We start from the raw sequence: 114,190 nt of genomic DNA, 5'->3' as shown, positions 1-114,190 counted from the left end.
GACCCGCATGGGCGGTTTCGCGCCCGCACAGGCCGCGAGGTGGGGTAGCCACTCGCTGACCGGAGCCGGCTCATCGTCGACGATGTTGAACACCCCCTGTGCCTTCTGCTCCAGGGCGAGGACCGTCGCGTTGGCGGCGTCGTCGAGGTGCACCCAGGACGTGTGACCGGCACCGCCACCGACGATCGGAAACTGTCGCTTGCGTACGACCGCGACGGTGTCGTCGATGGCACCTGGCCCGTAGAGCCAGCCGTACCGCAGGGCAGCGCCGTCGACCTCGGCGATCGCGTCTTCGAGGTGACGGATCGCGTTCGCTCCTGGACGCATCCGCCCCTCCCCCGGGTCCAGCGGGTCCTCCTCTGTCTTGACCCAACCGCCGGTGCGCTCGCCGTTCCAGCTGGCGTAGCTCTGCGCCACGATGTGGGAGACACCGGTTGCCTGAGCTGCGGCGATCAGATGGTCGGTGCCTTCGCTTCGGAGGCGGTTGGTGGTGGCGAACCATCGGTCAGGATGCTTCATGTCGGGCTTCGGGGAGATGGAGGTCATCTGGTGCGCGATCGCGTCCGGCTGTGCAGCTGCAACCGCCTCACCTACCGAGGCTGCGTCGAGTCCGTCCATCAACACGCCTTCGGCACCCATCTGGTCGAGCATGGGCAGCTTGGCCTCGCTTGTCGTCGTTGCGGTCACCCGGTGGCCACGGCGCACCAGTTGGGGCACGAGTCGCCGGCCCAGCACGCCGGTCGCGCCGGCTACGAACACATGCACGTGTCTCTCCTCCTCATGTCGTCGGGCCACGCGGTCAGGTGTCGCCGCATCACCAGGGCACCGGGCCTTCCTCGGCGAAGAATCCGGCGGTCGGTCCGTCGGCACCGAGGGTGGCGAGGCGCACCAGAATCGCGGCGCCCTGCGTGACGGTGAGGAAACCGCTGTGGTTGTTGCTGTCCGTGGCGACGTAGCCCGGCGCGACGGCGTTGACGAGGATGTCGTCCTTGCGCAGCTCGTTGGCGTACTGCACTGTCAGGGCGGTCAACGCAGTCTTCGAGGGTGAGTACGCCGCTGATGGAACCAGTCCCGCGAGAGGCCCGTCGGGGTCGCTGTTGAGCGTCAGCGATGCCGCGTGGCTGGCGACGTTGACGATACGTGGTGCTGGCGATCGACGCAGGAGGGGGAGCATCGCGTTGGTCATGGTGATGACTCCGAAGACGTTCGTCTCGAACACCGCCCTGACCATGTCCACGTCGACAACGCTGGGGATCTGGTTCTGTGCGTCATCTGGTGCGACCTGACCCGATCCGGTGATGCCGGCATTGTTGATCAGTACGTCGAGGTGGCCGTAACGTTCTTCGACCAGCTGGGCGGCGCCACGAACGGTGATGGGATCAGTGACGTCCACGGTGATCGCATGCGCGTCGCAGCCGACGGCTCGGAGCGCCGCCGCAGCCTCTTCGCCGCGTGCCGCGTCTCTGGAGCCGATCAAGACCGTCATGCCAAGCGCGCCGAGCTGCTCAGCTGCGCCGCGCCCGATGCCCTTGTTCGCTCCCGTCACCAAAGCGACGGGTCGGTGGGTGGTGGTCTGCTGGTTCAAGGCAGGTCCTTGCTGGTGGGAGGGTGAGCTCGGCTGTCAGAGCCCGTCTTCGAACCTGAGACAAGGCAGCACGGCAACCTGTGACATGCGACGGCAAACGTGCGTGGGCGCCGGGTCACCAGTGAGCGATGAGCGGTTCTCCCGGTTCCCCACGGCGCCAGGCCTCGGCGAGCCGAGCGAGGCGGTTGGGCGCTGCGATACCGCGCACAGTGGTGATCCTGCCGTTGTTGATGTCGAACCCGACTGCGCCGACCACCTGCTCTCCCGTGACGAAGAGGATCGCAGCACCACCGTTGACGAGCGCGTAGTAGACGGTGGGCGTACCGCCGGCCAGTCGCCGTTTCGCAGGCGTGGGCTTGAAGCCTGCTCGCGCGACAGCAGCGATGCGCTGCGGGGTGTCGTACTGCAACAACGTCTCGGTCAGCCCGGCGCCGTCGGAGATCGCGGTCGCGTCGTCGGTGAGCAGCCTCACCAACCGTTCGGTGCTGCCGGACGAGGCAGCGGCGAGGAATTCCTCGACGATCCTGCGGGCGGATGCCCGGTCGACTTCACCGCCGCGACTACGCGCGGTGGTGAGACGGCGCCGGGCACGGTGGAGATGCTGCTGGCTCGCGGATTCGGCGATGTCAAGGATCTCGGCGATCTCGCGGTGACTGTAGGAGAACGCTTCGCGCAGGATGTAGACGGCACGTTCGTGGGGCGACAGGCGCTCCATGAGGGTCAGCACCGCCAGGGAAACCGATTCGCGCTGCTCGAAAGTCCCTGCCGGACCGAGCATGGGGTCACCGTCGAGGAGCGGCTCGGGCAGCCAGTCGCCGGCGGTGCGCTCACGACGGACTTGTGCCGAGCGAAGCTGGTCGAGGCACAGGTTGGTGACGACTTTGGTCAGCCATGCTTCCGGCACCTGGATCTGCTGCCTGTCAGCAGCCTGCCAGCGCAGGAAGGCATCCTGCACGATGTCTTCGGCGCCGGCTGCGGATCCCAGCAGCCGGTACGCCAACGAGGCCAGCCGGTTTCGGCTGGCCTCGAACCGATCCGTGTCGAAGCGATCAGCGGCGCTACTCGTCACCTTCGTCACTCTAGACGGCTGCGCGATCGTCGCCTCGGCTGGACGCATTCGCTGCGGGGGTCAGGCGTCGCCGGCGCTTGGGCATGCCGAAGGTTGGGTGCGACACCGCCCACAGTGAGATCGTGACGATGCCCGCCTTGATCCGCGCGGCCCTGCGACCGCCCATGTATTTCGGCTTGGGATGTCCTGTGGCGTCGACCGTCTGGAGAATCCCATCCTTCCGTCCCAGGCTGATGTGGTTGCCCGGGTAGACGAGCTTGGTGTGTGCGATCTTGCGGCCGGTCAGACGACCCACGATCGCGTCCAAGGCCTGCCCACCGGTGTAGCCGGCCGAAGCGCACGACATCGGCAAGGGCAGGCCGTTGTCGCCGATGGCGTAGACGCTGTCACCTGCCGCGTAGACGTCCGGGTGCGAGACCGAGCGCATGGTGCGATCCACGACGATCTGACCGGTCGCGGCCACCTGCACTCCGCTTGCGGCAGCGATCGGGTTCACGGAGAAGCCGCCGGTCCACACGGTCGCGTCGGACGCGATGACCGTGCCGTCGGTGGCGATGACTCGTGTCGCCTCGACGGCTTCGATGGTGGTGTGCTCCACGATGGTGATGCCCAGCCGCTCGCAGGTCCGGCGTAGGTGGCGGCGGCCGCCAGGTGAGAGCCGCGCACCCAGCTCTCCGCGGGCTACCAACGTCACCGAGAGGTTCGGCCGGGATTCGGCGAACTCGGCGGCGGACTCGATGCCGGTCCACCCATCGCCGACTACCACCACCCTTCCGCCCTCACCAAGCTCGTCCAGGCGCTCGCGGAGGTACAGCGCAGCCGGACGACTGGTGACGTGGAAGGCGTGCTCGGCAATTCCCGGGACGCCATTGTCGGCGACGGCGCTGCCCATCGCGTAGAGAAGGGTGTCGTACCCGATCTCGCCGCCACCGTCGGCGTCGGCCACGGTGACGATCCGGCGTTCGGGGTCGAGGGCGGTGACTCGGGCCACGCGTAGCCGTATCCCGGTACCCGCGAACACGTCGGCGAGTGCTGGACTGTCGATCTCCTGACCAGCCGCAAGCTGGTGCATGCGCAGCCGCTGGACGAAGTCTTCCTCAGCGTTGATGACGGTGACCTCCGTGTCTGCCGGGGACAGTCGGCGCACCAGGTTCCCGGCCGTGAAGGCTCCGGCATAGCCGGCGCCCAGGACCACGATGCGGTGCTTCATGCGTTCTTCATGTCGGTTCCGTTGCTCCATGCCACTTGAGCGGAATGAAGCGCTGATTGATGACACACATGAAGTGTGAGGTGGATCACATGTGGACTCGATGGTCGTCAGCGGAAGCGCTTCACGGCTAGCTCAGTACGGCTGACGCGACGTTGGGCCCAGCGCTTCTGGTCACGATCGCCACCGCTTTGCTCACCGCCTGCGGAACCAGTGATGCGCCGGCGAGCCGGTCCAGCGCCACATCCGACGGACCGACCACGGCGGCGTCGAGAAGACCGGCCCTGGCGGTTAGGCGGCCTTGACCACGACTGCGCCCTTCAACATGATCACGTCGCTACCCTCGAGCGTCACTGTGAAGTCAACCGTCAACGAGTCCTTGTCGACGGAACGGACACGTCCCTCGCACCGCAGATACGAGCCGAGCGGGGTGGGCGAGGTGAAGCGCGAACTCATCGACTGGACCGCATGAAGCGGGCACCATGACGTCACCCATCTACCGACGAACGCCATCGACAACATGCCCTGCGCAATGACCTCGGGGTATCCAGCCTGTTGGGCCGCCGTATCGCTCAGGTGCAGCGGATTGTTGTCCCCAGAGGCTGCGGCATAATCGGCCAGCATCGATCGGGTGACAGGCCCGAAGACGGCCGACGGCACGGAGGTCATGTCAATCATGAGCTATCCCCTCTGTCCCCACCAACCAGGTGCACTCCGACGTGGCAACGACTTCGCCCTCCCGGAGGAACAGGTTCGATGTGAGTATGTACCCCAAGGTCTTGCTCTTGGCCCCCGCGCCAGTGATGCTCCGCTGAACTCGAACGCGGTCACCCGCGTAGATCGCCGAGCGAAAGTAGAACACCTGCTCCCCATGGAGGACCGTCGCGGCGTCGAGGCCCAGCTCGCGTATGAAGCGAAGAGTGTCTCGATGGTCGATCTCCAAGGTGATCAAGAACGTCGGCGGAACCGGAACATCCTTCATCCCCGTCGCTCGAGCACGTTCGGCGTCGTGGTAGATCGGGTTCGTCTCGCCGATAGCGGAGGCGAATCTGCCGATGGCATCCCTCGTGATGTGGCGGTCGAAGGCTTCGAGCTCTCGACCGATGAACGTTGTGAGTTCAGCTTCCATGTCAAAGGATCGTTCCGAGGTAAGCAGCGCGCACGTCTTGCGAGCTACGCAACTCGCCGGCAGCTCCACTGACCGTGATGCGACCCTGTTCAAGCACGTGGCCGTCCTGCGCCAAACTCAACGCGTCGTCAGCCATCTGCTCGATGAGCAGCACGCCGGCACCTGTCTCTGCTGCGATCAGCTGGATCAGCCGGAACACCTCCTGGGTGAGCTTCGGGCTGAGCCCGAGCGACGGCTCATCGAGTAGTAGATACTTGGGCGCTGACGCCACGGCTCGGGTCAGAGCGACCATCTGCTGCTCTCCGCCGGAGAGCTGGCCGGCACGCTGACTCCATCGCTCTCTCAACACTGGGAAAGCATCAAGAAGTGTCTCTACTTGCCGCATCGACGCCTTACGGCGGCCCCGAGCAGCGAAGGCGCCCAGACGGACGTTCTCGGCGACAGTCAGCCCGCCGAAGAGTCTCCGGCCTTCAGGAACCATGATGATCCCTGCACGCGCTCGCTGCGCCGCCGACAGCTTCTGGACTGATCTGTCTTCAAGAGTGATACTCCCGGACCGAGTGGCGAGAAGACCGCAGATGGTTCGCGCCAACGTCGACTTCCCCGCACCGTTCGATCCGACCACAGCCGAGATTCGGCCGGGTTCCAACTTCAGGCCGATCGATGCGACCACCGTCGCTCTCCCATAGCCGGAGCTGACGTCGTCGACGACAAGACTCATAGTTGCCCTCCTTCGGTAGCTACGTGATCGTGGGAATGGCGGTGCTCGCCGAGGTAGACGTCCATGACGGTGCTATCGGAGAGGACCTCGGATGGCGTTCCACGGGCGATGACGGCTCCTTGCGCCATACAGGTGACTTCGTCGGTGACGGCGGAGATCAGATCCATGTGGTGCTCCACCAGGATCATGCTCAGACCGTTGGAGCGTAGTTCCGTAAGCAGACGGCCGAGTTCGACGACTTCCGTGGAGTTGAGGCCCGCGGCCGGCTCGTCCAAGATGAGAACCTTTGGCTCGCTGGCGAGCGCCCGCGCGATCTCGAGCGCCCGCGCTTTTCCGTACGCCAAGCTGCCGGCTGACACTTGCGCCTCCTCGAGGAGGCCTACACGTCGCAAGAGCGCAAGTGCCATCTGCTCCAGCTCCGCCTCCCGGCGATACTGCGAGCGCAGCTTCAGCGCGGCGGTCCACCAGGAGAGCTGCCCGGTGTCGGCGAAGCCAGCTTTGACGTTCTCGAGAGCCGTGGCCCCGCTGAACAGCTGCGGCGTCTGGAACGTTCGCGCGAGCCCTTGGCGGATCACTTGGTCCGGGCGCCTGCCGGATATGTCCACCCCACCGAGCCGCACCACGCCGTCGTCCGGGCGGTACGCCCCGCTGATGAGGTTGGCCAATGACGACTTACCGGCTCCGTTCGGCCCGATTACGCCATGGATGCTTCCTTCCTGCAGCCGCAGGTCGACATGGTCGACGGCCAGCAGTCCACCGAACCGCTTCGTCACACCGATCACGTCAAGCGCAGCGGTCGCCTGAGCACGCGCGGATGTGCCGGTCGCCAAGCCTGCGATCGAAGAGGCATCGAGCGACCCAGGTGGAACACCGTGAGAATCACGCTGCGTGCGCTTTGCCACGAAGTCCGACGCGGTTCCGATGATTCCGCGGGGAAGGACGAAGAGCGCGATGACAAGGATGAGCCCGATGATCCCAGGGGTGGACAGGTACCACTGTTCGCTGAGGTAGTCGCGCTGCAGCCTGGTGATCCCCTCAAGCGCCTCCGAACGCTCTAGCCAGACGACGATCACGGCTCCGACAGCCGGCCCCATGACGGTTCCGCTGCCCCCGAGGATGACAGCAAGCAATATCGTGATGGAGAAGAACACGTCGAACGACTCCGGCTGCAGATGCGCGAACAACAGTGCATAGAAGATGCCACCCAGGCCCCCGAGCGCACTTGAGATGGCGAACGCCGCCACCTTCCGCCGGAACACGTGAACGCCGAGGTGCGAAGCGAGCATGTCGCTCTCGCCGACGGCCCTCAGGGAGCGGCCCCATGCCGAGCGGCTCAAGTTTCGGTACAGCACCAGCGCCACCACCGTCAGCAGAAGCACCAACACGAGCACAGACGCGAACTGGCCACCGTACAGCGGCGGTACGAAGGTGAACCCGAGAACGGTCGCATCTGACAAAAGCCCGGTCTCGTGCTGCAGCACGTTCGGATAACCCGATGCCGCGCCGAGCACAGGCCACTCCACGAGGACCTTGTGGACGAGCACGGCCAGCACCAGCGTCACCATCGTGAACTGAGGACCCCGCAGGCGCGCAGCTCCAAGCGCGAGGAATACCCCGAGGAGTGCGCACACGAGCAGGCAGATGGGAATCGCTATGAGAACCGGCAGACCTCCCTTGAGCGAGAGGTAACCAAAAACGTAGGCGCCCATGGCGTACATCGCGCCCTGTCCGAGTGAGATGAGGCCGGCGAAGCCTGACACGAGGTTGAGGCCGACGGCCGCAACGGTTGTACCGGCGATCAGACCGATGAGTTGCATGTGAGCAATCGCCGTCCCGTCGCCATCGAGGCCCGGCGCTATCGCGACGAAGCAGATCAGGACGAGAAGCGCGAGGAACAGCGCGTCTCGACGCTGCGGCGAGATGCGTGACCAGCGCTCCCGGATACTGGTCACCGTTATAGAGAATTGCGTCATCGTGTTCCTCCATGCCCGGCGGCTGGCCGAATCGTGTGTGTGTTGACAGGCCATAGCGAGGCGTCAGAGTTTGACGGCTACTCGCCGCTCCAGCAGCCCTTCAGGGCGGAACATCAGGACAGCTAGGACAACCAGGAGACCGGACACCTCGCCCCACATGACGCCGATGGACTCTCCGACTGCCGTCGTGACCAGGCCGTAGATCCCTCCGCCGACCAAAGGACCCCATAGCGTTTTGAGGCCGCCGATGATGCCCGCGGCGAACGCGCCGACAAGCAGTGGTTCGCCTAACTGCGGGGAGACGCCCACCTCTGCCGCCCAGAGAACACCGGCGAGAGCCGCCACGGACATCCCGAGGCCGTAGGCGATCATCCCGATGCGCCCAGGCGACACCCCCATGAGCGAGGCCGCTTCAGCGTCCTGCGACACGGCTCGCATGCGGACGCCCAACCCGCTCGATCGAGTCAGCACGACCAAGACGACCGTGACCAGGACCGCTGTCAATGCAATGAGACCCTGTTGCGCGAGGATTCGGGCCCCGAAGAGCTCGACGAACCCATCCGTCTCGCCCAAGGCGAGCGGCTGGCGCATCACACCCTCCCCGTTGGTGGTCAGGTTGATGATGATGAACGAAATGCCCACTGTCGAGAGGATCCACCGTGAGTCGTTGTGCCCGCCAGTGGTGAATGGCAGAACGATCAGCCGATATGTGAGTGCACCCAGCAGGCCGACGACGACTACGACGATCACGATCTTCGCTGCAGCTGGGAGCCAGCCCCATTGGCTGACTCCCAGCGCAAGGAACGCTGCCACGACCATGAACTCGCCCAGCGCGAAGTTCAGCGTGTTGGTGGTCAGAAAGGTCAGGACGAAGCCCTGTGCGACGAGCGCAAAAAGGCCGCCTGCAGCCAGTCCGGCGACAACGATCTCCATGTGATCTCAGCCCCTCAACAACCGCGTTCGATGCACTGAGCGACCGTGCCGTCCGTCACGATGTCGCCCTTGGCCGAGTCATCGAATCCCAACACGTGCCACTTGGTGATGTCGTCGTCGTAGAACTCTCCGTCGCGGGGCGCAAAGGGCGTCTGATACTTCAGTCCCTCGACTTCGACGCTCGGGACTGCTTCAATCGCGTCGCGCACTGCTTCGCGATCAGAGCCACCTACCTTGAGGCCTTGTCCATAGGCGTCCAGTGCCGAGTACACATTGAAGACAACCGTGGGCAGCTGGGGTTCTTCGCCATAGGCTGCTCGGTAGTCGTCGAGCATCTTCTGAAAGGCGGGGCTGTTCAGGTCTTCTCGCTCAACGAACTTCAGGCCTTCCCACTCGTCAGGCTCGGACAGCTCCCGATAGTTCGCAAGAACGTTGCTCGTCGTCGTCTTGCGCACCGGGTCGAACCCGACGACCTTCATGTCTCGCGTGACGGTGGCGATATCTGACCCCGAGGTGAAGTTGAAGAACATCGAGTTGACGCCGGCGTCTTGCAATCTCTTGGCCCCAGCAGTGAAGTCGGTGGCGCCGGACTGCATCGACTCGCCGACCACCTCGACACCATGCTTCTTTCCGAGCTCTTCGTACTGCTCCACCGCCGCCTGCCCGAACGCGTCAGCCGCGTATGCGATGCCGACCACCGGGTCCTTCCCGTCGATCTTCGAGAACACCACCTGGCTGTTGACGTCGTTCAGTACTGCGCCTGACCACTGCGTCCTGAACGCGTAGTTCTTCTCGCCGGCCGTCGGGACGAGTGCGGGGTTTCCCGCCGACACCAGGAAGTAGGGCCGCTTGGATCGAGCGATGACATCAGCAATCTGCAGCGCCGGTGCGGATGTCGGAGGACCGAAGACCGCATCGACATCGTCCTCGTTCAGCAGCTTCTGCACAGCGCTCGACGCGCCTTCGGGTGATCCCGCGTCGTCCTCGTAGATGAAGTTGAGCTCGAGGCCGTACCGCTTCTCGATGACAGGTGTGGCCAACTCGATCCCGCGCTTGGTGTCCTCATAGAACTGCGGGGCGGGCCCGGTCCGTGGACCGATCACGCCGATCGTCGCATCACCACTGCCTGAAGCCGATGTCGGCTCCGCGCCACAAGCACTGGCGAAGAGCAAGGCCGCCAGGACCGGCGCCATCCATCGTGGGTGCATCAGAACTCCTTCCGACGGGCGGCGCATCGTGCGCCATGCCTCCGTATTCCGTGACGTCAGTCACATCACGGTGACGAAATACTATAATCATGATTCATGCTTGTCAATATCCTCGTGTTGCCTGATGCTCATCGCTGGCGGTGGCGCCTCCCTGTCTCCCTCCGTGGATTGCGCGAGCTGCCCGCGGTGGGCGACGCTCGCCAACGAAACCTGGAGTAGCCCAAGGCTGGTTTGTGGCCGGCACGGTCCCCGATGTGACCGAAAACCAGGCGGGTGATGCATCGGGGAAGAAGAGCGGACCGAATACGAGTGCGCCCACCTTCCCGAATATGAAGAGGTCGTACCACTCGCTCGAGCTACCGATCAGTCCAGCAGCCATCAACTTGCGCAGTCATCACTGACCGGTCGCGGTACCTGCCGTGTTCGACGTACGGCGCGTGAGTATCGTCGTCTCATTCATCCGGTGGGTGTCCGGGCAGCCTAGGCGTGACAGGTCTTCGTCCGCCGTCGCGAGAACAGAGGCTGACGGCGATCCGGCACCTGGGCATCGCTCATGCCCAGGTGCCGGAGACTCTCGGCGCCGGTTCAGGTGCCGGATCAGCTTCCGTCAGTGACGTGGCCCTGGTCGGGCGGCGTCATGTTCGCGTACTCCTCGATCCGGTCGATGAGACCGTCCTTGAAACCGAAGTACATCGCCACTGGCAGCTCGATGCCGGACCCGCCGGGCATGCTGATGTGCAGCACGTGCTGCTGGAGCACCTCGTCGGGCTTTTGGAACTGCCGGACGATGTCGTACCGCAGCGCGGCGCCGCCGCCCGTCATCTGCTTGAGCTGCTCGAGGTTCTCCTCGATCGTCTGCTCGCCCTTGCCATCGTTGTGCCAGACGCTGGCTGTGTCCGCGCACATCGCTCGCATGCTTGCGAAGTCGAACTTCTCCAGGTGCCGCAGGTACTGGACCGCTTTCTCTGTCAGCTCGGGTTCCATGGTTCCGTCCTGTCCTTTCTTGTCGGGTTCTGTCACCGTGCTCCTGTTCCTCTCGTCGAGGACGGGCGCACGTTCTCCGGCGTCGACGACGACCGGAAGATGGTTCGCTTCAAGCGGGATCGGGCAGGGAAACGCCGTGGAGAACACGTGGTGGGGCAGGATCACCTGGTTGAAGTCGACCCGGAGATTGCTGCCCTCGTCCGGAGGGAGGATCAACCATCGTCCGATCTCGGGGGTGTCGGTGCCGCTGCTGGGATCGGTGAAGACCGCCAGCCGCAGGCCGGGGACCGACTCCAGCACCACCAGGGTGTGCTCCTGGCCGCCGAGCTCGACGACCAGGTCGCCCGGGGCGGAGACCGTCTCCTTGCTCCGCGGGCTGGTCAGTCGCCCTACTTCGACGGTACGGCCGGGCACCGCCCGGTACTCGGCGTCGACGACCCAGCTCGGATCGTAGGGATAGCTCGCGATCTCGCGAAGCCCAGTGAGAACCGGGGCAGCAGGGTCCCAGACGACCATGCCGTACGTTCCACCCCGCCCCTGGACGAAACACACCCGCCCGTCAGCAAGCTCCACCTGGCTGCCGGACTCCACTTCCACCACACCGGTCACCGGCCGCCCGCCGATCGACACGCCGTCCGCAGCGGTGACGGTGAGCGTCAAGACCCCCGATGCACTCACCTCCCATCGACCGGGCAGGCCCGGCACCCCCGGTTCGGGATGCGAGACCATGGCCAGCTGGACGGTGCCTGCCTTGCCGCCCGGGCCGGCGACCTCTTCCCAACGGCTCTTCCGCCAGGTCGCGTACTCCACCGGCACGCTGGGGTGACCAGAGTCCTCAGTAGACATAGATCCTCCTGTTCCTGTTGACGCCCGATACGAGCGCCCTTCAGGTGCCACATTGCGACGGCGGCACAGATCCTGGCAAACATTGTTGCTGATCTGGCAAACCGACTGGCATGAACAACGAGAATGCGGGGGACCTTGACGCCGGGCCCCGCCAAGGCCCCCGCCTATTTGGGAGTTCTCACATCATTTCTCTGAGTCGACTCCGAAAAGAGATAGATGCTTCGTCGCCCGCGTGACGCGGTTTCGTGGCCCCGCGACGATGAGTGCGGCGATGTCAAGGTCGGCTTCGTGCGTCTCGGCCAGAGTCGTCAGATAGGCCTCATAGGTGCGGGCGTGACGGGCGGTCTCTGTGAGCGAAAGTGCGACCAGGCGTTCGTCGGTGTTTGCCGCACGGAACAGCCGGGCGAGTTCCTTCCCGCCGGCCGCCAGCACCGGTACGGGCGTGGTGACGATGCCGCCGTAGCTGGTTCCGGAAGCATCAGCGCCATCCGCTCCCAAGGGGAGATCGAGCAGAGACCCGACGCTCGCCCCCAGCACCGTGCCCGCATTGACGGCCTGCCCTACTGGCAGGTCGTCGCGGACTACGAGTACGACGCGTTGGACAGGCGGGACGTCAGGGCTGCTCATGCCACTTCCTTCTGTCGACGCGCGGCGATGTTGCGGGCGGTGGCCTGCGGGGTGATCGCCAAGTCGCGTGACTCTGCAAGGATCTCCGCCGTGGTGGCGCCGATCGCGGCGATGCGACCGGCGGTTTCCCGCTCGTCGAGGCCCATCTCCTCCCGGCAGACCGCGTGAATGATGCCGCCCGCACTCGCGACGACATCAGGCACCCATGTGGTGCCGTTGTCATGCAAGATCGAGGCGACACCTTCGTCTGTGAGCTGGTTGTTGGCGGGACCGACGATCAGCCGAGCTCGACATGCGCGAGCGCTCTCAGGAGACAACAAGCCACCGATCGCGGCTGGAACGAGGATGTCGAGGTCCTCTTCGAGAAGGTCGCCCTGTGCCCAGGCCACGCCGGCGGCTTCGACATCGCGGCGCCGCTGCTGATTCGCCTCGGCCACGGTCACGACGCATCCGCGTGACGCCAGCGACTCGGCGATCAGGCTGCCGACGCTGCCATAGCCGATGATCCCGGCCCGAAGCCCTGCCAGTGAGCTCGTCGAGAAGACGTGCTCGGCCCCGGCGACCAGGGCGGCGATCACTCCCTGCGCCGTCGCGTCACTCGAGTTGCCGCTGCCGCCGCTGGCTTCGGGGCGGCAGAACGAGAGCCCTCCGGTCATCTGGTGGATGATGTCCATGTCCTCTGGAGTCGAGCCGATGTCCGGACCGGTGATGTAGGTCCCGCCGAGTCCGGTGATGACGTCAGCGAGGTCCTCCAGGACTAGGTGACGTACGTCAGCGTCGTGGAGCGTCCCCGGATCCATCACGACGGCCTTCCCACCACCGTGCGGGAGCCCCGCCAGCAAGCACTTCTCGGTCATCGCAGCAGCCAAGCGCGTCGCGTCGGCGATCCCATCGCGCCAGTCGGAGTAGGACTTGATCCGGCATCCACCGATCGCAGGCCCCGCCTGCGTTGAATGAACGGCGACGGAGATGGCGACACCAGAACGAGGGCCGCGCTCGACGCGCAGCACTTCATGATCGAAACGTGTGAGTTGAAGATCTGATCGGCTCATAGGTAGGAGTCTGGACGGTTCATCGCAGCTATGAGGTCCTCATCGGCTATACGATCGGAAAATGAGCGAAACTCCGAACCTGGATCGAACCGATCGCCGGATACTGGAAGCTCTCCAGCGAGACGCCAGGCTCCCGATGCGCGAACTGGCCTCGATCGCAGGTGCTGCGCCCTCAACATGTTCCGAGCGGGTACGTCGGCTCGAGTCCCGAGGCGTGATCACGGGCTTTCACACGGCGGTAGACCTCGGGGCCCTCGGCCGGTCCGTCGAGGCGATGGTGTTCACCCAGGTGCGACCACTGAGCCGTGACCTCATCGACCAGTTCCACAGTGACGCTCTGGCGATGCCGGAAGTGATGGCGGTCTTTGTGCTCGCCGGGGGTGATGACTTCCTCCTGCATGTCGGGGTCCGTGACGTCGCCGCGTTGCACTCCTTCCTGGTTGACAATCTCAGCAGCCGCCGTGAAGTCGTTCAGTTTCGTAGCTCCATCGTCTATGGCCACGGGCGCAAGGAAGCTCTCGAAGACCTCACTGAGAGCAGCAGATGACGCGCCGGTGGCCCTGAACAGCAGCGATGTTCTGGATCGAGGCCATCTGCCGGACGTACGAGCTGGAACTGCGAAGTGCTATGTCAGCTCGAGGTCGGCGGCCTCGTCCAACGTCGGGTCTTGCTTGGTTTCCGTCAGGCTCGTACTGCGCGTTTCAGGCCCGAAGGCGAGCGCTACCAAGGTCAGAGCGGTGAGCAGGGACATGTACGCCACAACGGCCCACCAGTGGCCAGCCCACGCTAGGACAGCAGTGGCAACCAAGGGGAGGAATCCACCGGCGAGCACGGAGCCGATCTCCCGTGCGAATGCGAAGCCCGACAGCCGTGTCTTGGTGCTGAACAGCTCTGCGAAGTAGGCCGCCTGAGGGGCCAGCATGGCGGGGTACAGGATGCCGAGGCCTACCACCATGGCGAACATGACCAGCAACGTGTTACCGGTATCGAGGATGAAGAAGAACGGCACCAGCCATACAAGAGACAAAGCCGCGCCCAGAGCATAGACGGGACGGCGCCCCACACGGTCTGAAACGATCGCGAAGACCGGGATCGCCACGAGTTGGACCGCGGATGCGACAACGACCGCAAGCAGGGTGGTCTGGCGTGACAATCCGACCTCGTTGATGGCGTACGCGACTGCGAAGACCGGGAACAGGTAGGCGAAGCCGTTCTCGGCGAATCGGGCGCCGACCACGACCAGGAAGCTGCGCGGGTTCTCCCGGAGCACCGCGAACACCGGCGTCCTGGCCGGCTGGGCAGCGCCTTGTCGCTCCAGCTCTCGTGCGTTCTCGAACGCGGGGGTCTCATGGATGTGTCGACGGATGAAGTAGCCGACGAAGAGCAGGGCAAAGCCGAGGAGGAACGGAACCCTCCAGCCCCAGGCGCGGAATTGGTCATCGGGAAGAAGAACCACGAGCTGGAAGATGCCGGTCGACAGCAAAGTCGCGAGCGCGAACCCCATCGGCGCCCAGGCGCCAGCGGCCCCGCGCCGGGACTGGTTGCCATGCTCGACCGACATCACCACGGCACCCGCATATTCACCTCCCGCCCCGAATCCCTGAAGGAGCCGTAGGACGATGAGGAGCACGGGCGCCCAGACGCCGATACTGGCGTAGGTGGGAAGCAGCCCGATCAGGGTGGTGGCCACACCCATGAGGATGATCGTGAGGAGCAGCATGGCGCGCCTGCCGACCCGATCTCCCAGGTTTCCGAGCACCAGTCCGCCCAACGGCCTGGCGAGGAATCCGATCGCGTAGGTGGCGAATGCGGCCAGAGTGCCCGCCGCAGCGCTCACGCTGGGGAAGAACAGTTCGTTCAGGATCAGCGCGGCCGCGGTCCCGTAGATCAGAAAGTCGTACCACTCCAGGGTGGTGCCGACGAGCGCCGCGATCCCCGCTTTACGAGCCTGTGCCCGCTGCGCGTCGCTGAAGGTGGAATCAGAACTCATCATCTTCTCCTGTTTGATGGGGCGAACTCATCCGCGACTGGTGGGACGGCGCAGCACTGCACCGGTCTGGACGGGGCCGACAAGAGCGGCGTACTGACCCAGCCAACCCACCTCGTCCTTGCTGTCTGATGCGCGAACCGGCGCCCCGTCTCTTACCGGGTCGACATCCAGGTATCGGGCATCGAGGTCGATTCGGATCTGGTCGCCATCGCCGACACCGGCCAGCGGACCGCCGTCTGCGGCCTCCGGCATCACCTGCCCGACCACCAGACCGTGGTTGAGACCCGAGAGCTCACCGTCGGTGACTACGGCGACCTGTCCGCCGAGTCCGGCGCCGTTGAGGGCTGCGACGAAGCTGGCCGCGAACACGGTGCCGGGCCCTCCGCGGGGGCCCATGCCCCGCAGCACGATCACCTGCCCGGGCTTGACCTCACCGCGGCCGAGAGCGTCGATCGCGGCGTCTTCACCCGCAAACACGCAGGCGGGGCCGGTGAACTGGCGGCGGGCGTCCCCCACGCCCGCGACCTTGACGATGGCACCATCGGGGGCCAGCGACCCGCGCAAGATCAGCAACCCTGGCTCGGGCCTGATGGGGTCGGCGAGCTCGTGAAGCACCTGTCCGTCGGCCGGCTGTGCGTCGGCCGCGAGCTCGGCGACGGTTCGCCCGGACACGGTGAGGGCCTCACCGTGCAGCCGAGGTAGCAGGGTGCGGAGGACGGTCTGGACGCCGCCGATCCGGTCCAGATCCCAGACCTGGTCGGTGCCGTTGGGGCGAATGGCCGCCAGCTGCACCGCGTCGCGACCCTGGCTCTCGAAGGCACCGACGACGTCGATATCGAGATCAGCCTCGGCGGCAACCGCCGCGAGGTGACGGATGCAGTTGACCGATCCTCCCAGCGCGAGGGCGACCTCGATCGCATTCTCGACCGCCTCCCGAGTGAGCACCCTGCGCGCGGTGAGCTGCTCGGCGACCATCTCGACGATCCGCTCGCCGGCCGCGACGGCCCGCTCCAGCATCGACGGGGAGTTGGCGCGGGTCGGCGCAGACCCGGGCATGGTCATACCCAGCGCCTCGGCGAGGCAGTGCATCGTGTTGGCGGTGGCCAGCCCAGCACAGACTCCGGGGCCCTGGATCGCGCTGTCGGCCAGGGCACCGAGCTCGTCGACGCTCATCTCTCCGGCTGCGACCGGGCCTACCGATTCGTAGACCGTGTCGATGTCCACCGAGCAACCCGAGAAGGTGCCACCGCGCTGGTAGCCGCCGACCACGACCACAGCAGGCAGGTCGAGCCGGGCCGCGGCCATCAGATGGGCGGGCGTGGTCTTGTCGCATGAGGAGAGCAGCACCATGCCGTCGAGCACCGCGCCCTCCACCGCGGCCTCGATGTCGTTGACGATCAGGTCGCGGGTCGGCATCAGGTAGCGGGCCTTGCGCCCGGCGCTGGTAACGAAGTCGCTGGGTGCGGTGGTGCGGATCTCCAGCGGAAGTCCGCCGGCGCGGTGAACCGCCTCGGCCACCGTTTCGGCGACGTCGTCGAGGTGTGCGAAGCAGACCGAGAGCCGGGATGACGTGTTGACGATCGCGATCTTGGGACGAACCTGTTCCTCCGGCGTCAGCCCCATCGCCGTCCATTGGGCTCGCCGGACCGCCCAGCGGGTGGTCCCTGGCTCGAAGTTGCTCCGCAGCTCGGTCATAGTGCACTTCCGTTCTTGGTCATGGCCGCACGGACGTCGGCTCCGGGGATGTCTCGGTATGGCATCTCGCTGGTCAGGGACAGCACTGAAGCGACGGCGGCCGCGTGCCCGTACTCGAAGCACTGAGCAGTCACCCGAGCCGAGGCCAGCGCCTCGTGCTCGGCGCTCAGGCACCGTCCGGCAACGATCAAGTTCTCCCCGGTCGCAGGGACCAAGGTCAGATACGGCACCTCGTAAACGTCGTCGAGCAGCCACTCGAGCTTGGGCCGGCTGCCGCTGTGCAGCTCGATCGGCCACGGCGAGCGGGCGATGCCGTCGGAGAACTTGCGGGCTTCGACCACATCGGTGTTACGCAGTGTCTTGGCTCCTACGATGGTCCGAGTCTGCCGAATCCCCGCCTCTACCCCGGTGTCAACCACGTGGCTGGCCTCGCAGCCGGGGACGTGCTGCTGGAGGAACCGGGCGTACTCGCGGACCTGGCGGCGACCGACGATCTCAGCCTCGGTGAAGTCGGCCGGATCGATCACGTTCAGCACGCGTCCGTCCCGCCCCGACAACCGAGTGGCATTGACCATCAGCTCGCCGGGACGAGTGGTACGAAAGATCCAGATCTTGTCGCGGGGCAGGTCCAACCCCTCGTCCCGTGCCGCGCGGATGGCCTCGGTGACCGCGGGAGGACAGATGGTGTCCTGGCCGTAGAAGTCCCAGAACCGGTCGGTGTCGACGTTTCCGATCCGGAAGAACATCGTGGGGTTCTGGATCATGCCGTCGTTGCCGAACAGATAGTCGTGGCCAGCACGGGCAGCCACAGCCCCGTCACCCGAGGCGTCGATCGTGCGGGAGGCGCGGATCGTCGCGCGACCGGCGCTGGACTCGACCACCACCCCGGCGTGGGACTTGCCGTCGAGAAGGACCCCGACGACGGTCGTGTGCAGGAGCAGCTGAACGCCCGCGGCCTCCAGCATCTGGTCGGCGACCTCGCGCCATACCAGCGGATCGTGAGCGACGGTCCAGGTCTTTCCGTACCGCTGCGGCCCGCTCAGCCCGCCGCGCTCATCCAGGCTGCGGCAGAACCTGTCGGCGAAGCCGAACACGACCTGACTCGGCCCTTCAGAGGCGTCCGATGCCAGATACAGCCCGCACACGGTTCCGGACATGCCGGCCACAGCCGCGCCGCCGCAGAAGCCGTACTTCTCCACCAGCACCACCCGAAGCCCGGCCTCGGCCGCGACCGTGGCGGCGGCCACCCCAGCGGCGCCGCCACCGACGACGAGCACGTCGACCTCGGCCAGCACCGGAAGATCCCAATCCTGCGAATGACTGGACGCTAGTTCCCAAGAAGGAACCGATATATTGGTCATGTATCCGTTGTAGACTGGCTTGAGGTAAAGTGTCAACCGTCACAACGGCACAATGAGACTCCGACGACGAAGTCGGAGCGAGAATCCTCGGGGAGGAGCGTCCATGACGGAGCAAGAGAGGCCCAACAAGGCCGATCAGGCGTACAACCAGCTCGAGGAGATGATCACCTTCCAGGAGTTGTCACCGGGCGCGATGCTGTCGGAGTCCCGTCTCATGCAGGTCACCAACCTCGGGCGGACCCCGGTCCGGGAGGCGCTCCAACGGCTCGCGCGGGAGGGCATGGTCGAGATTCACCCGAGCAGGGGCGTGTTCGTGTCGCCGATCACCGTGGAGGCACAGTTCAAGCTGCTCGAGCTTCGTCGCCCCGTCGAGGAACTCGCGGTGCGCCTGGCCGCGCAGCGCGCAGACTCCGATCAGCGCGCCGAGATGTACGACCTGGCCGACAGGTTCGTTCAGTTCGAGGGTGCCGACCTCAAAGCGTTTGGAGATTACCTCAAACGAGCCCACCGGGTCACTGTGCGTGCCGCGGGCAACGAGTACCTGCTGATGGCCATGGCCCCACTCCAAGGGCTATCCCGACGCTTCTGGTTCGGGCAGCTTCGCGACTCAGCGGCCGAACTGAGCCTCGCCGCGGAGCTTCACGACAACGTACTCCGCCCGATCGGCGACGCGGATCCCGACAGAGCATCGAAGGCGTCCTTGGCCTTGAACGACTACCTCGTCGAGTTCACCTACGCGACACTCAAGCGCCCGCGTTCGCATTTCCGGGATGACCGGAGCGCGTGAACCTCGCTGATCGCAGCAGAAAGGCCGAGCACGACGCGATGGGAAGGGCGGCAGCAGGCCCCCGTCCGTCAGGCGCGCTTCATTCCTGGCGTCCGGCGGCCGTGAGCGTGTCATCGATGAGGTCGCGCAGCTGGGAGCGGGCAGTGATACCCAGCTTGGGGAAGCTGCGATAGAGGTGCGAGCTGACCGTGCGTGGGGAGAGGAAGAGCTTCTCGCCGATCTCGCGGTTGGTCAGTCCGCGGGCGGCGAGCCTGATGATGTGCTGCTGTTGCGGGGAGAGTTCGGCGAGTGTGTCGGGGGTCGAGACCGTGACGTCGAGGCCGGCGGCGCGCGATTCGGCTAGGGTCCGCTCGATCCACGGGCGGGCACCCAGGCGCCGAAATATCTCCAGGGACTCGGCGAGCGGGGCTCGGGCCTCGGCGATGCGGCGACGGCGCCGCAGCCATTCGGCGAGGTCGAGCAGCGTCTGGGCGCGTTCGAAGGGCCAGTGCTCCAGCATCGGTTCCGCCAGCGCCGCACGGTAGTGCTGCCCGGCGTCCTCGGGATCTGCCAGCAGGCCACGGGCCCGGCCGATCAGTGCACGCAAACGGGGCGAGGCGTTGTCGGCGAGCGCGTGAACGGACCGCTCGACGATCGCGGCGGCCTCCTCGCGCCGCCCGCTGCGCACAGCGGCCGCAGCCAGATCCGCGAGGGCCGGATAGGAGGCGTGATAGTGCATGGGCGCGCCATCCGATGCGAAGACCATGCGGAGCTGTTCGTACGCCGCTTCGTACGCGCCGTCCGCGACTGCCGCGGCGCCGAGCGCACGACGAGCATAGACAGACACAGAGCGGCTCTCCAGCGGATCGATGAGGGCCAGCGCGTCCTCGGCCCGGGCGCGGGCTGCCGCTGCGTCCCCTTGGTGGGCCAGCACGGTGGCATCCACCGCGGCCGCACACGCCACCGCGTGGTCCAGGCCGACCGACGACGCGACCGCGCTGCTGCGGGCACAGGCCTCTCTGGCTCGCCCCCACCTTCCTTGTTCCACATAGCTCCAAGCGGCCGCGCCGCCCAAGCCCTCCGGCAGCGGACCGCGCGACCCCCAGCGGTCGAAGGCCTCGTCGAACGCACGGACGGCCAGCGGGGTCTCGTCGAGCAGCCACGCCATGATCGCGAGAGAGGTGAGCCGCTCGGGACGGCGTTCTGCCTCGGCGGCCACCTGCGGGAGCAGCGAGAGGAGCGCTGTCCTGTTGTCGAAGGGGTCTGTCACGGCCCGCACCCAGGTGCGCAACCAGGCGTTAGACGCGTCCTCGGGAAGGCTCCGCAGAAGGTCCCGGATGCGGTGCCGCTGAAGCTCGTCTCCGGTGTAGAAGCCGACCACCGCGGCGTCGGCCAGCAGGTCCAGCGCGGTGGCAGGCTGCGTGCGAGCCATCTGCTCGGTGGCGTCGGTCAGTCGGGTGGAGACCACGGAATGGCGCACGGTCAGCACCGCCAGCCGTCCGACCTGCACGGCAGCGCGGGCCAGGAGCGACGGGTCATCAGTACGCGCGCGTGCCGCGGCGGCCAGCTCCTCCACCCAGCCGAGGTCGCCGGTGAGCGCGGCCGCCGTGGCGGCCTCGACCAGCAGCCGGGCACCGTCCTCGGCCCGCGGTGCGAGTTCGGCGGCGCGCTCCAGGGCCTTGGCCGCGGCCGCGTGACCGCCACGACGGCGGGCCCGGTCGGCGGTCTGCTCGAGCTCCTCCGACACGGCCGCGTCCGGGCGCGTGGCCGCGGCGGCCAGGTGCCAAGCACGCCGATCCGGTTCGTCCCGTAGCACGTCGGCGAGCACGAGGTGGACCTCGCGCCGGGCGCCGGAGGACGCGGCGTGATACACCGCGGACCGGACCAGTGGGTGACGGAACCGGAGCTCCCGGCCGGTCCGTCGGACCAGCCCGGCTTGCTCGGCGGGCAACCACGCCTCGTCCTCGGCGTCCGGCACCACGGCCAGGACCGCGATCTCGGAGTCGATGGTGTCCATGGCAGCCAGGAGCAGCAGGGCCCGCCTGGTGGAGGTCGGCAGGTCGTCGAGGCGGGTAGCGAAGATCCGCTCCAGTTGATCGGTGAGCGGGAGCGGACCTACGGACGGCGGCCCTGGGTCGTGTGCGGTCACCGACCTCGCCATCTCGGTCAGTGCCAACGGGTTGCCGCCGGCCTGATCGAGGATCTGCGTCCTGGTCCGGCCGGTGGGGCTCGTCGGCTGCAGATCCAGCAGCTGGGCGGCCGCAGCGTGATCGAGCGGGCTCAGGGTGAGGGTCGGCACGTGGCGGTCGAATCCGGCGAGGTGCTTGCCGGCGCGGGCCGCGATCAGCACCGTGATCGGCTCCCCTGCCAGACGTCTGGCCGCGAAGGACAGGCTGTCGATGGAAGCACGGTCGCACCACTGCGCGTCGTCAAGCACCACGAGCACGGGACGCCGCTCGCCGAGTGCGGAGAGCAGGCTCAAGACGGCGATCCCGATCAGCATGAGGTCGGGTTCGCCTGTCTCCGGCCCCGTCCCGAAGGCGTGGTGCAGTGCCGCGCGTTGCCTCTCCGGCAGTCCGTCCACCTGGGCCAGTACCGGCCGCAGCAGCTGATGCAGTGCGGAGAACGCAAGGCTTGACTCCGACTCGCTACCCTTCGCGCGCAGGACGCAGACGTCGCTTGCTGCGGCCCGGCGCACGGCGTACTCCAGCAGGGTGCTCTTGCCCGTGCCCACGTCACCGATCAGCACCAGAACCGGGTCCGCTGCCGAGTCCACCGCATGAACCAGGCGTGCCAGCTCCGCGTCGCGGCCGACGATCAGCTCCCCCGGGTCCGGCTCGACTCCCGCGACCGCGCCCGGGTCACCGGTGTGCGCGTTCATGGAGTCTCCAGAGATTGTCGGTCCTCGATCGGAGCCGCGGTGCCTTGTTCCACCCAAGACTACAAGCGACCGGCCTGGCGCCGGGAGGCGTGTGCAAGTGCAGTCACGTGACGGATACCGCGGGCCCACGGGCGTACATACGGTTCGAGAAAAGCCTCCGATCTCCCAAGGATGTCTCATGGAACAGATCAACCTCGGCGACGTCACCATCACTCGGGTCTGGGAATACTACGGACCCGTCGAGATGACGCCGGACACCTTCTTCCCGGAGAGCCCCGGGGAAGTCTGGGACGACGGCGCCTCCTGGCTGACACCGCACTTTCTGGATCCCGAGACCAACATCGTGAACAGCGCGATCCAGACGTGGCTGCTGCGCAGCGAGGGCAAGACCATCCTCGTCGACACCGGGGTGGGCAATCACAAGGAGCGCCCGTACGCACCTGTCTGGAGTCATCTCGAGACCGACTTCCTGGTCAATCTCGCCCGGGCCGGCGTCGCGCCGGAGGACGTGGACATCGTGGTCAACACGCATCTCCACGTCGATCACGTCGGCTGGAACACGTACTTGGACGGGCGGCACTGGGTTCCCACCTTTCCCAACGCCACCTATCTGATGCCAAAGGACGACTTCGACTTCTGGAATCCCGAGAACGGTCACAAGCCGATGCTCGGCCGCGGTAACCAGAACGTCTTCGAGGACAGCGTGGCCCCGGTGCACGAGGCCGGCCAGACCCAGCTGTGGGAGAACAGCCACCAGATCAGCGCCGACCTGCGCCTGGACGCGGCCCCCGGACACACCCCCGGCTCCTCCGTGCTCACCCTCGCCTCCGGATCGGACCGCGCTGTGTTCGTGGGCGACATGCTGCACAGCCCGGTGCAGATCCTGGAACCGGACACCAACAGCTGCTTCTGCGAGGACCCCGCCGGCGCCCGCGCCACCCGCCGCAAGGTTCTGGGGTGGGCGGCCGACAACAACGCACTCGTGATCCCAGCGCACCTGGGCGGTCACGGCGCCGTCGAAGTGGTACGCGACGGAAGCAAGTTCGCCACCAAGGGCTGGGCCCCCTTCGCCCCCTACGCCGAACAGGCTGAGGCCCACCGAAAGGCATCACTGTGAACCACCACCCCGACTCCGATTCCGTCGTGACCACCGCCCAGGGAGCCGTCCGCGGACGGCGCCAGGACCGCACCACCGCCTTCCTGAACATCCCCTACGCAGCCCCTCCTCTGGGTGCCGGTCGATTCGCGCCGCCGCAGCCGCACGAGTCCTGGGACGGTCTACGGGACGCCACCGAGCCCGGACCCAACGCACCGCAGTCCGAGCGCAAGCTCGGAACCGTGGACATGTCCCCCTACTTCGGCGCCGGTTGGAGCCGTGGCGAGGACTACCTCACCGTCAACGTCTGGACGCCCGCACCCGGGGACGGCGATCTGCCCGTCATGGTGTTCGTCCACGGCGGCGGATTCGTCGCCGGATCGACGCGGTCCGCGTTGTACGACGGCTCCGCCTTCGCCCGCGACGGGGTCGTCCTCGTCACCCTCAACTACCGGCTCGGCATCGCCGGGTTCCTCGACCTCCCCGGGGCGCCCGCCAACCGCGGCCTGCTCGACGTCGTCGCCGCACTGCGGTGGGTCCGAGAGAACATCGCCGCCTTCGGCGGCGACCCCCACAATGTCACCCTCTTCGGCCAGTCGGCCGGGGCAACGATCGTCGGCGGCGTCCTCGCAACCGCCCAGGCCACGGGCCTCTTCAACCGGGCGATCGTCCAGAGCGGCAGCGGCCTGGGCGCGTTCACGACCGAACAGGCCGCCCGCGTCACCGCGGCCGCGGCCGAGGCCCTGGGCGTCGAGCCACACGTCGATGCCTTCGCGGACATCTCCGACGAGCGTCTGGTCGATGCCGCCTCCCGGCTCGCAGGCATCGACCTGCAGACCGAGACAGAGCACGACCCGCTGATCGGTCTGAGCCCCTTCAGTCTGGTTCTCGACACGCAGCCCGCCGAATCCGTGGCCGCCGGCCTCAGCGCTGATGTCGACCTCCTCATCGGCACCAACACCGAGGAGGGGAACCTCTACCTGGTTCCCGTTGGCAATTACTCCACCTCGACCGCAGCAGACGTCGAGAGCGCTGCGAGCCGCGCGCACCCGGATCCGGCGCGGCTCGTCGAGACGTACCGGAAGGCACGCCCCGAGGCGTCCTTCGGCGGGTTGCGGTCCGCCATCATGGGTGACGCGCTGTTCGGCGCGGGCAGCTGGGCCCTCGCCGGCGCACACGCCGCCCACCCCGAGTCCGCCACCTTCAGCTACGAGTTCACCTGGCGGTCGCTGGCCCTGGACGGGGAGCTCGGCGCCACGCACGCGGTGGAGCTCCCCTTCGTCTTCGATCTCGCCCAGCTCCCCCAGCTGCGGGGCGCCAACGCTCTGCTCGGCCCCGACAAGCCCCCCGCGGAGCTCGCCGCGCGCATGCACGACGCCTGGATCCGCTTCGCCAGGACCGGCGACCCCGGCTGGAACACGTACGACACCGAGCGCCGGGCGACGATGCGCATCGGCACCGAATGGACCCAGGTCGGCGACCCACGCAGCCAGGAACGAGAGGCATGGATCTGACCCCTAGTCGCTCGTCGTGGGGCCAGCTGTCGCGCCTCACCGGTGGGTCGCGAGCGTCAGGAAGAATCCATCGGAGTCCGCCATGACCGGTGGCGGGCCGGCTCAGCGTGGCGGCAAGAAGAGCGCCCGCTCGATGAACGCTCGGTAGCCCTTGAGCACCGTCGCTCGAGATGATTCACCAGCTCGGCCCATGCTCGAGAGATACACCTTCGCGTAGTAGCTGCGGGCGGCAAGGAGCGCTATGGCGATGCCTTCGAGCTCGTCAGGCTCATAGCCCTGGATCTCGCCTCGTTCAACCGCTCGCTTGAGGGTTCTTACGTACCCGGCGACAACTCGGTCGAAGTAGGCCGCATTCGCAGCTGGCGCCTGAACATTCGCTTCATCGACGACGCGAGCGAACCAAGGGTGATCTGCGACAAAGTCAAGGAACGCCTGCATCCGCTGCATCTCACGCTCGAGCCCGACAGCGTCGACCTCGACGTGCTTCTGGATAAACTCCAACATCCGTTCGGCGTACGTCGGCAGGACGACGTCGAACAGGTCTTGGCGAGTCTCGAAGTAACGGTAGAACGTGCCTTGGGAGATGCCGACCTCTTCAACAATCCGCGCTATCGAAGCTTCTGCGTAGCCGCGATCACCGATGATCCGAGCAGCGCTCTCGATGATGCGCTGGCGCATCTTCGAGATTCTTTCCGGGTTTCTCTTGTACGGCCCACGAGCCACGTCAGGGTCCTCTCATCTGGAGCAGCAGCAATGCGAACCATTCACGGATTCACTCACCGAGCCGCACGACAACCTTGCCAGTAATCGCACGACGATCAAGCAGGTCAAGTCCGCTGACGGCCTCGCACAGTGGTATCACGGAGGTGACGCTTGGCCTCAACGTTCCCTCCACACACCACTCGAAGAGCTGACCAAGGAGCGTTCTCAGGTGCTCCGGATGGTCCTTCAGGTGCTCGCCGAGGGCAGAACCCACGATCTCGGCGCGCTTGACCAAGACGACGTTGCTCGGCACGGACCCCACTCCCCCTGCAAAACCAACCAGGACGAACCGGCCGCCCGTCCGCATCGCTCGAGCAGCTGGATCAGCGAGGCTGCCGCTCACGGGATCGACGACGACATCTGCGCCATCGGCGCCCACCACGTCTGCGAACAAGCGGCGAAGCTCGTGTCGATCGGCAGACTGGGCTCCCTCACCGTAGACAAGACCCCGCACGGCACCTTCCGCCATCGCAATCTCGACCTTTTCGGCGGTGGAGCAGGCGGCCACGACCTCCGCTCCCATTCGTGTCGCGATCTGCACGCTCGCCAGGCCGATTCCAGCGCTCGCCCCTAGTACGAGAACGCGCTCACCGTGAGCCAGACGGGCTCGGTCCTCGAGCGCGTGAAGGGCACTCGCATACGCGATCGGCAGGACGGACGCTTCCTCGTAAGAGACTCCGTCGGGTATGAGGATCGCGTCCGACGACCGCAGCAACACCTCCTCGCGCAGTCCGCCAGAGCCGAGTATCGCGACGACTCGGTCACCGACGGCGAGATCATGGACGCCGGCGCCCAACTCCTCGACGACGCCGGCGATCTCGCCTCCTGGCGAGTACGGGCGAGCGACCTTGTCTTGATAGCGGTCGCGCATCATGAGAAGGTCTGTCGCGTTCAGCCCCGCCGCGCGAACCGAGACACGTATCTCGCCCTTACCAACCGTGGGGGGTCCGATGTCGACCCACTCCAACGTCTCTGGGCCACCCGGTACGACCGACATCAAGGCACGCACGCTCAGCGCCCCTTCTCCGCCGCGACCAGATCCTGGGGCTCAGCTGGCCAGTCAGCAGGTCGGGGCCACAACCCACTCTCAGACATCGCGATCGCCTCGTCGCGATCGAGCACATCGGCCGACGCATGTGTGCCGACCTTCGCGCGTTGCCGGTCGAGCTCGATACGTCCGATCTGATTCCGATGCACTTCGTCTGGACCGTCCAGCAGTCTCATCGCCCGCGCGTTGGCATACATCGGACTCAGGAGGAAGTCGTTGGTCGTACCTGCTCCGCCGAATGCCTGAATCGCCCAGTCGACAACCTGTTGCGCCACCGCAGGCGCCGCAACCTTGATCATCGCGATCTCCTGCCTCGCGGCGGAGTTGCCAACGGTGTCCATCATCCAGGACGCCTTCATGGTCAACAACCGGGCCTGCTCGATACGAATCCTGGCCTCGGCGATCCTCTCCAGGGTCACGGACTGCGTCGAGACGGCGCGCCCGAATGTCGTTCTTCCCTCAACTCGGCGGCACATGCGTTCGAGGACTCGTTCACTGAGGCCGATCAACCGCATGCAGTGGTGCATGCGGCCCGGCCCAAGGCGGCCCTGTGCGATCTCGAACCCGCGCCCTTCGCCCAGCAACATGTTCGCGACTGGAACGCGGACGTCATCGAACCAGACCTCACACGCCCGATCGAGATACGAGCCCAGCACCGGCAGAGTCCGAGCGACGTGAACGCCCGCCGCATCGCGCGGTACGAGCACCATGCTCTGCTGCCGGTGGCGATCGGCATCGGGATCCGTTCTCCCCATCAAGATGATGACGTCGCAATGCGGATGGGTTGCGCCGCTTGTGAACCACTTGCGCCCATTGATCACGTACTCATCACCGTCGCGAACGATGGAGCAAGAGATCGCGGTCGCGTCCGAGGAGGGCACATCGGGCTCGGTCATGGCGAAGGCTGAGCGGGTCGTTCCCTCCAACAGCGGCGACAGCCACCGCGCCTTCTGCTCGGGTGTCCCGTACTGGTGCAGCACCTCCATGTTGCCGGAGTCCGGAGCCGAGCAGTTGAACACCTCGGCCCCGAACAGCACCCGCCCCATCACCTCCGCCAGCGGGGCGTACTCCATGTTCGTCAACCCGTCGGTCTCAGGGCCCGCCGGCAGGAAAAGGTTCCACAGTCCAGCCTTCTTGGCCTTGCTGCGCAGCTCGATGATCGTCGGGTATACCGACCAGGGCCCCAACCGCTCGATCTCTTGGTGCACTGTGCGCTCAGCAGGATAGACGTGCTCGTCCATGAACTCGTTCAGGTGCCGCTGGAGCTCTCGACTGCGAGCGGTCTGCCGTAGATCGACGTCTGAATCAACCGAACGATCTGGCGACGTCTCGGGGGTAGTCAACGGGGTCTCCTCAGCTCGGGGTCTTGGATCCACACTACCCCAAATCCTATACTCATGAGTCATTCCTTCATGTTTTAAACGAACAGGAGCCCGCCAATGGTGTCGCCACCCCTACCCCTCACCGGTGTCCGAGTACTTGACTTCTCGAGCCTCGTGCCGGGGCCACTAGCGAGCCTGATCCTCGCCGACGCCGGCGCGGACGTGGTGAAGGTCGAGCGTCCAGGGACAGGGGATGACATGCGCTCTCTTGCTCCAGCCGATTTCGCGAATCTGAACCGTGGCAAGCGCAGCATCGTGGTCGACCTGAAGGACCCGACAGCAACGGCTGTACTCGAGCCGATGATCGCTGAGGCGGACGTGCTCATCGAGCAGTTCCGACCCGGCGTGATGGAGCGCTTGGGGCTCGGTTACGAGCGGGCCCGATCGTTGAACAAGCGCCTCGTGTACTGCTCGATCACCGGGTACGGCCAGAGCGGGCCATTGGCGACGAAAGCCGGGCATGATCTCAACTACCTCGTCGACGCAGGTCTGCTGGCATCGGCGCGACGTGCGGATTCGGACGGGGCCCCGCACCTGCCGCCGACGTTCATCGCGGACATCGGCGGGGGCACGTACCCAGCGCTCGTGAACATCCTTCTCGCGCTTCGTGCTGTGGAGTCGACCGGGTGTGGAGCACACCTGGATATCGCGATGACCGAGAACCTGTTTCTGTGGCACTGGTGGATCCGAGCTCAGGTAGACCTTTCCGGTAGCTCAGGCCAGCCGGGGACGGTGCATCCGGCAGGGGGTTCGCCACGCTACGCGCTCTACGCCGCGGCAGACGGAGCCGTGGTTGCCGTCGCTGCCCTCGAGGACCGCTTCTGGCTGCGGCTCTGCGACATCCTGTCTGTCCCGGCACAGCTCCGGCTGGAGAGTGCCGACGCAGGGCTGGTCCGGGCTCACCTCGCTGACCTCTTCTCGCAGCACATCGGTGAGCATTGGCGATCCCTGCTCCACGACGTCGATACGTGCGTGTCGGTCATGACGACTCCTGAAGAAGCGTTCTCCCACCCCCACTGGGCGGTCCGCAGGACTTTCGAGGAAACCGCGAGCGCTGCCGGCCGGAGGTTCGCGGCGATACCCAGTCCTGTCCACCGCACGTTCAGACGAACCGACGAGCGATTGGCACCTGATCTCGGAGGGTCCGAGCCACGATTCATCCGCGGAGACGATGGCGGGGAGAACCCGGCCGGGGACGGTGGCTCACGATGAGCTCCGAGCCGACCGCGGGGCGAATCCGCCTGTCGTTCGAGGGCAACATTGCTGTCTTGACCATTGACCGACAGAGCGCCCGAAATGCGCTGTCGCTCGATATGTGGCGGTCGATCCCGGAGCTGATTGCTCGGGTCGAGTCACACCCTGACGTTGTTGCGGTCGTCATTCGCGGTGCTGGAGATACTGCGTTCGCTGCCGGCGCGGACATCTCCGATCTGCGTGCCAGTCTTTGCGATCCGCGTGCCGGCCGTGAGCACCTGGATGCGATCGGCTCCGCAGAGCGAAGCATCGCAAACTGTCGGCGCGTGACCATTGCGCGCATCAGCGGCTACTGCATCGGCGGTGGGCTGGAGATCGCGATGGCTTGCGATCTCCGCTTCGCCTCCACGTCGTCGACCCTGGCGACGCCGCCCACGAGCCTGGGCGTCGCCTACAGCCTCAACTCGACCCGCCGTCTGATCGAGCTCGTCGGGGTCAGCGCGGCCCGAGACCTGTTGTTCACGGCCCGCCGGATCGACGGTCCCACCGCACTTCGGCTCGGCCTCGTCGACTCGGCGGTGCCGGCAGCCGAGCTCGACCAAGCGATCGAGGACTACTGTGGACGGCTGGCGCACCAGTCGCAGTACGCGATCCGGTTGACGAAGCTGGTCATCGCCCAGGCACTCGATCGCCCCGTCGAGACGGCCGCACTCGAGCAGCTGCGCGTCGATTCCTTCTCGGGCGCCGACCTCCAGGAAGGCGTCGAAGCGTTCGAGGACAGGCGTCCGCCGACATTCACGAGTCGATGGCTCGAGTGACAGTGACGGCATGTCCCCGCGTCGCGGGGACATGCCGTCGGATCAGCCGCGCGCGGTCACGCGGGGCATCGCTCTGCTAGACGCCGTCCGATCTCGACCAGGCGGGGCATGGCAGCGATCATGTCGCCCGCGTGGGCTGATGCCGCGGTGCCTTGCTGCACTCTCGCTCGAATGCCGTGCATGATCGCGTAGAGCCGAAAGGTGTTGAAGACGAGGTAGACGTCGAGACCCGTCGTGTCGACGCGTCCGGCCCGCTCGCGGTAGCTGGTCTCGTACTCGGTCTCAGAGGGGATCCCGAGATCGATGAGCTCCTCGGCCGAAAGGTCTCCCAAGCCGCCCGCGATGGTACGCGGAAGGTGGTACATCAGGGCGTTGTACGCGAAGTCGGCGAGCGGGTCACCCAAGGTGGCGAGCTCCCAGTCGAGGATGGCGATCACACGGGGTTCGGTGGGATGGAAGATGAGGTTGTCACACTTGATGTCGCCATGCGTCACCGAGACGCCCGCGTCAACTGGCACCCTCTCTCGGATCCAGTCCCGCAGCCAGTCGACATCCGAGTCGCGATCTCCGTCGCCCCGGGCCGAGTCGTACTGCCGTGACCATCGCTCCAGCTGACGTCGCACGTAGCCATCTCTGCGTCCGAAGTCACCCAGCCCGACTGCATCGGGATCCACCGCATGCAACGCGGCCACGACTCGATTCATGTCATCAAACATCTTCGTGCGGTCGCCAGCGGGTACGCCGGGCATTCTGCTGTCCCAGAAAATCCGTCCGCTCACAAGCTCCATCAGGTAAAACGGAGTGCCGATGACAGAGCCGTCGCCGCACTCGGCGATCACCTTCGGGACGGGGATCCCCACGGTGTGCAACGCCGACATGACGCGGGCTTCCCGATCGACAGCGTGGGCACCAGGCACCAACTGGCCGGGAGGCTTACGGCGAAGGACGTAGTCAGCGCCGGGAGTGGTCAGCCGATATGTGGGGTTCGACTGACCACCGCGGAACTGAGCCACCCGCAAGGGGCCCTCGAACCCCGCCACCGTCGAACGAAGCCAATGAGCCAGCCGCGCTTCGTCGAACCGATGCTGCTCACGTACACCCGTGACTCCGGAGTTGATCCTCTGACGATCTGCGGCAGATCCTTTTGCACCGGCTTCAAGAGCGTTCATCGGCCGCCACCCAGATCCATCGCGTGCTGAGCCCGCTCACACCGCGACCTGACACGGGGGAATCGCCAGCCCGGGCGTCTCGACGCGCGCCTTGAACACTCCCGCTCCGCGGTCGGTGTCGAGACCCTCGGAGCCTGAGACGATATACAGGTCGCGCATGTCGTCACCACCAAAGGTGAGGCTCGTGACCATCGGAACGTCGATCTGAATCGAAGCCGTGCGATAGCCCGACGCGTCGAAACAACCGACCAGACCGGTGTGGGGAAGCGCCACCAAGACGTTGCCGGCGACGTCCACGGCCAGGCCATCGGGATGGCCGTCGTCGCTCGTCTGCACAAACGGCCGCTTGGGGCCGAGACTGCCATCGTCTCTGACGTCATAGACGAAAACTGTCGATCGCAGCGTGTCTGCGTGGTAAAGAAGTGAGCCGTCCGGCGAGAACCCCAGCCCATTGGTCAGGAGAACGTCATCGGCCACCACTCTCGCCGAACCATCGAGGTCGATACAGAAGAGCTGGCCCGGCTTGTCGACATCGCGTGACTCGGAAGCGACAAAGGCGAGCGAGCCGACATAGAGGCGGCCGTGGGCGTCGACCGTCAGGTCGTTGTAGCCGACGATCCCGTTGGTCGGATCGTTCTCCTTCAGCACGTGGGTCGCCGTGTCATCGCTTCCGACCAAGCCTTTGACCGCCACATTCCGGCCGCTGATCACCAGTCCCCCGTCGCTGTGGATCGCCATACCGCCGATGCCCCGACGGTGCTCGATTACCGTCTCCATCACTCCGGAGCCCCTGATGAGACTGACACCTCCGGCCGTGGCATCAGCGACCAGCAGTCCCTCCTGAGTCCAGACGGGGCCCTCGAGGAGGCCATGCCCAGTCGAGACTCGCTCTGCACGATACGTAGTCATTCCGTCCCTTTCGACGTTCGGATCAAAGTTCATGACGAGGCGGCCTGCTCACGCAGGACACGCTTCAAGGTCTTCCCCGTGGGACCTCGGGGAAGATCGTGAACACTCGCGATCCATACCGGGACCTTGTAGGGGGCTAGTCTGGACGCGCAGAATCTCCTCAGCGCATCGTCGTCCACCGACACTCCGCTTCGAGGGACGACGAATGCCACCGGAAGCTCTCCGAACCGCTCATCGGCGACTCCGACAACAGCAGCTTCGGCAACCGATTCGTGCTCGGTGAGAACCGACTCCACCTCAGCGGGATAGATGTTTGCGCCGCCACGGATGATCGTGTCGCTGATCCGCCCGGAGATGTAGAAGTTTTCGGCTTCGTCGCGGTAACCGAGGTCGCCGGAGTGGACCCAGCCATCGATGATGGTCTTCGCCGTGGCCTCGGGCCTGTTGTAGTACTCGATCATGTTGCTCGGACTCCGGAAGACGATCTCGCCCACCTCGCCGGCACCCAGCTCTTCTCCATCAGCGCCAAGAACGCGAAGCTCGCTGTCCCCGATCGCTGGGCCTATCGAGTCGAGGACGGGTGTTGCCCCCGGGGGAAATCCGGTCAACGGAGTGCCCTCGGTCATTCCCCAGGCGTTGTGAGGAGTCTTGCCCGTCAAAGCGCGCATCCGCTCCACCAGGCTCCACGGCAAGCTCGCCGCCGAGGAGACACAGGCGCGCAGACTTTCCATCGAACCGGCAGTCTCGGTCGGATGCGACTCGAGCCATTCACAGACCATCACGTACATCGTCGGAACCCACATGATGACCGTGACGTCGTAGAGGTCGATGGCACCGACCGCCTCGGCCGGGTGGAACCTCTCCTCAAGCACCACGGTGGCGCCGATGGCGATGTGCCCCATCGCGGCGATGGTGGAGTGCATGATGAAGGCAAGCGATCCATTGATCAAGATGGTGTCGTCAGCCGTGGATCCGACCCATGTCGTCGTCCGACTGAGAGTCGCGGCAACGCCGACGTGCGGCAGCACCGCACCCTTCGGGTGCCCCGTCGTTCCCGAGGTGTAATGGATGAGCGCGGGGTGCCTGTCGGGTACGTCGACCACCTGCGGCCATCTGCCGGCCTCGTCTACGCCCCACGCCTGCACGTCAGGATCGACGAGGACGTTGATCGGGGCCGTCAGGTCAGGAGAGATCCGGGCCGCGTTCTTGTCGTCGACGATGACCAACGTGGGTGCGCAGTCGGCCAGGATGTAAGCCACCTCCGATGCCGACAGGGCAGGGTTGAGCGGGACCAGCGTCGCACCGCGCGCCAGGGTGGCGCAGTAGGTCGCCAGCCACTCCGGACGGTTCGAGGAGAGCAGCGCCACACGATCGCCCAGGCCCACCGCGGCCGCGTCCAACGATGCGGCCGCCTCCGAAACGAGGGTCCTGAAGGCGTTCGTCGTGACACCGTGGTCGCGAAAGTAGATGATCGGCCGTTCGCCAGAACTCCGCTCGAGGTCTGCCAAGAATTCGACAACGTTCATGTCCACCACGTCCTATCCGTGCATCGTGAGGCCGCCAGACACACTGATGACCTGGCCTGTTATGAAGGATGCCTCGTCCGACGCGAGGAAGACGGCGATTCCCGCAACGTCCTCCGGCTCACCCATGCGCCGCATCGGCACCGCCTTCGTCATCCGTTCGAGGATGTGCTTCGCGGCCGCATCATCACCTTCAAGGGCTTCCGCCATCATGTTGGTTCGGGTGGGCCCCGGCGCCACGACGTTCAGGGTGATCCCATGCCTGGCAACTTCTCGGGCGATCGACTTCGTCAGCGCGATCGTGCCCGCTTTGCACGCCGAGTAGACCGCCTGCCCCGACGATCCGACGCGGCCGGCGTCCGACGAGATCGTGACGATGCGTCCGTGACGGCGGGAGACCATCCTGGTGAGCACGGCGTGTGTCACATTGATCATGCCTTTGAGATTGATGTCGATGATGAGGTCGCGGTGCGCCTCGTCGTTGTCGAGGAACGGCCGAAGCGAGTCCCATCCGGCGTTGTTGATCAGGATGTCGATCGGCCCTAGGGCCGCCTCGACCTTCGCTGTCCCGCTGGTCACCGCAGCGTTGTCGCTGATGTCAGCCACCACGACCGTGGTCGCCACGCCGAAGGCGTCCAGTTCGCTCGCGACGATCCGCGCCGGCGCCTCATCGCGATCCATGATGGCGACCGACGCGCCCGAGGCGGCGAGTCGTCTGGCGATCGCCGCACCGATCCCGTTCCCACCGCCAGTCACGAGGGCAACCTGGCCACTCATTGGTTGATTCATGCCAGGTCCCGTTGAATGAGCATCTTCAGGACTTCGCTGGTCCCCTCATAGATCTGCAGGATCCGCTGGTCGCGATAGAGCTTCTCCACCAGTCCGCCTCCCGCGAAGCCCGCGCCGCCGAAGATCTGAACCGCCGCGCTGCAGACGGATTCCGCCATCTCAGAGGCGAACAGCTTTGCCATGGCCGACTCACGCATCGACTGCGCGCCAGACTCCTTCAGCTCAGCCGCTCTCAGATACATCTGTCGGGCGACTTCGATGCTGGTCGCCATCTCAGCGAGCTTGAATCCGATCGCCTGGTGCTGGAAGATCGGCTGACCGAAGCTGACCCTCTCTTTGGCGTACTCGAGCGCCAGGTCGAAGGCCTTCTGCGCGACGCCCACGCTTTGCGCCGCGACGCCGATCCGGCTCGTGTCCAACCCGTCCAAGATGGTGCGATATCCCATTCCCACTTCGCCCAGCACATGATCGTCGCTGAGCTCGAGGTCGTCGAGGGAGATCTGGCAGATGTCGATGACGCGGTGGCCCATTTTCGGTTCGCGTCTCACCACGTTGTAACCGGGCATGTCTGGCCTGACCAGGAACAGCGTGAGGCCGCGGGCTCCCGCATCCGGATCGGTCGTTGCGAGCAGGATGCCGGCGCCGGATGTGGCGCCGCCCGTGATCCAGTTCTTCTCCCCGTTGATGACCCATCCTCCGTCACGCTTCGTAGCCTTCGTGCGGATCTGAGACAGGTCAGACCCTGCGTGCGCTTCGCTGAGGAGCAACGAGATGTAGTAGTCGCCGGCCACGGCTGGCTTGAGGAATTCCTGCTGTTGCCATGGGGTGCCGAGCTCGGAGAGCTTCGACCCGAACGGGAAGTTCGTCCCGCCGACCTGGTTGGCAATGGCGCAATCGCCCTTGGCGAGCTCCTCGATCATGAGAGCCCACGCGGTCACGCTTGCACCGGCTCCGCCGAACTCCGCATCGACGGCGAGCCCGAAGAACCCTTGGTCGCCGAGCTCTCGCCACACCTGCTCGGGGACCACGCCCTCGTTCTCCCACTGTTGGATGTTCGGCGAGATCTGGCGCTCGACGTAGCTGCGCGTCACTTCCCGTACCGAAAGCTCAAGATCCGTCAGCATTCGCGCCTGCCCCTCGACTAGTCCGTCCGGTGTCACTCAACTCCCAATTTGTATAATGGTGAATCACGATTGTCAAGATCCATGATCGGTTGACACGTCGCGCGGAGCGGTAGAGCCGCTCGATCACGCCCTGAAGGGCCCTGAGCGCAGGGCACGGCACTCAGGGCGCTTCAGGGCTCGGGAAGAGAGGTCGAGTCGCGAAAGGGCGACGAGGGTCTGATCGAAGAGGGCTTGGCTGGAGATTCCCCGGGCCGACGCTTGATCGCGCGTCTCAGGACCGTTCCGTGGACACGTCACTCATCACTGAGATGTCCGCAATCGCATCCTCGAGCCAGGAGATCCAGAACTCCTCCAGCCCGATTCCGGCCTTCAGGATCAGGCCGCGCATCTGCCCGGCCTCGTCCAGATCGTCCTTCTTGAAGTCGCGATCGGCGATCTCGAGGTACTCATCGAGCTGTCTCTGGTGCTCAGCGCGATGCAGGCGCATCTCCGCCAGCATCGACTCACGACCTTGGGCAAGCGCAGCGGCGGCACGCAGCCGGACCAGGAGCGGGTCACGGATCGGCTTGGGACCCTCACTCTGTCCTACCCATGCAAGCAGGTCATCGCGACCGTTGTCCAGGACCTCGTACTCCTTGCGACTGCCGCGCGAAGGCGGCTGAGGAACAGTCCGAACCAGCCCCTCCGACTCGAGCTTCGCGAGCTCACGGTAGACCTGCTGGTGCGTGGCCGACCAGAAGAACCGGATCGACCTGTCGAACCTGCGGGTGAGGTCGAGGCCAGACGACGGCCGCTCCAACAGAGCGGTGAGAATTGCATGGCGCAGCGACATGATGCCCTTTGGCTAGACGTAGAACCAAGTGTCGTACACCCCCACGGAACAGCCGCCGGCAGGTACGACGTGGACCTCACATCGTAGCCGCGAGCAACGTTCCCTGCCGCATAGCTCGCTTGGCGTCGAGCTCAGCTGCGACGTCTGCACCACCGATGAGGTGAGACGTGATCCCGAGCGTGAGGAGCCGGTCGTGCAGGTCACGGTTCGGCTCCTGACCGGCGCAGACGATGACTGTATCGACCGCGAGCGTCTGGGGTCGACCGCCCTCCTGGACGTGGAGACCTTGATCATCGATGCGGAGATAGGTCACGGTCGACATACTCCGGACACCGCGGCGGGCCAGCTCGGCCCGATGGATCCATCCGGTCGTGACACCGAGGCTGGCGCCGACTTTCGACGCCTTTCGCTGCAGGAGGTACACCTCGCGCTCGACCCGAGCTTCCACCACTGCGGCGAGGCCACCAGGCGTTTCGAAGCTGGGGTCGACCCCCCAGACACTGAAGAACTTCCCGCCATCCAAGCTCGCCGGCGACCCTTCCTGAGTGATGAACTCCGCGACGTCGAAGCCGATGCCGCCAGCACCGATGATCGCAACCGAGCGTCCGACTTCGACCTCACCCCGGAGTACGTCGAGATAGGAGACGACCTTGGAGTGGTCAGCACCGGGGATCTCCAGCGCACGTGGCCTGATTCCCGTGGCGAGGACGACATCGTCGTAGGCGGCGTCGCGGAGCTCTTCTTCCGTGATCTTCTCGCCGAGCCGGATGTCGACACCCGCCAGCGGTAGCGCATTGCGGAAGTACCGCAATGTCTCGCTGAACTCTTCCTTGCCAGGGATACGCCGGGCGATGTCGAACTGTCCCCCGATCACCGGCTCGGAGTCGTACAGCACCACATCGTTACCCTTCTGGGCGCTTGCCAGAGCGAACGCCATCCCAGCCGGACCGGCACCGACAACACCGATGCGGCGTCGCCTCGGAGAGATCGACAGGTCGATCAAGGTCTCGTTGCAAGCCCGAGGGTTGACCAGGCAGCTCGTCAGCTGGCCGCTGAGCGTGTGGTCGATGCACGCCTGGTTGCACCCGATGCAGGTATTGATGAGTTCTGGGCGACCGTCCCGAGCCTTCAAGACGAAATCCGGGTCAGCAAGGAACGGCCGCGCCATAGACACCATGTCTGCCGCGCCCGACGAGACGATCTGCTCGGCGACTTCGGGAGCGTTGATCCGGTTGCTGGCGACCACCGGAATGCCGACGTTTCCCATCAGGCGCTCGGTCGCCGTTACGAATGCCGCGCGCGGGACCGAGGACGCAATGGTGGGCACCCGAGACTCGTGCCACCCGATGCCGGTATTGAGAATCGTCACCCCCGCGGCCTCCAACTCCTTGGCGAGCTCCAAGGTTTCCTCGAGAGTGCAACCGCCAGGCACGAGGTCGAGCATCGACATCCGGAACATGACGATGAACTCCTCACCAACCCGTTCGCGGGTCCTGCGCACGATCTCGATCGGAAAACGCATGCGGGACGCGAATTCGCCGCCCCACTCGTCCTCCCGAAGGTTGGTGCTCGCCGCCAGGAAGGTGTTGATCAGGTAACCCTCTGACCCCATGATCTCCACACCGTCGTATCCGGCCCGCTTCGCGAGGACCGCAGCCTGCGCAAAGTCCTCGACGGTCGATTCGACCTCGGCGGTCGTCATCGCTCGCGGGGTGAACTGGTTGATGGGGGCGCGCACGGCACTCGGCGCCACCAGGTCGGCATGCTTGGCATAGCGGCCGAAGTGGAGGATCTGCATGACGATCCGACCGCCCACCTCATGAACGGCGCGGGTGACGAGCAGATGCTCGTTCACATCTTTCTCGGTCGTCATCGTCGCGCCGGTAGCGAACGGCCGGCCAGGATGGTTGGGGGCAATGCCTCCGGTGACCATCAGGCCGACACCCCCGCGAGCGCGCTCGGCGTAGAACGCCGCCATCCGTTCGAATCCGTCTGGGGCCTCCTCCAGCCCTAGGTGCATAGAGCCCATGACAACGCGGTTCGGAAGTGTCACGAAGCCGAGGTCGATGGGAGACATGAGGTGCGGGTAGCGAGTCATTGCACGTTCTCTCTGTGTTGCCCCAACCAACCGCTGGGGCGAGCCGGTTGCTCGATTCTGCACTAAAGTGCATAATCGAGCAACCGAGTGCCGGTGGATCATCTCCCGACCCGGACCGGAGCGAACGTCACGCACGCCGCCGTGCCGCCAAGGTGGAGTGCGGGATGCGCGACGCAGTTCTCGAACCAAGCAGTAGCCCAGTACTTCGAGCATCCGGCTCGTCGACATGCAAATGCAGGGGTGTCAAGAGCGTGATATCTGAGTCTGACCTGTCCGGCGTGGGCCGCATCGAGGTCGCAGTGCAAGAAGGGATTGCTACGGTCCGCCTCGTCGGCCCGGGAGGACGTGCCCTCATGGATGCCCGACTCTTCGAGGAGTTGGGCGAGGTATTCGAGTCCCTCGATCGGGACCATGCAGTCCGCGTCGTCATCTTGACCGGGCCCGGCAAGGACTTCTCACTTGGTCTGGACCTCAAGAGCGCAGGCGATCTCCTGATCAGCCTTGCCGAGGCGGGCGACACCGACGCGCGGCAGGATTTCCTCGAACTGCTCCATGGGTGGCAGGACGCCATCACCGCGGTCGCGTCCTGCCGGAAGCCCACCATCGCATGTATCGCCGGATGGTGCGTCGGTGCCGGCGTCGACCTCGCGGCAGCATGTGACATCCGTATCGCTTCCAGCGATTCGGTCTTCAGCGTGCGCGAGGTGCGAGTGGGTATCGTTGCTGATCTCGGAAGCCTCCAGAGGCTGGCAGGCGTCATCGGCGACGGCCATCTGCGCGAGCTCGCCCTCACGGGCGGCGACATCTCAGCGAGCAGAGCCGCCTCGATCGGCCTCGTGAACCACGTGATGGACGGCGCCGAGAACGCGATGGTCGCCGCGGCCGCAACCGCTGCGCGTATTGCCCAGAATTCGCCGTTGGCGCTCCGCGGGATCAAGGAGATCCTGAATGCAGAAAGAGAGCCCCGCGTCGCGGCGGGCCTCCGTTACACCGCAGCCTGGAATGCCGCCTTCATCTTCAGCGAGGATCTTCGTGAAGCGATGCAGGCGTTCACCGAAGGTCGTGACCCGGTGTTCTCGGGCCGTTAGTCGACGCGGCAGGGTCGACGCTGGCCGGGGCTCGAACCAAGTCTCAGGTCTCCTACCGAGAGATCACACTGGTCGGGTGTCTCCCCATCCCTCCTGATGCTGTGTCGCGGACTCTGCCAAGCTCGTTGCGGACGCCTCTCCGGGCGCTACGACCCATTCAGAGCCTTCGGCGATCACGGGCGACGTGCCGATTCGTCGCGTTGAACTTGTCAGTTTGACGACGAGTCCGTGACGAGGGCTCAGGAGATACACGAGGAAGAAGAAGACTCCCTGCGTGACCACAACGAGTCCCCCGGAGGCGGCGTCGATCCAATAGCTGACGTAGATCCCGACGACCGCGCATGTCGCCGAAATTGCGGGTGCGATGAGAAGCATCCGGCTGAACCGATCGGTGAGGAGGTACGCGGTCGCCCCGGGGATGATGAGCATGGCGACCACGAGGATCACCCCGACGACCTGGAGTGACACCACCGCGGTGAGGGCGAGCATGCCGAGAAGCAGGGCCTGGAGACGTCGCGTGGAGATCCCTAGTGCGTGGCAATGGATCGGGTCAAAGGCGTAGAGCGTGAGGTCCCGCCGTTTCATGAACAGAAGAACCAGCCCGATCGCCGCCAAGCCGCCGATCTGGATCAGGTCTGTTGTCGAGACACCCAGGATGTTTCCGAAGATGATGTGGTTGAGGTCTGTCTGGCTCGGGGTGACCGAAATGAGGACGAGACCGAGCGCGAACAACGTGCTGAAGACGATCCCGATCGCAGCGTCCTCCTTGACGCGACTGGTTGTCGAGATCGCGCCGATGGCAACGACGGCGATGACGCCGAACACGAGCGCGCCGATCGCGAACGGGATTCCGATGACATAAGCGAGCACGACACCGGGCAGGACCGCATGGGAGACGGCATCCCCCATGAGCGACCAGCCAACCAAGACCAGCCAGCACGACAACACGGCACACAAAATTGAGGCGATAACGGTGGTCGCCAAAGCGCGGACCACGAACTCGTACTGGAGCGGCTCAAGAACGAGATCGAGAAAAGTCAGGTCGCCGCTCACATCACACCGTCCAGGTCGCCTAGGTCCTTGCCGGCGCCAAGGTCGCGCGGGTCAAGCCCGAACGTCAGGGCAAGATGATCGGGCTGTACCACTTCATCGACCGGTCCGTGCAGGAGCACATGGCGCTTGAGCAGCACCGCGTCGTCGGCGAGTTGTCGAACCCCGTGTAGGTCGTGGGTCGAGATGAAGACCGTCCGGCCGCTAGCGGCTAGTTCTCGCAGGAGCCGGGTGATGGTGGCTTCGGAGCGCTTGTCGACTCCGGCGAATGGCTCGTCGAGCAGAAGGATGCGAGCATCCTGGGCGATACCTCGCGCCACGAATGCACGCTTCTTCTGGCCGCCGGACAGCTGGCCAATCTGTCGATCGGCTTTGTCGGTCAGCCCTACGCGGGCGAGGGCATCTGCCACAGCGATGTGGTCCGCCCGGCGCGGGCGCCGGGCGGAGCCTTGATGGCCATAGCGCCCCATCATCACTACTTCGCGTACGGAGACGGGAAAGTTCCAGTCCACTGCTTCGTCCTGAGGGACATAGGTGACGAGGCCGCGACGACGTGCGGCGCTCGGAGACGAGCCCCCGACCCTGACTTCACCGGAATCGGGTCGAACGAGGCCCATGATCGCCTTGAACAGGGTCGACTTTCCGGATCCGTTCATCCCGATCAGCGCCGTCACCCGCCCCTCGCCGACCCGTAGGGTCGCATCGTCGAGGGCGCACACTTCTCCGTAACGAACAACCAGGTGATCCACCTCGATCGCCGACATCACTCTGCACCACCAGTCAATGCCGCGACGATTGTGTCAGCATCGTGCCGGATCAGATCGAGGTACGTCGGGACCGGTCCGTCGGACTCGGACAAGGAGTCGACGTACAGCGTCCCGCCAAACGATGCATCCGTCGCGCGGACGACCTGTTGCATGGGTTTGTCCGACACCGTCGACTCGCAGAACACCGCTGGCACCTCGTTGGTCTTGACGAACTCGATCGCAGACGTGATCTGCTGCGGGGTGGCCTGCTGCTCAGCGTTGACCGGCCAGATGTACTTCTCCCTCAGGCCAGAGTCTCGGGCGAGGTACGAGAACGCACCCTCGCAGGAAACCAGCGCTCGTTCGTTGTCAGGCAAAGAGTCCAGCTTGTTGATCATCTTCTGGTGCAACTCCTCAAGCTTTCGCTTGTACGCCTCACCGTTCTCAGCGAACTCCGCGCTGTATGCCGGCTCCAGATCTGAGAAGGCGGCGACCATGTTGTCGACGTAGATCTGCGCGTTGAGCGCACTCATCCACGCGTGTGGATTGGGCTTGCCCGCGTTGGCGTCCTCGGTGATGTCCAAAACTTCAACGCCATCGGAGACCACGACATGCGGAACATCGACCGACTCGACGAACTGCCCGAACCAGGCCTCCAGATTCAGGCCATTGTCCAGGATCAGGTCGGCCTCCGACGCCTTAGCAACATCGCGCGGCGTCGGCTCATAGCCGTGAATCTCCGCACCAACCTTGGTGATCGAATCGACCCGCAGTCGGTCGCCTGCCACGTTCTCTGCGATGTCCTCGAGCACGGTGAAAGTTGTCAGCACCATCGGGCGGTCAGGGCCCGCCCTTCGATCATCGAGTGCTACACACCCAGAACTGAGCGTGACAAGTAGCAAGACGAGGAACACGCAACTGGTGCGTGGCCGTCGGCCAGGGTCCGTAGTGCGCTGCATCGCGAGGCTCCTTCCTGCAGGTGACGCCGAAGATCGCTCGAACACGAGCGAACCGACCCAACCAAGGAGACGTTAGACCTGGCGTCGAATATCGTCAACACTGTGTTGATCAAAGACCACGAGCGGGCAGAGCAGCAGAACAAAAACTTGTCGACACTGTGTTGACTATCACCGACATGTCGGGCAGTCTCAGACCTGTGGCGACGGACACATTCCTCGCCACTTGGCCGCACTGAAGGAGGCGACTGTGAGTACGCAAGCAGAGAACCGCAAGGTGGTAGATGGTTTCTGGGGCGATCTTGAAGGTGGACCGCCGACCGGAGCAGAACTCGAGAAGTGGAAGAGCTGGTTCGCGGATGACGCAGTGTGGGAGATGCCCTTTGCGCCAGAGCCGCTCGCGACGTCAGTCCCTGGCGCTGCGCTCATCGGCCACTTCGTCGACTGGTTCTTCGAGTCTGTGCCCGACCTGGCCATCGACTCGCTGGTCGTCCACGACACGACCGATCCCGAACTGTTCATCCTCGAACTTCACGGCAAGGCGACGGTGAAGCAGAACGGGAACATCTACGCGAACACCTACTGCACGCACATGCGGATTCGAGACGGCAAGGTCATCTTGATGCGCGAATACTTCGACCCGAACGTCGTCGAGCAAGCATTCGGTACAGAACTCATCGCCGAAGGCATGTCCAAGGTAATGGCCGCCGCTGGCCTGGAGGTATCCCAGTGAAGCTTGTTCCAGAATTCTCCTACACCGCAGAGTTGGCTGCGCCGCAAATCGTCGGCCCCGGGCCGTACGGCCTTCGGCAGGTTCTTCCCGTCACAGGTGGAACCGTGACCGGGGATCGCCTCAGCGGCCAGGCGGCGATCGGCGGCGGGGACTGGCTGCTTGCCGGCGACGACGGCTTCGGGCGACTGGACGTGCGTGCGCAGTTCATTACCAATGACGGCGCTGTCATCTACATGAGCTATGAGGGACTGGTAGAGGTCACCGAAGCAGCCGAAGCCGCGCTCACCGGGGGCGAGTCGAGCACCAACTTCGGCGATCACTACTTCGTCACGACGCCTAGGCTCGAGTGCGGTGACCCCAGGTACAGCTGGGTCAACCAGACGATCTTCGTGGGCCAGGGCCGCATCACACCTGGCCCGGTGATCGAATTCCAGGTCTTCCGCGTCGCCCTTCAGTAGCACTGACCGGACACATCAGGTGGGCCGCACATTCGCACGCAAGATGCGATGTGCGGCCCCCTCAATTTCGCAATGTGTGGCGAAACCGCATAATCGACAGACCGTTGACTTTAATCCACTGTGAGTCTAGTCTCACGTTATCCGAGTCAGTCAGCCTCACCCACTCGCCCACACAGCGAGCGAAACGAAAGGGGGCCACCATGGCCACCAAGTCCGATGTCGACCAGATTCAGGTCGACCAGATTCAGCCGTCGACAACCCGCGACGGAGAGAGCTACGTCTCCCACCGCGACGATGTGCACTTCACCATGACCGGCGACTTCATGACCGGCGTGGACTTCTGGACCCACGCCACCGGGGAGACCACCCAGGGCCAGCTGATCGTCATCGAGACGAACTGGGTTCGCGGGACCGAGCCGGTCTGGCACATCCACCACCGCGAGGAGGAGGGCTTCTTCGTGATGAGCGGCGAGATCAAGATCCACACCGAAGAGGGGTCCCACAGCGCCGGCGCCGGACAGTTCGTCTGGGGCCGCAAGGACCAGCGACACACCTACGAGGTCGTGGGCGAGGAGGCCCGAATCCTCGTGATCTTCGTGCCCGGACCCGACAGCAACGGCTTCGAGCCCGGAGGCGGCATCGACAAATACTTCTACGAAGCCCGCAACCGAGAGCTGCGCACCCCCGAGCAACTCACCGCCGAGGTCGAGAACCTCAAGACCAACTACGGACTCGAGATGTTCCCCGAGATCCCCCACCCCCGAGACCTCTAACCCAAGAGCTCAGCAACATTTCACCACCTCGCACCTTGGAGATTTCTGTGACTACAACCGGTATTCAGTTCGAAACAGTTCCACACTGGATCGACGGTGCTCCCGCAGATTCGGCTGCCGCGGAACAGGTCGAGATCGTCGACCCAGCAACGGGCCATGCAGTTCGGACCGTCGGACTGGGAGGCGCTGATCTTGTTGACAAGGCCGTCGCTAGCGCACGAAACGCAGCGGAATCCTGGGCGTCGACTCCGACCCCGGCCCGGGCAACGATTCTCCTCGCATTTCGCAGTCTATTGCTGGAACATAGCGAGGAGATCGCCTCGATAATCACCGCGGAACAAGGAAAGACACTCGCTGACGCGAGGGGCGAAGTGGCTCGTTCCGTCGAAGCGGTCGAGGTTGCGGCGTCTGCGGTCCAGCAGTTGAAGGGCGAGTACGCGGAGCAGGTCGCCAATGGCGTCGATACATATTCCTTTCGCCAACCGCTCGGAGTATGCGCTGGCATCACTCCGTTCAACTTCCCCGTGATGGTCCCGGTGTCAATGTTTGCGGCCGCGATCGCTTGCGGCAATTCATTCGTGCTCAAGCCAAGCGAGAGAGTGCCATCAGCTTCCGTGCGCATGGCTCAGCTCCTTGCTGAGGCGGGCCTCCCAGCGGGTGTCTTCAACGTCGTGCATGGGGGCGTCGATGCAGTGAACGCGCTGATCGACCACCCTGACGTGGCAGCCGTGTCCTTCGTTGGCTCCACTCCCGTCGCGCGTGAGATCTATCGCCGCTCTGCCGAAGCCGGCAAGAAGGTGCAGGCATTGGGCGGAGCGAACAATCACTTGGTCGTGATGCCCGACGCCGACCTGGACGCGGCAGCGGATGCCTTGGTATCGGCGGCATTCGGAGCCGCAGGTCAACGATGCATGGCTGTACCGGTGGCGGTCGTCGTTGGCGACGTTGCCGACCAGGTCGTTGCGAAGACAGCACAACGAGCCGAAGCGTTCACGACCGGCCCGGGCAACGCGGAGGGTTCTGACATGGGCCCACTCATCTCGGAGGCTGCGCTCGAACGGGTCCGCAGCGCACTGGACACAGCAGGAAGCCAAGGTGGAACGGTCGTCGTGGACGGTCGGGCAATTGATTCCCGCGGGGAGGGGCACTTCGTTGGGCCGAGCCTCGTCGACCACGTACAGGTCGACAGCGATCTCTATCAGGACGAGATCTTCGGCCCGGTCCTCAGCGTGGTCCGCGTTGACGATCTTGACGAGGCACTCCGAGTTGTCAACGCCAGTCCATACGGAAATGGTGCGTCGATCTTCACCTCCAGTGGAGCAGCGAGCCGCCACTTCGCGCATCATGTGCAGGCAGGAAGCGTCGGTGTCAACGTGCCGATTCCAGTGCCGATCTCGTGGTTCGGCTTCGGCGGGTGGGGTGATTCGCGCTTCGGCGATGATGGTTTGAATTACGACGCCTACCGCTTCTACACCAGGTCCAAGGTGGTCACCCAGCGCTGGACGGAACCCAGCAGGGGCGTCACGCCGAACTTTGTCGCGGCCGGGAGCCAGTGACAATGCCTGATCAAACAGCTGGCTCCGAGAGCAGCGTCTCGGCCCAGTTCCCACGGCTTGATCATGTAGGAATCATGGTTCGCAACCTGGAGGCGTCCTCGAACGAGTGGCAGAGAAGATTCGGACTTTCCATCTCTTCCACGTTCGAAGCTCCCGCGCTCAATATTCGTGCATCCTTCTTCGCCTTAGCATCGGCCACCATCGAACTTTTCACTATCGATGAACCGACGGCACTGTCGGATGCACTCGGGCACGAATCGGCGAAGATCGATCATATTGCTCTCAGGTTCGACAAGTCTCTAGGCGAGGTCGACCTAAGGGGGTGCACTATTCGCGGACCTGGCCGCCCAGATCGGATCGATGGGCCGTTCCAGATCGCCGGCTCGGATCATGTATGGACCGAACCTCCGGGGATCGACGTTCTTCTACAGCTCATCGCCCCGGGAACCGCCGAACTTCAGGGACATGATCAAAGCAGTTAACTCTCGACGATATCGCAATTCAAGGAAGGAAACACTATGGGACGAATGGACGGAAAGGTTGCCCTGGTCACCGGGGCAGCGCGTGGAATGGGGCGGGCACATGCAGTACGACTCGCCGAGGAGGGCGCCGATATTCTCGCCCTCGACTGTCCCCAAGACACCGGGCTTCCGTACGCGACTGCAACGGCTGAGGATCTCCAGATCACAGTGAAAGAGGTCGAGTCATTCGGCCGACGGATCATCGCGCACGAGGGCGATGTCCGAAAGCAGTCCTCGCTCGACAAGCTTGTCGCTGAAGGCGTGAAAGCGTTTGGCGGTCTGGATGTAGCCGTCGCGAACGCTGGGATCTGGACGGTTCAGCCGTTCGCCGACATTTCCGAGGACGAGTTCTCGGCCGTGCTCGACGTCAACATCACCGGCGTCTGGCGAACGCTGAAGGCTGTCACTCCGGCGATGAAGGAGCGTGGCGGCGGTTCGATCGTGGTGACGTCCTCCGGAAACGGCGTGGAGGGATCACCGCACTACGCGCACTACGTGGCTTCGAAGCACGGCGTCATCGGGGTTGCGAAGAGCGCAGCACTCGAGTTCGGACAGTACGGGATCCGGGTGAACATCCTGCTCCCGGGCCCGACCGACACCCCCGCGCTGGACTGGCAGGGCGGGTACGACCTGTGTTCAGGCAAGGGCCCCGGTCAGGGCGTGAAGGCAGATCTCGAAGGCGCCAAGTACTGGTCGGTCCTGCGTGACGTCGGGCTGCTCCCGCCGCGCGCGATGAGCGAGGCCGTGCTCTGGCTGGCATCCGACGACTCCCGTTGGACGACGGGGCTCGAGATGCTGGTTGATGGCGGCCACATGCTCATGCCCGGGTTGAACATGGCGAAGATGGCCGCCGACCAACAGCAGTAGCGCCTCGCAACAGATAGACGGTGTACGAAGGTGCACTAGCCCTACACAGGTGTACAGCTACATAGATCCGTCGATCGCAGCGAACCAAGCCCCTTGCGGATCCTGGTTCGCTGCGATCGACCTAATTTGCGCTGGCGGTTGACAGCATCAGCACCGTTTCAGAGCTCGAGTTGGATGTCGGCTCGAGGCTCTTCGGGTCGCTGACTCTGGCGTCCCCGACGGGCTCGATGAGATCACCGAGCTCGGCCGCACCCTGACGCAGCGCGCTGCCTGTGCCAGCCATACGCAGATAGTCACCTGGGTAGAATCACCAATCGCAGCGAGCCGGACCCTTACGGAATCCGGCTCGCTGCGATCGAGGCATTTGAGCTGGCGGCAGGAAGCGCAGACCGACCCGACAGCCTCAGCTCCTGGCCGATCCTCCCCGGTATTCAAGACCAAATACGGTTCTGAGCCACACGGTCGTCGTCGTTTCGACGATCTCGTCCACCGGAATAGCATTCGCGCTACGCATGGTCATCAAACCAAGATTTCTCTCGCCCATCCACATCAGCGCCGCCGCCAAAGCACGAGCCGGCGGCCCGTCCAGGGCAACGCCCGCAGAACGGTCACGTTCAATAGCCGCTGCAGCGGCGTCGATGAACCGGCCCAGAATTCGATCCCACTGTGCCTGCAGCGCCGGCTCCGCCGCTGCGGCGTCACCAACCTCCCGAAGCACGTGACCATGCCTCTCCCACACGTCCACGACCTCAGATACGGCATGTTCTATCGCCGCCTCCGGAGAGATCCCTTCCGGTCGATCAAAAATCATTGACGACGCAATGAACACATCGTCAGTTACGCTCGACAAAAGCGCCGAGAGAACCTGCCACTTGGACTCGAAATAGAAGTAGAAAGAAGACCGTGATAAACCAGCGCCCTTCGCGAGGCGATCAATCGAGATCGTCCGCATCGGCTCCTTGCGCAAGGCCTCATAGGCACACTCAAGGATCGCCTGCTCCCGCATGTCGCCCTTGAGATTCCGCCTACCAGCCCGAGGTTCAGCACCACTGAGACCGTTGGAAAACGAAGCCACCATGTCTCTATCGTAGCGCAGATCGAAGGCACACACACATTGGCATTTTGACTTCCCATTCCAATGCCGTCCGACGTCGCGCAACGTCGGACGGCATTGGCACGGCGCGAGTTCGCGCTATTGAGCATCGCTGAGCTGGGTCGCTCGCACCTGCCCGCGCGTCAGTCAACTGCCTTAACCACGACTTTCCCGCGGTATTCTCCTGCGATACTGCGGTTCAACGTGAGTCGAGCGTTCTCCAAACCGTCGACCACCGTGTCCTCGCCACGCAAGGCCCCCACAGACAGATCCTTGGCCAGCTCAGTGATGATCTCTCCGTATCGATCCACATGATCAAAAACAATGAACCCGCGAAGAGTGGCTCGCTGCATCAAAAGCTGGCTAACATTGCGGAGACCCTGCTGCGTGTTGTTGTCTCCACCGTAGGTGTTGTATTCCGAGATCAGGCCGCACAGCGTGATTCGAGCCCCGATGTTCAGGCGATCAAGTACATGGTCCATGATCTCGCCGCCCACGTTCTCGAAATCCACGTCGATACCGTCCGGGGTAGCGAGGTCGAGTTGAGCCTTCCAGTCGTCGTCACGCCGGTCGACGCAGGCATCGAAGCCCAGCTTCTCCACAACGTATCGGCACTTCTCAGCACCTCCGGCAAGCCCGACGACCCGTGCACCTCGTCGCTTCGCGAGCTGGCCAGCGATGGATCCAACGGCTCCTGCTGCGGCCGAGACGAAGAAGGTCTCCCCTGGCTTGGGATCCCCGAACTCCACCCCGAGGTATGCCGAGATCCCGGTGTGGCCCAGTACTCCGACGAAGGCAGGAAGAGGAGCCGGGAGCGGATCGGGAAGAATCGTGAATGGCATGTCCTCGTGCGCGACATCAGCAACACAGTAGTCCTGCCAACCCGTCAGACCGACGACATGCGCACCGACCGGCAGGTCCTCACGCATGCTGGCAACGACCTGCCCCACACCCGCACCCCGCATGACCGCGTTCAGCTCTACCGGAGGAATGTAAGAGCGCATCTCGCTCATCCACACCCGATTTGTGGGGTCCACCGATAGGTAGTGCGTGCGGATCAGAGCCTGCCCCTCCGCAATCTCAGGCACCGGCTCTTCGGTCCACTCCAGATTCTCGGCCGTTACTTCGCCGGTTGGTCGACTGCGCAACCGATAGTGCCGATTGGTAAGCGTACTCATCGCGTCTCCTCAAGAGATTGGAAGTCAAGCGTGACCAGAAGAATAGACGTTCAGTGGATCATCGTCAACAGTATGTCGATTCCAGGCCGTTGACTTCGGCCAAGGCGACTGGCGAGCCACCTCTACCGGAGTAGGCCGGACAACTTCTCCGCGAAAGTGAGGATGGCGCGCTCGCCCGGTTCAAGCACGCCGGCAAGGAGAAAGAAGCTGTGAGGCATCCCTGCGAACTCCTGATGTTCAGATCCGACGCCAAATTTCTCCAGCTTGGCAGAGTACTGCCGAGCATCATCAGCGACAGGGTCGATCTCCGAACTGAGAATGAACGCAGGAGGGGCGTCCGCGAGGCTCGGCCTCATCAACGGCGATGCGGCCGCAGACTGTCGCGTCTCCACATCCGGGAAGTACTGGTCAATACACCATGCCAGGACCTGGCGCGACAACAACGGCGCCTGTTCGTTTCGCACAACGGAGTCATTGGTAAGGGTTACATCGAGCACCGGACAAAGAAGACCTTGCGCCCGCACAGGTGTGCGCTCTTGAACGCGTACTGCTGTCGCCGCTGCGAGCATCGCTCCCGCTGAGTCGCCGGCAACCGCCAACGCGTCTCGTCGTATGTTCAGCTCGCCAGCATGATCCGACACCCAGCGGAACGAGTCCATCGCGTCGGCGTGAGCCCGCGGGAAGACGTTCTCGGGCGCCAGCCTGAAGTCGACAGAGACCAGGCTGAACCCGCCTCGTACGCTCAACTCCCGGCAAAGCACGTCGTGCGATTCAAGGCTGCCCCTGACGAACCCACCGCCGTGAAAGTAGACGACGCCGGGCAGGCTTCCGACAGCCCCCTTGGGACGATAGATACGAGCCCTGACAGATCTTCCCGGCAGGTCGATCACGAAGTCCCTCACGTCGCAGTGAGGGTTCGGAGCTCCAGCCAGGGCGACGAACTTCTCGCCAGCCGCCCGGTAAGACGCGATAGGTACGTCCCAGGGTTGTGCAGGGGGAGCCTTGGACAGGGTCGCAAGCAGGTCAACTACCTGAGGGTCGAGGGTACCCATCACCAGGCCGCGCTATCCGCTGAGCGAGGGTTCACTTCCTGTAACACAGTCGTTCTTCCTGTTCCGTCGTATGTCTCCCGGCGTCATGTCTGGCCTCTGACGCACAGGCTGGGCACGTTCAGACCCCACTCTGCACGGAGCGTCGCTCATCGTCAACAGCATGTCGGTTTGATCGACGCCTCTCAAGACTCGACAGCCTGTTGACGATGTTCAACTGTGAGTCTAGTCTCAAACCTGTACGAGTCAGCCTCACCCACTCGCCCACACAGCGAGCGAAACGAAAGGGGCCACCATGGCCACCAAGTCCGATGTCGACCAGATTCAGGTCGACCAGATTCAGCCGTCGACAACCCGCGACGGAGAGAGCTACGTCTCCCACCGCGACGATGTGCACTTCACCATGACCGGCGACTTCATGACCGGCGTGGACTTCTGGACCCACGCCACCGGGGAGACCACCCAGGGCCAGCTGATCGTCATCGAGACGAACTGGGTTCGCGGGACCGAGCCGGTCTGGCACATCCACCACCGCGAGGAGGAGGGCTTCTTCGTGATGAGCGGCGAGATCAAGATCCACACCGAAGAGGGGTCCCACAGCGCCGGCGCCGGACAGTTCGTCTGGGGCCGCAAGGACCAGCGACACACCTACGAGGTCGTGGGCGAGGAGGCCCGAATCCTCGTGATCTTCGTGCCCGGACCCGACAGCAACGGCTTCGAGCCCGGAGGCGGCATCGACAAATACTTCTACGAAGCCCGCAACCGAGAGCTGCGCACCCCCGAGCAACTCACCGCCGAGGTCGAGAACCTCAAGACCAACTACGGACTCGAGATGTTCCCCGAGATCCCCCACCCCCGAGACCTCTAACCCAAGAGCTCAGCACCAGAGACCTCATCAAACCAAGATCTTTCTCGCCGACCCACATCAGCGCCGCCGCCAAAGCACGAGCCAGCGGCTCGTTCAGGGCACCGCCCGCAGAACGGTCCCGTTCAATAGCGGCGGCGGCGTCGATGAATCGGCCCAGAGTTCGATCCACTGCGCCTGCAGCGTCGGCTCCGCGGCTGCGGCATCACCAACTGTGCGATGCACGTGAACATGCCTCTCCCCCACACATCCGCCGCCTCAGAGACGGCACGCTCTATCGCCACCTTCGGAGAGATCCCTTCCGGGCGATCAAAGATCATCGACGACGCATGGACTACATGCTGGACCCGCCGTCCTCCCAATCCGTCGCGCGGGCACCACAATCCGTTAACTACCCAAGATCGAGAGAGGAATCGTCATGTCTTCGAACCTAGCCAACAACCTGATTGATACCGCACGTGACTTGGGCGATAGGCCAGCGATCAGGTTGCACGGCATCACGCTGGACTATTCCCAACTCAGGCGTGCTGCCGGGGCCGTGGCGGGCGATCTGCAAGCTCGGGGTATCCGGCCCGGTGATCGCATAGGCATCGTGATGCCGAACGTCCCGGGGTTTCCCATTCTTTTTTACGGGGTCCTCATGGCTGGGGCCATCGCTGTCCCGATGAACCCCTTGCTGAAGTCCCGCGAGATCACGTACTACATTCAAGATTCCGGTATGTCACTCGTCTATGGCTCTCATGCAGTAGGGGACGCGGTAGCGAAGGCGGCGAACGATGTTGGAATCCCAGCGCTTCTGGTCGGAGACCAAGGCCCCGCCGCTCTGGAACTACTCGGAGACCCTCTCGAGGAACCTGTTGCGCGGAGCGCGGATGACACTGCTGTGTTGCTCTACACCTCCGGAACCACTGGAAATCCTAAGGGAGCAGAACTCACGCACGCCAATATGGTTACAAATGCTGCTACAACCGTAGACACTCTTATCCAAACATCTCCCGATGACGTCATCCTTGGCTGTTTGCCGCTTTTTCACGTATTCGGGCTGACTTGCGGATTGAACGCCGCAGTGAAATCGGGCGCCCTGCTCACGTTGATTCCTAGATTTGACGCAGAAGTGGCGTTACGCGTCCTCGAGCGCGACAAGGTTACGGTTCTAGAAGGCGTTCCCACCATGTACTCCGCGCTCTTGAACTCTCCGGACGCAGTTTCGGCAGACCTGTCGAAACTGCGCTGTTGCATCGTTGGCGGAGCACCGATGCCGGTCGAAGTGTTGAAGGCCTTCGAGAGCCAGTTCGGCTGCGAAGTATATGAAGGCTATGGCCTATCTGAAACAGCTCCTATTGCCTGCTTCAACCAGCCAGGCAAGCCGCGCAAGCCCGGGACGATCGGAACTCCCGTGCGTGGCTGCCAACTCCGGCTAGTCGACGAGGCTGGAAATCAGTTGAGTGACCTCACCGCTCCTGGAGAAATTCAGATCAAGGGCGAGAACGTCATGAAGGGCTACTGGGGCCGACCAGAGGCGACTGAGGAGTCGATCGTGGACGGCTGGTTCAGCACGGGAGATATAGCGCGGCTGGACATCGACGGATACTACAGTATCGTCGATCGAAAGAAGGACGTGATAATCAGGGGCGGGTACAACGTATATCCACGCGAAGTGGAAGAGGTGCTGTACGAGCATCCGGCCGTTTCCGAGGCTGCGGTGATTGGGATCAAGGATGTATACCTCGGGGAGCAGATCGGAGCAGCGGTGGCACTCAAACGGGGAGCCCGAGCCGAGTCCGACGAACTAGTCGAGTTTGTGCGAGAGCGTCTGGCGGACTACAAGTATCCCCGAAAGATCTGGTTCGTGTCGAGCTTGCCGAAGGGCCCTACAGGCAAGATCCTACGCAGAAACGTCGAGCCCCCGGCCGACCGCTGAGCAGGAAGAGTCTCCCCTGTATCGACCCGGATCACAGCAAGTGGGCCTGTCGATCGACCTGCGGGGCTGAGGTCAAGCGTTGTTTGCTCGAGTCGGTACCGAGGCCCTGGGCTGACGCGCGAAGCGCGGGGTGAGGCACTGCACGGACCGCGATCTCGCGGCACCGAGCCAGAGTCCGGTGCCGTAGGCGAGGTCGTCGAGGCGGCGGCCCAGGAGGGTCGTGGGTCGAATGTCGGTCTCGTGGAGGGCGACGGCGGTGTCGACGACGAGCGCGGCGAGGACCATGCGGCGTGCGGTGCGGCTGAGCAGGCAGGCGACGACGGTGAGCGGCCACCAGTGGCGCAGCAGGAGGGCTGACTCCTGGCGGAGTGACCAGCCGAGTCCGCGGGCGGCGATGCGGATGGCGAGTCCGGTGCGGCCGGGTACGTCCGGGAGTGCTGCGTCGACGGCATGACTCCCCCAGACCAGCGAGGCGAGTGCCGCGGGCGTCGACCACCAGCGGGCGGCGAGGATCGCGGCTGCAGCGGTGGCCATGGCCGGTGAGAGTACGGCCGGGGCGATCGCGTCCCCGTGGCGGCGGCCGAGCTCGGCGCCGCCGGTGCCGTAGACGAGCTTGCGGCCGAGCCAGCCGCGGACGGTGTCGCGGACCTCGTGCAGCGCTTCCAGATCGGGCTGGTAGCGGACGACCTGGCCGGCCTCGACCAGGCGCCAAACCAGGTCGACGTCCTCGCCGACGCGGAGGTCGGCGGCGAAGCCGCCGGCCTCTCTCAGCGTGGCGGTGCGGGCGACGAGGCAGGCCGACGGCAGCCAGCCGACGGCCGCGCCGGGGCGGACCGAGCAGGCCCTCGTGCCGAGGGAGAGGGAGGAGGCGGTCACGTCGTGGCGTTCGAACCAGGAGGGTCGAGCCTTGTCGGTATGTCCCCGGACCAGCGGTCCCGCCAGCGCGACCCGCGGGTCGGCGAGGTGGCCGGCCAGCTGCGCGAGCATCGTCGGGACGGCGGTGACGTCGGAGTCGACGAAGGCGACGTAGGGGGTGGTGACCCGGACGAGGCCGGCGTTGCGGGCGCCGGCGGGTCCGCGGTTCTCGGTCAGTGCGAGGAGGGTGGCGCTGTGGCGGCGTACGACCTCGGCGACTGCGTCCGAGTCGCGGGAGGCGTCGTCGACGACGATGACGCTGAGTCCGTCGAGGGCGGCCAGGCAGCGGTGGAGGTGTTGTGGCCGGTCGTGGGCGGGGACGATGACGGTGAGCTCAGCCGGGTCGACCGGCGTCAGGCCCTCGGGGTCGGCGAGGTTGCCGTCGAGCAGGCGGCGGGCGATGAGGTCGGTGGCGGTGTCGCCGACCCGTACCTGCCGGTTGCGCACGTGGCCGGCGGCGGCCGGTGTGAGGCGCATGGATCGCAACGGGGAGCCGCCGACCAGCGACAGCCCTCCGTCGGGCGTCGGACGGAGACGTACGTCATCGCGCACCCGCACCGTGAACCCATCCGGCAGCGTCATCCGCCGAAGCCTCCGTCGGCGGCGACGACCGAGCCGTTGAGGACCGCCCCGGCACGCGAGCAGGCGTGGACGACGGTGGCGGCGACCTCGTCGGGCGTGAGCGTGCGGCGCAGCAGCTGGTGGGCGGCGAGGTCGTCGGTGCTGACCGCGTAGAGGTCGGCGGTCGCGGCGAGCATCGCGGTGTCGGTGGAGCCCGGTGAGACGGCACAGGCGGCGACCCCGGTCCCAGCGAGGTCGGCGGCCAAGCCCTTCGCCAGCCCGACCACGGCGTGCTTGGCGGCGTTGTAGGCGGCGAGGTGGAACAGCCCTCGCGTGCCCGCTGCGGAGGCTAGTGCGACGAACCTGCAGCCGCTGGGGTCGGGCCCGGCGAGCATCGCGGGAACAGCCGCGACCGCGGTGTTCCAGACCCCGGCGACGTCGATCTGCCATTGCAGGTCGAGCGAGTCGTCTTCCCACAACGGGCGGCCGCCGGCGATCACCGCGGCGGCGGCGACGGCGATGTCGAGCCGTCCCCACCTGTCGGTCGCGGCATCGACCGCGGCGGTGAGCGCCGCCGGATCGCGTACGTCACCGACGACCGGCTCGACCCAGCCGGTCGGGAGCGAGGCTACGAGGGTGTCGAGGTCTGCCTTCGTGGCCTGGGGATAGCCGGCCGGCGAGTCCTCACCCGCACACCAGTCGAGCGCGACGACGCGTACGCCCTCGGCCACCAGACCACGGACGGTAGCGGCGCCGATTCCGCGAGCCGCACCGGTCACCAGCGCCACCCGTCCCACCTCGTCTGCATCCACCGCATCAGGCTTCATCGCGCCACGACACCGATCTGCAGACGGTCGTAGGCAGCGAAGACCATCTCGGCGAGGATTCGTTTGCCGATCTCCGCACTGGCGCCGGTCGGGTCGCCGAGGACTCCGTTGGCCGAGACCGCCTCCACTCCCCCGGCGCACATCTGGGACAGCAGCTCACGCAGCGGCCGGGTGTTGCCCGCTACGGCCTGTCGCAGGCGTACCCGTTCGGGGTCCAGGTGCAGCATCAGCGAGGTCTCGGTGAGCCCGGCGTGCGGGTCGGCGTAGGGCACCTGACAGGGCACCCAGGCGACCTTTCTCCCCTCGGCGCGAAGGACCGTGACGGCGGCCGTGACCGCGTCCAGGTTGCCGCCGTGGCCGTTGACCAGGACGACCCGGGCGGCCCAGGTGGTCAGCGAGCGGCCGAGCTCGACCAGGACCGAGGTCAGCACCGCGGTCCCGATCGAGATGGTCCCCGGAAACGACTGGTGCTCCCCGCTGGCCCCGATCGGCACCGCCGGCGCGACCGAGGCGCCGATGAGCGGGGCGAGCTCGTCGGCGACCGCGGTCGCGATCACGGTGTCGACGTCGAGCGGCAGGTGAGGGCCGTGCTGCTCGGTGGACCCGACCGGCACCAGGACCGTGCCGCCCGGCACGATCTCCGGCGACGGACGGTCGACCAGGCTCACGGCCGGCCCAGTGGTCGGCCCAGGGCGAGTTCGAAGCCGTCGGGGATCACCAGGTCGGCGGGGGTGAGGTCGTGGATGGAGGCCTTGCCCATGCCCAGGACTGCGGAGTCGAGGCCATTGCGGAGGACGTCGAGGACGTTCTCGACACCGGCCTGGCCGTTGGCACCCAGGCCCCACAGGTAGGCACGCCCGATCATCACCGCACGGGCACCCAGGGCGAGTGCCTTGGCGACGTCGGAGCCGCGGCGTACCCCACCGTCGAGGAGCACCTCGATCTGGTCGCCCACCGCGGTCGCGATCGCAGGCAGCACCCGGATCGTGGCCGGGGTGCCATCGAGGTTGTTGCCGCCGTGGTTGGAGACCGAGATCGCATCCACACCCGCATCGACCGCACGCAGCGCGTCATCGACCCGGCACACGCCCTTGAGCATGAACGGCTTGCCTCCGCTCAACTCCTTCCAGGTGCTCACCATCCAGGCCACGTCGTCCCACGACGGCGGCGGCGTGGTCATCCACTCGTAGTAGGCACCGAAGAACGTGGGCGGCTCCCCCAGGCTGCCGTCATCGGCGATCGGTGCCAGGTTGGGAGCGGTCAGGTCCGGGATGCCACCACTGCGGGCGTACGCCGCCATCCACTTCCCGCGGCTCATCACCTGGGGCGCGAACTTGAGCATCGCGTTGATGTCGACCTTCTCCGGGATCTCCGGGCTGCCCCAGTCACGGCCCATGGAGAACGACCAGTCCAGGGTGGCGATCAGCGCCTTCGCCCCGGCCGCGTGGGCCCGGCGCATCCGGCGGATCATCACCTCCCGGTCACCGGTCCAATACATCTGGAAGAACGTCGCCGCGTTGGCCGCCACGACCTCCTCGACCGCCTTGGAAGCGAAGTTGGACAGCCCCATCACCGTGCCCCGGGCCGCCGCCGCCCGCGCGACCGCGACCTCACCGTCGGGATGGACGGCCTGTACGCCGGTGGGCGAGATGATCACCGGGAACCCGATCTCCTGGCCCAGCACCGTGGTCGACAGCTCGCGCTTGTCGTGATGGCCAGCCACATGCGGCGCCAGCCCGAGGTCGGCGAAGGCCTGCTGGTTGTCCGCGATCGTCTGGCCGCGCTCAGACCCGGCCAGCAGAGCCGCATACACCGGCTTCGGCAGCCGCTTGCGGGCACGCTCCTGCGCCACCGCGACGGACTCGAACCACGGGTTCTGCTTCCAGGGGTTCTTCCAGGCCATGTCAGTTTTCTCGCTTCTGTCTTCAGAGGGTCAGTTGGGGGCGAAGCCGGCCAGCGGCGACTCCGCGCAGGCGCTCACCGGTGGCGCCAGCTCGGCGTCGGGTCGGCGTCGGGAGAGGGTCAGCAGCACTGGCGCGTTACGGCTGGGAGCGCTGCGGGAGTGGTCCTGACCAGCCGCCGGAATGGTCCGGGCACCGGCCAGCGCAGACTCGCCATAGCCCTGGACACACTCCGGGTCCGGCCCATCCAGCGGCAGCCCGGTGAAGAACTTCGCCGCCATGCAACCGCCACGGCAGGAGTCGTAGTGGGCGCAGCCCGAGCAGGCACCACCGGTCTGCGGCTCACGCAACTCCCGGAAGAGCGCCGAGGTCTTCCACACCTTGTCGAAGCCGCCGTCGGCGAGCAGGTTGCCGGCCAGGAACTCGTCGTGGATCGCGAACGGGCAGGCATAGACGTCTCCGACCGGGTCGATCAGGCACACCACTCTGCCCGCTCCGCACAGATTCAGCCCCGGCAGAGCACCGCTCCCGTCCTCCGGCCCGAACGCCGCCAGGTGGAAGAAAGAGTCACCGGTCAGCACGTTGTCACCGTTGGCGACCAGCCACTCGTACAGCTCCCGCTGCTGTTCGGGCAACGGGTGCAGCTCATCCCACACATCCGCGCCACGACCCGAGGGACGCAACCGGGTCAACCGCAGCGTCGCACCGAACCGGTCAGCGATCGCCTTGAACTCGTCGAGCTGCCCGATGTTCTCCCGGGTGCAGACCACACTCACCTTCGCATCACCAAACCCCGCCTCGTGCAGGTTGCGCAGCGCAGTGATCGCGGTGTCATACGAACCCGTCCCCCGCACCCGGTCATTGACCTCGGCCGTAGCACCATCGAGGGAGATCTGGACATCCACATAGTCGCTGGCCGCCAGCCACCGCGCCCGCTCCGGAGTGAGCCGGACACCGTTGGTGGAGAACTTCACCCCCACGTCGTGAGCGACGGCGTACTCGACCAGGTGCCAGAAGTCGGGACGTACGGTCGGCTCACCGCCGCCGATGTTCACATAGAACACCTGCATCCGCTGCAGCTCATCGATCACCGCCTCACACTGCTCCGTACTCAGCTCACGCGGGTCACGCCGACCACTGCTCGACAAGCAGTGCGCACACTCCAAGTTGCACGCATACGTCAGTTCCCAAGTCAGACAGATCGGCGCATCCAGGCCGAGCTCGAAGTGCTCCACCAGCTTCATCACAGTCTCCTCACGCCACAGGGCGGATCATGTCGGTCTTGGCGAGGCCGGAGAGCGCAGCAACGTACGCAGCGTGCTGGCCCTCCGGCACCCCTGATGCCTCGAGCGCTCCACGCACATCCGGGTGAGATCCCAGGGCACGCACCACCGCCACCAGCTCGGGACGCTTGAGGAAGGTCAGCTTCCGGTTCCCGAAGTGGTAGGCCAACGCCCCGAAAGGCTCCGGACGCAGCTCCACGGACGGCGACAGGCTCCACGCACTGTCCAGGCTCACAGCGGTCATCAGATCACTCGGTTCGCGGCTCAGTAGACGCCGCACATGCCGTCGATCGAGACCTCCTCGATCAACGACTCCTCGGTCAGGGCCTCGTCCACGACCTGGGTGCTCTCTTCAGGGGTCATGACACTCTCCTTCATCCTCGGCGCCCGAAGACGCGGTTGTGGTGATGCGCAACACATTAATGACACTCAGGGTCAAAAAGATAGGGGAATGCCGGAACGAACTATTCTTTTGCCTAAACCGCTGCTGATAGATTCGGCAGATGCCGACCATGCCCGCCCCCGCGACACGGCGCCGCTCGCTCCGCGGTCGCCCCGCCGCGACCACGCACGCGGAGATCGAGCAGGCGGCCTTCCGGCTCTTCGTGACCAAGGGTTTCGAGGCCACCACCCTCGACGACATCGGCGAGGCGATCGGGGTCGGAAGGCGCACCATCACCCGCTACTACCCCTCCAAGAACGACATCCCCTGGGGACAGTTCGACCGCACCCTCGACGCCTTCCGCGAGATCCTGCGCTCCATGCCCACAGACGTACCGCTGCACGAAGCGGTCCACCGGGGCGTACTCGCGTTCAACGACTTCCCCGCCGATGCGCAGCCCAGCCACCGCGACCGGATGCGCCTGATCCTGACCACCCCGGCACTCCAGGCCCACTCGGTGCTCCGCTACGCCAGCTGGCGCGAGGTCATCGCCGAGTACGTCGCCGAGCGCACCGGTCTCGGCCCAGACGGTCTTCTCCCCCAGACCGTCGGTCAGGTCTCGCTCGCCCTCGCCCTGACCTCGTATCAGGCATGGCTCGCCGACGAGGACGCCTCACTCCCCGACCTGCTCGACGCCACGATGGCCCACCTGCGCTCGTACGTCTCGTGCTGAGACCTGCCGCTACTGCGCCGCGGCGACGGAGGTGCCCTCGGCGATCGCGCGCGCTTCGCCTCGAGCTCGGCTGTCAGCTCTGCGCCACCGATCAGGTGCGGCAGAGTCAATTCGCCGAATCGGTCCACGCCTGAACCTGATGTCCCCGGCCGGGCACGCGGTGGGTCAGCGCTGACCGTCACGGCGCTCTTTGGAGCAAAGTGGTCTCGCTACCGCAGAGCCTACTGCTGCCACTCCTCCCCCGGCACCGTGGATAGTCCCTCACAGAGGCGACTACCGAAAGAACGGTCGCACAGATATCGGCATCTCGTGCCGACTGGGACCCAAGCCCATTCGCCGAAGTCGGCTGGATAGGTCGTCGTCGTAGCACCAAGTCGTGGTCGTCATCGGTCAGGCTTTCGTTCTCGGCTGGGAAGTTTCAGCATTGGAATCCGTTGCCGGGCAGCCTCGGGTGCCGCCCGGCAACGGAGCATGTGGGTCAGGCGAGAGCCTGGGCGTCTCGCATCATGCCGGTCTGCGGGTGGCAGTTGATGTACTCGAACATCTGATCCTTGGCGTCCGAGACCGACACCTCGTGATAGAGGCGGAGCTTCTCCAGACCCGCGACGACGCGGAAGAACGTGACGAAGATCCGCAGGTGCGTCGGGTGCGACTCCGCCCAGCGCTCGAGTTTATCGAGCGCGCGCCAGTGGCCGATGTTGTAGCTCTCGTCGAGCTCGTTGCCGTCGATGTCGATCGAGCGGACGAAGCGGTTGCTGTAGCAGCCCATCTCGGCCCCGTTGTCGCGGAGGAAGTCCATACCGTCCTGAAGGCTTGGCAGGATCTCATCGAAGAACAGGTTGCGCTCCTCCTCACCGGCGGCGCTCCACTCCTGGCCGGAGCGGATCACTGCGATGTTGTCGTGGCCGCGAACGATGACGCGGCCGTCTTTCGACGGGTCGCCGGAGACGACGACCAGGTCCTCGGTCGCCTCCATCCAGTCGACCTGGGAGGCCGGGATCCGATCGCGCATCGATCCCCAATAGCCGTGCTCCTCGATCTCGCCGCTCACGGTGCTGCCGGTGCCACGCTCACCCATGACGCCGCCGATGCCGGGGAAATCCTCGGTGAACGCGTACAGCGTCTCGAACTGGTCAGCACGGGGCGCGATGATCTCGCGGAAGTAGCCGAGGCCCTCGTCGAGACGCTCGTCGGCAGACCACCAGCCGTTGACGTCGTCGGAGCGAAGCCAGCGGCAGTACGCCGCGGGGTCGGTCCAGTATGCGACCGCCATCAGGTTGTGGTGGTCCTGGTTGTCGACGTGGTGGGTGAGGTCGTGGCTCAGGGGGCCGTCCGCCAGGCTGAACGTGCCGATGATGTGCTGGAACGCGGCGAGAGCTTGCGGACGCTTGGACTCGTCTTCGAACTGGACCCCGAAGTAGGCCATGACAGTCTGCTGGATCGCCTTGTCGCCGCGTGCCACGAACATCGGGAAGGGCGGGGTGTAGTCCTCGGACACTCGCCGAGAGAGTGTGCGCGGGCACTTGAGGTGGGTGTCGATCGCGGATTCCATGGTTGTGCCTTTCGGTTCCTGCGGAGTTTCGTTGGTTGGGGGCAGCCTGTGCTCCCGCGGCCCGCTGGCCCGTTACCAGCCGGTCGTGCGCTTGTGGATGTCGGCGCCGGTCAGGATGGGGCCGAGCTCGGCGGGTGCGGGCGCGTGCCCAGGCCCGCCGGCGCGCACCCAGCTCGCGACGGCTTCGGCGCGCTGCAGGGTGTTGACCTGAGTGATCCATGCAGGTCGTGCACCGCGCTGGCGGGCCTCGGTGGCGGGGTTGATGACGACGACGTTGGAGTGCTCGCATGCCCACAGGCAGTCCACCCGGACGACCGAAATGGCTGGCCCTGGTGAGTCTTCGAGGGCGGCTGCGATGGCGTCGTGGTCGACATCAGGGTGCTTGCGTTCGGTGCCGCAGCAGCAACCGCGACACATCCGCACCCGAGGGCTGGTCGTCGTTCCCATGAGATCAGACCGAGGAGAGCGGGCCAGCCGGGGCGCCGGCCCGGTCGTGTGCTGTCGTGTCGGCCTTGCTCTTCCGAGATCCTGTGGCGAGCCAGCCGTAGACCGCTCCCATGACGAGCCACATCGACGCAAGCTGTGCGATCGACCCGAGCCGGAATGACCAGATCAGACCAGCTGGAACATCGGCGGGGATGGCGTCGGGACGGTTCGGAATCCCGAACAGGAGAACCATGACACCGGCAACAGCGACGGCGCTGGCGGCCAGAGTGCGGTTCCGAGTCGAGAGCGAAGTCGCCCGTGAAGCCGCGATGACCATTCCGGTGAAGGCGACAGCGCAGACGATGGTGCCCACGTACGTCAGGGTCCTGAGGTTGACCGTCGCTGGGTCGCCGACCGCAGGAGGATTGGCCGGGATGACGATGGCGGGAGCAAGCGTGAGCGTGAGGAATCCCAGAGCCGCGAGAATCAACGCGGACCCAGGTAGGCCACGACCCGCGATCCGGCGACCGAAGTATCGGTGCACGAGCGCGAAGGCGACGCCGATGAATGTGCCGACGACGACCGCGGTCAGCATGCCGTAGACCACCTGCTCACCACGGGTCACCAGCTCGCTGGACACGTGGGTGTGACCCGGCGCGTGGGTGTGGGAGTGACCCGAGGACTCTGCCGCCTTGCTCGCTGCGTCCTCGATCGCGATCGCAGTCCGGATGGAGGGCTCGACGAGGAAGTACATCACCGCGGCGCCGGCGCAGCCGGCCACGGCGCCCGCGAGGGCGCCGTGGCCGACGGTGCGGCCCAGGGTGGCTGGGGTGCTGGTCATGAGCTCGTCGCTCAGTGGCAGGGAACGCCGAGGGCGTGCCGCGCGTCATGGGTGACCTCGTGCAGCCACATGCCGTTGTCCGCACCGATCACAGCGCCGTTCTCCTGCAGGAGGAACAGCACGCTGAACAGGGCGACTGCGGCAAGGGCGAGCGCCATGGCCGTTGCGGTCAGGTTGCCGCCAAGGGAGGCGGTGTTCTCGGTTGCCATGATGGGTTCCTTTCGGTTGGGAACAGCGGGAGGTAACAGCGGGAGAGATCAGCTGGCGGGGTCTATCGCGATGGGCTCGGTGTGAGCTTCGTGGTGGTTGCGGTTGGGCGGCTCGGCGAGGATCCGCTGGGTCTTCGCGTCAAGATCTGCCTCGGGGAGGGAGCCGTGGACTGCCATCACCGTCTCGAGTGCCGCGACCCAGTGCTCGTAGTAGGACCACGGCTGCTCAGCTGTCGAGCCCGTGGCGTCCTCCCACTTCTGGATCGATGCGATCAGCGCGGCCTGGAACTCGGTCCAGTCGAACCCGAGTGCCTTGTGTGCGGCGACCGCCATGGCGAAGGCCCGGATCTCCCAGGGAAACTCGAAGCCCATCTGGCTCGGGTCGGTGCCCGGCATTCCGCAGACGAGGTCTTGCACCTGTCGTCGAGACTCCCTCAGCACCTCGGCAGGGGTGTAGGGGCCCGGCAAGGTTGCGGCGGTCATGATGCCACCGGCGCGACGGGCCCGACGCCGATCATCGAGTCACGCGTCACCAGCTCGCTGAGCTGCTCCTCGGTCCAGCCGTCGGTGCCGCCCGGACGCTGCGGCAGGACCCAGTAGCGCATCTCGCTGCTGGAGTCCCACACGCGTACCTCGGCGTTGTCGAGGACGGTGAAGCCGAACGCCTCGCTCAGGACCTTGCGCGGCTCGCGGGTGATTGCTGCGCGGTACTGCGGGTCCTTGTACCAGTTCGGCGGGAGGCCGAGGACCGGCCAGGGGTAGCAGGAGCAGAGGGTGCACACGATGACGTTGTGGACGCTCTCGGAGTTCTCCACGACCACCATGTCCTCGCCCTGCAGGCCGCTGATGCCGAGCTCCTTGCAGGCCTCGCTGGCGTCCTCGACGAGCCGGGCCTTGAAGTCCGGGTCGCTCCACGCCTTGGCGACCACCTTGGCACCGAGCTGCGGCCCGACCTCGTGCTCGTAGATCTCGACCATCCGGTCGATGGCCTGGGTGGTCATGACGCCGGATTCGATGAGCATCGACTCCAGCGCCTTGACACGAGCGGCGATCTCCTCCTGGGTACGGATGGTGGCGCTCATGCGACTGCTCCTTCGGTGTTGTCGGTGGCGGAGGTGACGAGTTCGATGTAGGGATCCCAGACATCGAAGTAGACGGAGCCGTTGGGTTCGGCGTGCTCGGCGCCCCACAGCTCCTCGCTGGTGAACCTGAGGGTGTAGACGTGCTCGGGGTTCTCGCCCAGGCCGTTGCCGGCCGTGTCGGGGTAGACCATCGGGCCGTGGTGCATGACCACCTCGCCAACCGCGCCACGGACGTAGCGGGCCCGGCGGGTGTGTCCCTTGGGCGCGGAGCGGTCAACACGGACGATGTCGCCGACCTTGAAGCGGGCGACCTTGTCCGAAGGACGCTTGGCCGGGGCGCCGGCGGGGACGACGGCGTTCACGAACGCCAGCAGCTCCGGGGCATCGGCGTGCTCGGGAAGCGGGGCGTCCGGGTTGGCCAGGTAGTGGGCCGTACGCCGGTCGAGCTCCGCCATGTCGAGCTTGCCGAGCTTCTCCCCGAAGTGCTCGACGGTGTGTACCCAGTGCTCGTAGTAAGGCGACTTCAGGTACACGGCCGGATCGATATGCTCCATGCCGTGGCGGAACTGGTCGACGCCGAAGAAGCCCGCACGGAAGCACATGGCGAACATCGGGAAGACGGCCTTCTCCCACTCGGCCCGGAAGACCGGCTCCTCGTCGGGGACGATGACCGGCCCTACGCCGTCTGTGCCGGCGAGGTCGAATACTCCGTTCATGAGGTGAACTCCTTCTGCAACTTGGTGGGTGCGGTGAGGGTGCCGAGCGTCTGCTCGAACGCGTGGGCGGCTCGCAGAACATCGGCGTCCGCGAACCTCTTGCCGACTACCATGAGCCCCACAGGGAGGCCGTCGGCGAGACCGGCCGGGATGGTGCACGCGGGGTGGCCGGTCACATCGAAGGGAGCCGTGTTCGAGACCATCTCCAGGGCCCGGACGACGATCTCCTCGACCCCGGCGTCGGCTGCAGGGATGAGGCTGGCCGTTATGGGCAACGTGGGCATGACGATGACGTCGTACTCGTCCAGGACCGTGTCGTAGGCACGGCCCAGAACCCCTTCGAGGTTGCGGGCCTTGCCGTAGCTGGCGCCGAACCCGTGTCGAAGGGCGTACGTCCCGCCGAGGGCGACGAGCTTGACCGTCTCCGAGAAAGCGGCCGGATTCTGGCGCCAGCGCTCTCCGTAGAACGCCATCAGGTCCGGGTCGTAGGTGCCCTTCCAATTGAGTCCGTACGCGTTGCCGTCGACCATCTGCCAGGTGGCTCCCTCGACCGAGATCACGTCCCACAGTGCGGCGCCGTGCTTGTGCCACGGCACCGAAACCTCGTCGGCGGAGTGCCCAGCGGCGGTGAGGCGCTCGATCGCGTCCCGGACAACAGCGTTGACGCCTGGGTCGGAGTTCGCCTGCTCGAAGCCCTCGGTCACGACCGCGATCCGAAGACCTGAGTCGAGCTCGTCCAGCGCTGCGACGTAGTCAACCCCGGCCACCTCGACGGGCTGCCTCGGATCCTGACCGTCCGCCCCGGCGATGACCGAAAGCATCCCGGCGGCATCGCGGACTGTGGGAGCGATCGGCCCCAGATGGTCGATGCTCTGCTCGATCGGGAAAGCACCGGTGTAGGGCACAAGCCCCCATGTGGGCTTGTGCCCGACAACGCCGCAGAAGGCAGAGGGAATACGGATGGAGCCACCCTGGTCACCGCCGACCGCAAGATCGACCTGCCCTGCCGCAACCAGGGCAGCGGCACCACTGGAGGAACCTCCGGCGGTCCGATCGGTGTCCCAAGGATTCCGGATCGGACCGGTCTTGGCGGTGTGCGAGGCCCCGGAAAAACACAGGTCCTCACACACCGCCTTGCCCGCGATGGTCGCCCCTGCCTCGAGCAGCCGAGTGACCACGGTCGCATCGACCTTCGGCACGAAACCGCGTACGGTCTCGGACCCATTCATCATCGGGACACCAGCGACGGCGACGTTGTCCTTGATGGCCACACGGCGGCCGGACATGGGGCCCGACTCCCCGGCGCTGAGCTCGGTGGTGACGTACCAGGCCCCCAGCGGGTTCTCCGCGGGCTCAGCCCACTCGCGCTCGAGGGCCCTCGGGGCCACCTCGCGCTCGTAGAGGTCGTCTATGACGGCCCACGAGCCGAGCAGTCCGGAAGCCGCTGCGTGGTAGAAGTCCAGATCCTGCTCCGGGATTCGGAGCCGCAGCTCTTCTGCCAGCAGTTCGACCGCTTCACGAGTTGGCAACTCCATCAGCCACTCCTTGTTCTCGTCCTTGACTTGTTCCAGTCCTTGACCGGGGAAGTCGTCATCGACTCACAGAGCGAGGAAACGGCTGCAGGCCCTGCGCTGTCTACGGGAAAGGGTGATGTGGAACACGTTTGGGTAGCGAGGTGCAACAGATGTGCACCCGGGTGCAACTGGGGCGCGATCCTTGTCCATCGAGTGCTTGACGTCGCCCATCGTTTGGACTGCATCATGGGATATGCCGGATTCGTTCGAGGTGGACACCGCGGCCGTGTCGCAGGCCGAACGGTCGGACTACTGGCGCGCCTGCGTGTGCGATCACTTCGTTCCCCTCGCAGTCGAGCCGGTCGCTGGCCAGTTGCGTGGCCGGGTCGCCGGCTCGATGCTTGCCGAGACCGGGCTGCGACGGATCCGCGCTACTCGGCACCGGTTCGAGCGAAGGAGCAAGGACGTCAGGTCCGGGGACCCCGAGGTCCTGCAGGTCTTGATGGTCGACCTGGGTCAGGCTCGGATGGAGCAGGACGGCCGGACGGCGGCGCTGAGCCCGGGCGACATCACGCTCTACGACAGTTCGCGACCGTTCCGTGTGGAGACGTCTGGGGACTTCCAGTTCACGATCGGCCTGCTGCCCAAGCGGCTGCTGCCGCTGTCCAATGAGCTCCTGGTGACACGGACCGCCCGGGCCCGGTCATCCGCCGACGGCGTCGGCGGGGCGCTCGGCGCACTGATGTCCTCCCTGGCCACCGGGCGGGCGTCGGCCTCTGACCCCACCCAGCAGACTGCTCTCCAGCACGCGCTGGTGAGTATGTACGTCGCGTTCATGTCGGATGGCGAGCTCAGTGGCAGCCCACCGAGCGTGCACCTCGGCCTGGCCAAGACGTTCATCGCGCAGCATCTAGGCGACCCAGCCCTCTCTCCCGCTGACATAGCCAACGCCTGCGGCATCTCGCTCAGCTACCTGCACCGCCTCTTTGCGAGCGACGGCGTGACGGTCGCCGGATACGTGCGTGAGCAGCGCCTCCAACGGGCATATCGGGACCTCACGACATCCCCGCTGGACGAGCGCATCCAGACGGTCTCCAGCCGCTGGGGCATCCCCGAACCCGCACACTTCAGCCGGCTCTTCAAGGGACGTTTCGAGATGACGCCAGGGGAAGCCCGGAACGCGGCGCGAGGAACGCGCATGTCACGTTGAGACCGTCAACCCTTCCATCACCAGATCGGCAAGCGCGGCGTACGCCTCGACTTCGTCCATTCCGGTGCGCTGACGCACTTCGCCGGCTTGGACCGACGCCATGACCGCGGACACCGCCGATCCGACGAAGGCAGCATCTGCCGTGGCCGTAGTCATTATTGATTCGTCAGTCGACCCGCCTGCATGAGCGTTGTCAATCGACGCAACCGGGCTCGGCGCTCAGAACAGTCTGTGCGAGTCTGTTGCCCCCCCCTGACCGAGACCCATCCGCGGAACCACGACCGCGCGTGCGCTGAACGGCGCGATCGGGCACAAGGTGCCGGCCGAATCGCTGCAGAATCGATCGAGATCGCCCAGTACCAGACCAAGCCATTGGGACGCTGACCGCCTCCGGGCCGTCGTCGCCCCACCTTGCCAGGCCCCGCGAACCATCGGGATGCCAGCGGCCTGCGGGCGCCCCGGCTGGCAGGCGGCCTGGCTCGCTAACCGGCCCGAAGGAAGTCGCGCCCCGACTGGCACCGAGAGCCGCCTCGACACAGGCCGGCCATCGGGCACGGGGTGATCGTTCACTGCGCGGCCACAGGACTACCCGATGGTGAGGGCCGACCACAGCACGATCCCTTATGGAGAAGCCCCTATGCCCGAGCACGTGAGACCAAGCCAACTCCCGCGGTGGGCCGACCCCACCGTCCCTCTTGCCTCGCTGGACGCCCAGGGGGCGTCCCGGCGCGGGTTCCTCCGCGGCGCCGGCGCCCTCGGCGCGCTCTCACTCGCCTCCGGCGCAGTTGGCTCTCCAGGATCCGCGGCGGCAGCCGCAGCTGGCGGGGGTGACCCCCGGCTGGCCTGGCTGGTCGGCGACCACCACGTCCACACGCGGTACAGCCACGATGCGAAGTACGACTTCGACCAGCTCGCCCGCAAAGGCGCCGAGTACGGACTCGACTGGATGGCCTTCACCGAGCACAGCAACATCGGGCACGCCGAGAAGGGCGCCGCTGCCGAGCACGAAGAGATCATGGCAGCCCGGCGCCGTCACCCGAGGCAGCTGATCTTCCAAGGCCTGGAGTGGTACATCCCTGCCGCAGAGCACGGCACCGTCCTCGTCGCGCCCGGTCCCAACGAGGTCGACCTGCTTCGCGACTTCGAGCGACGCTGGGACGGCAAGCTCAACCGCTGGGAGGCCAACCTGCCCGAGAACGAGGCACGGGCCGTCGCCGCGCTCCGTTGGCTAGCCGATCAACGGGCTACGTCGCGCGTCGGCGACGTGGTGGTCCTGGCCAACCACCCCTCGCGGCTCGGCATCGACTCACCGCACGAGATCCGCGCGTGGCGCGACGCAGCCGAAGGGATTTGCGTCGGCATGGAAGGCGCCCCCGGTGCCCAAGGTGACGCCGACCCAGCATGGGTAGCACACCGCGGCAGCACCGGCGCGCAACGCGGCGAGTACGTCAACGCTCCCCGCCCCGACTCCTTCCCGGGATACCCGGCCGCCGCGTACCGAACCTTCGGTGGCTTCGACTGGATGACAGCCACCGTGGGCGGTCTCTGGGACGCGATGCTCTCGGAGGGACGGATGTTCTCGATCACGACCAACTCCGACAACCACCGCACCATCTGGGACACTTGGCGCGACGGCGACATGCCGCCAGGCGAAACTTTCGACTCGCTCGGCTGGAAGCCCTCCCCCACCGACACAGGGACACCCCAGCCAGGAAGCGACTTCTGGCCCGGCCAGTTCAGTCGCACGCACGTCGGTGTGACACGGCACGGTTATCTCGAGGTCATGGACGCCTTGCGGCGTGGTCGGGTCTGGGTCGATCACGGGCACCTGGTCGACGGCCTCGAGGTGCGACTGGCTGCTGCTGACGCACCCCCCGCCATGGGCGTGACCCTCGGTGGGCGGCTCCGTGTTTCCCGCGGGGAGCGGCTGGAGCTCCGGATCCGGGTGGCCTCGGCCAATCGCCCCAACCCCCACGGCATCCTCCCCGAGCTCGCACACCTGGACGTGATCCGCGGAGCGGTGACCGGTGCCGCGACCGACCGTGACTCGTGGCGGGCACCTGCTACGCGGGTCGTGCAGCAGATCGACACCAGCGGGCGCCGCGGGACCTATGTGCTGCGGATCCCCCTCGGCCGGGCCGACGGACAGTCCTACGTTCGGCTCCGCGGAAGCGACGGCCGTCGCAACGGCGTAGGGTTCCTGGGTAGCGACATCGATCCCGCGGGCCCGATGACCCACGTCGACAACGACGGTGATCCCTGGGCCGACACCTGGCTCTACACGAACCCGATCTTCATCGACGTGCACTGAACGTGCGTCGCCCGTCGTCACACGTCGTGAATACGAATGGCGGCAGGGACACCCGTGTAGGCACAAACATTGCTGCGCCTGGATCCATAAGCGGCGTCGAACCTCCGGCGAAGACGTCCACCACTGCTCGACCTTCCGGTCCCGGTATGCCGCTCCCATCCGCTGTGCCGCGGCGTCAAGCCAGCTGATTTCATCGACGCGCACAGCGCCCCTTGGCGCCCACGTCCCACAGGAGGTCGAGGTCGGCCTCGTCGGTCTCCCACAGCGGGGAACCACCACGGATCACAGCTGCACAGGCGACTGCCGCGTCGAGCTGGCCCCAGTGGTCCAGCGTGCGTGCGACGGTCTCGGCCAGCGCACCCCGATCTCGTACGTCGACGACCTGGCGCAGCACTGCATCGCCATGGGCGGTCGCGACGGCGTCCAGCTCCGCGCGCGTGGCCAGCGGCGGACGCTCGCAAGAGTCCACTGCCATCACGCGGTAGCCGTCGGCGACCAGCCGAGCGACGGTCGCAGCACCGATCCCCCGGGCCGCTCCGGTGACCAGAGCGACAGGGCTCATGGAGTCGCCACCGCGGCTCGCGTCAGCACGTCGCGCACCATCCGCTCGAGCAGCAGCGCTCCCTCCTTCGCCGAGGCACCGGCCGGATCGCCGAGCACTCCATTGGCCGAGACGTCGCGCACTCCGCTCGTCACGAGCGCGGGCAGGATCTCCGTGAGGGGCCGGGTGTTGCCTGCCTCGGCCAGGTCGAGACGTACGGAGCTCGGGCACAGGAACAGCATCAGCGAGGTCTCGGTGCGCCCGGCATGCAGGTCGACATCCTCGGTCGCACAGGGCGCCCAGGCAACATCATGACCTTCGTCCACGAGCTGACGAACGGCGCCGGTCAACGCTTGCAAGTTGCCGCCATGAGCATTGACGAAGAGCATTCGTCGCGCCCAGGTCCGCATGGACCGCACCAGCTCGACCAGCATCAGGCGCAGGACATCCGTTCCGATGGAACTCGTCCCCGGAAAAGCCTGATGCTCACCGCTGGACCCGTAGACGACCGCGGGGGCCACCCACGCGCCGTCCAAGGCCGCGGCAACAGCCTCCGCGACCCCGACCGCGATCGTGACGTCCGTGTCGAGCGGGAGGTGCGGACCGTGCTGCTCGATCGACCCGACTGGCACCACGACGAGGTCGATCTGCTCGAGCTCGGGCCAGGTGGCGTCCGCGATCCGTCCACTCATGGGCGGGCTTCATCCGTTGCCAGAGCACCCAGATCGCGATGAAAATTCGCAGGCACCAGCACGTGGTCGGGCGTGAGCTCGTCGATCGAGGACACGCCCAAGCCCATGAGCGCCGAGTCGATGCCGCCACGCAGGACGTCAAGAACGTTCTCCACCCCCGCCTGACCGTTGGCTGCCAGCCCCCACAGATACGCCCGCCCGATCATCACTGCGCGCGCCCCGAGGGCGACCGCTTTGACGACGTCGGAGCCGCGCCGGATGCCGCCGTCCGTCACCACCTCGAGGTCGTGACCGACCGCGTCGGCGATCGGCTTGACCATCCGGATCGCCGCCGGCGTGCCGTCCAGGTTGTTGCCACCGTGGTTGGAGACCGAGAGACCGGAGACCCCGGCGTCACGGGCCCGCAGGGCATCGTCGACCCGGCAGACACCCTTGAGGAGGAACGGCGTCCCGCTGATCTGCGCCCACTGCTCGCGCATCCAGGCCACGTCCTCCCACGAGGGCGGGGGTGTGGTCATCCACTCGTAGTAGGCCGCAAAGAACGTCGGTGCCCCTCCTCCTGGTGGCGCGAGGTTGGGCGCCGTGAGGTCGGGGAGCTGACCGGAGCGACCGAACTCGTAGAGCCAGCGCGGCTTGGTCACGACCTTGGGCGCCATCCGCACCATGGTCTTGACGTCGACCTTCTCCGGAATCTCAGGGCTACCCCAGTCGCGACCCATCGAGAACGACCAGTCCAGGGTTGCGATCAGCCCGAGCGCTCCTGCCGCGTGCGCGCGCTGCATGCGCTGGACGACGACATCGCGATCACCGGTCCAGTACATCTGGAAGAAGGTCGCCGCCCCCGTGGCCGTGACCTCCTCGACGGACTTGGACGCGAAGTTCGACAATCCCATGATCGTCCCCCGCGCAGCCGCCGCGCGGGCCACGGCCACCTCGCCGTCGGGGTGAACCGCCTGCACACCGGTCGGGCTGATGAGCACCGGTAGCGCGACCTCCTGGCCCAGCACCGTGGCGGCCATCGACCGCTTCGCCTGCTGGCCCGCGACGTGCGGGGCAAAGCCGAGCTCGCGGAACGCGGCCTCGTTGTCGTCGACGGTCTGGCCGCGTTCGGAACCGGCCACCAGGGCGCCATACACCGGTGCGGGCAGCCGCTTGCGCGCGCGGCGTTGGGCGACGGCGACCGACTCGAACCACGGGTTCTGCTTCCACGGATTCTCGAGTTTCATGAGCAGCAGCCTTCGGGTTCGTATCCGGCGAGTGGACTCTCCGCGCACGCCGACACAGGGGGCTGGGTCATCAGCTGGAGCATCACCGGCTCGTTTCGCGTCGCTCTGGATCTGGAGTGGTCCTGGCTGGCGGCCGGGATGGTCCGCTCCCCGGCGAGGGCGGTCTCGCCGTAGCCCTGGACGCACTCGGGATCGGGGCCGTCGAGCGGCAGCCCGGTGAAGAACTTGGCGGCCATGCACCCACCACGGCACGAGTCGTAGAAGGTGCATTTCGCACACGCACCACCGGTCTGGGGCGAGCGCAGCTCGGTGAACAGCTCGGAGGTCTGCCACACGCGCTGGAAGCCGCCCTCGGCCAGCAGGTTGCCCGCGAGGAAGTTGTCGTGGATGGCGAAGGGGCACGCGTAGACGTCGCCGGTCGGGTCGATCAAGCACACCACCCGGCCCGCGCCGCACAGGTTGAGGCCGGGCAGGCTCTCTCCGAACGCCGCGAGGTGGAAGAACGAGTCGCCGGTGAGGACGTCCTCACCGTGCGCCATCAGCCAGTCGTAGAGCACCTTCTGCTGGGCCGGCAAGGGATGCAGCTCGTCCCACACGTCAGCGCCGCGACCCGACGGCCGCAGCCGGGTCAGCCGCAGCGTTGCGCCGTACCGGTCCGCCAGCTCCTTGAACTCGTCGAGCTGGCCGATGTTCTCGCGGGTGCAGACGACCGAGATCTTGGCGTCCTTGAACCCCGCGTCCTGCAGGTTCTGCAGCGCGGTGAGCGCGGTGTCGTAGGACCCCGGTCCCCGAACGTAGTCGTTGACCTCGGCGGTCGCGCCGTCCATCGAGATCTGTACGTCGACGTAGTCGGTCGACGCCAGGAACCGGGCTCGCTCCGGCGTGATCCGCACACCGTTGGTGGAGAACTTCACGCCGACCTGGTGGTCGACGGCGTAGGCCAGCAGGTGCCAGAAGTCCGGGCGGATCGTCGGCTCCCCGCCACCGATGTTGACGTAGAACACCTGCATCCGCTGCAGCTCGTCGATCACCGCCTCGCACTGCTCGGTGCTCAGCTCCCGCGGGTCCCGCTTGCCCGACGACGAAAGGCAGTGCGCGCACGCGAGATTGCAGGCATAGGTGAGCTCCCACGTCAGACAGATCGGTGCGTCGAGCCCGAGCTCGAACTGATCGATTAGCGAACCACCCACCGGTCGTTCCTGTACGGCCGTCATGGCGTCATCCCTTTCTCGCGCGGCCGGATCATGTCGGTGCGGGCGAGGCCCCGGAGCGCGTCGCCGTACGCCGCATGCTGGCTCTCGGGCACACCTGCGGCAACCAGGGCCGACCGGACGTCCGGGTGCTCACCGAGCACCCGGACGGCGGTCACCAACTCGGGACGCTTGAGGAAGGTGAGCTTTCGGTTGCCGAAGTGGTAGGCCAAAGCCCCGAAGGGCTCCGGCCGCAGCGCGACCGCCGGCGACAGCGCCCAGGCCTCCATCAAGATCGGGTCGAGCAGGAGGTCAGGCATCAGTAGACACCACACATGCCGTCGATCGAGACCTCCTCGATCAGGTCCTCCGCACCAACCTCCTCGGCGTCGTCGTGGATGGTTTCTTCTGGGAGTGTCATGTCTCAACCTTTCGATCAGATGGCGATGTTGACGGACTTGTTCTGTGTGTAGAGGTCGATGGCGCCCTCGCCGAGCTCACGCCCCCAACCCGACTGCTTGAAACCACCGAACGGCATCGCCGCGTCGAAGGCGTTGTGGCAGTTGACCCACACCGTCCCCGCGTTGATCTCTCGCGCGGCCCGGTGGGCCTTGGAGATGTCACGCGTCCACACGCTGGCAGCGAGTCCGAACGGGGTGTCGTTCGCCTGACGGCGGACTCCCTCTTCGGGCTTGAACGGAGTCGCGACCGCGACGGGCCCGAAGATCTCCTCGCGATATACGCTGAACGAGTCCTCCACGTCGACCAGCAGTGTGGGTTCGACGTAGAAGCCCTCCGTGCCGTGACGTGAACCGCCGGTCAGCGCTCGGGCGCCGTCTCGCAGACCGTCCTCGATGTAGCCGGTGACACGTTCGAGCTGGGTGCCGTCGACCAACGGGCCGACCTCGGCGGTGGGGTCGAGGCCGTGACCGAGCTTGCTCGCCCCGGCTACCTCCGCCACTCCCTGGGTGAACTCCTCGAAGATCGACTCCTCCACGAGGATCCGGGTGCCGGACGTGCAGGCCTGGCCGTGATTGAAGAGGAAGCCGCTGGCCACGCCGGGGATGGCGGTGCTGAGGTCGGCGTCGGCGTACACGACCTGCGGACTCTTGCCGCCGAGCTCGAGCGAGACCTTCTTGAGGTTGCCGCGGGCCGCATCGACGACAAGCTTGCCGACCTCGGTCGACCCGGTGAACGCGATCTTGTCCACGTCCATGTGCGCGGCCAGCGCAGCCCCAGCCTCGCCGTATCCGGTCACCACGTTGAACACACCGTCGGGGAGGCCGGCCTCGGCCATGACCTCAGCCAGCAGCAGCGCCGAGAGCGGCGTCTGCTCGGCCGGCTTGAGCACCGAGGTGTTCCCGGTGGCCAGTGCGGCCGGCACCTTGAAGGCAGCCATCAGCAGTGGAAAGTTCCAGGGGACGATGCCGCCACACACGCCGACGGGCTGCCGCAGCGTGTAGGCGTGCCACTGGGCACCGGGAGCCCACGGGACCGACACCGGAATGGTCCGGCCCTCGATCTTGGTGGCCCAGCCGGCGTAGTACGCAAACAGCTCTGCCGTCCACAAGACGTCGACCCCTTGGGCGACACCGGCGGACTTGCCGTTGTCGAGGGACTCGATCTGGGCGAATTCCTCCGCACGATCGCGGATGGCCTCGCTGATCCGGAACAGGATGCGCTGGCGCTGGGCGGGCGTCCAGAGCGACCACTCCCCCTCGAACGCGGTGCGCGCGGCCGCGACTGCCCGGTCAATGTCCTCGGCTCCTCCGCGGGCGGCAGTCGTCAGCACTCGACCCGTGGCCGGGTCGATGGTCTCGAACGTCTCGCCACTTGCGGAGTCCACCCATTCGCCACCGATGAACAGTTGCTTCGGGGTGCTCAGGAAGTCACGGACGGCAGGAAGGACCGAGGCATGTAGGTCAGGTGCAACAGCGGTCATGGAACGCCTCCAATTTCAGGGACCTACCAAATGTGAGGTCCATGAGACGAGGATCACTTCCATTGGTCCGCACGGCTGTTCAGTCTCTGGACACTCCCCGGCAGCGGCGATCATGGGCGCTCAGTAGGTCGTGATCCGCAGCGTTCGCAAGCGCGCGTAGAGGGTCGTCCGCGACATACCCAGCTCCTCCGCGGCGCGCACCTTGTTGCCATCAGCTGCCTTGAGCGCCGTGACGATCACGTCCCGCTCGGCCTGGTCGCGGGCCGTCAATGGGTGTTCCGGAGACGTCACCCGGTATTGCTCGGGCAGGTCGGGCAGAGTGAGGGCGCCCACGGACCGCTGCAGCGCCAGATGGTGGATCACCGCTTTCAGTTCACGCAGGTTGCCCGGCCAAGATTGCGCAGCAAGTGCCCGGATCAGGCTCGGCGCCAGATGGATCGCCCGATTCGGGGCGACCTCGGCCAACATCGCTGCGGCCAGACCGGGGATCTCCTTGCGGCGCGCGGAGAGCGGTACGAGCTCCTCTCGGCTCATCGCCATCCCGGCCAAGCTGGCCGCGCGTCCGGTGAGTCCCGAGATCGGGCCGGCCGTGAAGATCAGATCAGGGCGCGACTGACGATCCACAGAGTCGATGACGAGGTCGAGCAACTCATCGGGCAGCAGATCGATGCCGTCTACACAGACCGTGCCCTTGGGGCGACGCATCGCGTCCTGGAATTCGCAAGCCCACTCGGCGCCGCCTTCGAGAAGAGCAGCGGCGGGTCGCATCATCTTGAGCGGCGGATGCTCGGCCGCGAGCTCTTGTGCCCGGGTTGAACGCCCGGTGCCAGGAACGCCCGTCACGATACGGGGAGCACCGACTTCCTCGAGCCTGGTCTGGGTCCGGCTCTTCACCGCCAGCGCCCGGTCGCCGCTCACCCGGTCGACCCGCAGGAGCGCGCCACGGCGCGCGCCGCCCACTCGCGAGATCTCGATGCTGACTGCGTCGCCGCTCTCGAGCGTGAGCTCAAGAGTCTGCTCCTCGCGCAGCGGCTCCTCGGCAAGTGCTCGGAGCAATGCAATGTCGCCGGGACTGAGCAGGTCGTTTGCGGCATGGTTGGACAGCACGATGTCCTCGCCGATGGCGAGGATGGCTCGGCGGCGCAGCCCGGCCGCACCTTGAAACGCCTGTAGCAGGTTCTTCTCCGACGTCCGGCTCCCGTCTAGGAGTCGCTGCTCTATGTCGTGCACGGCTCGCGAGATCAGCGGCGGCAGCAGAGGGCTGGCCTTCTCGATAATCGCCGTGATGTCGAGAACACCTTCGATGCGCTTGGTGAGCGGGTGCCTGATCGGGTGGCCGTAGCAGCTGAATCCTTGGAGAGCCTGGGCGAAGTGTTCGCGGCCGTTGATCGCGATGCCCTGCCGGATGACCATGACTGTGCCCAGCGCGTTGGTACCGATGTTCTCCTCGAGAAGGCTGGCCCCGAGGGTGAGCTTGAGGGAGTCGAACCCGTCCTCGATACGTGGATCGTCGAACCATCGGCGCACGACGCGACAGTCGCGATCCACCAGAAGCGTCGCGTAGTTGCTCCCTCGCAAGTAGTCCTCAAGCTCCTCGAGGACGGGTGTGGCACCCATCAGCAGCGAACTGCGTGGGTCGACGTCGTGGGCTGCGGTGTCGAACGCAGCAGACGGGTCGAGCCCCGCCATGGTCACCCGTCGCCAAGACAGTGCGATGTCTTCGCGGACGCTGGTGCGCGACGGTCGATTCGACAGGTACGAGTCCATGCGGTGGGTTCCCTTCGCAACCGGCGGTCAAGTGACCGCCGTCACAAAGTCTGGCTGACGCCGCGTTCGCACCCTGTCCAGACTTTGAACAGAATCTCTCCCAATATCTTGCGACGGTGTGAGCCCGATCACAACCCTAGGAGTCCACGTGAAGACCATCGCCGCCGTCGTCTATGAGACCGGAAAGCCGATCGAGATCGAAGAACTCGACCTCGACGGGCCCCAGGCCGGGGAAGTCCTGATCCGCTACACGCACGCCGGGCTGTGCCACTCCGACGTGCACATCGCCCATGGCGATCTCGAAGCGCGGCTCCCGATGGTGCTGGGCCACGAGGGTGCTGGCGTCATCGAGGAGGTCGGCCCCGGGGTCACGCGCGTCAAGGTCGGCGACCACGTCGTCTGCTCGTTCATCCCCAACTGCGGCACCTGTCGCTACTGTGCCAGCGGCCAGCAGTCGATTTGCGACATGGGAGCCACCATACTCGAGGGCTACCTGCCCGGCGAGCGCTTCCCCATCTCAGGGCCACGCGGCCAGTACGGTGCCATGTGCATGCTCGGCACGTTCAGCCAGTACGGCGTCATCCACCAGAACTCCTGCATCAAGGTCGATGATGACCTGCCGCTCGAGAAGGCAGTCCTCGTGGGCTGCGGTGTGCCGACCGGCTGGGGCGCGGCCGTCAACACCGCCAACGTCAAGGCTGGTGACACCGTCGCCGTCTATGGCATCGGCGGCATCGGCATCAACGCCGTCCAGGGCGCACGACTGTCGGGAGCCAAGAACATCGTGGCCATCGACCCCCTGGAGAACAAGCGGGAGAAGGCGATGGAGCTCGGCGCGACGCACGCCTTCGCCAGTGCCGAGGAGGCCCAGGACAAGATCGTCGAGCTCACACGCGGCCAGGGCGCCGACTCCGCGATCCTGACACCGGGGATTCTGACCTCGGAGATCGTCGCCAGCGGCTTCAACGCCATCGGCAAGGGCGGCACCGTGGTCGTGACCGGGCTGAACAAGCTCGGCGAGCAGACCATCGAGTTGCCCGGCTCGATCCTGACCCTGTTCCGCAAGACAATCAAGGGCAGCCTCTTCGGCGACTGCAACCCCACCGTCGACATCCCCAAGATCCTCGGCCTCTACCAGAGCGGCGACCTCAAGCTGGACGAGATCATCACCCGCACCTACCGCCTCGACCAGGTCAACGAGGGGTACGACGACCTCCTCGCCGGCAAGAACGTGCGCGGCGTCGTGGTTCACGAGCACTGAATGAACGCCGCACTGATAGCTGCCAAGGGTGCGACGATGCCACTCGTCGCGCCCGTGGCCGCGGTTGCCCGCGCGGACGAGGCTCAGATCCTCGAAGCCGCACTGCTCAGTGGCGCCCATGTGCTCCTCGAGGGCCCGCCCGGCACCGGCAAGTCCACCCTGCTGCGTCAGGTTGCTCGCGATCGTGAGATCCCGTTCGTCCTCGTGGAGGGCAATGCGGAGCTCACGCCGGCTCGTCTCATCGGGCACTTCGACCCGGCGCTGGTTCTGGAGCGCGGCTATGCGCCCGAGATCTTCGAGGACGGGCCGCTGCTCGAGGCGATGAGGAGCGGCGGGCTGCTCTACGTCGAGGAGCTCAACCGCATTCCCGAGGAGACGCTCAACGTGCTCCTCGCCGCGATGTCCGAGAAGGAGATCACCGTACCCCGTTTGGGACGCGTGGTCGCAGCTGCCGGCTTCGGCCTCGTCGCGGCCATGAACCCCTTCGACGCAGTGGGCACCGCCCGAGTCTCCAGCGCCCTGTATGACCGCACGTGCCGCATCTCGATGGGATACCAGTCCGCCGAGGCAGAACGCGACATCGTCGCCATGCACTCCCCCGGCATCGATGCGGCCTGGCGGAGCAAGGTGGTGGTCCTCGTTCGTGCCTCCCGCGAGCACGACGCCCTTGAATGGGGTTCGTCCGTGCGAGGGGCCATCGACATCGCCCGCATCGCGGTGGAGCTGGCCCAGCTCCGTGGGGTGGCCGTCGACGACTGGCACGTCGGCCTCGCCGCGGCCAAGGTTTCCCTCAGCGGACGGATCCGACTCCACGACTCCACGGGCCGCAGCCCCGAGGACGTGGTGCGGGAGATGTACGAGCGCGTCTTCGGGCCGGAGCCGACAGACGACTCGACACACGACTCCGACCCCGAGGGGTCGCCGGGGGAACCCTGAGCCCGCCACCCCCGGCGGGCTCGCCCCAGTCCAACACCAGCCCGGAGGCGCGTGACCGCCCACGCGGTGAGCGCACGACGGGTCGATCAGACCTGGCCCGCAACCCCCGATTCGCCGAGCTGTCACCCGAGGTCGGCGTCCTCGACCAGGACGCACTGAGCTCGGCGCTGACAGATGACGCCGACGAGACGCTGACGCTGCTCGTGGAGATGTCGTTGGCGACTGACCCGAACCTTCGCAGCCAGGTACGTCGACTGGCTCCTCGGCTGATCCTGGATCAGACGCGACGTGGCATGCCGAAGTCATCGGGGATCTCGAAGCGGCGCATCCGCCCAGCCATGGACGGCGGCGACATCGACCTCGACCGATCGATGGACCGGGTGCTGTCAGCGCGTGCCGAAGGCCGCAGTGCCCGGCTTGACGAGCTCCTCGTCAGCGACTGGTCGAAGCCCGGCCTCGCACTGTGCCTGGTGATCGACCGATCAGGCTCGATGAACGGTGCCCGTCTGACCACAGCGGCGGTGGCAGCCGCCGCCTGTGCCAGCCTGGCTCCCAGGGAGAACGCGGTGATCACCTTTGCCTCCCAGATCGACGTGCTCAAGCCGATGAACGAACGTCGATCGGCCAGCGAGACGGTGGCCTCGATCCTGACCCTGCGCGGCCATGGGACGACCTCGCTCGCTGCCGCGCTCGAGCAGGCCCGCTCACAATTGATCAAGGCCGAGGCCCGGCGCAAGGTCACCCTGCTCCTGTCGGACTGCCGAGCCACCGAGGAGGTCGGCGTCGCGTCAGCGGCCTCGAACCTCCAGGAGCTGATCATCCTGGCTCCGGGCGACGACCTGGAGGCAGTAGAGCAGTTGGCTCGTGTCTCAGGAGCCGCCTGGGGCGCGATTGAAAGCGTGCTCGATGTGCCGAGGCTGCTCAACCGATTGATGGCGGACGAACGCGTCTAGCTACCGCCCAGACCGTTTTTCAATCATCTGATTGGCGGGAGTGAATCGACCCTGGGTCTGCGGAGGAATCCCAGCGTGAACCGGCGCACTCGAGGCGTCTACCGGCTAGCACGTCCAGGGTCATGACTGGGAAGGCGAACGCCTTACGGATCAGGAGGTGACTGATCCGAAGCATCGATCTGAGAGCATCGACCGTGCGTCCATATTGCGTACGAGACCTCTCTGCGCCTTTCAACGAGCTTCGTTGTCGAGCAAGGGCTGCAGCTGGGCCTGGATGGCGGCGGGCGTGGCCGAGGTGCGCAGAACGACCACGGCTGAGGACGGCTCGAGTCCTGAGGGCTGATAGCGCTCGAGGGCTACTCGCATCGCCTGGTCGAACTCGTTCTCGGGTTCCGACGTCTGACCCCGGAGCCATCGTCGAAGCACGAAGTTGTGCGCAGCCACGAGGTCAGCTGCCAAGAGGTCTGCACGAAGCTGCCCATCAGGCAGATCGGACATCCACTCCCGTAGCCAGCGCGCGAACAGCCGCTGGTACTGCTGGATCCCACCCGTCTCGCGAGCGCGAAGAGCTGGCACCGATCCGATCAGGCGGTACCGGGCACGCGCCAGCTCCCCTTCGTCCAGATAGTGACGCAGCACCACGCGAGTCGCTTCACTCAGCGCGAGCGGCCGAGCAGCCGGAGTCGCCGCCGCCAGACGCTGGTCGATGCGACCGAGCAGCAGGTCGTGCTCAGGGAAGATCACGTCGTCCTTGGACCCGAACGTGCGGAAGAACGTCGTACGCCCCACCCCGGCACGGCGCGCGATGTCCTCGGCGGTCGTCGCGTCGAATCCCCGTTCTTCGAACAGCTCGAACGCCGCGGCGACCAGACGGTCCTTCGTCGTCGCCGCTCGAGGCTTCTCGCTCATGACCTGAAACGTACTTGATGGTACGCCGTTCCGCTAGTAGGGTACGGCGTACCATAATGACGAAAGGCTGCACATGAACGGGTTCAACCGCATCGGCGTCGTCGGCGCCGGACTGATGGGTGCCGGCATCGCCGAGGTCGCCGCGCGCGCCGGCAAGGACGTCGTCCTCATCGACGCCAACCCAGCGGCCGCGGAGGCCGGCCGCGACCGCCTGAAGGGCTCCCTCGAACGAGCAGAGCAGCGCGGCAAGATCACCGACGCCGCCGAGGTGCTGAAGCGCATCACCGTCAGCAGCAACCTCGAAGCACTCGCCGACCGCGACCTGGTCATCGAGGCGATCATCGAGGACGAAGCCACCAAGACGACGCTGTTCACCCAGATCGATGCCATCGTCACCGACCCCGAGGCCGTACTGGCCTCCAACACCTCCTCCATCCCGATCATGAAGCTCGCCGTCGCCACCGAGAGGCCCGCGCAGGTGATCGGGCTGCACTTCTTCAACCCGGTCCCCGTGCTCTCCCTCGTCGAGCTCGTACCCAGCCTGCTGACCGCACCGGCCACCACCGACCGGGTGCGGGAGTTCGTCGAGAAGGACCTCGGCAAGCACCCCATCGACTCCCAGGACCGGGCCGGCTTCGTGGTCAACGCACTGCTGATCCCGTTCGTGCTCTCCGCGATCCGGATGCTGGAGTCCGGTTTCGCCACGGCCGAGGACATCGACCAGGGCCTCGTACGCGGCGCCGCCCACCCCCAGGGACCGCTGGCGCTCGCGGACCTCATCGGGCTGGACACGACCAAGGCCGTGGCCGAGTCGCTCTACGAGGAGTTCAAGGAGCCGCTCTACGCCCCGCCGCCGCTCCTCGCCCGGATGGTCGACGCCGGTCTGCTGGGCCGCAAGACCGGCCGCGGCTTCTATCACTACTGACCCTCAGACCGACTCGACCCAGGAGGCACCATGACCGACGACTTTCCCTACCTCGAGCTCGCCGACCACCACCTCGATCTGCGCGAGGCCGTGCGTGGGATCGCGGAGAACAAGATCGCTCCGTACGCCGCAGAGGTCGATGCCGCCGCGAGGTTCCCGACCGAGGCGTACGACGCGCTCGTCGCCTCCGGGTTCCACGCTCCGCACGTGCCCGAGGCGTACGGCGGCGAGGGCGCGGACTCCTTGGCGACCTGCATCGTCATCGAGGAGATCGCGCGGGTGTGCGCCTCGTCCTCCCTGATCCCAGCGGTCAACAAGCTCGGCAGCCTCCCGCTGATCCTCGCCGGATCCGAGGAGCTCAACCAGCGCTACCTGCCACCGCTCGCAGCAGGCACCTCCGCGTTCTCGTATGCCCTGTCCGAGCGCGAAGCCGGCTCCGACACCGCCTCCATGAAGACCCGCGCCGTCCGCGACGGTGACCACTGGGTGCTGAGCGGACAGAAGTCATGGATCAGCAACGCCGGCATCTCCGACTACTACACCGTCCTCGCCGTCACCGACCCTGACGGTCGACGCGGGTCCAACGTGAGTGCCTTCGTCGTGGAGAAGAGCGACGAGGGGTTCACCGTCGGCGCGCCCGAGAAGAAGCTGGGCATCAAGGGCTCCCCCACCTGCGAGCTGATCTTCGACGCCGTCTACCTGCCCGCCGACCGCATCATCGGCGAGCCCGGCACCGGCCTCCAGCTCGCCCTCCGCACCCTGGACCACACCCGCATCACCATCGCCGCCCAAGCCGTCGGCATCGCCCAAGGCGCCCTCGACCACGCCCTGGCCTACGTCCAGGAACGCCAGCAGTTCGGCAAACACATCGCCGACTTCCAAGGCATCCAGTTCATGCTCGCCGACATGGCGATGAAGCTCGAGGCTGCCCGCCAGCTCGTCTACATCGCCGCCGCCAAGTCCCAACGGCACGCCAGCGACCTGCCCTTCTTCGGAGCGGCCGCCAAATGCTTCGCCAGCGACACCGCCATGGAGATCACCGTCGACGCCGTCCAGCTCCTCGGCGGAGCCGGCTACACCCAGGACTTCCCCCTCGAACGCATGATGCGCGACGCCAAGATCACCCAGATCTACGAAGGCACCAACCAGATCCAGCGCCTCGTGATGGCGCGCCAGCTGCTCGGCACGCCAGTTCGCTGATCCCGCACCTGCCGCGCCGACGCAAGTTCCATCAACCCCACGAAGCCCCGAGGTGAGGCTGAGGAACCGGAAGAGCGCGTGTATACGGTTCTCCCGACCGCCATCTTCTCGCGCGCCCGGTTGGTCGCGTCCAAGGTCCGTCCATACGGAACCACGGCCAACCCATCTCCATGAACCTAGGACGCCCAACTACCCTGCGGTAACCTATCCGAATGCGAGACGACCGAGACCCCATTCGCGAGGCGCACCACCAGTGGGTGCGTCACGACTGGGCCGACGCCGCCGATGGCATGGCGATGGTGACGTCGATCGCACGTGTTCAGCAGCTGCTCATGGAACGCATCGACGCCGTACTGCGGCCCCTCGACTTGACCTTCGCGCGTTTTGAGATCCTACGGCTCCTGTCGTTCTCACGCTCGGGCCCGATGCCAATGACGCGCTTGGGATCACTCCTCCAGGTGCACCCCACCAGCGTGTCCAGTGCGGTCGAGCGGCTCGTTCGCCAAGGATACGTCGAGCGCCTCCGGCGAGACGACGACCGGCGGGTCATCCTCGCTTCCCTCACCCGCAACGGCCACGACGTGGTCGAGGAAGCCACCGCGGGTCTCAATGAGCAGGTGTTTGCTCGCCCCGGGCTCGACAGCGACGACGTCGTCCGCCTCACCGAGCTCCTCGGGCACCTACGGGCCGCCTCTGGCGACCACGTCGACTACCTGGCGAGGGACTGAGAGCCCACTTCCAGGATATGCATGGATGTCCTACTATCTATTAGTAGGACATCCAACTATTTCTTTGGGGGCCTCCATGGCTGACCTTCACGTGCCCACCCATCCGATCCGTCTCGTCACGGCGTCGAGCCTGTTCGACGGTCACGATGCCTCGATCAACATCATGCGGCGGATCTTCATGAGCCAGGGCTGCGAAGTGATCCATCTCGGCCACAATCGGTCCGTGCAGGAGGTCGTCGACGCCGCACTCGAGGAGGACGCCCATGGCGTAGCGGTGTCGTCGTACCAGGGTGGGCATGTGGAGTACTTCGAGTACCTCGCCGAGTCCCTCCGCGAGGCAGGCGCGGATCACATCAAGGTCGTGGGCGGAGGCGGCGGAGTCATCGTGCCCGCCGAGATCAAGCGCCTCCGGGAGGCGGGAGTCACGATCTTCTCCCCCGAGGACGGGCAGAAGATGGGCCTGGTCGGCATGATCAACTCCGTCGTCGCCGACTGCGACTTCGATCTGTGGGATACCAAGGCCGTCAGTGCGGACAGTGTCGTCTCGGGCGACCGGTTCGCCATCGCTCGTGCAATCACTGGCGCCGAGGCCGGCCGGCTGCCCGAGGGCGTCCTCGCCACCCTCAAGACGACCGCGGCCGATCGTCACACGCCTGTTCTCGGAATCACAGGCACTGGCGGGTCAGGCAAGTCGTCGTTGACCGACGAACTGGTTCGCCGCTTCAGGGTGGACCAGCAGGACAAGCTCCGCATCGCGGTCATCGCCGTCGATCCGACCCGACGCAAAGGCGGCGGCGCGCTCCTCGGCGATCGGATCCGGGCCAACTCCCTCGACGGCGACCGCGTCTTCTTCCGTTCCCTGGCGACCCGTGGCGCCCACGAGGTGCCCGAGCACCTCGCCGACGTGATCGATGTCGTCAAGGCTGCCGGGTTCGATCTGGTGATCGTGGAGACGCCCGGTATCGGTCAAGGTGACGCGGCGATCGTGCCTTTCGTCGACACCAGTCTCTACGTCATGACTCCCGAGTTCGGTGCTGCCTCGCAGCTGGAGAAGATCGACATGCTCGACTTCGCCGAGACCGTCGCGATCAACAAGTTCGAGCGCCGCGGGGCCAAGGACGCGATGCGGGACGTCGGCCGGCAGCTGGTACGCAACCGTGAGGCCTTCGGGAAGCAGCCTTCCGAGATGCCCGTCTTCGGCACCTCGGCCGCAACGTTCAACGACGACGGCGTGACCGCGCTCTACCAGCATCTTCGCGACGACCTCGCCGGTCGTGGGCTGCCGATCTCCGAGGGCATCCTCGCCCGCGTCGACGTACGGTACTCCTCCGGAATTCGCCAGGTCGTGCCCACCGACCGTGCGCGCTACCTAGCCGAGATCACTGAGGCCGTCCGCGGTTACCACGCCCAGACCGATCGGCTCGCCGAGGCGGCACGACGAGTTCAGCGGTTGGAGATCGTGCAAGGCGAGCTCGTCGCCGCCGACCGCGAGACCTCCGACGTCGAGGACCTCCTCGAATCCGCGCACAGGGACCTGCCTCACGAGGTCACCGACCAGATCAAGGCGTGGCCGACGGTGGTGGACTCCTACTCAGGTCACGAGCAGGTCGTGAAGGTACGCGACCGCGAGATCCACACTCCCCTGACCCGTGAATCCCTGTCGGGCAACCAGATCCCGCGAGTCTCGCTCCCGCGCTTCACCGACCACGGCGAGCTCGTTCGCTTCTGGCGTCGCGAGAACCTGCCGGGCTACTTCCCGTACACGGCTGGGGTGTTCCCGTTCAAGCGCGACGGCGAGGACCCGGCACGGATGTTTGCCGGCGAGGGTGACCCGGCACGCACCAACCGCCGTTTCAAGATCCTGAGCCAGGACGGCGACGCGACCCGTCTGTCCACCGCGTTCGACTCGGTCACCCTCTACGGGCGCGACCCGGATCCGCGGCCGGACATCTACGGCAAGGTCGGTACGTCGGGAGTCAGCGTCGCCACGCTCGACGACATGAAGGTGCTCTACGACGGCTTCGACCTCGTCTCCCCCTCCACCTCGGTGTCGATGACCATCAACGGGCCGGCCCCGACCGTGCTGGCGTTCTTCCTCAACACAGCCATCGACCAGCAGGTCGACAGGTTCGTCGATCGGGAGGGCAGGCAGCCGTCCGAGGCGGAGCGCGACGAGCTCGTTGCGTACGCCATGGCGAACGTCCGCGGGACCGTGCAGGCCGATATCCTCAAGGAGGACCAGGGCCAGAACACCTGCCTGTTCTCCACCGAGTTCTCTCTGCGGATGATGGCCGACATCCAGGAGTGGTTCATCGAGCGGCAGGTCCGCAACTTCTACTCGGTGTCGATCTCCGGCTATCACATCGCAGAAGCCGGCGCGAACCCCATCAGCCAGCTTGCGTTCACCCTCGCCAACGGCTTCACCTACGTCGAGGCCTACCTCGCCCGGGGGATGGACATCGACGACTTCGCGCCCAACCTGTCCTTCTTCTTCTCCAACGGCATGGACCCCGAATACTCCGTCCTCGGCCGCGTCGCCCGCCGCATCTGGGCGATCACGATGAAGGAGAAGTACGGCGCCAACGACCGCTCTCAGAAGCTGAAGTACCACGTGCAGACCTCAGGCCGGTCCCTGCACGCGCAGGAGATGGACTTCAACGACATCCGCACCACGCTGCAGGCACTGATCGCGATCTACGACAACGCCCAGTCGCTGCACACCAACGCCTACGACGAGGCGGTGACGACACCCACCGAGGAGTCGGTACGCAGAGCGTTGGCGATCCAGCTCATCATCAACCGCGAGTGGGGACTCGCCATGAACGAGAACCCGCTCCAGGGTTCGTTCATCATCGACGAGCTCACCGACCTGGTCGAGAACGCGGTGCTCGCCGAGTTCGACCGAATCAACGAGCGTGGTGGCGTGCTAGGTGCGATGGAGACCGGCTACCAGCGCGGCCGCATCCAAGATGAGTCGATGCTCTACGAGCATCGCAAGCACGATGGGTCACTGCCCATCATCGGCGTCAACACCTTCGTCAAGCCCGACTCCGACGCATCCCCGGCAGAGATCGAGCTAGCGCGCGCCACCGAGGCCGAGAAGAAGTCGCAGCTGCACCGCGTGCTGCAGTTCCAGGAAACGCACCGCGCGGAAGCCACAGAGGCCATCACACGACTCAAGGAGGCGGCCGTCGCCGGGACCAACGTGTTCGCCGTCCTCATGGACGCCGCCCGAGTGTGCTCGCTCCAGCAGGTGACCGAAGCGTTCTTCGAGGTCGGCGGGCAGTACCGCCGCAACGTGTGACCGCACGCCAGGTTCCGTGGTGAAGCGTCGTTGGACGCGAGCCAGGTCCGTCATCGTCCGACGATGACGGACCTGGCTCGGGTCGGAGGTGCTGCCCTCTCTGGTGGTCCTGAACTGGTGATTTTACTGATCGAGGTTTCGGACAGAAATTCCTTCCAGCGCCCTTTTGACTGCCGCTTCCACGGCTGAGGCGGGAACTCCGGCCGGAACGACGAGCATCCCGATCGAGGTCTCGCTCTCGTCGGCGAAGGTGCGATGGACTGCGGCCAGCGCGTGCTCGATCTCCCGTTGCGGGTCCGTGCACTCCCGTCGGAGCCAACGGCGAAGCACCCGGTTGTGTGCCGCAACGACGGCCGCTGCCGTGACCTCGGCACGGAGCTCTGCTTCTGGCGAGGCCTCGGCCCAGTGGCTCAGGTATCGACGGAAGAGGCGCTGATAGCGGGCCCCGCTCACCAGCTCGCGCTCGCGGAGCGCCGGCACCGTAGAGGTCAGCCGATAGCGTTCCCGCGCCCGCTCGGCCTCCGCTACGTAGTGGAACAACACGATCTTGACTGCGTCGGTGACGGCGGCAAGGCCGGCGTCCGAAGGCGAGGTGCGCAAGCGCTCCTCGATCCGGGCGAGGAGCTCGTCGTGGTCGGGGAAGATCACCGCTTCCTTGGACCCGAAGGAGCGGAAGAAGGTGCTGCGGCTGACGCCTGCCTCTGACGCGATGTCGTCGACCGAGGTGGCGGCATACCCCTGGATCCCGAACAGGCGGAATGCCGCGTCTGAGATCTCGTCACGCGCTGCTGCCATCACTCTCCTTTTGGACTGGTCCCTGGACATCATGCCGCATGACACTTAGTCTCATTCATTGACACTGAAGTTCACAAGGAGTTCCGTTGACCGCCGAGCCCGACACCGCCCTCGATTCCCCGAGCACCGAGATCGACCTGCACACCACTGCCGGGAAGCTGGCCGAGCTGGAGCGTCGTCTCGACGAGGCCGTCCACGCCGGCTCCGCCAAGGCTGTGGAGAAGCAGCACGCCAAGGGACGCCAGACCGCCCGCGAGCGGATCGAGATGCTGCTCGACGAGGGCTCCTTCCAAGAGGTCGACGAGCTGGCCCGTCACCGTTCCACGGCGTTCGGGCTGGAGAAGAACCGTCCCTTCGGCGACGGCGTGGTCACCGGCTACGGCACCATCGAGGGCCGTCAGGTCTGCGTCTTCTCCCAGGACTTCACCGTCTTCGGCGGGTCGCTGGGTGAGGTCTACGGCGAGAAGATCACCAAGATCATGGACCTCGCCATCAAGACCGGCTCCCCACTGATCGGGATCAACGAAGGCGCCGGCGCCCGCATCCAGGAGGGCGTCGTGTCCCTGGGGCTCTACGGGGAGATCTTCAAACGCAACGTCCACGCCTCCGGCGTGATCCCGCAGATCAGCCTGATCATGGGCAACTGCGCCGGCGGCCACGTCTACTCCCCGGCCGTCACCGACTTCACGATCATGGTCGACAAGACCTCCGGCATGTTCATCACCGGCCCCGACGTCATCAAGACCGTCACCGGCGAGGACATCACCATGGAAGAGCTCGGCGGCGCGCTGGCCCACAACTCCAAGTCCGGTGTGGCCCACTACATGGGCACCGATGAGTCCGACGCGATCGACTACGTCAAGGCGCTGCTCTCCCACCTGCCCTCCAACAACATGGAAGAGCCCCCGGCGTTTGAGGAGACCGCGGACCTGGAGATCTCCGACCTCGACCGCGAGCTGGACACCTTCATCCCCGACGGCGGCAACCAGCCCTACGACATGCACGAGGTCATCTCCCACATCGTCGACGACGAGGAGTTCCTCGAGGTCCAGGCGCTGTGGGCGCCCAACATCATCATCGGCTACGCCCGCATCGAGGGCCGCCCGGTCGGCATCGTGGCCAACCAGCCGATGCAGTTCGCCGGCTGCCTCGACATCGACGCCTCCGAGAAGGCCGCCCGCTTCGTCCGCACCTGCGACGCCTTCAACGTCCCCGTCATCACCTTCGTCGACGTACCCGGCTTCCTGCCCGGCACCGACCAAGAACACAACGGCATCATCCGCCGCGGCGCCAAGCTGATCTACGCCTACGCCGAGGCGACCGTCCCGCTGGTCACCATCATCACCCGCAAAGCCTACGGCGGCGCCTACGACGTGATGGGCTCCAAGCACCTCGGCGCCGACATCAACCTCGCCTGGCCCACCGCCCAGATCGCGGTCATGGGCGCCCAAGGCGCAGCCAACATCATCCACCGCCGCACCCTGGCCGAGATGGAAGCCTCCGGCATCAGCACCGACCAGGTCGAAGCCAAACGCGCCGAGCTCATCGACGAGTACGAGACCACCCTGGCCAACCCCTACATCGCCGCCGAACGCGGCTACATCGACGCCGTCATCCCACCCCACGAGACCCGCGCCGAAGTCACCCGCGCACTCCGACTCCTGCGCACCAAACGCGAGACCCTCCCCGCCAAGAAGCACGGAAACATCCCGCTGTGACCGAGCCATCCACCGGCACTCCCGTAGGCGCTCCCAAGTTTCCCGCAGCGTCGGCGCCCCCATGCCCGGCGCTGCGGGTATCCAGCCCAGACGCAGCACATGTCAGCGCCGATGAGATCGCCGCACTCGTCGCTGTCCTCTCAGCACTCCACACAGCTGCACCAGCGCGACCCAAGCCCAGACCCGCATGGTCGAGACCGCAGCTTCGCGGGCCACTTCGACCCGGCCCAGACGCCTGGCGCTCCAGCGCACTCCCCCACTGACGCCCCCAGACGAGTCATCCATGAGAGAGCACAGACCGTGACCACGTTGAACAAGCCACTGACAAAGGTCCTGATCGCCAACCGCGGTGAGATCGCCGTTCGAGTGATCCGCGCGTGCAAGGACGCCGGGATCGGCTCTGTAGCGATCTACGCGGACCCCGACCGTGACGCGCTCTTCGTGCGTCTGGCCGATGAGTCCTACTCGCTCGGCGGCGCGACGCCTGCGGAGTCCTACCTCTCCATCGAGAAGATCCTCGATGTCGCCCGCCAGTCCGGCGCGGACTCGGTCCACCCCGGCTACGGCTTCCTGGCCGAGAACGCCGACTTCGCCACGGCCGTGATCGAGGCCGGTCTGACCTGGATCGGCCCCTCCCCCGAGGCCATCGACGCGCTCGGTGACAAGGCCAAGGCCAAGCAGATCGCGCTCAAGGCCGGTGCGCCGCTGGCCCCGGGCCTCAAGGACCCGGTCAAGGACGCCTCCGAGATCGTCTCCTTCGCCACCGAGCACGGCCTTCCGGTCGCCATCAAGGCCGTCTTCGGTGGTGGCGGTCGCGGCCTGAAGGTCGCCCGCACCCTCGAGGAGATCCCCGAGCTCTACGAGTCCGCGGTCCGCGAAGCGATCAGCGCCTTCGGGCGTGGCGAGTGCCTGGTCGAGAAGTTCCTCGACAAACCACGCCACGTCGAGACCCAGTGCCTGGCCGACACCCACGGCAACGTGGTCGTCATCTCCACCCGCGACTGCTCGCTGCAGCGCCGCCACCAAAAGCTGGTCGAGGAGGCCCCCGCGCCGTTCCTGACCGAGGAGCAGAACAAGCGCCTCTATGAGTCCTCCAAGGCGATCCTGCGCGAGGCCGGCTACGTCGGCGCCGGCACGTGTGAGTTCCTCGTCGCCGCCGACGGCACCATCTCCTTCCTCGAGGTCAACACCCGCCTCCAGGTCGAGCACTGCGTCTCCGAGGAGGTCACCGGCATCGACCTGGTCCGCGAGATGTTCCGCATCGCCGCCGGTGAGGAGCTGGGCTACGACGACCCCGAGATCCGCGGCCACTCCATCGAATACCGCATCAACGCCGAGGACGGCGGCAACAACTTCATGCCCGCCCCGGGCACCCTGACCGAGTGGGCGCCTCCGGCCGGCCCCGGCGTACGCCTGGACGGCGGTTATGAGAAGGGCGAGACCATCCCGGGCGCGTTCGACTCGCTCATCGCCAAGCTGATCATCACCGGCCGCGACCGCACCCAAGCACTCGAACGCTCACGCCGCGCGCTGGAGGAGTTCAAGGTCGACGGCATGCCCACCGCCATCGCGTTCCACCAGGCCGTCGTCAACGACCCCGCCTACACCGCCGCCAACGGCTCCTTCGAGGTCTACACCACCTGGATCGAGACCGACTTCGACAACCAGATCACCCCCTACACCGGCACCGCCGGTGAGCACGACGAAGACGGCACCGCCGGGCAGCGGCAGACCGTCGTGGTCGAAGTCGGCGGCAAACGCCTCTCGGTCTCCCTGCCCGCCGGACTCGGCGGGCTCGCGGCCGGCGGTGGCGCCGGTGCCGCGAAGAAGCCCAAGCGCGCTGCGAAGAAGACCGGCGCTGCCGCCTCCGGCGACTCCGTCGCCTCCCCGATGCAAGGCACCATCGTCAAGATCGCCGTCGAAGAAGGCCAGGAGGTCGCCGAGGGTGACGTCGTCGTGGTCATCGAGGCCATGAAGATGGAACAACCCCTCAAAGCCCACAAAGCCGGCACCATCACCGGCCTGACCGCCACCGTGGGCGAGACCGTCGCCAACGGCGCAGTCATCGCCGAGATCAAATAGCCGAAGGGATCTGTGATGACACCTGCGCCTGCAACTCTTTCCGGGCCTCAGCCACGCGGCAACGCGAGCATGCAGTGGCTCGCCACGGCGCCTCAGACACAACCGCGCCACTCGCGCCGCCGACTGCCCTGGGGGACCACACACATCCGAAGGAACGGCTCCCAGCGAACGGCCTGCGGAGAACCCACAGCGCTCTGGTACACCTTCTGGGATCTCCCCGTCGACATGACGTCTCCCGAGGCGTGCAGGGCCTGCGCCAAACGTGCCGCGAGCGATCACAGGACCATGGGAGACGTCTGATGCGGATCATCATCATGGGCCCACCCGGAGCCGGTAAGGGCACCCAGGCCAAGCACCTCGCCCAGCACTTCGGCATCCCAGCCATCTCCACCGGCGACATCTTCCGCACCAACGTATCGCTGGCCACTCCCCTCGGCCTGGACGCCAAGCGCTACCTCGACGCCGGCGAGTACGTGCCGGACGAGATCACCAACGACATGGTCCGCGACCGGATCGGCGAGCCCGACGCGGCCACCGGCTTCCTTCTCGACGGCTATCCGCGCACGCTCGCACAGGTCGAGGAACTCGACGGGATGATCGAACCCGCTGGCCACGTGATCGACGCCGTCATCAGCCTCGTCGTCGACGAGGACGAGGTGGTCGAGCGACTGCTGAAGCGTGCCCGGATCGAGGGCCGCGCCGATGACACCGAGGACATCATCCGCCGTCGTCAAGAGATCTACCTCGAGCAGACCGCGCCGCTCATCGACGCCTACAGCAAGCAAGGACTCATCGTCGAGGTCGACGGCCTCGGCGATGTCGATAAAGTCACCAGCCGAATCCTCAGCGCCTACGATCTGTCGGACGCAGAGGCCATCTGCTGACAGGGGCTGTGGCATCTGGACCTCGGGCGCCCATCCCCCGCCGTGTCCTCCCGTCGCCCTTAGAGAAGCAGGCCCGGCCGATTGATCGTTTCCAGTTCAACTGCCGACTGCCATCGGGCTCAATCAACGACGACCCTTCACGCGGGATGCTCCCGGGCAACTGGGGCCGTTCGCGCACGTAAACAGGTGTTCCTCAGGCCTCGCAACGGGCCTTCAGTCGGCCCAGAGCTGCTGCAATGTTGGCGGTGTTCGTCGCCTGCCGGTCCGTAACCCCCATGAACGGCACGGCCAGAGGGACGACCCATCGCGGCCGCCGGTCCCAGGTTGACTCGAGGTCGACTGCCGGCGCATCCCCAGCGCACGGCCGCGCTGGCTCTGCTACGGCCGTGTCGCAACCGTCCTTGAACGATCGGTCGGATGTCCGATCCGATGCATACGCGAAATCTAAAAGGCCGTCTGATCTGCTCAATAGCAGTTCAGACGGCCTTTTCCCACTGGTGCGTGATACTGGGTTCGAACCAGTGACCCCCTCGGTGTGAACGAGGTGCGCTACCACTGCGCCAATCACGCGTTGCGGGTGAAACATTAGCGCATCCGTCCGCCTGACCCACATTCGGCCCCGCCGAGACGTAGGCTCCCGGCCATCGGCATGACATCCAGAGGCAACCGAAGGAGCGAGGATGCTCGCGTACGAACGGACCGGCAGCGGGGAACCGCTCCTCCTGATCCACGGGATCGCGCACCGCAGGCAGGCGTGGGCGGGAGTGGTGGAGCGGCTGGCCGGGGAGTTCGACGTGATCACGGTCGATCTGCCGGGGCACGGTGAGTCGCCGGCGTTCGACCTGGCGGGACGTACGGTGCGGGCGGCGGTGACCGACGAGCTCAACGCGCTCCGGGTCGCGCTCGGGATCGAGCGGCCGCACGTCGCCGGCAACAGCCTCGGCGGGCTGCTCGCGCTGGAGATGGCCGATTCCGGGCACGCCCGGTCGGTGACCGCGCTCTCCCCCGCCGGGTTCTGGGCGAACGGCGTCGACTATCTCTACGTCAGAGGTCTCTTCGCCGGCATCCAGGCGGTCGCTCGGCCGCTGGCGCCGGTGGCGGGGACGGTGCTGCAGTCACGCGTGGTGCGTACGGCCACGATGGGCTGCTTCTTCGCCCACCCGGACCGGATCGACCCAGCAGTGGCGGCGGCCGACACGGCCAACATGGTCGCCTCGCGCGACGGGATCAAGACGTTCTTCAGCAGCGCCTACCGCTATCCCGGGACGGTGCAGACCGACGTGCCGACCACCGTCGCCTGGGCGACCCGCGACCTCACGCTTCTCCCCTACCAGGCGAAGATCGCCCAGCGGCGCCTCCCGCATGCGACCCACCGGTGGCTGGCGGGCTGCGGCCACGTCCCGATGAACGACGACCCCGACCTGGTGGCCGAGGTCATCCGCGAGACGGCGCGCACACAGCCGAGCGACCAGCAGGTCGCCTAGGGGCTTGACCTCAATTGAGGTTGAGGTCTCAGCATGGTTCTCATGCACACCGATGAGGACGTTCTCAGCCCCGGGTCCACCCCTGCACCCGCACCAGCCGCCGCCGGCGTCGCCGAGGACGACCCGCGCTGGAAGCGGAACGTCGCGGTCTTCCTCACCGGCCAGACCGTCTCCCTGCTCGGCTCGATGCTCGTCCAGTTCACCGTCATGTGGCACCTGACGATCCTCACCCAGTCCGGCTCCGTGCTCATGCTGAGCATCGTGTTCGGCATGCTGCCGCAGGCGTTCGTGTCGATCTTCGGTGGCGTATGGGCGGACCGGCACGACCGTCGGCTGCTCATCATCGGCGCCGACACCACCATCGCGGTCGCCACGCTCGCGCTCGCGCTGCTGATGCTCTCGGGCGTCGACGATCTGTGGGTCATCTACGCGGCGCTCGCGGTCCGATCCACGTTCGCGGGCATCCAGACGCCCGCGGTGAGCGCGATGGTCCCGCAGATCGTGCCCGCCACCCAGCTCATCCGCATCAACGGCATCAACCAGTCGATCCAGTCCGGCATGATGCTCCTCGCGCCCGCACTGGCAGCCGCCATCTACGCGAACTTCGACATCGTCGCGGTGTTCTTCGTCGACGTCGCGACGGCGCTCGTCGGGGTGGGCCTGCTCCTGCTCGTCCGGGTCCCGAGGCTCGTGCGCTCCGACGCCGGCGCCCCGCCGAGCTACTTCGGCGACCTCGCGGCCGGGGTGCGCTACATCCGGTCCCACTCCGCCGTGCGGTGGCTGATGACCATGTTCGCGGTGACGATGCTGCTCATCGGCGCGCCGTCGTACCTCACCCCCCTGATGGTGACGCGCACCTTCGGCGAGGAGGTCTGGAAGCTCACCGCCAACGAGCTCTTCTGGGCGTCGGGCATGCTCGCCGGCGGCCTGCTCATGGCCGTCATCGGCCCGCGGATCCGCAATCGGATCGCCCTCGTCGTCGGCGCGATGCTCGCCGCCGGAGTGCTGACCACCGGGCTGGGACTGTCCACGAGTCTCTGGGTGTTCTTCGTGCTCGGCCTGGGTGTGGGGACGACGTTCACCCTCATGTCGACCTCCGCGATGTCGATCCTGCAGGAGACCGTGGAGCCTGAGATGCAGGGCCGGGTCTTCGGCTTCGTCGGCATCGTCATGTCGGTGTCGATGCCGCTGAGCATGGTCGTGTTCGGCCCGCTCGCGGACACCTACGCGGTGGAGTCGCTGCTCGTCGTCGCGGGCGTGCTGCTCACGGCGTTCGTCGCGGTCGTGCTGGCGGCGCCGTCCGCCCGCAGGTCCCTCTCGAGACTGACCTAGCCCCGGGCCGCGAGGATCCCGCGCGGGTCGAAGGCGACCCGGATCTCGGTGATCAGCCCGTCCTCGGCGCGCATCCAGTTGGCGGTGGGCGCAGGTTCGTCAACGGTGGTGTGCAGGTCGAACCAGGTGATCACGCTCGGCCCGTCGGCGAGCCGCTCCTTCACCTCGATCTTGTCGAGCACCTTGGCCATGCCCTCCAGACCGGCGACGCACTCGTCGGCTCCCTCGATCGTGGCGAGCGGGCCGGCGAAGCTCACGTCGTCGGCCAGCAGGGCGCGCAGGCGGGTGAAGTCGCGCTCCTGCCAGGCGGTGAAGTACGCCTCGGCGAGCTCGGCAGCGGATGCGGTCATCGGGATCTCCTCAGGTCGGGTTCGGCTTCACCACCCAGCCTGACGCGGAGACAGCGAACACTCAAACAGATGGTTCTGCTGATTGCTAGCATCATCAGTGATGGAAATCGGACAGCTCCGTTACTTCGTCGCCGTGGTCGACCATGGCTCGTTCACGGCTGCGGCGCAGCGGCTCCATGTCAGCCAGTCGGGCATCAGCGCCCAGCTGGCCAAGCTCGAGCGCGAGCTCGGCCATGACCTGCTCGTGCGGGGTCCACGCAACGTACGGCTCACCCATGCCGGCGAGACGCTCCTCGCCCGCGCCCGCGAGGCGCTCCGGGCGATCGAGGGGGTGCGGCAGAGCGCCGACGAGCTGAGCGACCTGATCCACGGCCACGTACGTCTCGGGATGATCGCCGGCTGCACGATCCCCGGCTTCCTCGACGCCGTCGCGACCTTCCACCGCGCGCATCCCGGCGTCAGCGTCGAGCTCGTCGAGGACACCTCCGACCGGCTCCAGCAACGTACGCTGGCCGGCGAGCTCGATCTGAGCCTGATCTCCCACGCGGGTCCGGTCATCGAGGGCCTGGGCACGGACTCCGTCAGCAACGAACGGCTCGCCGTGATCACGCTGCCCGGCCATCGTCTGGCCGGCGCCGAGCCGCGGCTCAGCGACCTCCGCGAGGAGACGGTGCTCTGCATCCCTCCGGGCACCGGGATACGTACGGCTTTCGAGCAGTCCTGCGCGCGGGCCGGCGTGGAGCCCGAGGTCGACCTCTCCGGGTCCAACCCGGAGACCCTGCTCGGGCTCACCGCGCGCGGCCTGGGCATCTGCGTGCTGGCCGGGTCCATGGCACGAGGCACCGAGCTGGTCGCGACCACGATCGTCGACGCCGAGGTGCGGGCCGAACTCGCGCTGGTCGTCCGGGACGGCGACCGTCAGCGCGCCACCCGACGCCTCTACGACCTGCTCCGCAGAGCCCTCAGCTGAGGACGTCGGAGGCCACCCGAGGGTGGCGCAGCCCCGGATGCTCGGCCGGGAGCGACCGCTGCAGGACGAACCAGCTCACCAGCAGGCACAGCGCCACCAGTGGCCAGCTGAGCGCGACCCGGGCGACGGCGAGGGCGAACACGTCACCTGTCCACCACAGCGGCGCGAAGACCGAGACCCGGACGACGTACTGGCCGACCCAGACCCAGCTCGCCCGCGAGTAGCCACGCAGCAGCGCCGGGTCGCGGCGCCAGGCTCCGCGCTGGCGCAGCACCAGACCGACGACCACACCCAGCAACGGCCAGCGGAACGCGATGCTGACCACCCACACCAGGGCGCTGGCCGCGTTGGCGGCGAGCTGGACCACGAAGAAGTCCTCCGCCCGCCCCGTACGCAGCGCGATCATCGCCGCGACCGCGACCCCGGCCACGCCCAGCAGCACGGCGCGCGGCTTGCGGCCCTTGCGCCACTGCCAGACCGCGACGATCGCGGCGACCACGAGGGCGACCACGGTCGCGACCCACAGCTCCCGGCTGACCATCCAGCCGACCGCGAACGCGACCGGCGGGATGGTGGCGTCGATCGCGCCACGCGCGCCTCCCAGGAGGTCCGCGAGGGTCTCGGCGTCATCGTCGCGGCGGCCAGTGGACATCACGCGAGTAAGGGTAGCCTTACTAGCAAGAGTGGCGTCGTCTCGGGCCGCGTACGTGACCTCTCGGGCGACGGGAGCGACGCCTCGGGCGACGGGAGTGACGCCTCGGCAAGTTCACCGCGAGGGCAACCCGCGGACGTACGCCGGCCATCCGGTGCCGCTTGGCTCGACCCGCGCCGCTGCTCGGGCACGCGGAGACGCCTTTATCTCACGCAGAGGATCCAACGTGTCGAACGAGCACCACCACTCCCACAGCCACTCTCACGACCACGGCCACTCTCACTACGGCCACTCTCACGACGGCCACTCACACGACGGCCACACGCACTCCCACGAGGTCGACGAGATCACCCTCGCCGCCTCCTCGGACGCGTCCGACGGCGACCTGCGGCCCGCCGAGGTCACCCGACGCAACCTGCTCCGCGCCGCCGGCATCGCCGGTGCCGTGACCGCGGGGATGGCCGGGATGACCGGCGTGACCCCGGCGATGGCCGAGGCCGCCACGGTCGCCACCGCGAAGGGCGGCAACCGGGCCAAGATCCGGCACTGGCTCGCCGGCGACCACCACATCCACACCCAGTACAGCTCGGACGCGATGTACCGGGTCGTCGACCAGGCCCAGCACGGCGCGGCGTACGGCCTGGACTGGCTGGTCATCACCGACCACGGCGGCGCGACCCACGCGAAGCTCGGCGTCGACCTGGTCAACCCCGACATCGTGGCCGCACGCAAGGTGCTCAAGGACACCCTGATCTTCCAGGGCATGGAGTGGAACATCCCGGCCGCCGAGCACGGCACCGTCTTCGTCGCCCCCGGCGCCAACGAGGTCGCGGTGCTCAAGCAGTTCGAGAACGACTACGACGGCTCGGTCCGGGGCGCCAGCGGCAACACCCCGCAGAACGAGGCGCTCGCCGTCGCCGGCATCCAGTGGCTCGGCAAGCAGGTCGACAAGCGCCGTGTCGCAGACGCCCTCTTCCTCGCCAACCACCCCGCCCGCAACGGCATCGACAGCCCGCACGAGGTGCGTGCCTGGCGTGACGCCGACCCGCGGATCGCGATCGGCTGGGAGGGTGCGCCCGGTCACCAGGCGGCGGGGCTGCCCGCCGGCTACGGTCCCGGCAGTGCCCGCGGCTACTACGGCAACAGCCCGGGTCCGAACTCCTTCCCCGGCTACCCCGCCGAGTCCTACCGCTCCTGGGGCGGCTTCGACTGGTTCACCTCGACCGTCGGCGGCCTGTGGGACTCGCTGCTCGCCGAGGGCAAGCCGTGGTCGATCAGCGCCAACTCCGACTCCCACGTCAACTGGGGCACCACCTCGCGCCGCCCGGACGGGTCGGACTCGGCCTCCTTCAACGCCAACGGCCGCTACGGCGACCCGGTCTACGCCGGCTCGCTCAACACCACCGCCGGCGACTTCTGGCCGGGCTACTACAGCCGCACCCACGTCGGCACCTCCGAGCGCAGCTACGGCGCGGTCATGAAGGGCCTGCGCGACGGCCGCGTCTGGGTCGACCACGGTGCGCTGGTGAAGTCGGTCGACGTCCGCGTCGTCTCCTCCGACGGCGGCTCCGAGAGCCTCGGCGGCACCTTGAAGGCCAAGAGGGGAAGCCGGATCTCGCTGGTCGTCACCATCGCCGCCCAAGACGTCCCGAACTGGTCGCAGTTCATGCCGAGCCTCAACCGGGTCGACGTGATCCGGGGCGCGGTCGACCCGACCTACGTCTCCGACCGCGACACCTGGAAGGCGCCCGACACCAAGGTCGTCGAGCAGACCGACACCTCGGGCCGCTCCGGCACCTTCCAGCTGCGCTACGACCTCGGCCGGGTCGAGGAGGCGTTCTACGTGCGCGTCCGCGGCACCGACGCCAACCGGTCCCAGCCCGGCTACCTCGGTGCGAGCGTCGACCCGGCCGGTCCGGCCATCGACGTGGTCGGCGACGCCGACCCGTGGGTCGACCTGTGGTTCTACACCAACCCGGTCTGGGTCGTCCCGACTCGATGACCACCCGACCCCTGGCCGTCGACGCCGACGCCCGGGACCTCGCCGCCGCCGAGCACCTCGTCCACCGCATGGACGAGGTGCTCGGCGCGGGGCAGGCCGAGGAGGCGTACGTCATCAGCACCCATGTCGTGCGCGAACCGACCGGCCGCTTCGTCGCCGTCCTGGACTGGCCCGGCGGGCCGGCGGTCGAGGAGCTGACCGCGCTCCTCGCCGAGCAGCTCCCCCAGGCGTACGTCACTCCCGACTCCCCCGCGATCGACGAGGCCGCCGCGCGCAGCGCCGGGCGCCTGGCCCGCTATCCCGGACGCACCCGGATCGAGACCGTGACCACGGTGGCGGCGGTGGAGGCGGACAGCGCCGTCGACACCGTCGAGGGACTGGCCGGGATCGCCCTGGACCCGGGCGACACCCTCGATCTCACCGGGTTCGCGCGGCCGGTGTGGCGTGAGGGGCGCTGCGTACTGCTGGTCCAGCGCTCGGTCGCAGGGCTGGTGCCGTTCGAGGTGCGCCACCAGATCCCCTGCTGCTCCGACCACTGAGCCCGGCGAGCCGGCCTCAGACCGACGCGGACCCCCGCGGCAGCGGCGCCTCCCAGTGGCGCCACATCGCCAGCAGCCGCCAGCCGACGCAGACGACGAAGGCGACCGCCATCACCAGCGACTGGGGCAGGGCGAGGAACAGGCCGAACGCCACGATCGCGGCGCCGGCGAAGGCCGGGATGGCGTAGAAGACGCTGCGGCGCAGGATGACCGGCACCTGACCTGCGAGCACGTCGCGGATCGCGCCGCCGCCGACGCCGGTGGCCAGGCCCATGACCGCGGCGGCGAGCGGGGAGAGACCGAAGTCGAGCGCCTTGACCGCCCCGGCGATGACGAAGAGTCCCAGCCCCAGGGCGTCGAAGACGTTGATCATCGGCCCGAGCCGGCCCAGCGCCGGGTGGAAGTAGAAGGTCAGCAGACCGGCCGTCATCGGCACCACGAGGTAGCGCCAGTCGGAGAGCGCGGCGACCGGTGTCGCCCCGATGGCCATGTCGCGCAGGAAGCCGCCGCCGAGGCCGGTGACGCAGGCGAGGACGATCACCCCGAAGATGTCGAGCTCCTTGCGGACCGCCATCAGGCCGCCCGAGAGCGCGAAGACGAAGCACCCGACCAGGTCGAGCACGAGAAGCGTCAGCGTCTGTTCCACTGCCAAATGGTCGCCTCGCAGGTCCCAAAAACCCCAAATGCCACGACCACGCCGCATGGGCACCCCATACGATGCAGGTCAGTGGCGTAGGGTCGTCACAACCGTATCTAGAATTGAGAAGAGGATGTCAGCCGAAGGATTGCCCCTGACTCCGGGCCAGCTCGAAGAGCAGGCTCCGGATGAGGCTGGACCCATCCTTCTGCGGCTCATCTCGGTCAGTGACGATGGTCTACGCATGCTTCTCGTCGATGACGAGGACCGTGAGTACACCGCCGACATCGACGACCGTCTCCGTGCAGCACTCGAGGCTGTGTCGACCCGCCGATCGGAGCAAACCGTGAACAAGACCCCGAGCAGCAGCCTGCGGCCCCGTGACATCCAGACCCGCATCCGTGCGGGCGAGAGTGCCGAGGAGGTCGCCGCTGTCGCCGGCACCACGGTCGAGAAGATCTTGGCCTTCGCCGGTCCCGTCCTCGCCGAGCGCGAGCACATGGCGCAGCGTGCCCAGCAGGCTTCCGTACGCCGGCGGCCCGGTGAGGCCTCCAGCACCGCCCGCACCTTGGGTGAGGCGGTCGGAGCTCACTTCCAGACGATGTACGCCGACCCCGGGTCGGTCAACTGGGACTCCTACCGGCGTCCCGACGGGCGCTGGAAGCTCACCGGTGAGTACGAGACCCCCGAACGCTCCGGGATCGCCGAGCTGATCTACGACATCCCCGGAAACTTCGTCGAGCTCGAGAACGACGACGCCCGCTGGCTGACCGGCGAGAAGCTCGAGGCCCCGGTTCCCGAGCCGGAGCCGGTCACCGACGACATGCTCGCCGCCCGCCGGCGCCGCGCACAGAGCTCGACCGCTTCGGCCCCGGCTGCACCGGCCGCACCGGCCACCCCTCCCCCGGCGTCTCCGCCCGCTGCGGCGGCCAAGCCGGCTCCGGTCGATGTCGACACTCCGCTCGAGGCCTTCCTCGGCGACGAGACACCGACCGAGAAGCAGGCCCCGGTCCCGGCCGAGCCCGAGCCGTCCGCCGAGCCTGTCGCGGAGCCGGCTCCCGTCGAGCCCACCGCTGCTGCCGAGACCCCGGCCGAGGACGAGCCGGCCGAGGACGCGACCCAGAAGCCCGCCAAGAAGTCGGCCTCGCGGCGTAAGCGCGCCTCGGTGCCCAGCTGGGACGAGATCATGTTCGGCGGCGGCAAGCCGGAGTGAACCGGCTCGTGTGACCCCGTTCACGGACCGGCCACCGGCCGGTCCGTGTTACGTCGGCGACCCGACCGGCCAGAGTCGGCAGCGGGTCGGGTGCAGTTCATGCGCCCCCGATGAGGTGGGTGGAGGCAAGCACTTCCACCTTTCTCGGAGGCCCCGATGCTTCTGCCCCATTCGCTGAGCCGACGCTCCCTCATCTCTCGCACAGCCTCGACCGGGTTCGCCGCATCAGCAGCCATGCTGCTCGGCACCGGCTCGATCCCCGCCGACGCGGTATCGGTCAAGAGCGCCACCTCGCTCTCCGGCTACCCGTTCACCATGGGCGTCGCCTCCGGCGACCCGCTCCCCAACTCCGTCGTCCTCTGGACCCGTCTCGCCCCCGAACCGCTCGCCCCCGACGGTCTGGGCGGCATGCCGCAGAAGCCGGTCAAGGTCCGCTGGCAGGTCGCCGAGGACCCCGCCTTCCGCAAGGTCGTGAAGTCCGGCACTGTCACCGCCACCCCGAACCTCGGGCACTCGGTCCACCCCGAGGTCTGGGGCCTGCGTCCCGGTCGCGACTACTGGTACCGCTTCCTGGCCGCCGGCGAGGTCAGCCAGACCGGCCACACCCGGACCGCCCCGTCGTACGGCTCCTCGCCGTCCCAGGTGAGCTTCGCCTTCGCCTCCTGCGCGCTGTACAGCCACGGCTTCTACACCGCCTATCGGCACCTGGCGGACGAGGACCTCGACGTCATCTTCCATCTGGGCGACTACCTGTACGAGTCCGGCGTCACTGCCGAGAACAACTGGCGCAAGACCCCGGTCACACCGTCCTTGGCCGGGGAGACGCTCGACCTGGCGCGCTACCGCCTGCAGTACGGCCTCTACAAGTCCGACCCGGACCTGATGGCCGCCCACCAGGCCCATGCCTTCGTGGTCGCACCCGACGACCACGAGGTCGAGAACAACTGGGCCGACGAGACCCCGGAGGAGCGCAGCCAGTCCAAGGGCGAGCTGTGGATGCCACGGCGTACGGCTGCCTTCCAGGCCTACTACGAGCACCTGCCGTTCCGGGCCAGCGCGCTGCCGGACGGGCCGGACATGCAGATCTACCGCAACCTGCGCTACGGCGACCTGGTCGACTTCAACGTGCTCGACACCCGGCAGTACCGCGACGACCAGGCGTACGCCGACGGCAGCGACCCCGCGAGCCCGCAGCTGACGCCGGACATCTACGACCCGTCGCGCTCGATGATGGGCCTCGAGCAGGAGGCGTGGCTCCAGCGCAGCTGGCGGCAGTCCAGAGCCCGTTGGCAGGTGCTCTCCAACCAGGCGCCGATGGCCGAGACGGACCTCGACGAGTCCGAGGCCAAGACCCTCTACATGGACCCTTGGGACGGCTACGTCGCCAACCGCAACCGCCTCCTCGCCGGCGCCCGCACCAGCGGCGTCGAGAACCTGGTCGTCATCACCGGAGACCGCCACCACAACTACGCCAGCAACCTGCTGGCCGACTACGACGACCCGGAGTCGGCCGTCGTCGGCAGCGAGTTCGTCGGCACCTCCATCACCAGCGGCGGCGACGGCGCCGACATGACCACCGGCGGCGAGACCCTGCTGCGGGCCAACGACCACCTGAAGTTCTTCAACAGCCAGCGAGGCTACGTACGCGTCCAGGTCACACCCGACGAGCTCTCCAGCGACTTCCGGGTGGTGCCGTACGTCGAGCGCCGTGGTGCCCCGGTCTCCACCCGCGCGACGTACGTCGTGGAGAACGGCCGCCCCGGCGTCCAGCTCGACACCAAGAGCGCCCCGGTCGGGACGAGGTACGCCGACGTGCCCATGCCGACGCTCAATCGCTAGCCGAAGGGCAGCGGCTCGGGCACCAGGGAGACGGACTTGGCCCGGGCCGCGGTCAGGCGGCGGCGGTGGTGCTGGCGGCAGAGGACCTCGTAGGAGACGGCGCTGGGTGCCTGGTCGGTGTCACCGACGACGACCTGGTCGCCCTCGGTGACCATCACGCCGTCCTCGACCCGGGCATTGTGGGTGGCCCGCTTGCCGCACCAGCACAGCGCCTCGACCTGCAGCACCTCCGTACGGTCGGCGAGCTCCACCAGTCGAGCGGCACCCGGGAAGAGCCGGGTGCGGAAGTCGGTGAGGATCCCGAAGCAGAACACGTCGATCTGCAGCTCGTCGGTGATCTTGGCCAGTGCCTCGATCTGCTCGGGCGTGTAGAACTGGGCCTCGTCGCAGATGAGGTAGTCCACCCGGCCGCCGTGGGTCAGCGCGTCGACGATGTGGCGCCAGAAGTCGAAGTCGTCGGTGACCTCGATCGCGTCATGGGTCAGACCGAGCCGCGAGGTGACCACCGCACCCCCGGAGCGGTCGTGGACGGTGAAGATGAGCCCCACCCTGCCGCGTGCCGCGTGGTTGTGGTTGGTCTGCAGTGCGAGGGTCGATTTCCCTGCATCCATCGTCCCGGTCCAGAAGGTCAGCTCAGCCACTCGGAGAACACTAGTGGCTCAGGAGACGAGCAGCGGGATCAGCATCTCGTCCGGGGTGAGTGACCCGTGCAACCCCACCAGGGTCGTCTCGTACTGGAACAGGCTCGTCGAGACCACCGCGTGCTCCCCGTGCGAGGCGACGATGACGTCGCCGAGCCGCGGCAGCACCGCCGGCGTGACCGGTCCGAACCAGCCGCGCCGGATGGCGGTCTCCCGGGTCATCACGTCGGCCTTGTCGCCCAGCTTCTCCGACCAGGTCGCGACCACGTCGTCGACCGCGCCGCGCGAGCAGTAGAGGTGGCGGAAGCGAGCCTCGCCGCCGACCAGGGCGACCCCGTCACGGAGCTCGGGGAAGTCGTCGATGTCGGTGCGAGACGACGCGGGCGAGTCGACCATGCCGTGGTCGGCGAGCACCAGCAGCCGTACGGACGGGTCCAGGGCGTCTCGGAGCTGCTCGGCCTCGGCGTCGATCATCGAGAGCTGCTGCAACCAGGGCGAGGAGGCGACACCGTACTTGTGGCCGGTCCAGTCCAGGTCGCCGTCGTAGAGGTAGGTCAGCGAGCCCGGAACCCGGGAGAGGGCGACCGCGGACGCGAGCCGCTCGCCGACCCGGTCGGCGCCGACGAACTCCGCACCGCGATGGGCGGCGATGGTCAGGCCAGAGCCGCCGAAGACGCGCTTGTTGATCACCGTGACCGGGACGCCGGCCTCGCCCAGCCGCTGGAAGACGGTCCGGTTGGGCTGCCACTCGACCGGGTCGACGTCCTTGCGCCACTGCAGCGCGTTGAGCAGGTGGTCGGTGCCGGGGATCCGGGAGGTGTAGCCGACCAGGCCGTGACCGCCGGGGGTCAGCCCCGTCCCGAACGAGGTGAGGCTGGTCGCCGTCGTCGACGGCACCCCGGCCGTGCCGGGCTGCTGGTCCTCGCTCAGCGACGCCAGGAACGGCGCCGCGTGCGCGTAGCGCCGCAGCAGGTTGGTCCCCATCCCGTCGACCAGGAAGATCACGTACGCAGCCGCCGACGGCAGCTCGAGACCGGGTCGCGCTTCGGCGGTGCCGAGCGGGACGTCCATGGCGGCCGCGACCGCCGGCAGGACATCACCCAGCGAGCGCTCCCCGTAAGCGGGAGCGAGAAACCCCGTCACCCGCACCTCACCGGCTGTGGGTGCGAGCCGAGAGCGATTCCGCGAAGGAGAGCAGGCGGTCGACCGAGTCGTGACCGTCGGCGGCAGCCGATACGCGCAGCGAGAAGTCGTCGGGGGTGAGTACGCCGGTGTAGCCGTGGTCGGCGTCGCAGTTGGGGTCGGAGCAGCCCGCGGGCTCCAGGTCGACGCGGTTGACGCCGCCCCAGCCGATGGTCATGACCACCTCGGCCGGCTTGCTCGAACCCTTCGTCGGGTTGGTGATCATCCGGGTCACCACGACGGAGTTGACCGAGTCGATGCGGACGGCCTCGGTCGAGGTCGAGGTGTAGTGCTCGGGCAGCAGGTCGTCGCCGGCGTGCTCGTCGGTGTGGGCCAGGATCAGCCGGGTCGGGGTCAGCACCAGCACGGAGAGGTGGCGGCGCACCTCGTCGCGGTCGAAGGTCGGCTCGTGGTGCAGGAAGAAGGAGGACACCTTCTCCCCCGCCACGGCGGAGGCGACACAGTCGGCCACCACCTCGGGGTAGTAGCCGGTGCGGTCGATCTCGTCGCGCAGGTCGTCGGCGCGGTCGAGATCATCGGTGCGGGTGCTCATGGGTGCCAGTCTGTCACGCTCGCGTGTAGCACGGGCTACTGGTGCGTCGATCGACTGCCCGCCGACTTCCGCCTCTCGATGGTATAAATCCTTGCAACGCACCCACAGCGGCGAAGGGAAGCCATGGACGGCATCGGGCTCAGTCAGGCGATCGAGACGTTGAGGCTGGAGCTTTCCGAAGCCCAGGCAAGTGGCCGCGAGGGCGAGGTTCGGTTCGCGCTGGAGACGGTCGACCTCGAGCTCAGCGTCGCGGTCACCAAGGATGCCAACGGCAAGGTCGGCTGGAAGATCCTCGAGGCTGGAGGATCGGTGGGGACGGAGCGTACGCAGACGATCAGGCTGTCGTTGAAGCCGCTCTCGAGCGGCGCCGCCTCGAAGGAGGAGACGGCGGGCGGGATCGTGATCGCCGGCGAGTCGTCACCGTCCCACGGTGAACGCCCACTCGGGACCGAGCGCATCATCCCCACGGTCAACGCAGACGAAGAAGACGAATAGTCGTCAGATGACGACCCAGCCGCCCGGTCCGGCGAACGATCGAGTCGTTGCCGTCGTCGTGCACGTCTCCGAGACCCGCGAGAAGTGGGGCACCGGCTATCTCGTCACTCCGAACGAGGTCCTGACGGCGTGGCACTGCACGGTCGCCGACCCGAAGACCGCCGACGGGACCCGCGTACGTCCCGTCACGGTCCAGCGAAGAGGCCCGGACGGCGCCTGGGAACACAGCTCTGTCACGAGCATGACCGTCAGCAGACGGTGGGACGGGGCAGGCTGGGGCCTGGACGTAGCGCTTCTCACGCTCGCCGATCCACCTTGGTCCGACGCCGACTGGGAGCCACCCATCTTCGCCCGGTGCGACCGAGGAGGTGGAGGCTTGCTGCGTGACTGTGAGGCGGTCGGCTACCCCAGCTACGCGATCGACCCGACCGATCCGGACCAGAAGCGCTCCCTCGCCTCCCTGTCGGGCATTATCAGGGTCGCGGACCGCGCGAACGAGGCGTACGAGCACCTGATCCTGCGTGACACCGAGATCGGGACCGTCCAGGAGTGGGGCGGATTGTCGGGTGCGCTGGTGTTCTACGACGGATACGTGCTCGGACACGTCGTCGAGCACCATCCTCACCTGGGAAACAACCCGATCAAGGTCGTTCCCGCGTCCAGGCTCGCCCGCGCGGACGGACGATACGCGAAGGAGATCGCCACACGCCTAGGCATCTCCTCGGCGGAGAGTCTCGAGCTCGTCCGCCCGTCGGCTCCGCCCCGTACGCCGAGCCGCGGCCAACCGCCCGGCCTCCATCCACCGAGATCTCTGCACTGGGTCGAGGACGGGCTGCCCCGCGAGGAGCTCGGCATCAAGGAGTCCACCAGGCTCCCCGGCGACCTGCCTGACACCGCTGACCCGGATCTCTCGACCAGCTTTCCGCTGTACGTCGAGCGCGACCAGGACCAGCGGGTCCGCCGGGCGATCCAGAACGCCGCGGACTCTGGAGGCGGCATCGTGCTCCTCCGTGGCGAGCCGGGGTCGGGCAAGTCCCGGTGCCTCTACGAGGCAGTCCGCGAGGTGCTCCCCAGATGGCGCCTGTTCGCCCCCGTCGGCGACAACCCATCGGCCGAGCTCCGGGAATGGGCCCTAGGGGCCGACCTGGGGAGGACGGTGATCTGGCTGGACGAGATCGCGGGGTTCCTCGGCTCCGACAAGGTGCCGTACCAGGTGTTCCGGGACCTGCTCGACGATCGGGAGAACCCGGTGGTCATCCTCGGAACCATCTGGCCCAACACCTACGCGGACCTCACCTCCGCGTCCTCCTCCGCGGACGGCCGGGACTACGGCAGCCGCGACGCGCGCCTGCTGCTCAAGTGGGCACCTCCTGACCGCCCGACCCTCGAGCCGATCGACATCAGCCCGGAGTTCTCCGAGGAGGAGCACGCGCGGGCCGTCTCCCTGGCCGCTCGCGACCCGCGGCTCGAGACCGCGGTCACCGAACACGGTCGTTCGCTCGCGCAGAGCCTGGCCGCGGCTCCGGCGATCCGGGAGCGGCGAGACCGGCCCACCACCCATCCGGGCCGGGCTGTGCTGCGTGCCTGTGCCGACATCCAGCGCTACCTGCACCCTGAGGTGCTACCCGTTCCCGGCCCGGTGCTGCGGGCCGTCGCGCTCACCTACATGTCACGGTCCGAGCGCGCCACCGCCACGTCCCGTCCCGGTTGGTTCGACGACGCGGTCGCGTGGGCGTGCGCGCCTGTGAGAGGCAGCGGCAGTACGCCGATGCAGGCGCTCGCGCCGGCAGACCCGTTCGCCGACGAGGGTCAGATCGAGGGCTATGTCGTCTCCCACTTCCTGCTTCGAGACGGACCTGACGATCCACCGGCGGAGCTCTCCGCGGACGCCTGGCGGGCGCTCGCCGCTCGCGCTGACGACACTCCTCCCCCGATGCTGGGTCAGCTCGCCCGCACGGCGTACCGAAAGAAGGACTTCCCCCACGCCGAACACATCGCGCTGAGCGCACAGGGCCGAGACGCCGCGGCACTTCTGACGCTCGGCAACCTCAAGTTCGACGACGGCGACCGCGACGCCGCCGAGCAGTTCTATCGCCAGGCGCACGCCCTCGACGAGACGTACTCACCTGCGATGAACGCGCTGGGTTTCCTCGCCCACAAGGACGGTCGCGTCGGGGAGGAACGTGAATGGTACGAGCGAGCTCATCTCGCCGATGGTTCGGCTGTCTGGCCGATGAACAACCTGGGGGTCTGCGCCCGCATCCACGGTGACCAGCAAGAGGCAGACGAATGGCATCGGCGAGCATACGAAGCCGATCCCACGGTCCCTCGGACGATGACCAACCTGGGCGACATCGCCGCACGTCGCGGATCGTTGGCCGAGCAGCGCGACTGGTATCAGCAGGCCCATGCCGCTGATCCCCTTCTCTCGTGGGTGCTGAGCAGGCTCGGGGACATCGAGGAACAGGCCGGCGACGCGACAGCGGCGCTCGGATGGCGTGAGAAGGCGCTCGCGAGCGCGCAGAGTGCCGTCGACACCTATCAGGCCCTCAGGGACGGTCACCCCGAGAGGTACGCGTACTCCTTCGCGGAGAGCCTTCGAGACCTCAGCGGTGCGCACGCTGCTCTCGGGCAGCACGACGCGGCGCTGATCGTGACGCAGCAGGAAGTCGCGCTTTATCGTGACCTGGTCCACAGATCCGAACGAATGCTGCCCGAGCTGGCCGAGGCACTTCGCACACTCAGCTTTCGGCTCGGCATGGTGAAGAAGGGCCGGGAGTCTCTTCTTGCCGGCACCGAGGCAGCCGATGTGTACAAGTTGCTCGCCGACCGCAACCCGCGGGCGTTCCGCGGTCACTACGCCGCTGCTCTTCACGACGCCGCGTACGCCTATGTCGACCTCGACCGGGAGATCGCGGCCCGCATCATGCGACGCCAAGCGCTCCTGAGCTACCGGATGGCCGCTGACCAGGACAGCGACTGGCGAAGTCCGCTGGCGGGTTGCCTCGAGGCGCTGGCGGGCAGCTACACCGACTACCTGTCCACCGCGGAGCTCGCCGTTCCACTCCTTCAGGAAGCACGTCTGATTCGCCGGCAGGAAGCCCTCATCGACGTCAGGCAGAAGGCCGAGCTCGCCGACGTGGACGCCTCGCTCGGCAGAGCTCTGATGACGACGGGACGATTTCAAGCCGCCGTCGCGGTCGCCGCCCACGAGATCCACGTGCGCGGCGGTCTCGTCCATCAAGGCCACCAGTGGTCGTGGTTCCGTGCGCATCTGCGGCTTGCCGAGGCCCTCGCGCTGGCCAAGCGGCCCGTTGCCGCACGTCGTGCCGCGCTCCAGGCCGAACTCCTGGGTCTCCGGTTGCTGGGCCGACGCTCCCAGACCTCGTACAGCTGTGTGGTCATCCTGCGGAAGATGGCCCGGATGCTGATCTTGAGCACGCGTGACAGCTGCCGGCCGCCCCAGCGGGCCCTGACGTACTCGAAGAAGGCGCTCGAGATTCATCGAAGGCTTGCTGCGAACGATCCGGAACGCCATGTCAACGGCTCGAGATACACGGCACGTTCCCACGTAGACGTCCTGGCGCGGTTCGGCGCACACGATCCGACCACCATGAGCAGCACCCAGAGGAGTTGATGACATGCCCGAAGATCGATCCGAGAGTCGTCTGGAGGAGCTGCTCGACGAGCTCGTCGAGGACGAGCTGCGGGTGGCGACACCACCGGTCCTCTACTACGGAAACGTCGAGGAGTTCGTCAGCGACAGGCTCGTTCATCTGTTCTCGCGGGCCCCGGAGTCGGGGCTCGTATGGTGTCCGGAGTGGTATCGGCATGCCGAGGCCCTCATGCGGTTGGACTCGATATGGCGTGCGTGGGAGCACCTGCGGCATGACCCCGCGACCGGGATCTCGAACTGGCTGCTGCACCATGCCGACCCGCACATGGGTGTGCTGATGGATCCAGTCGCCGGACCGTTCGCCCAATGCACGAACGGCGTGCACGGCGTCACCCCGCCTCCGCTGCCTCACGAGCCGGCTCCGCCAGGCCTGTTCACCGACGCCAGAGGTGAGTGGTGGGCGTCCGGAACGCCGCTGGGCCTCTCGGACGACTGAGACTCGGGAGCACTCCGGAGCCGGTCATCCGGGCAGGGTGTCCCCCACCGCCGGGTTGAGGCGGCGTACGAACCAGTCCGAGCGCGGATCGGCGACCAGGTCGACCCTGGCGTTGGCGGTGAGAACGGCTGAGTATTCGAGGCCGACCAGGACCAGGGACAGGTCGAGCGAGGAGATCTGGGGCAGGTCGTTCTGCAGCTGGGCGACCTTGAGGACGAGGCGCTCGATCTCGTCGACGTCGACCATGTCGCCGCCGCGGTAGCCGAAGAGCATCGGCGCGGCCTTGATCTCGCGCACCATCGAGGCCGCGTCCCGCTTGGACAGCGGCGGGATCCGGTAGGCGCGGTCGGCCAGCAGCTCGGTGATCGGTCCGGCGATGCCGAAGGAGACCACCGGCCCGAACAGCGGGTCCTCCATCGACCGGATCGCGACCGGGACTCCCGGCGGCGCGGTGCGCTGCACCGTCAGCCCGCCGGTCTCGGGCGAGATCCGGCTGGTGATCAGCTCCCAGGCCTCGGTCATCTCGTCGACGTCGTCGATGTTGCGTACGACATGGGCCTGGTCGGGCCGCTCACGGACGCTCTCGATGGTTGCCTTGAGCACGACGTCCCAGCCGAGGTCCTCGGCGGCGGAGATCGCCTCGTCGAGGGTGGTGACCTTGTGGGTGTTCCACAGCTTGATCCCATAGGCGGCCAGCACCATGGTGAGGTCCTCGCGGCTCAGGTCGCCACCCGAGGGGCGCGCGGCGAGCACGTCGGTGACGATCTTGCGCGCCGTGCGCGGGTCGCACTCGTCGGCGCTGAGCCACGGCGTCTCGCCGTCGGCGGAGCGCAGCCACACGGCGTACTCCACGACCTTGGCCAGGGCGCGCACGGCCGACTCGACCGAGGAGTACGACGGCACCGAGCCCCGGCCGGCGGTCGACCCGGCGACGTCGGGGACGCGGAGCAGCTCGGGGACACCCTCGGCACCGAGGAAGCTGGTGACCAGCGGCTTGTCGGACTGCTCGCCGACCGCGGCGAGCACGTTGGCGATCTCCTCACCGGAGACGTTGAGCGGCGGGATGTAGACCGAGATCACCGCATCGACCTCGGGATCGTCGATGGCCGCGTCGAGCGCGTCCTCGAAGTCCTCGGCGCTCGGCTCGGTGGGCAGCGGGACCTGCTTGTTGACCTGCAGCCCGACCGAGACGGCGGCGTCGGCGGCCAGCAGCCCCAGAGCGTCGGAGTTGCCGACGATGGCAACCCGCCGGCCACGCGGAAGCGGCTGGTGGGCGAGGAGCTGGGCGACGTCGAACATCTCGTCGAGGGTGTCGACCTGGATGATCCCGGCCTGCCGGAACATCGCGTCGACAGCCGCCGGCGGCGCGCTGATCTTGCGCACCGCGTGGCCCATCGGCACACCCTGGGTGGTGCGCCCCGAACGGACCGCCACGATCGGCTTGCGCTGGGAGACGCGGCGGGCGATGCGGGAGAACTTGCGTGGGTTACCGATCGACTCGAGGTACATCATCACGACCTCGGTCGAGGCGTCCTCCTCCCAGTACTGCAGGAGGTCGTTGCCGGAGACGTCGGCGCGGTTTCCGGCGCTGACGAAGGTCGACAGGCCCAGGCCGCGGTTGTTGACCTTCTCCAGGATCGCCGAGCCGAGCGCACCCGACTGGCAGAAGAAGCCCGCACGTCCGCGCGGCGGCATCGTCGGGGCGAGGCTGGCATTGATCTTGACCTGGGGGTCGGTGTTGATCACGCCGAGCGCGTTGGGACCGATCAGCCGCAGCCCGTAGGAGCGCGACAGGTTCACCAGCCTGCGCTGCCGCTGGCGGCCCTCCTCGCCGGTCTCGGCGAAGCCGCTGGAGATGACCACGAGGCCGTGCACGCCCTTGGCGGCACAGTCGAGCACGACGTCCTGCACCGCGTCGGCGGGCACCGCGACGATCGCCACGTCGACGTCGTCGGGGATGTCCTGCACGCTCTTGTAGGCCGGCATGCCGCTGACCGCGGTGGAGCTGGGGTTGACCATGTAGACCCGACCGGTGAAGTCGCCGATCACCAGGTTGCGTACGAGCGCCTGGCCGACGGTCTCCTGCCGTCGGCTGGCGCCGATCACGGCCACCGAGCGCGGGTTGAAGAAGCGGTGGATCGAGGCGGCCTCGGCCTCGTGCTCGCGCAGGGCGAGCCGGCCGACCGCGGTGTCGGTGACGTCGATCGAGAACTGCAGCGAGATGACGCCGTCCTCGTAGACGGAGGCCACCTTGTAGCCGGCGTCGCGGAAGGTCTGGATCATCCGCCCGTTGTCGGGGAGCACGTCGGCGGTGAACTTGGTGACCCCGCGCTCGCGCCCGGCCTGGGCGAGGTGCTCGAGCAGGATCTGTGCGATCCCGCGGCCCTGGTAGTCGTCCTCGACGAGGAAGGCGACCTCCGCCTCCCCCGGCTTGACCACGTCGTAGCGCCCGACCGCGATCATCCGACCCCGCAGGGTCAGGATGAACGCGACCCGGTCCTTGTGGTCGACCTCGGTGAAGCGCGCGACATCTCGGGCCGAGAGGTGCGGCATCGGCGAGAAGAAGCGGTAGTACTTCGACTCGTCGCTGACCCGGTGGTCGTAGAAGTCGACCAGCAGGTCCTTGTCCGCCGACCTGATCGGCCGGATGTGCGCGGTCCGCCCATCGCGCAGCAGCACGTCCGCCTCCCAGTGGGAGGGATACGGCGGGGTCTGCTGCGCGGTCACGAGAGAAATCTAGCGGGAGAGGCCAGGGTGCCGCGCGTGCCGGGCGCGGTCAGTGACGTACGGCGTTGGCGCGGTCGCGCTCGTTGAGCACCCGCCAACCGTCGTAGTCCCAGTTCCGCGCCAGCTTCTGAGCATGCTTGGGGGCATCGCCATCGTGGTTGCGCAGGACGAGCTCGCGTACGGCGAACTCGATCGCCTCCTGCGGCGTGGTCGCGCCGGAGATCCGCTGGATCTCCGCGAGCAGCTCGGTGTCGAGCTCGATCTGGGTGACAGCCATCTTCAAGCACCTCCATGTGCGTTGAACCGGTGACTCCTGGGCGGTTTGACCTATACAGCCAATGTACGCGGATGTGCGGCGTACGGAAGGGCTGCGAGCTGCATCGATCAGCCGATCACTCCTGAGGCTGAGCACCTCACGCGGCAAGATCGTGGCCGAGGAGCAGATCGCGCAGCATGAACTCTGCTCGGGACAGTGGTGGTGGGTCTGGTCGCCAGGTGTCGGGTGGTGGGCTCGTGTATGTGTGGCCAGTGGGTGTGATGGTGATGATGCTGCCGTCTGGTCCTGGTCTGGCCTGCCAACCGAGAGCTTCTTTCGCTTGATTGCACCGCTCGCAGAGACCTTGGAGATTTTCGGCACTCGTGCGGCCGCCGTCAGCGTGGCGTTCGACATGGTCGACGTTGCGGATCGGGGCGTCGCAGCCGTTGGTGCGGCAGATCCCACCGTCGCGGCTCGTGATGAAGTCAGCCAGACCCTCGGGGGCTTTGCGGGAACGAGACTCCATCGCGACCAGGTTCCCGGCCGGGTCG

107 protein-coding genes and 1 tRNA gene (2 of these 108 cut by a window edge) are annotated in these 114,190 nt (G+C 66.5%); 39 read left to right on the top strand and 69 right to left on the bottom strand.

What is annotated here, in order from left to right:
* From BJ988_RS07155 to BJ988_RS07095, 13 genes are all read right to left on the bottom strand, one after another.
* Nucleotides 1-765, bottom strand: the 5' portion of a protein-coding gene (locus BJ988_RS07155) for an NAD-dependent epimerase/dehydratase family protein (protein ID WP_179657390.1). The gene continues 153 nt to the left of window position 1, outside the view; 765 of the gene's 918 nt are visible here — the first part of the coding sequence; the start codon lies at nt 763-765; the stop codon falls past the left edge of the window.
* Between the two features lie 49 nt (nt 766-814).
* Nucleotides 815-1,585, bottom strand: coding sequence for an SDR family NAD(P)-dependent oxidoreductase (locus BJ988_RS07150; RefSeq protein WP_179657389.1), 771 nt, complete (start codon nt 1,583-1,585; stop codon nt 815-817).
* 115 nt (nt 1,586-1,700) lie between these two features.
* Nucleotides 1,701-2,654, bottom strand: a complete 954-nt coding sequence (locus BJ988_RS07145; protein ID WP_179657388.1) for a sigma-70 family RNA polymerase sigma factor — start codon at nt 2,652-2,654, stop codon at nt 1,701-1,703.
* 10 nt (nt 2,655-2,664) lie between these two features.
* Nucleotides 2,665-3,864, bottom strand: coding sequence for an NAD(P)/FAD-dependent oxidoreductase (locus BJ988_RS07140; protein ID WP_179657387.1), 1,200 nt, complete (start codon nt 3,862-3,864; stop codon nt 2,665-2,667).
* A gap of 288 nt (nt 3,865-4,152) precedes the next feature.
* On the bottom strand, nt 4,153-4,539 hold the full coding sequence (locus BJ988_RS07135; protein ID WP_179657386.1) for a MaoC/PaaZ C-terminal domain-containing protein: 387 nt from the start codon (nt 4,537-4,539) through the stop codon (nt 4,153-4,155).
* Nucleotides 4,532-4,990, bottom strand: a complete 459-nt coding sequence (locus BJ988_RS07130; RefSeq protein WP_179657385.1) for an FAS1-like dehydratase domain-containing protein — start codon at nt 4,988-4,990, stop codon at nt 4,532-4,534. The genes BJ988_RS07135 and BJ988_RS07130 overlap by 8 nt, the downstream gene beginning before the upstream one ends.
* A 1-nt stretch (nt 4,991) precedes the next feature.
* Entirely contained in the window at nt 4,992-5,711 is a 720-nt protein-coding gene (locus BJ988_RS07125; RefSeq protein ID WP_179657384.1) for an ABC transporter ATP-binding protein, read from the bottom strand.
* Complete coding sequence (locus BJ988_RS07120) at nt 5,708-7,684, bottom strand: branched-chain amino acid ABC transporter ATP-binding protein/permease (RefSeq protein ID WP_179657383.1); 1,977 nt, start codon at nt 7,682-7,684, stop codon at nt 5,708-5,710. The genes BJ988_RS07125 and BJ988_RS07120 overlap by 4 nt, the downstream gene beginning before the upstream one ends.
* 63 nt (nt 7,685-7,747) lie before the next feature.
* Complete coding sequence (locus BJ988_RS07115) at nt 7,748-8,617, bottom strand: branched-chain amino acid ABC transporter permease (RefSeq protein WP_179657382.1); 870 nt, start codon at nt 8,615-8,617, stop codon at nt 7,748-7,750.
* A gap of 14 nt (nt 8,618-8,631) precedes the next feature.
* Nucleotides 8,632-9,825 carry an ABC transporter substrate-binding protein gene (locus BJ988_RS07110; RefSeq protein WP_179657381.1) on the bottom strand — a complete coding sequence of 398 codons (1,194 nt, stop codon included), beginning with the start codon at nt 9,823-9,825 and terminating at the stop codon, nt 8,632-8,634.
* 597 nt (nt 9,826-10,422) lie between these two features.
* On the bottom strand, nt 10,423-11,655 hold the full coding sequence (locus tag BJ988_RS07105; protein WP_179657380.1) for a DUF1684 domain-containing protein: 1,233 nt from the start codon (nt 11,653-11,655) through the stop codon (nt 10,423-10,425).
* Between the two features lie 183 nt (nt 11,656-11,838).
* Nucleotides 11,839-12,282: a DUF2000 domain-containing protein gene (locus BJ988_RS07100; RefSeq protein WP_179657379.1), complete on the bottom strand. Its 444-nt coding sequence runs from the start codon at nt 12,280-12,282 to the stop codon at nt 11,839-11,841.
* Nucleotides 12,279-13,334 carry a Glu/Leu/Phe/Val dehydrogenase dimerization domain-containing protein gene (locus BJ988_RS07095; RefSeq protein WP_179657378.1) on the bottom strand — a complete coding sequence of 352 codons (1,056 nt, stop codon included), beginning with the start codon at nt 13,332-13,334 and terminating at the stop codon, nt 12,279-12,281. The genes BJ988_RS07100 and BJ988_RS07095 overlap by 4 nt, the downstream gene beginning before the upstream one ends.
* 61 nt (nt 13,335-13,395) lie before the next feature.
* Here BJ988_RS07095 and BJ988_RS07090 point away from each other — a divergent pair, with 61 nt between their 5' ends.
* Nucleotides 13,396-13,881: an Lrp/AsnC family transcriptional regulator gene (locus tag BJ988_RS07090; RefSeq protein WP_179657377.1), complete on the top strand. Its 486-nt coding sequence runs from the start codon at nt 13,396-13,398 to the stop codon at nt 13,879-13,881.
* A gap of 78 nt (nt 13,882-13,959) precedes the next feature.
* On the opposite strand, the gene BJ988_RS07085 is transcribed toward BJ988_RS07090, so the two are convergent.
* Genes BJ988_RS07085 through BJ988_RS07075 form a run of 3 tightly spaced genes read right to left on the bottom strand, consistent with a single transcriptional unit; the run spans nt 13,960 to nt 18,314 of the window.
* A complete protein-coding gene (locus BJ988_RS07085) occupies nt 13,960-15,324 on the bottom strand; it encodes an MFS transporter (RefSeq protein WP_218860646.1) in 1,365 nt (454 codons plus the stop codon).
* 27 nt (nt 15,325-15,351) lie between these two features.
* Nucleotides 15,352-17,019: a dihydroxy-acid dehydratase gene (gene ilvD, locus BJ988_RS07080; protein WP_179657375.1), complete on the bottom strand. Its 1,668-nt coding sequence runs from the start codon at nt 17,017-17,019 to the stop codon at nt 15,352-15,354.
* On the bottom strand, nt 17,016-18,314 hold the full coding sequence (locus tag BJ988_RS07075; protein WP_343051516.1) for an FAD-dependent oxidoreductase: 1,299 nt from the start codon (nt 18,312-18,314) through the stop codon (nt 17,016-17,018). The genes ilvD and BJ988_RS07075 overlap by 4 nt, the downstream gene beginning before the upstream one ends.
* Before the next feature lie 169 nt (nt 18,315-18,483).
* Between BJ988_RS07075 and BJ988_RS07070 the strand changes: the two genes are divergently transcribed.
* On the top strand, nt 18,484-19,167 hold the full coding sequence (locus tag BJ988_RS07070; protein ID WP_179657374.1) for a GntR family transcriptional regulator: 684 nt from the start codon (nt 18,484-18,486) through the stop codon (nt 19,165-19,167).
* 79 nt (nt 19,168-19,246) lie between these two features.
* Here BJ988_RS07070 and BJ988_RS07065 read toward each other — a convergent pair whose 3' ends face one another.
* Nucleotides 19,247-22,027 (bottom strand): helix-turn-helix transcriptional regulator, encoded by a 2,781-nt coding sequence (locus BJ988_RS07065; RefSeq protein WP_179657373.1) that lies wholly within the window; start codon nt 22,025-22,027, stop codon nt 19,247-19,249.
* A gap of 178 nt (nt 22,028-22,205) precedes the next feature.
* On the opposite strand from BJ988_RS07065, the gene BJ988_RS07060 reads away from it, so the two are divergent.
* Together BJ988_RS07060 and BJ988_RS07055 are read left to right on the top strand one after the other, a co-directional pair.
* The gene (locus BJ988_RS07060) at nt 22,206-23,144 is read left to right on the top strand and encodes an MBL fold metallo-hydrolase (RefSeq protein ID WP_179657372.1); all 939 of its coding nucleotides are present in this window, start codon (nt 22,206-22,208) and stop codon (nt 23,142-23,144) included.
* A 26-nt stretch (nt 23,145-23,170) separates the two neighbouring features.
* Nucleotides 23,171-24,637, top strand: coding sequence for a carboxylesterase/lipase family protein (locus BJ988_RS07055; protein WP_343051514.1), 1,467 nt, complete (start codon nt 23,171-23,173; stop codon nt 24,635-24,637).
* A gap of 102 nt (nt 24,638-24,739) precedes the next feature.
* Here the strand turns inward: BJ988_RS07055 and BJ988_RS07050 are convergent, their stop codons facing one another.
* The 3 genes from BJ988_RS07050 to BJ988_RS07040 form a co-directional block, all read right to left on the bottom strand.
* On the bottom strand, nt 24,740-25,315 hold the full coding sequence (locus BJ988_RS07050; protein ID WP_179657370.1) for a TetR/AcrR family transcriptional regulator: 576 nt from the start codon (nt 25,313-25,315) through the stop codon (nt 24,740-24,742).
* A gap of 94 nt (nt 25,316-25,409) precedes the next feature.
* Nucleotides 25,410-26,408, bottom strand: a complete 999-nt coding sequence (locus tag BJ988_RS07045; RefSeq protein WP_179657369.1) for a zinc-binding dehydrogenase — start codon at nt 26,406-26,408, stop codon at nt 25,410-25,412.
* Nucleotides 26,409-26,410: 2 nt separating this feature from the next.
* The gene (locus BJ988_RS07040; protein ID WP_246321422.1) at nt 26,411-27,790 is read right to left on the bottom strand and encodes an acyl-CoA dehydrogenase family protein; all 1,380 of its coding nucleotides are present in this window, start codon (nt 27,788-27,790) and stop codon (nt 26,411-26,413) included.
* A 96-nt stretch (nt 27,791-27,886) separates the two neighbouring features.
* Between BJ988_RS07040 and BJ988_RS07035 the strand changes: the two genes are divergently transcribed.
* Both BJ988_RS07035 and BJ988_RS07030 read left to right on the top strand, forming a co-directional pair.
* Nucleotides 27,887-29,041 carry a CaiB/BaiF CoA transferase family protein gene (locus BJ988_RS07035; protein ID WP_179657367.1) on the top strand — a complete coding sequence of 385 codons (1,155 nt, stop codon included), beginning with the start codon at nt 27,887-27,889 and terminating at the stop codon, nt 29,039-29,041.
* Complete coding sequence (locus BJ988_RS07030) at nt 29,038-29,841, top strand: enoyl-CoA hydratase/isomerase family protein (protein ID WP_179657366.1); 804 nt, start codon at nt 29,038-29,040, stop codon at nt 29,839-29,841. The genes BJ988_RS07035 and BJ988_RS07030 overlap by 4 nt, the downstream gene beginning before the upstream one ends.
* 56 nt (nt 29,842-29,897) lie before the next feature.
* On the opposite strand, the gene BJ988_RS07025 is transcribed toward BJ988_RS07030, so the two are convergent.
* From BJ988_RS07025 to BJ988_RS06995, 7 genes are all read right to left on the bottom strand, one after another.
* Nucleotides 29,898-31,010 carry a phosphotransferase gene (locus BJ988_RS07025; RefSeq protein ID WP_179657365.1) on the bottom strand — a complete coding sequence of 371 codons (1,113 nt, stop codon included), beginning with the start codon at nt 31,008-31,010 and terminating at the stop codon, nt 29,898-29,900.
* Nucleotides 31,011-31,046: 36 nt separating this feature from the next.
* Nucleotides 31,047-31,919 (bottom strand): SMP-30/gluconolactonase/LRE family protein, encoded by an 873-nt coding sequence (locus BJ988_RS07020; protein WP_246321782.1) that lies wholly within the window; start codon nt 31,917-31,919, stop codon nt 31,047-31,049.
* Between the two features lie 29 nt (nt 31,920-31,948).
* A complete protein-coding gene (locus BJ988_RS07015; RefSeq protein ID WP_179657363.1) occupies nt 31,949-33,445 on the bottom strand; it encodes a class I adenylate-forming enzyme family protein in 1,497 nt (498 codons plus the stop codon).
* 12 nt (nt 33,446-33,457) lie between these two features.
* On the bottom strand, nt 33,458-34,219 hold the full coding sequence (locus BJ988_RS07010) for an SDR family NAD(P)-dependent oxidoreductase (protein WP_218860642.1): 762 nt from the start codon (nt 34,217-34,219) through the stop codon (nt 33,458-33,460).
* 8 nt (nt 34,220-34,227) lie between these two features.
* Nucleotides 34,228-35,355, bottom strand: coding sequence for an acyl-CoA dehydrogenase family protein (locus BJ988_RS07005; protein WP_179657361.1), 1,128 nt, complete (start codon nt 35,353-35,355; stop codon nt 34,228-34,230).
* 271 nt (nt 35,356-35,626) lie between these two features.
* A complete protein-coding gene (locus BJ988_RS07000; protein ID WP_179657360.1) occupies nt 35,627-36,187 on the bottom strand; it encodes a PadR family transcriptional regulator in 561 nt (186 codons plus the stop codon).
* A 76-nt stretch (nt 36,188-36,263) separates the two neighbouring features.
* Nucleotides 36,264-38,264, bottom strand: a complete 2,001-nt coding sequence (locus BJ988_RS06995) for an oxidoreductase (RefSeq protein ID WP_425490914.1) — start codon at nt 38,262-38,264, stop codon at nt 36,264-36,266.
* A gap of 185 nt (nt 38,265-38,449) precedes the next feature.
* Here BJ988_RS06995 and BJ988_RS06990 point away from each other — a divergent pair, with 185 nt between their 5' ends.
* The gene (locus BJ988_RS06990; RefSeq protein ID WP_179657359.1) at nt 38,450-39,373 is read left to right on the top strand and encodes a crotonase/enoyl-CoA hydratase family protein; all 924 of its coding nucleotides are present in this window, start codon (nt 38,450-38,452) and stop codon (nt 39,371-39,373) included.
* Nucleotides 39,374-39,436: 63 nt separating this feature from the next.
* On the opposite strand, the gene BJ988_RS06985 is transcribed toward BJ988_RS06990, so the two are convergent.
* Genes BJ988_RS06985 through BJ988_RS06975 form a run of 3 tightly spaced genes read right to left on the bottom strand, consistent with a single transcriptional unit; the run spans nt 39,437 to nt 42,128 of the window.
* A complete protein-coding gene (locus BJ988_RS06985; protein WP_343051512.1) occupies nt 39,437-40,426 on the bottom strand; it encodes a metal ABC transporter permease in 990 nt (329 codons plus the stop codon).
* Complete coding sequence (locus BJ988_RS06980; protein WP_179657358.1) at nt 40,423-41,187, bottom strand: metal ABC transporter ATP-binding protein; 765 nt, start codon at nt 41,185-41,187, stop codon at nt 40,423-40,425. Before BJ988_RS06980 ends, BJ988_RS06985 begins: the two co-directional genes overlap by 4 nt.
* Nucleotides 41,187-42,128, bottom strand: coding sequence for a metal ABC transporter substrate-binding protein (locus tag BJ988_RS06975; RefSeq protein WP_179657357.1), 942 nt, complete (start codon nt 42,126-42,128; stop codon nt 41,187-41,189). Before BJ988_RS06975 ends, BJ988_RS06980 begins: the two co-directional genes overlap by 1 nt.
* Before the next feature lie 247 nt (nt 42,129-42,375).
* Here BJ988_RS06975 and BJ988_RS30900 point away from each other — a divergent pair, with 247 nt between their 5' ends.
* From BJ988_RS30900 to BJ988_RS06945, 6 genes are all read left to right on the top strand, one after another.
* Complete coding sequence (locus BJ988_RS30900; RefSeq protein ID WP_179657356.1) at nt 42,376-42,858, top strand: nuclear transport factor 2 family protein; 483 nt, start codon at nt 42,376-42,378, stop codon at nt 42,856-42,858.
* Nucleotides 42,855-43,316, top strand: a complete 462-nt coding sequence (locus BJ988_RS06965) for a DUF3237 family protein (protein ID WP_179657355.1) — start codon at nt 42,855-42,857, stop codon at nt 43,314-43,316. The genes BJ988_RS30900 and BJ988_RS06965 overlap by 4 nt, the downstream gene beginning before the upstream one ends.
* 200 nt (nt 43,317-43,516) lie before the next feature.
* A complete protein-coding gene (locus BJ988_RS06960; protein WP_179657349.1) occupies nt 43,517-44,089 on the top strand; it encodes a cupin domain-containing protein in 573 nt (190 codons plus the stop codon).
* Between the two features lie 47 nt (nt 44,090-44,136).
* The gene (locus tag BJ988_RS06955) at nt 44,137-45,645 is read left to right on the top strand and encodes a CoA-acylating methylmalonate-semialdehyde dehydrogenase (RefSeq protein WP_343051511.1); all 1,509 of its coding nucleotides are present in this window, start codon (nt 44,137-44,139) and stop codon (nt 45,643-45,645) included.
* A gap of 2 nt (nt 45,646-45,647) precedes the next feature.
* Nucleotides 45,648-46,127, top strand: a complete 480-nt coding sequence (locus tag BJ988_RS06950) for a VOC family protein (RefSeq protein ID WP_179657354.1) — start codon at nt 45,648-45,650, stop codon at nt 46,125-46,127.
* A gap of 36 nt (nt 46,128-46,163) precedes the next feature.
* Nucleotides 46,164-47,033: a mycofactocin-coupled SDR family oxidoreductase gene (locus tag BJ988_RS06945; protein ID WP_179657353.1), complete on the top strand. Its 870-nt coding sequence runs from the start codon at nt 46,164-46,166 to the stop codon at nt 47,031-47,033.
* Between the two features lie 403 nt (nt 47,034-47,436).
* Here the strand turns inward: BJ988_RS06945 and BJ988_RS06940 are convergent, their stop codons facing one another.
* The 3 genes from BJ988_RS06940 to BJ988_RS06930 all read right to left on the bottom strand — a co-directional run bounded on the left by BJ988_RS06940 (nt 47,437) and on the right by BJ988_RS06930 (nt 50,356).
* Nucleotides 47,437-48,111 carry a TetR/AcrR family transcriptional regulator gene (locus tag BJ988_RS06940; protein ID WP_179657352.1) on the bottom strand — a complete coding sequence of 225 codons (675 nt, stop codon included), beginning with the start codon at nt 48,109-48,111 and terminating at the stop codon, nt 47,437-47,439.
* Nucleotides 48,112-48,269: 158 nt separating this feature from the next.
* Nucleotides 48,270-49,304 carry an NADP-dependent oxidoreductase gene (locus BJ988_RS06935; RefSeq protein WP_179657351.1) on the bottom strand — a complete coding sequence of 345 codons (1,035 nt, stop codon included), beginning with the start codon at nt 49,302-49,304 and terminating at the stop codon, nt 48,270-48,272.
* Nucleotides 49,305-49,426: 122 nt separating this feature from the next.
* Nucleotides 49,427-50,356 carry an alpha/beta hydrolase gene (locus BJ988_RS06930; protein WP_179657350.1) on the bottom strand — a complete coding sequence of 310 codons (930 nt, stop codon included), beginning with the start codon at nt 50,354-50,356 and terminating at the stop codon, nt 49,427-49,429.
* 292 nt (nt 50,357-50,648) lie between these two features.
* Between BJ988_RS06930 and BJ988_RS06925 the strand changes: the two genes are divergently transcribed.
* Entirely contained in the window at nt 50,649-51,221 is a 573-nt protein-coding gene (locus BJ988_RS06925; protein ID WP_179657349.1) for a cupin domain-containing protein, read from the top strand.
* A gap of 415 nt (nt 51,222-51,636) precedes the next feature.
* Entirely contained in the window at nt 51,637-53,139 is a 1,503-nt protein-coding gene (locus tag BJ988_RS06920) for a long-chain-fatty-acid--CoA ligase (RefSeq protein ID WP_179657348.1), read from the top strand.
* A gap of 72 nt (nt 53,140-53,211) precedes the next feature.
* On the opposite strand, the gene mftF is transcribed toward BJ988_RS06920, so the two are convergent.
* Genes mftF through mftA (BJ988_RS06885) form a run of 7 tightly spaced genes read right to left on the bottom strand, consistent with a single transcriptional unit; the run spans nt 53,212 to nt 58,989 of the window.
* On the bottom strand, nt 53,212-54,636 hold the full coding sequence (mftF, locus tag BJ988_RS06915; RefSeq protein WP_179657347.1) for a mycofactocin biosynthesis glycosyltransferase MftF: 1,425 nt from the start codon (nt 54,634-54,636) through the stop codon (nt 53,212-53,214).
* Nucleotides 54,633-55,427 (bottom strand): mycofactocin-coupled SDR family oxidoreductase, encoded by a 795-nt coding sequence (locus tag BJ988_RS06910; protein WP_343051510.1) that lies wholly within the window; start codon nt 55,425-55,427, stop codon nt 54,633-54,635. Before BJ988_RS06910 ends, mftF begins: the two co-directional genes overlap by 4 nt.
* 11 nt (nt 55,428-55,438) lie before the next feature.
* Nucleotides 55,439-56,110, bottom strand: a complete 672-nt coding sequence (gene mftE / locus BJ988_RS06905) for a mycofactocin biosynthesis peptidyl-dipeptidase MftE (protein ID WP_179657345.1) — start codon at nt 56,108-56,110, stop codon at nt 55,439-55,441.
* Nucleotides 56,107-57,345 carry a pre-mycofactocin synthase MftD gene (gene mftD / locus BJ988_RS06900; RefSeq protein ID WP_179657344.1) on the bottom strand — a complete coding sequence of 413 codons (1,239 nt, stop codon included), beginning with the start codon at nt 57,343-57,345 and terminating at the stop codon, nt 56,107-56,109. The genes mftE (BJ988_RS06905) and mftD (BJ988_RS06900) overlap by 4 nt, the downstream gene beginning before the upstream one ends.
* 30 nt (nt 57,346-57,375) lie before the next feature.
* Entirely contained in the window at nt 57,376-58,587 is a 1,212-nt protein-coding gene (gene mftC, locus BJ988_RS06895) for a mycofactocin radical SAM maturase (protein ID WP_179657343.1), read from the bottom strand.
* Between the two features lie 10 nt (nt 58,588-58,597).
* Nucleotides 58,598-58,870 (bottom strand): mycofactocin biosynthesis chaperone MftB, encoded by a 273-nt coding sequence (gene mftB / locus BJ988_RS06890; RefSeq protein WP_179657342.1) that lies wholly within the window; start codon nt 58,868-58,870, stop codon nt 58,598-58,600.
* Between the two features lie 20 nt (nt 58,871-58,890).
* Nucleotides 58,891-58,989, bottom strand: coding sequence for a mycofactocin precursor MftA (gene mftA, locus BJ988_RS06885; protein WP_179657341.1), 99 nt, complete (start codon nt 58,987-58,989; stop codon nt 58,891-58,893).
* A gap of 140 nt (nt 58,990-59,129) precedes the next feature.
* On the opposite strand from mftA (BJ988_RS06885), the gene mftR reads away from it, so the two are divergent.
* Nucleotides 59,130-59,741, top strand: coding sequence for a mycofactocin system transcriptional regulator (gene mftR, locus BJ988_RS06880; protein ID WP_246321420.1), 612 nt, complete (start codon nt 59,130-59,132; stop codon nt 59,739-59,741).
* A gap of 478 nt (nt 59,742-60,219) precedes the next feature.
* Here the strand turns inward: mftR and oxdA are convergent, their stop codons facing one another.
* The 8 genes from oxdA to BJ988_RS06840 form a co-directional block, all read right to left on the bottom strand.
* A complete protein-coding gene (gene oxdA / locus BJ988_RS06875) occupies nt 60,220-61,293 on the bottom strand; it encodes an aliphatic aldoxime dehydratase (RefSeq protein WP_179657340.1) in 1,074 nt (357 codons plus the stop codon).
* A 72-nt stretch (nt 61,294-61,365) separates the two neighbouring features.
* Nucleotides 61,366-61,740 (bottom strand): hypothetical protein, encoded by a 375-nt coding sequence (locus BJ988_RS06870; protein ID WP_218860632.1) that lies wholly within the window; start codon nt 61,738-61,740, stop codon nt 61,366-61,368.
* A 4-nt stretch (nt 61,741-61,744) separates the two neighbouring features.
* On the bottom strand, nt 61,745-62,560 hold the full coding sequence (locus BJ988_RS06865) for a CbtA family protein (protein WP_179657339.1): 816 nt from the start codon (nt 62,558-62,560) through the stop codon (nt 61,745-61,747).
* A gap of 11 nt (nt 62,561-62,571) precedes the next feature.
* Entirely contained in the window at nt 62,572-62,769 is a 198-nt protein-coding gene (locus tag BJ988_RS06860; RefSeq protein ID WP_179657338.1) for a CbtB domain-containing protein, read from the bottom strand.
* Nucleotides 62,770-62,817: 48 nt separating this feature from the next.
* Entirely contained in the window at nt 62,818-63,252 is a 435-nt protein-coding gene (locus tag BJ988_RS06855) for a nitrile hydratase accessory protein (RefSeq protein ID WP_179657337.1), read from the bottom strand.
* Nucleotides 63,249-63,851 (bottom strand): nitrile hydratase subunit alpha, encoded by a 603-nt coding sequence (gene nthA / locus BJ988_RS06850; RefSeq protein ID WP_179657336.1) that lies wholly within the window; start codon nt 63,849-63,851, stop codon nt 63,249-63,251. The genes BJ988_RS06855 and nthA overlap by 4 nt, the downstream gene beginning before the upstream one ends.
* Entirely contained in the window at nt 63,848-64,567 is a 720-nt protein-coding gene (gene nthB / locus BJ988_RS06845) for a nitrile hydratase subunit beta (protein WP_179657335.1), read from the bottom strand. The genes nthA and nthB overlap by 4 nt, the downstream gene beginning before the upstream one ends.
* Complete coding sequence (locus tag BJ988_RS06840; RefSeq protein ID WP_179657334.1) at nt 64,564-66,102, bottom strand: amidase; 1,539 nt, start codon at nt 66,100-66,102, stop codon at nt 64,564-64,566. Before BJ988_RS06840 ends, nthB begins: the two co-directional genes overlap by 4 nt.
* A 232-nt stretch (nt 66,103-66,334) precedes the next feature.
* Here BJ988_RS06840 and BJ988_RS06835 point away from each other — a divergent pair, with 232 nt between their 5' ends.
* A complete protein-coding gene (locus BJ988_RS06835; protein ID WP_179657333.1) occupies nt 66,335-67,291 on the top strand; it encodes an AraC-like ligand-binding domain-containing protein in 957 nt (318 codons plus the stop codon).
* Here BJ988_RS06835 and BJ988_RS06830 read toward each other — a convergent pair.
* Nucleotides 67,283-67,447 (bottom strand): hypothetical protein, encoded by a 165-nt coding sequence (locus BJ988_RS06830; RefSeq protein ID WP_179657332.1) that lies wholly within the window; start codon nt 67,445-67,447, stop codon nt 67,283-67,285. The two genes, BJ988_RS06835 and BJ988_RS06830, sit on opposite strands and share 9 nt — an antisense overlap.
* A gap of 481 nt (nt 67,448-67,928) precedes the next feature.
* On the opposite strand from BJ988_RS06830, the gene BJ988_RS06825 reads away from it, so the two are divergent.
* Entirely contained in the window at nt 67,929-69,602 is a 1,674-nt protein-coding gene (locus tag BJ988_RS06825) for a PHP domain-containing protein (RefSeq protein WP_179657331.1), read from the top strand.
* A 190-nt stretch (nt 69,603-69,792) separates the two neighbouring features.
* Here the strand turns inward: BJ988_RS06825 and BJ988_RS06820 are convergent, their stop codons facing one another.
* The 8 genes from BJ988_RS06820 to BJ988_RS06785 form a co-directional block, all read right to left on the bottom strand.
* Nucleotides 69,793-70,164, bottom strand: a complete 372-nt coding sequence (locus BJ988_RS06820) for an SDR family NAD(P)-dependent oxidoreductase (protein WP_179657330.1) — start codon at nt 70,162-70,164, stop codon at nt 69,793-69,795.
* Entirely contained in the window at nt 70,161-70,835 is a 675-nt protein-coding gene (gene mftE, locus BJ988_RS06815; protein WP_179657329.1) for a mycofactocin biosynthesis peptidyl-dipeptidase MftE, read from the bottom strand. Before mftE (BJ988_RS06815) ends, BJ988_RS06820 begins: the two co-directional genes overlap by 4 nt.
* Nucleotides 70,832-72,061, bottom strand: coding sequence for a pre-mycofactocin synthase MftD (gene mftD, locus BJ988_RS06810; protein ID WP_179657328.1), 1,230 nt, complete (start codon nt 72,059-72,061; stop codon nt 70,832-70,834). Before mftD (BJ988_RS06810) ends, mftE (BJ988_RS06815) begins: the two co-directional genes overlap by 4 nt.
* Complete coding sequence (gene mftC, locus BJ988_RS06805; RefSeq protein ID WP_343051508.1) at nt 72,058-73,251, bottom strand: mycofactocin radical SAM maturase; 1,194 nt, start codon at nt 73,249-73,251, stop codon at nt 72,058-72,060. Before mftC (BJ988_RS06805) ends, mftD (BJ988_RS06810) begins: the two co-directional genes overlap by 4 nt.
* A 20-nt stretch (nt 73,252-73,271) precedes the next feature.
* Nucleotides 73,272-73,571, bottom strand: a complete 300-nt coding sequence (mftB, locus tag BJ988_RS06800; protein ID WP_179657326.1) for a mycofactocin biosynthesis chaperone MftB — start codon at nt 73,569-73,571, stop codon at nt 73,272-73,274.
* Nucleotides 73,571-73,672 (bottom strand): mycofactocin precursor MftA, encoded by a 102-nt coding sequence (gene mftA / locus BJ988_RS06795; protein ID WP_179657325.1) that lies wholly within the window; start codon nt 73,670-73,672, stop codon nt 73,571-73,573. Before mftA (BJ988_RS06795) ends, mftB (BJ988_RS06800) begins: the two co-directional genes overlap by 1 nt.
* 15 nt (nt 73,673-73,687) lie before the next feature.
* Nucleotides 73,688-75,193, bottom strand: coding sequence for an aldehyde dehydrogenase family protein (locus tag BJ988_RS06790; RefSeq protein ID WP_179657324.1), 1,506 nt, complete (start codon nt 75,191-75,193; stop codon nt 73,688-73,690).
* Between the two features lie 120 nt (nt 75,194-75,313).
* Nucleotides 75,314-76,960, bottom strand: coding sequence for a sigma-54-dependent Fis family transcriptional regulator (locus BJ988_RS06785; protein ID WP_179657323.1), 1,647 nt, complete (start codon nt 76,958-76,960; stop codon nt 75,314-75,316).
* A 148-nt stretch (nt 76,961-77,108) separates the two neighbouring features.
* Here BJ988_RS06785 and BJ988_RS06780 point away from each other — a divergent pair, with 148 nt between their 5' ends.
* The 3 genes from BJ988_RS06780 (at nt 77,109) to BJ988_RS06770 (ending at nt 80,110) form a co-directional block, all read left to right on the top strand.
* On the top strand, nt 77,109-78,221 hold the full coding sequence (locus tag BJ988_RS06780) for an NDMA-dependent alcohol dehydrogenase (RefSeq protein WP_179657322.1): 1,113 nt from the start codon (nt 77,109-77,111) through the stop codon (nt 78,219-78,221).
* A complete protein-coding gene (locus BJ988_RS06775; RefSeq protein WP_179657321.1) occupies nt 78,222-79,157 on the top strand; it encodes an AAA family ATPase in 936 nt (311 codons plus the stop codon).
* A 209-nt stretch (nt 79,158-79,366) separates the two neighbouring features.
* Entirely contained in the window at nt 79,367-80,110 is a 744-nt protein-coding gene (locus BJ988_RS06770; RefSeq protein WP_343051507.1) for a VWA domain-containing protein, read from the top strand.
* A gap of 231 nt (nt 80,111-80,341) precedes the next feature.
* On the opposite strand, the gene BJ988_RS06765 is transcribed toward BJ988_RS06770, so the two are convergent.
* Nucleotides 80,342-81,019 (bottom strand): TetR family transcriptional regulator, encoded by a 678-nt coding sequence (locus tag BJ988_RS06765; RefSeq protein ID WP_179657320.1) that lies wholly within the window; start codon nt 81,017-81,019, stop codon nt 80,342-80,344.
* A 73-nt stretch (nt 81,020-81,092) separates the two neighbouring features.
* On the opposite strand from BJ988_RS06765, the gene BJ988_RS06760 reads away from it, so the two are divergent.
* The 4 genes from BJ988_RS06760 to icmF all read left to right on the top strand — a co-directional run bounded on the left by BJ988_RS06760 (nt 81,093) and on the right by icmF (nt 87,176).
* Entirely contained in the window at nt 81,093-81,944 is an 852-nt protein-coding gene (locus tag BJ988_RS06760) for a 3-hydroxybutyryl-CoA dehydrogenase (RefSeq protein WP_179657319.1), read from the top strand.
* 30 nt (nt 81,945-81,974) lie between these two features.
* Nucleotides 81,975-83,144 (top strand): acyl-CoA dehydrogenase family protein, encoded by a 1,170-nt coding sequence (locus BJ988_RS06755; protein WP_179657318.1) that lies wholly within the window; start codon nt 81,975-81,977, stop codon nt 83,142-83,144.
* A 212-nt stretch (nt 83,145-83,356) separates the two neighbouring features.
* Nucleotides 83,357-83,872 carry a MarR family winged helix-turn-helix transcriptional regulator gene (locus tag BJ988_RS06750; protein WP_179657317.1) on the top strand — a complete coding sequence of 172 codons (516 nt, stop codon included), beginning with the start codon at nt 83,357-83,359 and terminating at the stop codon, nt 83,870-83,872.
* Between the two features lie 76 nt (nt 83,873-83,948).
* Nucleotides 83,949-87,176 carry a fused isobutyryl-CoA mutase/GTPase IcmF gene (gene icmF, locus BJ988_RS06745; protein ID WP_179657316.1) on the top strand — a complete coding sequence of 1,076 codons (3,228 nt, stop codon included), beginning with the start codon at nt 83,949-83,951 and terminating at the stop codon, nt 87,174-87,176.
* A gap of 123 nt (nt 87,177-87,299) precedes the next feature.
* On the opposite strand, the gene BJ988_RS06740 is transcribed toward icmF, so the two are convergent.
* Nucleotides 87,300-87,971 carry a TetR/AcrR family transcriptional regulator gene (locus BJ988_RS06740; RefSeq protein ID WP_179657315.1) on the bottom strand — a complete coding sequence of 224 codons (672 nt, stop codon included), beginning with the start codon at nt 87,969-87,971 and terminating at the stop codon, nt 87,300-87,302.
* 86 nt (nt 87,972-88,057) lie between these two features.
* Between BJ988_RS06740 and BJ988_RS06735 the strand changes: the two genes are divergently transcribed.
* The 4 genes from BJ988_RS06735 (at nt 88,058) to BJ988_RS06720 (ending at nt 92,655) form a co-directional block, all read left to right on the top strand.
* Nucleotides 88,058-89,689, top strand: a complete 1,632-nt coding sequence (locus BJ988_RS06735) for an acyl-CoA carboxylase subunit beta (protein ID WP_179657314.1) — start codon at nt 88,058-88,060, stop codon at nt 89,687-89,689.
* On the top strand, nt 89,686-89,952 hold the full coding sequence (locus tag BJ988_RS06730; protein WP_343051504.1) for an acyl-CoA carboxylase subunit epsilon: 267 nt from the start codon (nt 89,686-89,688) through the stop codon (nt 89,950-89,952). The genes BJ988_RS06735 and BJ988_RS06730 overlap by 4 nt, the downstream gene beginning before the upstream one ends.
* A gap of 46 nt (nt 89,953-89,998) precedes the next feature.
* Nucleotides 89,999-91,771 carry an acetyl/propionyl/methylcrotonyl-CoA carboxylase subunit alpha gene (locus BJ988_RS06725; protein ID WP_218860628.1) on the top strand — a complete coding sequence of 591 codons (1,773 nt, stop codon included), beginning with the start codon at nt 89,999-90,001 and terminating at the stop codon, nt 91,769-91,771.
* Nucleotides 91,772-92,070: 299 nt separating this feature from the next.
* Nucleotides 92,071-92,655 (top strand): adenylate kinase, encoded by a 585-nt coding sequence (locus tag BJ988_RS06720; RefSeq protein WP_179657313.1) that lies wholly within the window; start codon nt 92,071-92,073, stop codon nt 92,653-92,655.
* A gap of 495 nt (nt 92,656-93,150) precedes the next feature.
* Here the strand turns inward: BJ988_RS06720 and BJ988_RS06715 are convergent.
* A tRNA-Val gene (locus BJ988_RS06715) sits at nt 93,151-93,225 on the bottom strand.
* Between the two features lie 110 nt (nt 93,226-93,335).
* Between BJ988_RS06715 and BJ988_RS06710 the strand changes: the two genes are divergently transcribed.
* Both BJ988_RS06710 and BJ988_RS06705 read left to right on the top strand, forming a co-directional pair.
* Entirely contained in the window at nt 93,336-94,139 is an 804-nt protein-coding gene (locus BJ988_RS06710) for an alpha/beta fold hydrolase (RefSeq protein WP_179657312.1), read from the top strand.
* 42 nt (nt 94,140-94,181) lie between these two features.
* A complete protein-coding gene (locus BJ988_RS06705) occupies nt 94,182-95,471 on the top strand; it encodes an MFS transporter (RefSeq protein WP_179661360.1) in 1,290 nt (429 codons plus the stop codon).
* On the opposite strand, the gene BJ988_RS06700 is transcribed toward BJ988_RS06705, so the two are convergent.
* Nucleotides 95,468-95,821, bottom strand: a complete 354-nt coding sequence (locus BJ988_RS06700; protein WP_179657311.1) for a nuclear transport factor 2 family protein — start codon at nt 95,819-95,821, stop codon at nt 95,468-95,470. The two genes, BJ988_RS06705 and BJ988_RS06700, sit on opposite strands and share 4 nt — an antisense overlap.
* Before the next feature lie 100 nt (nt 95,822-95,921).
* On the opposite strand from BJ988_RS06700, the gene BJ988_RS06695 reads away from it, so the two are divergent.
* Complete coding sequence (locus tag BJ988_RS06695; RefSeq protein WP_179657310.1) at nt 95,922-96,791, top strand: LysR family transcriptional regulator; 870 nt, start codon at nt 95,922-95,924, stop codon at nt 96,789-96,791.
* Here the strand turns inward: BJ988_RS06695 and BJ988_RS06690 are convergent.
* Nucleotides 96,784-97,443: a DUF3159 domain-containing protein gene (locus tag BJ988_RS06690; RefSeq protein ID WP_179661359.1), complete on the bottom strand. Its 660-nt coding sequence runs from the start codon at nt 97,441-97,443 to the stop codon at nt 96,784-96,786. The genes BJ988_RS06695 and BJ988_RS06690 overlap by 8 nt on opposite strands.
* A gap of 226 nt (nt 97,444-97,669) precedes the next feature.
* Between BJ988_RS06690 and BJ988_RS06685 the strand changes: the two genes are divergently transcribed.
* A complete protein-coding gene (locus BJ988_RS06685) occupies nt 97,670-99,445 on the top strand; it encodes a PHP domain-containing protein (RefSeq protein WP_179657309.1) in 1,776 nt (591 codons plus the stop codon).
* The gene (locus tag BJ988_RS06680; protein WP_179657308.1) at nt 99,442-99,984 is read left to right on the top strand and encodes a hypothetical protein; all 543 of its coding nucleotides are present in this window, start codon (nt 99,442-99,444) and stop codon (nt 99,982-99,984) included. The genes BJ988_RS06685 and BJ988_RS06680 overlap by 4 nt, the downstream gene beginning before the upstream one ends.
* A 16-nt stretch (nt 99,985-100,000) precedes the next feature.
* On the opposite strand, the gene BJ988_RS06675 is transcribed toward BJ988_RS06680, so the two are convergent.
* Nucleotides 100,001-100,630, bottom strand: coding sequence for a TRIC cation channel family protein (locus BJ988_RS06675; RefSeq protein ID WP_179657307.1), 630 nt, complete (start codon nt 100,628-100,630; stop codon nt 100,001-100,003).
* Here BJ988_RS06675 and sepH point away from each other — a divergent pair.
* Together sepH and BJ988_RS06665 are read left to right on the top strand one after the other, a co-directional pair.
* Nucleotides 100,533-101,834, top strand: coding sequence for a septation protein SepH (gene sepH, locus BJ988_RS06670; RefSeq protein WP_343051503.1), 1,302 nt, complete (start codon nt 100,533-100,535; stop codon nt 101,832-101,834). The two genes, BJ988_RS06675 and sepH, sit on opposite strands and share 98 nt — an antisense overlap.
* Before the next feature lie 156 nt (nt 101,835-101,990).
* Complete coding sequence (locus tag BJ988_RS06665) at nt 101,991-103,673, top strand: alkaline phosphatase D family protein (protein WP_179657305.1); 1,683 nt, start codon at nt 101,991-101,993, stop codon at nt 103,671-103,673.
* Here BJ988_RS06665 and BJ988_RS06660 read toward each other — a convergent pair.
* From BJ988_RS06660 to BJ988_RS06650, 3 genes are read right to left on the bottom strand one after another with little or no spacing between them, the layout of a single operon-like run.
* Nucleotides 103,670-104,314: a thymidine kinase gene (locus BJ988_RS06660; RefSeq protein ID WP_179657304.1), complete on the bottom strand. Its 645-nt coding sequence runs from the start codon at nt 104,312-104,314 to the stop codon at nt 103,670-103,672. The two genes, BJ988_RS06665 and BJ988_RS06660, sit on opposite strands and share 4 nt — an antisense overlap.
* Nucleotides 104,315-104,332: 18 nt before the next feature.
* A complete protein-coding gene (locus BJ988_RS06655) occupies nt 104,333-105,457 on the bottom strand; it encodes an alkaline phosphatase family protein (protein WP_179657303.1) in 1,125 nt (374 codons plus the stop codon).
* A 7-nt stretch (nt 105,458-105,464) separates the two neighbouring features.
* On the bottom strand, nt 105,465-106,049 hold the full coding sequence (locus tag BJ988_RS06650; RefSeq protein ID WP_179657302.1) for a DUF5998 family protein: 585 nt from the start codon (nt 106,047-106,049) through the stop codon (nt 105,465-105,467).
* Nucleotides 106,050-106,172: 123 nt separating this feature from the next.
* Between BJ988_RS06650 and BJ988_RS06645 the strand changes: the two genes are divergently transcribed.
* From BJ988_RS06645 to BJ988_RS06635, 3 genes are read left to right on the top strand one after another with little or no spacing between them, the layout of a single operon-like run.
* Nucleotides 106,173-106,544, top strand: a complete 372-nt coding sequence (locus tag BJ988_RS06645; protein WP_179657301.1) for a trypco2 family protein — start codon at nt 106,173-106,175, stop codon at nt 106,542-106,544.
* A 7-nt stretch (nt 106,545-106,551) separates the two neighbouring features.
* Complete coding sequence (locus BJ988_RS06640; RefSeq protein ID WP_179657300.1) at nt 106,552-110,181, top strand: trypsin-like serine protease; 3,630 nt, start codon at nt 106,552-106,554, stop codon at nt 110,179-110,181.
* 4 nt (nt 110,182-110,185) lie between these two features.
* Nucleotides 110,186-110,656 (top strand): DUF4913 domain-containing protein, encoded by a 471-nt coding sequence (locus BJ988_RS06635; RefSeq protein WP_179657299.1) that lies wholly within the window; start codon nt 110,186-110,188, stop codon nt 110,654-110,656.
* Nucleotides 110,657-110,680: 24 nt separating this feature from the next.
* Here the strand turns inward: BJ988_RS06635 and BJ988_RS06630 are convergent, their stop codons facing one another.
* From BJ988_RS06630 to BJ988_RS06620, 3 genes are all read right to left on the bottom strand, one after another.
* Complete coding sequence (locus BJ988_RS06630) at nt 110,681-113,383, bottom strand: GNAT family N-acetyltransferase (RefSeq protein ID WP_179657298.1); 2,703 nt, start codon at nt 113,381-113,383, stop codon at nt 110,681-110,683.
* 49 nt (nt 113,384-113,432) lie between these two features.
* Entirely contained in the window at nt 113,433-113,660 is a 228-nt protein-coding gene (locus BJ988_RS06625; RefSeq protein WP_179657297.1) for a type II toxin-antitoxin system VapB family antitoxin, read from the bottom strand.
* A gap of 136 nt (nt 113,661-113,796) precedes the next feature.
* On the bottom strand, nt 113,797-114,190 hold the final stretch of the coding sequence (locus BJ988_RS06620) for an HNH endonuclease (RefSeq protein WP_179657296.1). 902 nt of this gene lie beyond the right edge of the window; the window shows 394 of its 1,296 coding nt (coding positions 903-1,296); its start codon lies off the right edge, out of view; it ends in the stop codon at nt 113,797-113,799.

The sequence above is a fragment of the Nocardioides panzhihuensis genome (genome assembly GCF_013408335.1).
Taxonomy (GTDB): Bacteria; Actinomycetota; Actinomycetes; order Propionibacteriales; family Nocardioidaceae; genus Nocardioides; species Nocardioides panzhihuensis.
Note: the sequence above shows the minus strand (reverse complement) of the source record. Positions and strands in the feature narration are given on the sequence as shown.

Bases quoted from the DNA above. Each gene is read 5' to 3' on its own strand.
- BJ988_RS07140 (WP_179657387.1), bottom strand. From the start codon at position 3,864: ATGAAGCACCGCATCGTGGTCCTGGGCGCCGGCTATGCCGGAGCCTTC.
- BJ988_RS07135 (WP_179657386.1), bottom strand. From the start codon at position 4,539: ATGATTGACATGACCTCCGTGCCGTCGGCCGTCTTCGGGCCTGTCACC.
- BJ988_RS07130 (WP_179657385.1), bottom strand. From the start codon at position 4,990: ATGGAAGCTGAACTCACAACGTTCATCGGTCGAGAGCTCGAAGCCTTC.
- BJ988_RS07125 (WP_179657384.1), bottom strand. From the start codon at position 5,711: ATGAGTCTTGTCGTCGACGACGTCAGCTCCGGCTATGGGAGAGCGACG.
- BJ988_RS07120 (WP_179657383.1), bottom strand. From the start codon at position 7,684: ATGACGCAATTCTCTATAACGGTGACCAGTATCCGGGAGCGCTGGTCA.
- BJ988_RS07115 (WP_179657382.1), bottom strand. From the start codon at position 8,617: ATGGAGATCGTTGTCGCCGGACTGGCTGCAGGCGGCCTTTTTGCGCTC.
- BJ988_RS07110 (WP_179657381.1), bottom strand. From the start codon at position 9,825: ATGCACCCACGATGGATGGCGCCGGTCCTGGCGGCCTTGCTCTTCGCC.
- BJ988_RS07105 (WP_179657380.1), bottom strand. From the start codon at position 11,655: ATGTCTACTGAGGACTCTGGTCACCCCAGCGTGCCGGTGGAGTACGCG.
- BJ988_RS07100 (WP_179657379.1), bottom strand. From the start codon at position 12,282: ATGAGCAGCCCTGACGTCCCGCCTGTCCAACGCGTCGTACTCGTAGTC.
- BJ988_RS07095 (WP_179657378.1), bottom strand. From the start codon at position 13,334: ATGAGCCGATCAGATCTTCAACTCACACGTTTCGATCATGAAGTGCTG.
- BJ988_RS07090 (WP_179657377.1), top strand. From the start codon at position 13,396: ATGAGCGAAACTCCGAACCTGGATCGAACCGATCGCCGGATACTGGAA.
- BJ988_RS07085 (WP_218860646.1), bottom strand. From the start codon at position 15,324: ATGAGTTCTGATTCCACCTTCAGCGACGCGCAGCGGGCACAGGCTCGT.
- ilvD (WP_179657375.1), bottom strand. From the start codon at position 17,019: ATGACCGAGCTGCGGAGCAACTTCGAGCCAGGGACCACCCGCTGGGCG.
- BJ988_RS07070 (WP_179657374.1), top strand. From the start codon at position 18,484: ATGACGGAGCAAGAGAGGCCCAACAAGGCCGATCAGGCGTACAACCAG.
- BJ988_RS07065 (WP_179657373.1), bottom strand. From the start codon at position 22,027: ATGAACGCGCACACCGGTGACCCGGGCGCGGTCGCGGGAGTCGAGCCG.
- BJ988_RS07060 (WP_179657372.1), top strand. From the start codon at position 22,206: ATGGAACAGATCAACCTCGGCGACGTCACCATCACTCGGGTCTGGGAA.
- BJ988_RS07050 (WP_179657370.1), bottom strand. From the start codon at position 25,315: ATGCGCCAGCGCATCATCGAGAGCGCTGCTCGGATCATCGGTGATCGC.
- BJ988_RS07035 (WP_179657367.1), top strand. From the start codon at position 27,887: ATGGTGTCGCCACCCCTACCCCTCACCGGTGTCCGAGTACTTGACTTC.
- BJ988_RS07030 (WP_179657366.1), top strand. From the start codon at position 29,038: ATGAGCTCCGAGCCGACCGCGGGGCGAATCCGCCTGTCGTTCGAGGGC.
- BJ988_RS07025 (WP_179657365.1), bottom strand. From the start codon at position 31,010: ATGAACGCTCTTGAAGCCGGTGCAAAAGGATCTGCCGCAGATCGTCAG.
- BJ988_RS07020 (WP_246321782.1), bottom strand. From the start codon at position 31,919: ATGACTACGTATCGTGCAGAGCGAGTCTCGACTGGGCATGGCCTCCTC.
- BJ988_RS07015 (WP_179657363.1), bottom strand. From the start codon at position 33,445: ATGAACGTTGTCGAATTCTTGGCAGACCTCGAGCGGAGTTCTGGCGAA.
- BJ988_RS07010 (WP_218860642.1), bottom strand. From the start codon at position 34,219: ATGAGTGGCCAGGTTGCCCTCGTGACTGGCGGTGGGAACGGGATCGGT.
- BJ988_RS07005 (WP_179657361.1), bottom strand. From the start codon at position 35,355: ATGCTGACGGATCTTGAGCTTTCGGTACGGGAAGTGACGCGCAGCTAC.
- BJ988_RS07000 (WP_179657360.1), bottom strand. From the start codon at position 36,187: ATGTCGCTGCGCCATGCAATTCTCACCGCTCTGTTGGAGCGGCCGTCG.
- BJ988_RS06995 (WP_425490914.1), bottom strand. From the start codon at position 38,264: ATGTCTCCCATCGACCTCGGCTTCGTGACACTTCCGAACCGCGTTGTC.
- BJ988_RS06990 (WP_179657359.1), top strand. From the start codon at position 38,450: ATGCGCGACGCAGTTCTCGAACCAAGCAGTAGCCCAGTACTTCGAGCA.
- BJ988_RS06980 (WP_179657358.1), bottom strand. From the start codon at position 41,187: ATGTCGGCGATCGAGGTGGATCACCTGGTTGTTCGTTACGGAGAAGTG.
- BJ988_RS06975 (WP_179657357.1), bottom strand. From the start codon at position 42,128: ATGCAGCGCACTACGGACCCTGGCCGACGGCCACGCACCAGTTGCGTG.
- BJ988_RS06960 (WP_179657349.1), top strand. From the start codon at position 43,517: ATGGCCACCAAGTCCGATGTCGACCAGATTCAGGTCGACCAGATTCAG.
- BJ988_RS06950 (WP_179657354.1), top strand. From the start codon at position 45,648: ATGCCTGATCAAACAGCTGGCTCCGAGAGCAGCGTCTCGGCCCAGTTC.
- BJ988_RS06945 (WP_179657353.1), top strand. From the start codon at position 46,164: ATGGGACGAATGGACGGAAAGGTTGCCCTGGTCACCGGGGCAGCGCGT.
- BJ988_RS06940 (WP_179657352.1), bottom strand. From the start codon at position 48,111: ATGGTGGCTTCGTTTTCCAACGGTCTCAGTGGTGCTGAACCTCGGGCT.
- BJ988_RS06935 (WP_179657351.1), bottom strand. From the start codon at position 49,304: ATGAGTACGCTTACCAATCGGCACTATCGGTTGCGCAGTCGACCAACC.
- BJ988_RS06930 (WP_179657350.1), bottom strand. From the start codon at position 50,356: ATGGGTACCCTCGACCCTCAGGTAGTTGACCTGCTTGCGACCCTGTCC.
- BJ988_RS06925 (WP_179657349.1), top strand. From the start codon at position 50,649: ATGGCCACCAAGTCCGATGTCGACCAGATTCAGGTCGACCAGATTCAG.
- BJ988_RS06920 (WP_179657348.1), top strand. From the start codon at position 51,637: ATGTCTTCGAACCTAGCCAACAACCTGATTGATACCGCACGTGACTTG.
- mftF (WP_179657347.1), bottom strand. From the start codon at position 54,636: ATGACGCTGCCGGATGGGTTCACGGTGCGGGTGCGCGATGACGTACGT.
- mftD (WP_179657344.1), bottom strand. From the start codon at position 57,345: ATGGCCTGGAAGAACCCCTGGAAGCAGAACCCGTGGTTCGAGTCCGTC.
- mftC (WP_179657343.1), bottom strand. From the start codon at position 58,587: ATGAAGCTGGTGGAGCACTTCGAGCTCGGCCTGGATGCGCCGATCTGT.
- mftB (WP_179657342.1), bottom strand. From the start codon at position 58,870: ATGACCGCTGTGAGCCTGGACAGTGCGTGGAGCCTGTCGCCGTCCGTG.
- mftA (WP_179657341.1), bottom strand. From the start codon at position 58,989: ATGACCCCTGAAGAGAGCACCCAGGTCGTGGACGAGGCCCTGACCGAG.
- mftR (WP_246321420.1), top strand. From the start codon at position 59,130: ATGCCGACCATGCCCGCCCCCGCGACACGGCGCCGCTCGCTCCGCGGT.
- oxdA (WP_179657340.1), bottom strand. From the start codon at position 61,293: ATGGAATCCGCGATCGACACCCACCTCAAGTGCCCGCGCACACTCTCT.
- BJ988_RS06870 (WP_218860632.1), bottom strand. From the start codon at position 61,740: ATGGGAACGACGACCAGCCCTCGGGTGCGGATGTGTCGCGGTTGCTGC.
- BJ988_RS06865 (WP_179657339.1), bottom strand. From the start codon at position 62,560: ATGACCAGCACCCCAGCCACCCTGGGCCGCACCGTCGGCCACGGCGCC.
- BJ988_RS06860 (WP_179657338.1), bottom strand. From the start codon at position 62,769: ATGGCAACCGAGAACACCGCCTCCCTTGGCGGCAACCTGACCGCAACG.
- BJ988_RS06855 (WP_179657337.1), bottom strand. From the start codon at position 63,252: ATGACCGCCGCAACCTTGCCGGGCCCCTACACCCCTGCCGAGGTGCTG.
- nthA (WP_179657336.1), bottom strand. From the start codon at position 63,851: ATGAGCGCCACCATCCGTACCCAGGAGGAGATCGCCGCTCGTGTCAAG.
- nthB (WP_179657335.1), bottom strand. From the start codon at position 64,567: ATGAACGGAGTATTCGACCTCGCCGGCACAGACGGCGTAGGGCCGGTC.
- BJ988_RS06840 (WP_179657334.1), bottom strand. From the start codon at position 66,102: ATGGAGTTGCCAACTCGTGAAGCGGTCGAACTGCTGGCAGAAGAGCTG.
- BJ988_RS06835 (WP_179657333.1), top strand. From the start codon at position 66,335: ATGCCGGATTCGTTCGAGGTGGACACCGCGGCCGTGTCGCAGGCCGAA.
- BJ988_RS06830 (WP_179657332.1), bottom strand. From the start codon at position 67,447: ATGACTACGGCCACGGCAGATGCTGCCTTCGTCGGATCGGCGGTGTCC.
- BJ988_RS06825 (WP_179657331.1), top strand. From the start codon at position 67,929: ATGCCCGAGCACGTGAGACCAAGCCAACTCCCGCGGTGGGCCGACCCC.
- BJ988_RS06820 (WP_179657330.1), bottom strand. From the start codon at position 70,164: ATGAGCCCTGTCGCTCTGGTCACCGGAGCGGCCCGGGGGATCGGTGCT.
- mftE (WP_179657329.1), bottom strand. From the start codon at position 70,835: ATGAGTGGACGGATCGCGGACGCCACCTGGCCCGAGCTCGAGCAGATC.
- mftD (WP_179657328.1), bottom strand. From the start codon at position 72,061: ATGAAACTCGAGAATCCGTGGAAGCAGAACCCGTGGTTCGAGTCGGTC.
- mftB (WP_179657326.1), bottom strand. From the start codon at position 73,571: ATGCCTGACCTCCTGCTCGACCCGATCTTGATGGAGGCCTGGGCGCTG.
- mftA (WP_179657325.1), bottom strand. From the start codon at position 73,672: ATGACACTCCCAGAAGAAACCATCCACGACGACGCCGAGGAGGTTGGT.
- BJ988_RS06790 (WP_179657324.1), bottom strand. From the start codon at position 75,193: ATGACCGCTGTTGCACCTGACCTACATGCCTCGGTCCTTCCTGCCGTC.
- BJ988_RS06785 (WP_179657323.1), bottom strand. From the start codon at position 76,960: ATGGACTCGTACCTGTCGAATCGACCGTCGCGCACCAGCGTCCGCGAA.
- BJ988_RS06775 (WP_179657321.1), top strand. From the start codon at position 78,222: ATGAACGCCGCACTGATAGCTGCCAAGGGTGCGACGATGCCACTCGTC.
- BJ988_RS06770 (WP_343051507.1), top strand. From the start codon at position 79,367: ATGTCGTTGGCGACTGACCCGAACCTTCGCAGCCAGGTACGTCGACTG.
- BJ988_RS06765 (WP_179657320.1), bottom strand. From the start codon at position 81,019: ATGAGCGAGAAGCCTCGAGCGGCGACGACGAAGGACCGTCTGGTCGCC.
- BJ988_RS06760 (WP_179657319.1), top strand. From the start codon at position 81,093: ATGAACGGGTTCAACCGCATCGGCGTCGTCGGCGCCGGACTGATGGGT.
- BJ988_RS06755 (WP_179657318.1), top strand. From the start codon at position 81,975: ATGACCGACGACTTTCCCTACCTCGAGCTCGCCGACCACCACCTCGAT.
- BJ988_RS06750 (WP_179657317.1), top strand. From the start codon at position 83,357: ATGCGAGACGACCGAGACCCCATTCGCGAGGCGCACCACCAGTGGGTG.
- icmF (WP_179657316.1), top strand. From the start codon at position 83,949: ATGGCTGACCTTCACGTGCCCACCCATCCGATCCGTCTCGTCACGGCG.
- BJ988_RS06740 (WP_179657315.1), bottom strand. From the start codon at position 87,971: ATGGCAGCAGCGCGTGACGAGATCTCAGACGCGGCATTCCGCCTGTTC.
- BJ988_RS06720 (WP_179657313.1), top strand. From the start codon at position 92,071: ATGCGGATCATCATCATGGGCCCACCCGGAGCCGGTAAGGGCACCCAG.
- BJ988_RS06710 (WP_179657312.1), top strand. From the start codon at position 93,336: ATGCTCGCGTACGAACGGACCGGCAGCGGGGAACCGCTCCTCCTGATC.
- BJ988_RS06705 (WP_179661360.1), top strand. From the start codon at position 94,182: ATGCACACCGATGAGGACGTTCTCAGCCCCGGGTCCACCCCTGCACCC.
- BJ988_RS06700 (WP_179657311.1), bottom strand. From the start codon at position 95,821: ATGACCGCATCCGCTGCCGAGCTCGCCGAGGCGTACTTCACCGCCTGG.
- BJ988_RS06695 (WP_179657310.1), top strand. From the start codon at position 95,922: ATGGAAATCGGACAGCTCCGTTACTTCGTCGCCGTGGTCGACCATGGC.
- BJ988_RS06690 (WP_179661359.1), bottom strand. From the start codon at position 97,443: ATGTCCACTGGCCGCCGCGACGATGACGCCGAGACCCTCGCGGACCTC.
- BJ988_RS06680 (WP_179657308.1), top strand. From the start codon at position 99,442: ATGACCACCCGACCCCTGGCCGTCGACGCCGACGCCCGGGACCTCGCC.
- sepH (WP_343051503.1), top strand. From the start codon at position 100,533: ATGTCGAGCTCCTTGCGGACCGCCATCAGGCCGCCCGAGAGCGCGAAG.
- BJ988_RS06665 (WP_179657305.1), top strand. From the start codon at position 101,991: ATGCTTCTGCCCCATTCGCTGAGCCGACGCTCCCTCATCTCTCGCACA.
- BJ988_RS06650 (WP_179657302.1), bottom strand. From the start codon at position 106,049: ATGAGCACCCGCACCGATGATCTCGACCGCGCCGACGACCTGCGCGAC.
- BJ988_RS06645 (WP_179657301.1), top strand. From the start codon at position 106,173: ATGGACGGCATCGGGCTCAGTCAGGCGATCGAGACGTTGAGGCTGGAG.
- BJ988_RS06640 (WP_179657300.1), top strand. From the start codon at position 106,552: ATGACGACCCAGCCGCCCGGTCCGGCGAACGATCGAGTCGTTGCCGTC.
- BJ988_RS06635 (WP_179657299.1), top strand. From the start codon at position 110,186: ATGCCCGAAGATCGATCCGAGAGTCGTCTGGAGGAGCTGCTCGACGAG.
- BJ988_RS06625 (WP_179657297.1), bottom strand. From the start codon at position 113,660: ATGGCTGTCACCCAGATCGAGCTCGACACCGAGCTGCTCGCGGAGATC.